A 115,343-nucleotide genomic window follows, 5' to 3' on the forward strand; every position below is an offset into this window, starting at 1 on the left:
CTGATCGTTAACCGTGATTGTCTGGTTGGCGATGTGCTGATCGCCGCAGGTGTTGGCCGGATTGTCACTGCTGAGCAGCGAAACCTGCAGTTTTTGCGTCTGTTTGGCGCGAAGCTGCAAGGATATCGTCGGTAAGCGCTCACCGGCTTTCAGTGGCAGCAGCAACGCACAGCGCGATTGCAACGACTGCCAACCGTCATCGGCGGGCAGGGCGCTGAGTTGCAGGGTGCTACTGACCTCGATCTGCGCATCGCTGACCGGGTGCAGCAATGGGTGGCGTGGGATAAACGCGCCCTGACGCAGCAGTTGTTGTTGCAACTGTGTGACGCGCTCCGGCTGTGCCAGCTGTTTCGGCGTGAGTTGCTGTTGCTGACAGATCGCCGCCGCACGTCCCACCACTTCACCCAGTACGCCGCAGGTGCACATCACGCGTGCGCTGCCAAAGGCCACGTGGGTGGCAGAAATCAAGCGACCGGTGAGCAGCAGATTATCCAGCGACTGGCTGTAAAGCGCACGGAATGGAATGGTATAGGTGCCTTTGCTGTGAAACTGGCGGCAGCCATCGTGTTCGCTGTAGACGCCATCGGCCGGATGCAGGTCAATCGACCAGCCGCCGTAGGCGACGGCATCGTAGTGATCGCGCTGTTCAATAATGTCCTGCTGGCACAACAAGGTGTCGCCCACAAAGCGGCGGCTTTCGCGTTTGCCAGGGATTAAACCGACCCATTCAATCGTTAGCGTGTCGGCATCCGGGAACTCGCCGGAGTTTTTAATGTAATCCCAAACGCCCCAGACAATTTTCCACAGCTCCCATTTGATGGTTTCGCTTTCGTGCACCGTATCGAGCCGTCCGCCCCATTCCAGCCACCACAAATCACAGCCGTTAAGATCGGAGGTCAGGCGTTTGTAACGCGGAATGGCGGTAATCTCTTTAAGCGCAAAAGAGGGCGGGACAAAGCGAACCGGCTGCGAAGTACGTTTGGTGTAGAAGTAGATTGAGTGGCCGAGTTTGTGGCCAAAATGTTCGCCTGGCGCCATCTTTTCGCCAAACTCTTCAACGGTTTCCGCACCCACGCGATGCGCTGCGCCCGCCAGATATCCCAGCACGCCATCGCCGCTGGCATCAATAAACTGGCTGGCCTTAACGTGATAGCGGGTCTGATTGATGGCGTTGAAGGCCTGCACCGATTGCAAATGACGGTCTGATTTCTCGATATCGGTGACCACGGTATTGAGCAACAGAGTTAATCCGGGCTGCGACTGCACCAAATCCAGCAGCACCATATCGAACAGCACCGGATTGCCCTCTTTGTTGCGCCACAGGTTCTCCTCCATGATCTCGCCCATGATGCCGCCTTCGCGCGCCCAGCGGTTGTTGTTGCCCATATGCGATGTCGCCCCGTTGGCCCACAAGCGCACTTCACTCGATGCGTTGCCACCCAGAACCGGGCGATCCTGAACCAACACCACCTGTAATCCGTCACGCGCGGCGGCCAGTGCGGCACACACGCCCGCGAGCCCACCGCCCGCCACCAACAGATCGGCCTGTATTTTTTGCTCTGGGAAGTGGCGCGCATTTTGCGAAGAGAAAGTCTGCATCATTTGCTTCCTGTCATGCTGAAGCTAAGATTGGTGTTTTGAGCGCCACAGGGTGAACTATGTCTTCTCAACCCAACCAAAGCCTGATTGATGGGATTCGCTGCTTGCAGTATTTGGTTTCCAGCGATAAAGCCGTGGGCTGCCGTGAACTGGCGCGACAGATGGACATGAACAGCACACGCGTTAACCGCCTGCTGATGACCATGGCCTCGATTGGCCTGACGATTCAGGACGAACATCGCCGCTATTTGCCCGGCCCGGGGATTCATGCTCTGGCGGCGCAGGCGATTCGCGGCTCCTCGCTGTTTGCCCAGGCGCTGCCGCAACTGGAAGCACACGCGCCGCGCGACATCGTGGTGGCGCTGGGCGTGTTGTGGGAGGACCAGGTGATTTACATCTGGCACTCCGAACCGGGTGAGCGCACCAGTGCCAGCCAGGCGCTGGCCGGTTTCCGCATGCTGCCGGCGTGGCAGTCGGTGATTGGTGTGTCGCTGCTGGCGACAGAGAGTGATGAGCAGTTGCGTCCACGATTTACCGACGAACAGTGGGCGCAGATGGCGCCGTTGCTGGCGCGCAAGCGTAATGCAAACCATTTGATCTGGCACCGTGATGACGGAGAAATCAGCATGGCGCAGCCAATCAATAACAACCGCGCCGCGCTGGCGTTTGCCAAAATCTGGCAGGCAGACGATGCGCATCTGCAGCAGCGGGTGACGCAGTTGCAGTCGCTGGCGAAAGTGCTGATCAGTGCGCGCTGACATGCTCGATTTTCCCGACCACGAACAGATAGCTGCAAATGCCTATCGCGGCCAGCACGGCAATAAAGCCGAGTGCTGGCGCGAAATTGTCGCCATCGATCAACGCGCCAATGGCAATCGGCACCACAATAGCGGAAAGCGCGCCGGTGAAATTGAATACGCCGCCCGCTAAGCCAATCAGATGGCGAGGTGCCAGTGCGGTGACAAACACCCAGGTGATGGTCGCGAGGCCGTTGCCAAAAAACGCCAGCGACATAAACAGCACGATGAGCGTGGCGTCGTCAGTGTAATTGGCGCCAAGAATAAATAGCGTCAGGAACAGGCCAAGGATCACCGGCAATTTACGCGCCACGCTGGGCGACACGCCTCGCCGTATCATGCGATCCGAAGCGAAACCTGCCAGCAGTACGCCACAGAAAGCGGCGAAGTAGGGCACGGAAGCCACGTAGCCGCTTTTAATGAAGCCCATATGGCGATACTCCACCAGATAGGTCGGGAACCAGGTGAGGAAGAACCAAAAGGTGGCGGAGATGGTGAACTGGCCGATATAGATACCCACCAGTTTGCGGCTGCGGAACATTTGTGCCAGATCGGCCCAGCGGGCCTTCGGCTGCAGCGTGTGCTGACGGCTCTCGAGTAAGGCACCGTTGCTGCGCAGGTAGTTTAATTCGGCTTCTGACACGCCTTTATGCTCATGTGGCTCACGGTAAAGCAGATACCACACCAGCGCCCAGATCATCCCGGCCACACCGGTCATTAGAAACAGTCCACGCCATCCAAACGCATCCTGCACGTGGAACAGCAGCGGCGTCATGCAGGCGAGTCCAACGAACTGGGCCGAGGAGTAAATGCCGATGGCGCTGGCACGCTCCTGTTCCGGGAACCAGCTGGATATTACGCGGTTATTCGAAGGCATCACCGGCGCTTCAAAGGCACCGACGCCCAGGCGCAGGCCAAACAGCGCACCGAAGCTGTTGGCGAGCGCATGCAGGGCGGTGATGAATGACCAGGCAAACAGTCCTACGCCATACACCAGTCGCGCGCCGAGACGATCAATCAGAAAACCTCCGGGGATCTGCAGCGCCGCATAGATCCAGCCAAATGCTGAGAAGATCAACCCCATCTCCATTGGCGTAAAGCGCAGTTCACCGGCCATTTGCGTGGCGGCCACAGAGAGATTGGTACGATCCATGTAGTTGATGATGATGTTGATGAACACCAGTCCCAACATCAGGAATCGGGTACGTCCGGCGCGTACGGCATCGGCGCTGTGGCTAAGGGGCTGTTCTGTCATAATACAACTCTCCCGGAGGCTAGAATTGTTTCTTTAATAGAAACACCAAGGCGAACTTTCCGCGAATCTGTCAGCATAGTTTTGCGATCGCGGATACGTTAAAAACGCCGTTATCCGAACTTTTTGGTGATTTCAAACTCAGACCATCACGCATAGTAATGTGTTTTAGGTTTAGCCATAGTGGCGACCTGTAAATTGAACCTTCAAGGAGGACTTTCGTGAAACTGAAAGCACTGGCGCTGGCCGCCGTTATGAGCACTGGCGTAATGTCAGCGATGGTACAAGCGGGTGAAGTCCCTAATGGCCCGCATGTTGTGACCTCAGGTCAGGCAAGCGTTGATGCCCGTCCGGATATCGCGACACTCTCCATCGTGGTGAATGTTTCTTCGAAAGATGCGGCAGATGCGAAAAAACAAGCTGATGACCGCGTGGCGCAATATTTCGATTTCCTGCAAAAGAACGGTATCGAAAAGAAAGATATTGATGCGGCAAACCTGAGCACGCAACCCGAGTATGACTACACCAAAGAAGGGAAGTCCGTACTGAAAGGTTATCGTGCGGTGCGTCAGGTGCAGGTGACCTTACGTCAGCTGGATAAACTGAATGAGTTGCTGGACGGCGCGCTGAAATCTGGCCTGAATGAAATCCGTTCAGTAGAGCTGGGTGTAGCGAATGCCGATGCCTATAAAGATCAGGCACGTAAAGCGGCGATTGCTAACGCCACTCAGCAGGCCGGTGCGCTGGCAGAAGGCTTTAATGCGAAATTAGGCCCGGTATACAGCATCCGCTATCACGTGGCGAACTATCAGCCAATGCCAATGGCGCGCATGTACAAAGCGGCTGCCGCCCCTGCGGATACTACCGCGCAGCAGACCTATGAGCAGCAGAGCATTCACTTTGACGATCAGGTGGATGTGGTGTTCGAGATTAAGCCGAATACAGCTCAGTAATCTGATGTGTTGAATCATAGCGGCGTGATTTATGGCGCTGAACGGCAGCAATACTGCTGTTCATTCATGCGATAAACCGCGCCGCTATGCTCATCAGTAATTGGGATTAGGCTGTCGCCGTATCCTGACGCAATACGCGATGACCGTGTGCAATCAATGCATCCGTCACGCTGCGCATTAAGCGGCTCTCTGGCGCGAAGCGGTGCCAGTAAAGCATGCGACGCTGATAAAGACCCGGCGTCAAATCCACCAAATCCCCTTGTGCCAGTTCACGCTCAATCTGTAAGTGCGGAATCATACAGCACACCGAACCCTGACGCGCCAGCTGCACGAAGGCTTCCGATGAGTTAACGATGTGGCACGGTACGCTACCCGGTGACAGATCAAAGTTCTGCTGTAAAAACGCCTGATGCATATCATCGAGATGGTCAAACGCCACCGCGGGAGCTTTCAACAAAGCCGAACGCGTGACGCCATTCGGGAAGTAGCGCGCAGCAAAATCCGGCGAGGCGCAGAACAGATAATCCAGTGCACCCAATTGATCCACCAGACAGCTTGGCAGCGGCTGCGGTTGAATACTGACAGCACCAACCACTTCACCACGACGCAGGCGTTCCTGAGTACGGGTTTCATCTTCGACCTGCAGATTCAGGCGCACCGGTGAATCGGCCAGCACATCTTTCAGCGCAGGCAGCAGCCAGGTCGCCAGACTGTCGGCGTTGACCGCCAGTGACAGCAGCAATGGCGTGGTGCCGCCGTTGTCATCACCCAGCCACTCTTCTTCCAGCAACTCGACTTGATGTAACAGTGCCAGCAGTTTTTGTCCTTGCTCGGTCGGACGCGGCGGCACGGTACGCACCAGCAGCGGCTGACCAAATAAATTTTCCAGCTGTTTAATGCGCTGTGACACCGCAGACTGCGTGATGCAGAGTTTTTGGGCCGCACGCTCAAAACCGCGCTCGCGAATCACAGCATCCAGCGCCTGAAGCGTTCGATAATCCGGGCGTTTCATTGTTGTTCTCTCTCGTTCAGGATGGAAAGTACTATGCCACAAAACTGTCATATTGTGCTGCGGCGCTTTTTTGCGGGCTGGCTTCCAAAGGCTTAAATCGATGCGTTAACAGCCGCGCATTTTCACGACGCCTTGTTTTATACTACGCGCACTTCGATGTCGCACAGGTTTTAAACATACCATGACCCAGGATGAACTGAAAAAAGCGGTTGGTTGGGCAGCACTGCAGTACGTGCAACCCGGCACCATTGTTGGCGTTGGCACCGGTTCAACAGCGGCGCATTTTATTGATGCGCTTGGCACCATGAAAGATCAGATTGAAGGCGCGGTCTCCAGTTCGGAAGCCTCGACGGAAAAACTCAAAGCCCTGGGGATTCCGGTTTTTGATTTGAATAATGTGGATGAGCTGTCGGTGTACGTTGATGGCGCGGACGAAATCAATCCACAGATGCAGATGATCAAAGGCGGTGGCGCAGCGCTGACGCGTGAGAAAATTGTCGCAGCGGTGGCGAAGAAGTTCATCTGCATTGCGGATGCCTCCAAAGAGGTGGATATCCTGGGTAACTTCCCGCTGCCGGTGGAAGTGATTCCGATGGCGCGTGCATTTGTCGCGCGTGAACTGGTGAAGCTGGGGGGCCAGCCGGAGTATCGTCAGAACGTGGTGACCGACAACGGCAACATTATTCTCGACGTGCATAATCTGCGTATTCTCGACCCGATTGCATTGGAAAAAACCATCAATGCACTGCCGGGCGTGGTCACCGTGGGCTTGTTTGCTGCGCGTGGTGCTGATGTGGCGTTGATCGGCACGGCAGAGGGTGTGAAAACCATCACTTATTGATCTGATAGCGTACTCACCGGCGCGAGTGCTGCGCCGGTTATTTCCATCTGCAAAACATCTTTTCTTGCTGGGGTGAAATTTGGTGACTTATGTCACAAAAGATTCATCAACAGCAGGTTCGTACTTCGGCGCACTCGCATCCCACGATTTTGTACGGCTTTGTGCTGCCTCAACGTGGGCGCGTGCTGGCGGTCAGGCAATCGTTTGTATTGCCGCGCTCGAAATTTTTGATATTTTGGCAGAAGGCTACCTTATGGTAGTCCTCGTTGAATTCTGAATAGGGTCGGGAAATGGCAAAGGTATCACTGGAAAAAGACAAGATTAAGTTCCTGCTGGTGGAAGGCGTTCACCAGAGTGCACTGGATAATCTGCGTGCTGCGGGTTACACCAACATCGAATTCCACAAAGGGGCACTGGATGCGGAGTCGCTGAAGTCTTCCATCCGCGATGCGCACTTCATTGGTATCCGTTCCCGTACCCAACTGACTGAAGAGATCTTTGCGGCGGCTGAGAAGCTGGTCGCAGTGGGCTGTTTCTGTATCGGTACTAACCAGGTTGACCTGAATGCGGCCGCAAAACGCGGTGTGCCGGTCTTCAATGCGCCATTCTCTAACACCCGTTCAGTGGCTGAGCTGGTGATTGGTGAAATGCTGCTGATGCTGCGCGGGATCCCTGAAGCGAACGCCAAAGCTCACCGTGGTATCTGGAACAAAGTGGCTAACGGCTCGTTCGAAGCGCGCGGTAAGAAACTGGGCATCATTGGCTACGGCCATATCGGCATGCAGCTGGGCGTACTGGCAGAAGGCCTGGGCATGCACGTGTTCTTCTACGATATCGAAACCAAACTGCCGCTGGGTAATGCGACACAGGTTCGCCACCTGTCCGATTTGCTGAATATGAGCGACGTGGTCAGCCTGCACGTACCAGAAAATGCTTCAACGCAAAACATGATTGGCGCTGAAGAGCTGGCGCTGATGAAGCCGGGCGCACTGTTGATCAACGCCGCACGCGGCACCGTGATTGATATTCCAGCCCTGTGCAACGCCCTGGCGAATAAGCATCTGTCCGGCGCGGCCATCGACGTCTTCCCGGTTGAACCAGCGACCAATAGCGATCCGTTCAACTCACCGCTGTGCGAGTTTGATAACGTGATCCTGACGCCACATATCGGGGGCTCGACTCAGGAAGCGCAGGAAAACATCGGCCTGGAAGTATCGGGCAAGCTGGCGAAATACTCTGACAACGGTTCTACGCTGTCTGCGGTTAACTTCCCGGAAGTGTCTCTGCCGATGCACGCTGCTAGCGTCAGCCGCTTGCTGCACATCCATGAGAACCGTCCTGGCGTGCTGACCGCGATTAACCAGATCTTTGCCGAGCAGGGCATCAACATCGCCGCTCAGTATCTGCAGACCTCGCCGGTAATGGGTTATGTGGTTATCGATATCGATGCAGAAGAAGATGTGGCGGAAAAAGCGCTGCAGCTGATGAAAGCGATTCCGGGCACCATTCGCGCCCGTCTGCTGTACTGATGATTCAGGGCACCATGCGTGCCCGTTCATCATGCTGATTGCTCAGGGCGCCACATCGTTTGGCGCCCTTTGTTTTATCGTTCGGCGCTATCCCACTGCCACAGCTTTGACGGCGTCAAAATAGCAGGCAAGGGGACATCCCATGCCGCGACTGGCAATGCCTCAACACGCTGGCAATCGTGCGCAATGCCCATCGGTAAAAAGCCATGCTGCTGCCAGTGCTGCAGGGTGCGATCGTAAAAACCTCCCCCCATGCCCAATCGCTGACCCTGGTGGTCAAATGCCACTAACGGCACCAGCATCACATCCAACTGATCGAGTGTGGCCATCTGCGTGATATCCAGCGGCGGTTCCGGGATGCGCAATTTGTTCGGGGTCAGTGAGGTCTCAGGTGTATAACGCAGGAACAGCAGATGGCCGGGAGCGAAAGGATGCAGTACCGGCAAATAAACCTGCTTTTTCTGCTGCCACAGCTTGGCAATCAGCGGGCGGGTGTTGATTTCGCCATCGACAGATAAAAACAGCGCGATGCGTTGAGCATTAGCGATAGGCGCAAAGTTGATAGCGTGCTCGGCGAGCAGATCGGCAGCTTGTTCCTGCTGTTCAGGCGTAAGGTTGCGACGCAGATGGCGCACATGCTGACGAATGTCCTGGCGATCAAGTAGGGAAGGTGCGGTCATGATGCCCCCCGGCAGAGTCGGCTATTTGGCCAACTATATCATGCGAAGCGGGAGATTCGCGTCATACTTCAGGTACAGGGGGTTAACTGCGCTCATGCACCCCAATCACTCAATTTGTTAAGCTGATTGGGATTCATTTGCTTGCCGCCTTGCTGAAACATGAGTCTCTGGCGAAGGGGACGAAAGAGGAGATCTCCGAGATGCCGCCGCAGGCTGTAACCCTTGAACCCTTGGTTCAAGGTGAATATGCCGTCGCAACCATCAGGCTTCTCGGACGGACCGAGCATGCTCACAGGTTACGGAGCGTCACATTCTGTTGGTATGAAATATCGGCTCAGGGGACTGGCCCGCTTGCAAACATCTCAGAGAAAATTGACTTCACCGTCACTCTAACACGAGTACCATGAAGTGTTATTCGAATTTAGGGCCCTGGCGATCAGTTATGCGACCTTGCTCAACTAATGCTTGTTCAATGGTCTGCTGCAGCATGCGGATACGTTGTTCCATGTTTGCTGCATAGTCGCGCGTCTTGCCTTTTTCCTGTGCCAGCTCGTGGCAGATATTTAAGGCGGCGATGAACACCAGTTGCTCTGTATTGGTGACTCTAGTGCGAACTTTTAAATCTTGCAACCGTTGATTGAGATCCTCAGCAGCCAGATTCAGCGCATCTTGCTGTTCGGGAGGACAATTTACTCTCAATGAACGACCAAAAATCTGAATATCTACCGGTTGTGCAGACATGCCACCATCCTGACTGATTACTCTGTTCGCATCTCCCTTACCTGTCAATGGGTTGGGAGGTGCGCAACTATATAGAGCCGCGATATAAGTTACAACCCCTTTTCTGGAAACCCTGAGGCACCTGGTGGTAGCATAACACGAACTTATTCTGCCAACGACGACCAAAGCCTATGTCTTTACAGAACGAAACTCCTGGTTACAACGCGCTAGCCGCAGCCCTTTCTCAGCAGGGCGTGGGCATGACGCCAGCCGAAATGCACGGATTGCTGTCCGGCATTTTGTGTGGTGGCAACAAAGACACCCGCTGGAAAACCATGGTCCATGACCTCACCAACGAAGGCATGGCGTTTTCACAAAGCCTGTCACAGCCGCTGCAGGCGCTGCATGAAAATCTGAGCAATACGCTGGAAGACGAGGGTTTCATGTTCCAGCTGATGCTACCGGAAGATGATGACATCACCGTCTTCGATCGCGCGGATGCGCTCGCGGGCTGGGTCAATCATTTCCTGCTCGGCTTAGGCGTTACGCAGCCGAAGCTGGATAAAGTCACTGGCGAAACCGGCGAAGCGATTGATGATTTGCGCACCATCGCGCAGCTCGGTTACGACGAAGATGAAGATCAGGAAGAGCTGGAGCAGTCGCTGGAAGAAGTGATTGAGTATGTGCGCGTGGCGGCCTTGCTTTGCCATGACACATTCACTCGTCAGCACACACCAACTGCGCCGGAAGTGCAAAAGCCAACGTTACACTAAGTGCGTGATTGCGGGCGCGTGGTGCCCGTTTCAACAGGGAGTGCAAACATGATTACACTGGATACTTTCCAGCAACGTCGTCAGGCGCTGATTGCCCGTATGGCACCTGGCAGCGCCGCTTTGATTTTCGCTGCACCTGAAGTGACCCGCAGCAACGACACGGAATACAACTTCCGCCAAAACAGCGACTTCTGGTATTTCACCGGGTTCAATGAACCGCAGGCGCTGCTAGTGCTGATCAAAAGTGATGACAAGCATAACCACAGCGTGCTGTTCAACCGTGTTCGCGACCTTACCGCTGAGATCTGGTTTGGCCGCCGCCTCGGGCAAGATGCCGCACCCGCTAAGCTTGGCGTTGACCGCGCTTTGCCTTGGGATGACATCGGCGATCAATTGCATCAGCTGCTCAACGGGCTTGATGTGGTTTATCACGCTCAGGGTGAGTACGCAGAAGCGGACCAACTGGTGTTCAGCGCTTTAGAAAAACTGCGTCGCGGCTTCCGTCAGAATCTCAGCGCACCTGCCACTGTCACCGACTGGCGTCCGTGGGTGCACGATATGCGCCTGTTCAAAAGCGAAGCTGAGATTGAAATCCTGCGCCGCGCAGGAAAAATCAGTGCTCTGGCGCATACTCGTGCGATGCAAGCCTGCCGTCCGGGAATGTTTGAGTATCAGCTCGAAGGCGAAATTCATCATGAATTCAATCGCCACGGCGCACGTTTCCCCTCATACAACACCATTGTGGGATCGGGTGAGAACGGCTGCATCCTGCATTACACCGAAAACGAAAGTGAAATGCGCGATGGTGATTTGGTGCTGATTGATGCGGGTTGTGAATTCCACGGTTATGCCGGGGACATCACCCGCACCTTCCCGGTTAATGGCAAATTCACGCAACCTCAGCGCGAGATTTATGACATCGTGCTGGCCTCGCTGTACAAAGCGCTGTCGATGTTCCGCCCTGGCATTAGCATCCACGACGTCAATGACGAAGTGGTGCACATCATGATCACCGGTCTGGTCGATCTCGGCATTCTGGAAGGCAATATCGATACGCTGTTCGAAGAGCAGGCGCACCGCCCGTTCTTCATGCACGGCTTGAGTCACTGGCTGGGGCTGGATGTGCATGACGTCGGCCATTACGGTACACCAAGCCGTGACCGCATTCTCGAACCGGGCATGGTGCTGACCATTGAACCTGGCCTGTACATTGCGCCGGATGCGAAAGTCCCACCGCAGTATCGCGGTATCGGTATCCGTATCGAAGATGACATCGTGATCACCGCTGACGGCAACGAAAACCTGACCGACAGCGTAGTAAAAGATGCCGAGGCAATTGAAGCCTTGATGGCAGCGGCACGCCACGCATGAGCATTTTGATTGCAGGCGGCGGCATGACCGGGGCAACTCTGGCGCTGGCGATTTCGCATCTGACGCAAGGCCAACTGCCCGTCACGCTCATTGAGCGCAGTCTGCCGGATAGCCGCAAACATCCGGGCTTTGATGGCCGGGCGATTGCGTTAGCGGCGGGCACCTGTCAGCAGCTGGCGGATATCGATGTATGGCGCTCGCTCGCTGATTGCGGCACGCCGATCACGGATATTCACGTCTCTGACCGTGGCCACACCGGTTTTGTGCAGCTAAAGGCGGATGATTATCAGGTCCCAGCGCTGGGGCAGGTGGTTGAGCTGTTTGATGTGGGCCAGCGCCTGTTCCAGCGTCTGAAAAGTGCGCCTGGTGTGACGCTGCGCTGCCCGGATTACGTCACGACGGTGGTGCGATCAGCTGAATCTGTCACGGTGACACTCAACAGCGGCGAGCAGCTACAGGGCGAGTTGCTGGTGGCAGCCGATGGCTCACGTTCGCCCCTTGCGGCGTCCTGTGGCATCAGCTGGCAGCGGGACGATTACCTGCAGCTGGCGGTGATCGCCAACGTCACCACGCAGCAGCCGCATCAGGGTCGCGCGTTTGAACGCTTTACCGAGTACGGCCCGCTGGCGCTGTTACCGATGTCTGGCAATCGCATGTCGCTGGTGTGGTGTCACCCCGTCGAGGCTGAAGCCACGGTGAAACAGTGGGATGATGCAACTTTCCTGCACGAGCTTCAGCAGGCGTTTGGCTGGCGCTTAGGGCGTTTTACCCATGCCGGCCAGCGCGAAGTGTACCCGCTGGCGCTGCAAACCGCCGAACGTCAGGTGGCGCATCGCCTGGCGTTGGTGGGCAACGCGGCGCAAACGCTGCATCCTATTGCGGGCCAGGGTTTTAACCTGGGCCTGCGCGATGTGATGTCGCTGGCGGAAACGCTGGCAGGCGCGCATCGTCAGCAGCAGGATGTTGGCGGCTATGGCGTTTTGCAGCACTTCGCTGCACGCCGTCAACCGGATCGCGCCGCGACAATCGGCGTGACCGATGGCCTGGTGCGACTGTTTGCCAATCGTTATGCGCCCTTAGTGGCGGGAAGAAATCTTGGGCTGGTGGCAATGGACCATCTGCCATGGCTGCGAAACCCACTTGCCGCGCGCACGCTCGGCTGGGTAAAGCGTTGAGCATGAATTAAGGGGCAGCAATGCAAACATTTGATGTGGCTATTGCCGGTGGCGGTATGGTAGGTCTGGCCGTCGCCTGCGGATTAAAGGGCAGCGGCCTGCGCGTTGCCGTGCTGGAGAAAGCACCTGAGCCACAATTTGATCCAGCGAGCGCCGCATCGATTCGCGTCTCGGCGATCAACGCTGCCAGCGAACGTCTGCTGCAAAAGCTGGATGTCTGGTCCAGCATCCTGGCGTTGCGCGCCAGCGCCTATCACGGCATGGAAGTGTGGGATCAGGACAGCTTTGGGTCCATCAGCTTTGATGATGAGCAGCAAGGCTTATCCCATCTCGGCCATATTATTGAAAATGAAGTGATTCACAGCGCACTGTGGCAGCGCGCCAGCCAGTGCAGCGATATCACCTTATTTGCCCCTGCGCAGTTGCAGCAGGTGGCCTTTGGCGACAACGAAGCGTTCGTCACTTTACAGGACGGCAGCATGATGAGTGCGCGCCTGCTGATTGCTGCGGATGGGGCAAACTCCTGGCTGCGCGACAAAGCCGATATCCCGATCACCTTCTGGGATTACGACCATCACGCGCTGGTCGCCAATATCCGCACCGATATGCCGCACGATGCGATTGCGCGTCAGGTGTTCCATGGCGACGGCATTCTAGCGTTCCTGCCTATGCAGGACCCGCACCTGTGCTCTATCGTCTGGTCGCTCTCACCGCAGGAAGCGGCCCGCGTGCAGTCGATGCCAGAAGCATTATTCAACCAGCATTTGTCGGTCGCCTTCGATATGCGTTTAGGCTTGTGCCACGTAGAAAGCGAGCGCAAAACCTTCCCACTGATGGCGCGCTATGCCCGTAACTTTGCCGCGCACCGCCTGGCACTGGTGGGCGATGCCGCGCACACCATTCATCCGCTGGCCGGACAGGGCGTTAACCTTGGCTTCATGGATGCCGCGGAACTGATCGGTGAAATTCGTCGTCTGCATCAGGAAGGCAAAGATATCGGACAGCACCTGTATCTGCGTCGTTATGAGCGCAGCCGCAAGCACAGTGCAGCAATGATGCTGGCGGGTATGCAGGGATTCCGTGAGCTGTTTGCCGGCACCCATCCGGCGAAAAAGCTACTGCGTGATGTGGGATTGAAACTGGCTGACACATTGCCGGGCGTCAAACCGATGATGCTGAAGCAGGCCATGGGGCTAAATGATATGCCCAGCTGGATTCGTTAAATTCTCTTTAAATGGCGCCGATTCAGGCGCCATTTTTTTGCATGAATCAATGTCTCGTCATACCAAAAGCCGCTCCTAAAGTGACAGTTACGTCTGCACTGGGACGTTGCAGGCTGTGTTTGGACAAGCGCATTTTAATTAGCTTTTTCACCTTATGCACTGCTCTGGTGCGCCTCTGCACTCAAATTGCGCCTCGTTTGATTTATTCTAATTTTACTCGCCAATTCGCATTACTTTAACTAATGAAGGTGTCGCGAGTTCGCCGGACCTATTTCCCGTACTGAGGCGTGTGTTCCATTATCAGGCTGTGTTTATCGTTATTAATTGTATTTTATGCGCGGTTAATCACAAAAATGCAGTGAATTGTGCTGTGGTGGGTTTGGTGCGTGCTGAAGGGTGGTACAGTTTCGCCCTCGTTTTCCTTATGGTTAATCGCCGCGTTCGGTGGTAACTTCAGCACAAAGAGAACGTTTGCGTCAGCCTGTACAGGCGGCGCAGGCGCGTCACACTCACTTGTTTTCACAGGATGGTTATGACTCAGCAAACGCCTCTATTCGAACAGCATCAGGCATGCGGTGCGCGCATGGTGGACTTCCATGGCTGGATGATGCCACTGCATTACGGCTCGCAAATGGATGAGCATCATGTGGTGCGCAACGATGCCGGTATGTTTGATGTTTCCCACATGACCATCGTCGATCTGCACGGTGTCCGCACCCGTGAATTCCTGCGTTATCTGCTGGCCAACGATGTCGCCAAACTGACGCAACCCGGCAAAGCCCTCTACACCGGCATGCTGAATGCTTCGGCTGGCGTCATTGATGATTTGATTGTTTACTTTATGACCGAAGACTTTTTCCGCTTAGTGGTGAACTCCGCGACGCGTGAGAAGGATTTGGCGTGGATCAAACAGCACGCTCAGCCGTTTGGTGTCGAACTCACCGAGCGTGACGACCTGGCGCTGATTGCCGTACAAGGCCCGCAGGCGCAGCAGAAAGCACAGACGTTGTTTACTGCGGCGCAGCGTGAAGCGGTGGCAGGTATGAAACCGTTCTTCGGTGTGCAAAGCGAAAACCTGTTCATCGCCACCACCGGTTACACCGGTGAAGCTGGCTATGAAATTGCGATGCCGAACAGTGAAGCGGCTGATTTCTGGCAGAAGCTGCTGGCGGCAGGCGTCAAACCGGCTGGCCTGGGGGCGCGTGACACGCTGCGTCTGGAAGCGGGGATGAATCTCTACGGTCAGGAAATGGATGAAGGCGTTTCACCGCTGGCGGCCAATATGGGTTGGACGGTGAGCTGGGAACCTGCCGATCGCGATTTCATCGGCCGCGAGGCGCTAGAAGCGCAACGTGAACATGGCACTGAAAAGCTGGTGGGTTTGATCATGACCGAAAAAGGGGTGTTACGAAACGGCTTGCCGGTGCGTTTCACCGATGAACAAGGTCAGCCACAGCAGGGTATTATTACCAGTGGTTCCTTCTCCCCGACGCTGGGTTACAGCATCGCGCTGGCACGTGTGCCAGCGGGCATTGGTGAGCAAGCGATTGTAGAGATCCGCAATCGTGAAATGCCGGTGAAAGTTACCAAACCGATTTTTGTTCGCGCCGGCAAGCCGGTCGCTCAGTAATTTTTCAGGAGAAATGGCGATGAGCAATGTGCCTAATGAATTGAAATACCGCGATAGTCACGAGTGGGTGCGTAAAGAAGCCGATGGCACCTTCACCGTGGGTATCACCGAACACGCGCAGGAACTGCTGGGCGATATGGTGTTTGTGGATCTGCCTGATGTGGGCGCCACTTTCGCTGCCGGTGATGACTGTGCCGTCGCGGAGTCCGTGAAAGCTGCCTCAGACATCTATGCACCACTGAGCGGTGAAATCGTTGCCGTGAACGAAGAGCTGGCCGACGCACCGGAGCTGGTCAACAGCGAACCGTACGCCGCAGGCTGGTTATTCCGTATCAAAGCCAGCGATGTTTCAGAACTTGATTCGATGCTCGACGCCGATGCCTACAAAGGCGCTATCGACGAGTAACCGGTAGTCATCGGAGGTGCTGCATTGCAGCGCCTTCTTTTTTATCTGCCTGATTTAATGCCATTTTTGTAACCCAGCCCGATTCAGGATTTACTGCAAATGACCCAGACTCTCAGCCAGCTTGAACACAACGGTGCCTTCATTGAGCGCCATATCGGTCCTACACCCGCGCAGCAGGCCACCATGCTGGAAGCGATTGGTGCCAGCTCTCTGGAATCACTGATCAGCGCCATCGTGCCTGCCGACATCCAATTGCCAGGCCCGCCTGCGGTCGGTGATGCCGCGACCGAACAGCAAGCGCTGGCAGAGCTGAAAGCCATTGCCAGTCAGAACCAAATCTACAAATCCTGGATCGGCATGGGCTACAGTGCCGTGATCACCCCACCGGTTATCCTGCGTAACATGCTGGAAAACCCAGGCTGGTACACCGCGTACACCCCGTATCAGCCAGAAGTATCGCAGGGCCGCCTTGAAGCGCTGCTGAACTTCCAGACCCTGACGCTGGACTTAACCGGTCTGGATATCGCCTCTGCTTCACTGCTCGATGAAGCCACTGCCGCCGCCGAAGCGATGGCGATGGCGAAGCGCGTCAGCAAACTGAAAAATGCCGGTAAATTCTTTATCGCCGAAGACATCCATCCGCAAACCCTGGATGTGGTGCGCACGCGTGCAGAAACCTTTGGTTTTGAACTGATCATCGACAGCGCCAGCAAAGCGCTGGATCACGACGACCTGTTTGGCGTGCTGCTGCAGCAAGTGGGCACCAGCGGTGAAGTGCATGACTACCGTGCACTGATTGCCGAGCTGAAAAGCCGCAAAGTGGTGGTGAGCGTGGCCGCCGATTTCATGGCGCTGGTGCAGTTAGAAGCACCGGGCAAGCAGGGCGCAGACATCGTTTTCGGTTCCGCTCAGCGCTTTGGTGTGCCGATGGGTTACGGCGGTCCACACGCTGCGTTCTTCGCCAGCCGCGATGAGCACAAACGTTCAATGCCGGGTCGTATCATTGGTGTTTCACGTGATGCCGCTGGCAACACTGCACTGCGTATGGCGATGCAAACCCGTGAGCAGCACATCCGTCGTGAGAAGGCCAACTCCAACATCTGTACGTCACAGGTGCTGCTGGCAAACATCGCCGGCCTGTATGCGGTTTATCATGGTCCGGCGGGCCTCAAGCGCATCGCCTCGCGCATTCATCGTCTGACCAGTATTCTGGCCGCTGGCCTGAAAAACGGTGGACTGAAGCTGCGTCATAACAGCTGGTTCGATACCTTAACGGTTGAAGTCGCCGATAAAGCTGAAGTGCTGAATCGCGCGCTGAGCTTTGGCGTCAACCTGCGCAGTGACGTGCTCAACGGCGTGGGTATCACGCTGGATGAAACCACCTCACGCGAAGATGTGCAGACGCTGTTTGCCATTCTGCTGGGTGATGCGCACGGTCAGGAGATTGATGCTCTGGATGCCAGCGTCGCTGCGGAAAACAGCGCTATTCCGGCAGGCATGTCACGTGAAAGCGAGCTCCTGACCCATCCAGTGTTTAACCGTCATCACAGCGAAACCGAGATGATGCGTTACATGCACAGCCTGGAGAAAAAGGATCTGGCGCTGAACCAGGCGATGATCCCGCTCGGTTCGTGCACCATGAAACTTAACGCCGCTGCCGAAATGATCCCGATTACCTGGCCAGAATTCGCCGAGCTGCATCCATTCTGCCCGGCAGAACAGGCTTCAGGTTATCTGCAGATGATTGGCCAGCTGTCACAGTGGCTGGTACAGCTCACCGGTTATGATGCGCTCTGCATGCAGCCAAACTCTGGTGCGCAGGGTGAATATGCTGGTCTGCTGGCGATTCGTCGTTATCACGAGAGTCGCAACGAAGGTGGACGTAATGTCTGCCTGATCCCAAGTTCTGCGCACGGTACTAATCCGGCTTCCGCACAGATGGCGGGCATGGCAGTGGTGGTGGTGGCCTGTGATAAACAAGGCAACATCGATCTCGGCGATCTGCGTGAGAAAGCCGCTCAGGTTGGCGATGAGCTGTCATGCATCATGGTGACCTATCCTTCAACCCACGGCGTGTACGAAGAAACCATTCGTGAAGTGTGCCAGATCGTGCATCAGTATGGCGGTCAGGTTTACCTGGATGGCGCCAACATGAACGCCCAGGTGGGTATCACCACGCCAGGTTACATCGGCGCAGATGTCTCGCACCTTAATCTGCATAAAACCTTCTGCATTCCACACGGCGGTGGCGGTCCAGGCATGGGCCCAATCGGTGTGAAAGCGCATCTGGCTCCGTTTGTACCTGGTCACAGCGTGGTGCAAATTGATGGTGTGCTGACGCAGCAAGGTGCGGTCTCTGCCGCACCATTCGGTAGTGCCTCGATTCTGCCAATCAGCTGGATGTATATCCGTATGATGGGCGCGGAAGGTCTGAAGCAGGCGAGTTCGGTAGCGATTCTGAATGCCAACTACATTGCCAGCCGTCTGCAATCTGCTTATCCAATCCTGTATGCAGGCCGCGATGGCCGTGTGGCGCACGAATGTATTCTCGATATCCGTCCGCTGAAAGAACAGACCGGTATCAGCGAGCTGGATATTGCCAAACGTCTGATCGATTACGGCTTCCACGCGCCAACCATGTCCTTCCCGGTGGCCGGAACACTGATGGTTGAGCCAACGGAATCAGAGAGCAAAATCGAGCTGGATCGCTTTATCGATGCAATGCTCTCCATCCGCATGGAGATCGACCGCGTCGCTGATGGCGAATGGCCCGCTGACGATAACCCGCTGGTAAATGCACCTCATACTCAGATGGAGATCGTTGGCGAGTGGGCGCATCCGTACACCCGCGAACTGGCGGTGTTCCCGGCAGGTAGCGCCAACAAATACTGGCCAACCGTGAAGCGTCTGGATGATGTGTTTGGTGACCGCAACGTGTTCTGCTCCTGTGTTCCAATGAGCGAATACCAATAATTTAGCCGTTATGCTCAGGGCCGCCGTTGTATTGGCGGCACTCATTCACCTCGCTCACGGACTTATATGGGCTTGCGGGAAGGGTGGGGCCTGCTGCCTTGTGCAACTCAAATTATTTTGGCTAAACACATTTTGATCCCTAATCTAAGGGCCGAGAAATCGGCCCTTTTTCTATTTGGAGGCAACATGGATTTGGCATTAGTCACCGGCGGTAGCCGTGGCATTGGACGCGCAACAGCCTTGATGCTGGCGCAGGCGGGTTATCGTGTTGCAGTTAACTATCGTAAGCGCGCCACTGAAGCTCAGCAGGTCGTGACTGAGATCGAAGCACAGGGCGGCAGCGCCTTTGCCGTGCAGGCGGATATCGCCGATGAAGCTCAGGTCGTGCGCATGTTCCAACAGCTTGATCAGCAGCCAGGCAACCTGCGCGTGCTGGTCAATAATGCCGGGATTTTATTTACGCAGTGCCGCGTAGAAGATCTCGATGCTGAACGTATTCAGCGCGTGTTCGCCACCAACGTTACTGGCACCTTTATCTGCTGTCGTGAAGCGGTGAAGCGCATGAGCACCGCACACGGCGGTCAGGGCGGTTCGATCATCAATGTCTCCTCAGCGGCAGCGCGTCTCGGTGCGCCGGGCGAGTATGTTGATTACGCAGCGTCAAAAGGGGCCATGGATACGCTGACCAAAGGCTTATCACTGGAAGTGGCGGCGCAGGGCATTCGCGTCAATAGCGTGCGGCCGGGCTTAATCTATACCGAGATGCACGCGGATGGGGGGGAACCAGGCAGAGTTGATCGTGTTGCCAGCTCACTGCCAATGCAGCGCGGGGGGCAGGCTGAAGAGATCGCCGCCGCGATTATCTGGCTGGCAAGTGATGCCGCTTCTTACGTCACCGGCACCTTTATTGATGCGGCAGGTGGCCGCTAATCTTCTGATTGACTATCCGACAGTGAGGCAGCGTTATCAACGGCGCTGCCATCGGCCATTTGTCACACGCCTGTCATAGAATTATTTTAGCGTACATGTGTACTCTGAAATTTTTCCCGGTTACCCTGATGTTGATAAAAAACACAGTTCTTAACCCTCTTTCCAGGACGTTAGCGCATGGCACAGAATCGTATACTTGCTCAGGGCTACTCGCTAGCCGAAGAGATCGCCAACAGCATTAGCCACGGAATCGGCTGCATTTTCGGCATCGTTGGTTTGGTGTTGCTGTTAACACAAGCGGTTGAAATGCGAGCCGACACCATTGCGATTACCAGCTACAGTCTGTATGGCGGCAGCATGATTTTACTGTTCCTCGCCTCAACGCTCTATCACGCCATTCCGCACCAAAAAGCGAAATATTGGCTGAAGAAATTTGACCACTGTGCGATCTATTTACTGATCGCGGGCACTTATACGCCTTTCCTGCTGGTGGGACTGAAATCACCGCTGGCGCAAGGGTTAATGGTGGTGATCTGGAGCCTGGCGCTGGCAGGCATCATCTTTAAACTGACGATTGCACACCGCTTTAAAGCGCTGTCGCTGGTCACCTATCTCAGCATGGGTTGGTTGTCGCTGGTGGTGATTTATCAGTTGGCGACCAGGCTGTCAGCCGGAGGTGTGTGGTTGCTGGCTGCGGGCGGGATTGTCTACTCGCTAGGGGTGATTTTCTATGTCTCGCGGCGTATTCCTTACAACCACGCTATCTGGCACGGCTTTGTGCTGGGTGGCAGCGTGTTGCACTTCTGCGCGATCTATTTTTATGTCGCCTGAGCTAACTGAGCGGTTGATATAAAAAGTGCCACCACCGGGTGTGACTTTCGACAAAGTCGCCATAAATGGCGACCTTACGGGGAAACATGCGGGGTTACTTAAGGTGCGCATTCATGCGCACCTGGAATGCAAATCAATCGACCAATGAATACGGCAGTGGCTGAATCGTCAGTTTCCCGCCTTCATCACCTTCCACGCGCAGCACACTGTCCGGCTCCAGGTCGTTGTTCATCACCACCTGCACCCACACGCTACCGTCATCCAGCTGCACACTGCTCAATACGGTGCCGGTACGACGCCATTTGTCGCCCATTTGCAGCTCCATCGAACCGTCAGCCTGCGGTACTTTGCTGGCGCTGCCCGCCAGCCAGTAAAGCGCACGCTTGTTGGCCCCGCGGAATTTAGCTCGCGCCACCATCTCCTGACCGGTGTAACAGCCTTTCTTAAAGCTAATCGCATCCAGCGCCTGCAGGTTGGTTGCCTGCGGAATCAACTGCGCGCTGGTGGCGGTTTCAATCACCGGAATGCCCGCTTCAATATCTAGCGCCAGCCACTGCGTGCTGTCATTGAACTGTGCAGCACCGGCTAACTTCTCTTTCAACGTTTCTGCCTGAGCCAGCGTGGTCACCAGCAGGAAACGTTCGGCGGGGTGTTCAAACCACAGCAGCGTGCTCTCGCCTTGTTGTACCACCGGTGTTTCTGCATCCGGCAGGGTGGCAAACACATCAGCCAGTGCCGTGCGTGCCTGAAAACCGGCCACACCCAGCAGCACTGCATCATCATCGGCAGCGATGGTGACTTTGGCGAACACCGCATATTTCTTCAGTTCGTTAAGTTGCTGCTCACGCAGATTGCGGCGCACGATGTAGGCGTAACCTTCGCCGCGATGAAACAGACGCAGGTTACTCCACATTTTACCTTTGGCATCACAATGGGCTGCCGGACGATGCTGGGTGGCGTCCATTGCAGCAACATCTAAAGTGACCTGGCCTTGCAGATATGACGTACTGTCTTTGCCCTGCACCGACACCAGCGCCCACTCGTCGAGGGAGATCAGGGTTAATGGCAGGCGTGAGGCCGCAGCAGGCTGGCGTGGCGGAAGGGTGAAAATCGGCATGGGTGCGTCCTGATTAATAACAATATTGCTTCCAATGTTAAAAGAGCAGTGCTGCTTTGCAACCTGTTTACCTCATCTGGCGCACAAATCGCGTGATAACCCTGCAATGGGTAGAACTGTTGTGCGCAATATCACGCAGCATTCAGCGCTGCGCCTGCAGGCAGAGAAAAAAGCAGGTACACTGAGCGCCACTGTTTTCAGCCATGGAAAAAAGACACATGGAAATTCATGATAAAGCTCGCGTTCAGTGGGCGTGCCGTCGCGGCATGCTGGAGCTGGATGTCTCCATCATGCCGTTCTTCAAATACGAATATGACTCGCTCACTGACACCGATAAGCAGGTGTTTATCGCCCTGCTCAAGAGTGACGATCCCGACCTGTTTAACTGGTTGATGAACCACGGCGAACCCGCTGATCCAGAGTTCAAGCGCATGGTGCAACTGATTCAGCAACGCAACCGTGAACGCGGACCGGTTCCAATGTGATGTGCAGCCGTCACGCAGCGCTCGGGCGCTTAACGTGACGCTGTATGTGCTGTTCACCGTTTGGCTGTTGAGTCTTGAGTGGCCCGAGGGCTGGGCGTGGGGCAAAGCCCCGCTGCTGATTCTGATGCTGCTGGAGTGCGGGCGCAATGAGCGTCGGCTCAGGCAGCGCACAGGTCGCTTAGGGCTGGATGAACAGGGTGACTGGCATTGGCATGGAAAGCGCTGGCAATTAGCGCGGCAGGCAGATTGGTTGCCTTTCGGCGTATTGTTAACGTTGCAAAACCAGCAGGGCACGCGCTGGCGGCTGTGGTTGATGATGGATAACCTGCCGCCCTATGCATGGCGCTCACTGCGCGCCTGCTGTTTTCTGCGTGACAGAGATGCGTCGCGTTAAAGCAGTGCGGCCGTTTCCGTCAGAATCTGTTCGCACCACTGTTCGACACGATCTTCACTCAGCTCGAACTGATTCACGTCGTCGAGTGCCAGGCCGACAAACTGGGTGCCGTCAGCCGTGAGTGGTTTTTTGCTGGCAAACTCATAGCCTTCCAGCGGCCAGTAACCAACAAACTGCACGCCCATCGGCTGCAGCAATTCATGCAGCATGCCGAGCGCATCTAAGAACCATTCTGAATATTCGGCCTGATCGCCCATGCCGTACAGCGCGACAATTTTACCCTGCAAATTCAGCGCGGGCAGTTGCTGCCACACTGCTTCCCAGTCCTCCTGTAACTCACCGAAATCCCAGGTGGGAATGCCGAGGATCAGCAAATCGTACTGCTCCATCAGCGAGGGATCTTCATCTTTGAGGTTGTGCAGCGTGACTAACTCTTCACCGATAAAATCGCGAATCTTCTCCGCCGTCATCTCGGTGTAACAGGTACTTGAACCGTAAAACAGACCGATATTCATGCAATTAATGCTCTGACTGAAACTCACTTTGGCGCAATTGTACCAGAAGCAGGTGACTTTCAGGCATAATGAGCACGATTTCACACGTGTTTGGGGGGAACCGTGCAGGATAGCGATCTGATTGAACAATTTCTGGATGCGCTCTGGATTGAGCGTAACCTGGCGCAAAATACCCTTGCGTCCTACCGCCAGGATTTGCAAACGCTCACCGGCTGGTTACACCACCACGAACGCACGCTGCTGACACTGGAAGCGCTTGACCTGCAGCAGTTTCTCGCCGAACGCGTCGAAGGCGGCTACAAGGCCACCAGTTCTGCGCGTACGCTCAGCGCGATGCGCCGTCTGTTTCAATACCTCTATCGCGAAAAGCTGCGTAGTGATGACCCCAGCGCACTGCTCTCCGCGCCCAAACTGCCGCAGCGATTGCCAAAAGACCTCAGTGAAAACCAGGTAGAACGTCTGCTGCAGGCACCGAGTATTGATGTGCCGCTTGAGCTACGTGACAAAGCGATGCTGGAACTGCTGTATGCCACCGGTTTACGTGTGTCGGAGCTGGTAGGCTTAACCCTCAGCGACATCAGTTTGCGTCAGGGTGTGGTGCGAGTGATTGGTAAAGGTAATAAAGAGCGACTTGTGCCATTAGGTGAAGAAGCGATTTATTGGCTGGAGCACTATATGGCCCACGGTCGGCCGTGGTTGTTGAATGGGCAAACGCTGGATGTGATGTTCCCCAGTAACCGCGCGCAACAAATGACGCGTCAGACTTTCTGGCATCGCATCAAACACTATGCCACCCTTGCCGGTATCGACAGCGAAAAGCTATCACCACACGTGCTTCGTCACGCATTTGCCACACATTTACTGAACCACGGTGCGGATTTGCGCGTCGTACAGATGTTGCTGGGACACAGCGATCTCTCCACCACCCAAATTTATACGCATGTAGCAACTGAGCGCCTGCGTCAGTTACATCAACAGCATCATCCGCGTGCTTGAACCGCGGCAACAAGGAATTGAGATGAAAAAACAGTTAACGATGCTGGCATTGCTGGTCAGCGCCTTTGCCGGTCTGGCTCATGCCGATGACAGCGCGATTCAGCAAGCCCTGAAAAAACTCGGTTTGCAGCAGACCGAGATTCAGCCTTCACCGCTGCCAGGCATGAAAACCGTGCTGACCGAGAGCGGTGTGCTGTACGTCTCTGAAGATGGTAAACACATGATTCAGGGCCCGCTGTACGATGTCAGCGGTGCACAGCCGGTGAACGTGACTAACCAACTGTTGGACAAAAAAATGAACGCGCTGGCGCCGGAAATGATCGTCTACAAAGCGCCAAAAGAGCAGCATGTGATTACCGTGTTTACCGATATCACCTGTGGCTACTGCCACAAGCTGCATGAGCAGATAGCCGACTACAATGCGCTGGGCATCACCGTTCGTTACCTGGCATTCCCGCGTGAAGGTTTGCACGGCCAGGTGGAAAAAGCCATGCGCGCCGTTTGGTGCAGTGCCGATCGCAACAAGGCCTTTGATGCCGCGATGAAAGGCGATGTACCGCAAATGGATGCACCAGCGACCTGTAAGATTGATCTGGATAAGCATTACCAACTCGGCATCCTGTATGGCATTCAGGGCACCCCAGCGATTCTCACCGACACCGGCGCGATGATCCCGGGCTATCAGGGCCCGCAGGAGCTGAAACAGGTTCTTGATGGCCAGAAGCGGGGCGGTTAATCCACAGTGATGCATTCTGTCGAACTGCGTCGGCGTGAAATTCAGGCTGACGCCAGCTTACCTGATAACTTACCCCCGCTACTGCGCCGCCTTTACCTGCAACGTGGTGTCAAAGAGGCCGCTGAGCTCGAGCGTGGTGCAAAACATCTGTTGCCGTGGCAAACCCTGGGTGGCATCGATCAAGCGGTAGCCTTACTGCATCAGATGCTGGAAACCGGTCGCCGTATTGTGGTGGTCGGTGATTTCGATGCCGATGGCGCAACCAGCACCGCGTTAACGGTCTTAGCGCTGCGCAGCATGGGCGGCAATGTCGATTATCTGGTGCCGAACCGCTTTGAAGATGGCTACGGCCTGAGCCCTGAAGTGGTAGAGCAGGCGCGCGCGCGCGGTGCGGAAATGATTCTCACCGTGGATAACGGCATCTCTTCCCATGCAGGCGTAGAAACCGCCCATCAGCACGGTATTCCCGTGCTGATCACCGATCACCACTTGCCTGGCGAAACGTTGCCAGCAGCGGAAGCGATCGTTAACCCGAATCTCAATGACAGTGCCTTCCCTTCGCGGTCGTTGGCCGGTGTGGGCGTGGCGTTTTATCTGATGCTGGCGCTGCGTGCACACCTGCGTTTGCAGAACTGGTTTAGTGATGGCCGAAACGAGCCCAATCTGGCGGAGTGGCTGGATCTGGTGGCGCTAGGTACAGTGGCTGACGTGGTGCCGCTGGATGCCAATAACCGCATTCTGGTGTGGCAGGGCTTGAGCCGCATCCGCGCTGGAAAATGCCGGGCGGGGATTCGTGCGCTGCTGGAGATCGCCAACCGCGATGCGCGTCAGTTGGCGGCCAGCGATCTCGGTTTTGCCGTCGGGCCTCGCCTCAATGCAGCCGGTCGACTGGATGATATGTCGGTCGGTGTGGCACTGCTGCTCACCGAAGATATTGCGCAGGCGCGCATGCTTGCCAACGAGCTTGATGCGCTGAACCAGACGCGCAAAGAGATTGAGCAGGGCATGAAGAGCGAAGCGCTGGCGCTGTGTGATGAGCTGGAACGCCAGCACACCGATTTGCCGCTGGGGCTGGCCTTCTATCATCCCGAATGGCATCAGGGCGTGGTCGGCATTCTGGCCTCACGGCTGAAAGAGCGTTTCCATCGCCCGGTGATCGCCTTCGCGCCAGCGGGCGACGGCACGCTTAAAGGATCGGGCCGCTCGATTGCGGGGCTGCACTTACGTGATGCACTGGAGCGTCTCGACACGCTCTATCCGGGCATGATGATTAAGTTCGGCGGCCACGCGATGGCGGCGGGCCTGTCGCTGGAAACCGAGAAGTATGATCTGTTCCGCGAACGCTTCGCCGCGCTGATCGACGAGTGGTTGGATGGTGAGGCGCTGCAGGGTGTGATTTGGTCCGATGGCGAACTGCATGCGCAGGAGTTCACGCTGCACACCGCTGAAATGCTGCGCGAAGCCGGCCCCTGGGGCCAGGCCTTTCCGGAGCCAGTGTTCGACGGCCAGTTTAAATTGCTGCAACAAAAGCTGGTGGGCGAGCGCCACCTCAAGGTGATGATTGAGCCACTGGGCGGCGGCCCACTGTTGGATGGCATCGCGTTTAACGTTGATACGACCTTGTGGCCGGATACCAGCGTGCGCCAGGTGAAGCTAGCCTACAAACTCGATATCAACGAATACCGTGGCAACCGCTCGGTTCAACTGATTATCGACCATATCTGGCCGCTATAACCGCATCATTCATTCGGGGGCGTGTAAAAGCGCACCCGGTAACCTGCAGCGAGTGACCCTGGCTCGCCATGGTGGGTAACCGAATCCCTTTGGGCGCACTGTTGCGCTATCTCGCATACCTGCAATGCTACAAAGTACGCGCAGTTTCGGGTAAACTAGCGCGTTACTTTTTATCCCCTTTCACCGAATCGTCAAAAAAGACTGAAAAGCCATGTTTGAAATTAATCCGGTCAAAAATCGTATTCAAGACCTCACCGAGCGCAGCGACGTTCTTAGGGGGTATCTTTGACTATGATGCCAAGAAAGAACGCCTCGAAGAAGTAAACGCCGAGCTGGAACAGCCTGACGTCTGGAATGAACCTGAACGCGCTCAGGCGCTGGGTAAAGAACGCGCTTCGCTGGAAGCGGTGGTAGAAACCTTAGATCATATGCGTCAGGGCCTGGAAGATGTGCAGGGCTTGCTGGATCTGGCTGTAGAAGCCGACGACGAAGAGACCTTCAACGAAGCCGTTATCGAGCTGGATGGTTTAGAAGCCAAGCTGGGCGAACTCGAATTCCGTCGCATGTTCTCTGGCGAGTATGACAGTGCCGATTGCTACATGGATATTCAGGCCGGTTCTGGCGGTACTGAAGCGCAAGACTGGGCCAGTATGCTGCTGCGCATGTACCTGCGTTGGGCAGAAGCCAAAGGTTATAAAACCGAAATCATTGAAGAGTCAGACGGTGAAGTGGCCGGTACTAAATCCGCCACCATTAAAATCATCGGTGACTACGCGTTTGGCTGGCTGCGTACCGAAACTGGCGTCCATCGCCTGGTGCGTAAGAGTCCATTTGACTCCGGCGGCCGTCGTCATACCTCATTCAGTTCGGTGTTTATCTACCCGGAAGTGGATGACAACATCGATATCGACATCAATCCCGCCGATCTGCGTATCGACGTTTACCGCGCCTCGGGTGCGGGTGGTCAGCACGTTAACAAAACCGAGTCTGCGGTGCGTATTACCCACTTGCCGACCAACATTGTGGTGCAGTGCCAGAACGACCGTTCACAGCACAAAAACAAAGATCAGGCTTTCAAGCAGTTGCGTGCGAAGCTGTACGAATATGAGATGCAGAAGAAAAACGCTGACAAGCAGGCCGCGGAAGACAACAAATCCGACATTGGCTGGGGCAGTCAGATTCGTTCATACGTACTCGACGATTCACGTATCAAAGATCTGCGCACTGGCGTAGAGACGCGCAACACCCAGGCGGTGCTGGATGGCGACATCGACCGCTTCATTGAAGCAAGTTTAAAAGCAGGGTTATAAGGAACCGACATGTCTGAACAACAACCGCAGAGCGCTGATGCCGCCCTTGAGTTAAACAACGAACTGAAAGCGCGTCGCGAAAAACTCAGCGCGCTGCGTGAAAAGGGCATCGCGTTTCCTAACGATTTCCGTCGCGATACCACGTCTGATGTGCTGCACGCCGGCTATGACGCAAAAGAGAACGAAGAACTGGAAGCGCTCGGCGTTGAAGTGAGCGTGGCCGGTCGTATGATGACCCGCCGCATCATGGGTAAAGCCTCTTTTGCCACCCTGCAGGATGTTGGCGGCCAGATTCAGATCTACGTATCACGTGACGATCTGCCAGAAGGCGTCTACAACGAGCAGTTCAAAAAGTGGGATCTGGGCGATATCCTTGGCGCACGCGGTAAGTTGTTCAAGACCAAAACCGGCGAGTTATCGATCCACATCACGGAACTGCGTCTGCTGACCAAAGCGTTGCGTCCACTGCCGGATAAATTCCACGGCCTGGCCGATCAGGAAACCCGTTACCGTCAGCGTTATCTCGATCTGATCTCTAACGATGAATCACGTAATACTTTCAAAGTGCGCTCTAAAATCATGGCCGGCATCCGTCAGTTCATGGTTAACCGCGACTTTATGGAAGTGGAAACCCCAATGATGCAGGTGATCCCTGGCGGCGCGTCAGCCCGTCCGTTCATCACCCATCACAATGCGCTCGACATCGACATGTACCTGCGTATTGCACCAGAGCTGTACCTGAAGCGTCTGGTGGTAGGCGGCTTCGATCGCGTATTCGAGATCAACCGTAACTTCCGTAACGAAGGTATTTCGCCACGTCATAACCCAGAGTTCACCATGATGGAACTCTATATGGCGTATGCGGATTACAAAGATTTGATCGAGCTGACCGAAAGCCTGTTCCGCACCCTGGCGCAGGATGTGCTGGGCACCACTGAAGTGCCTTATGGTGACCACACCTTCGATTTCGGTAAACCGTTTGAGAAGCTCACTATGCGTGAAGCGATCAAGAAATACCGTCCGGAAACCGACCTGAACGATCTGGAAGACTTTGATAAAGCCGTTGCGATTGCCAAATCGCTGCATATCAAAGTAGAGAAGAGCTGGGGTCTGGGCCGCGTCGTCACTGAGATCTTCGAAGAGACCGCAGAAGCACACCTGATTCAGCCAACCTTCATCACTGAATATCCAGCTGAAGTATCACCGCTGGCACGTCGTAACGACGAGAACCCAGAAATCACCGACCGCTTTGAGTTCTTCATCGGCGGCCGTGAAATCGGTAATGGCTTCTCCGAGCTTAACGATGCAGAAGATCAGGCTGAGCGTTTCCTGCAGCAGGTTAACGCGAAGGATGCAGGCGATGACGAAGCGATGTTCTATGACGAAGACTACGTCACTGCACTGGAGCACGGCCTGCCACCAACAGCAGGTCTCGGCATTGGTATCGACCGTATGGTAATGCTGTTCACCAACAGCCATACCATCCGCGACGTGATCCTGTTCCCGGCACTGCGTCCAACCAGCAAGTAAGGCAAATCGGTGCGCATAAATCCGCGCACTTTGCCGTAAGCCTTAGAGGTCGCCATTATGGCGGCCTTTTTTATGGCGCCCCTTTTTACCCGGCGGCATTTTTTCATTTCTATTCCCCTGGCAAAATTCCTGATGACAACCCGGCACGCTCTGTGCAGGATAGTTTTTTTATTTTAGGGAATCACCATGAGTGCAAAAGCGGCAACGTTAGAGGGCCGGATTCAACAGCACTGGGATCAACTCTCCAGCCACGAGCAGCGACTGGCTGACGTGCTGCTGGCGGCACCCGGCCAGCTGGCGATGAATACCGCCACCGAACTGGCACAGAGCGCGGGCGTTTCCAAAGCCACCACCACGCGTTTTTTCCGTCATCTCGGTTACGAAAGCTATGAAGCCGCGCGTCGGCAGGCGCGTGAGATGCAGAGCAGCGGCTCACCGCTCTATTTGCAGGCCGTACCAACCGCATCACCGCTGGCCAGCATCATGCAGCAGCACCTGGAAAAAGAGATCGCTAATCTGGTCAACAGCTATCGCACGCTCGACAGTGAACAGCTACAGCAGGCGGTGAGCGCCATTGCCCAATCACGCCGCGTGGTGGTGATGGGCTGGCGTCACAGCCAGACCATTGCCCAGCTGATTTACCGCGATCTGGTGCATATCCATCCTGACGTGCGTTTGCTGCCGCGTCCCGGCGATTCGCTGGCGGAGCATCTGGCGGCGCTGAATCAGCAAGATGTGGTGATCTGCGTTGGATTGCGTCGCCGTATGCCTGCGCTGGAAGCGGCGATGAATGCGCTGGCAGAACGCAACGTGCCGATGCTGTATATCGCCGATGTGCTCTCCGGCAAACCAGCGCGTCATGCGCAGTGGGTGGTGCGCTGCCACACCGACAGCAGCCTGATGTTCGACAGCACCGCCGCGCTCTCCGGCGTATGCAATCTGCTCTGCTCACTGGTGGCCCGGCAAATGGGCAAAACCAGCAATGATTATCTGGCGCAGGTTGAAGCGTTGCACCAGTCCCTCGACGAACTCGAATAATGCCCCGTTCTGGCGCGCCGTGCGCCAGGATTCGCACCAAAAAAGTGCAGCTATCGTCTCATCCTCGTAGTCCATTTATGCGTTAATGAAATTTTAGAAACTAACTTTTAAAATAAAGAAACAATTGTTTCTCATTGATTTTATTCAGTAATACCCTCTTTACCCCAAAGGTGTTAGCTGGGTGGTGAAAAAACTGGCACAAAATATGCTCAGTAGAAAAAGACATTTCACCAACACCAGGGAAACACCACAATGAAAAAAACAGCACTGCTGATCGCCGCACTTCTCTCCGTTGGCACCATGGCGCAGGCGCAAGCCGATACCCTGAGTGACATCAAAAGCAGCGGCAAAATTACCGTTGGTATCGATCCAACCTTTCCTCCATACGAATACACCGACGACAAAGGCGAGATCACCGGCTACAGCGTGGCGATCATGCAATCCTTCGCCAAAGATCTCGGTGTGAAACTGGAGTTTCAGAAAACCGCCTTCAGCGGCATTTTGCCGGGCCTGATCTCTGGCTCGTTCAACGCCGAAGGTTCTTCTCTTAACGTCACCGCCGAGCGCGCGAAGAAAGTGCTGTTCACCGTGCCTTATAGCAAAACCGTTAACGGCGTGCTGGTGCGTGAAAGTGAAGCCAGCACCTTCAGCGGCAAAACACTCAGCCCGGAGAGCCTGTCTGGCCTGCGTGGTGCGGTAAAAACCGCCAGCGTGCCCGAGCAGTTGCTGAAAGGCTTTAACGAGCAGCTGAAAAAAGAGGGTAAAAAACCGATCACCATCATCAACGTGGATTCGCTGGATCAGACGGTTAGCACCCTGATCACCAAACGCGCGGACTTCGTTTATGACGACATCTCCGTGCTGGCCCCGGTCGCGAAAAAATACGCCGGAAAAGTGGCGCAGGTGGGTGAAGTCGGTCCATCGCAGTGGATGGGCTGGGCGACACGTAAAGAAGACGGCAGCCTGAATAAAGCCATTAGCGACCACATTCTGGCAATGCAGAAAGATGGCGAGCTGACCAAACTGCAGCAGCAGTATCTCGGCACCACCTTTACCATGCCCGCCAGCGATTTCATTCCTCAGGAGTAATTATGTGCCAGTGCAACCTGACGGTGCCTGCGGGCCATGGCAAAACCTTCCGCGTGCGTAAGGGCCAGTTTATTACCGTGATTGACAGTGAAGGGCAGCAGGCGGCGGATTTCGTCGCCGTTAACGCCGATAATTTAAACGAAAAGCTGTCGCCGGTGCATACCCGCCAGCATCTACGCTCGCTGTTCTTTAAGCCCGGCGATGCACTGTGGTCGAGTGAAAACCGTCCGATGCTGCGCATTCTGGCGGACAGCATCGGCATCCACGATGCTAACGTGCCGGCCTGCGATCGCACCCGCTTTAGCGTCGATTTCGGCGTCGAAGGCCATCGCAACTGCGTCGATAACCTGCTGGAAGGGATGAAGGCCTTTGGCGTGACGTATTTCTCGCTGCCTGAGCCGTTCAACCTGTTCCAGAACGGCCCGGTGACCGCCGATGGCCGGATGGAAGTGACCGATCCCAACAGTAAAGCGGGCGACAGCATTACTTTTGAAGCGCTGTGCGACCTGATTTGCTCGGTATCGTCCTGCCCGCAGGACATCATTCCCGGCAACGGTTTACAGGTCACGCCGATTGATATCGTGGTGAGTGACACGTTTCACGCAGAGGAGATGAATCATGCTGTTAATGCGTGAAAGTTATGAAGAGACCGCTGAGCGCACGCTGGCTCAGCCGGTCACGGTGGAACCGGGCAGCGTCGGGTCGATTAAGGTGCTGCGCGGCCAGTTGCTGCGCATCACGGCGCAGGGCGACGGCGCGGTGGCTTCCCTGTTTGGCTTCAGCCTCGCCGATCCTGCGGTGTGGCTGTCGGTGCATCACACTCGCGTTTTCAGCAACAGCTATCTGCTGGGTTCCGGTATGCGTCTGGTGAACAACCGCCGCCGTCCGATGATGGTGCTGGGCAAAGACAGCGTGAAGCGTCACGATTTGCTGCTGCCTGCCTCTACCCGCGCCTTCCTGACGGAAAAAGGGTATCAGGGTGAAGGCTGTTTGGAAGCGGTGAGCGGCGAGCTGGCGCGCCTGGGCATGGTGGTGCCGAAGCTGCCGGACCCAATCAACCTGTTTATGCACGTCAAGCTGACGCGGGCCGGCGACATCCTGCCGGAGCCGAACCTCACCAAAGCAGGCGACAGCATCACCTGTCGCGTGGTGATGGACACGCAGTTTATCGTCTCGGCCTGCAACACCGGCATCGAGGGCAACGATCAACCGGCACCGCTGTTGCTGTCGGTGGCGGAAAACCTGCACGATTTTAACGCGGAGTAACGCATGGGGCTGGATCAACAGGTAGTGGCCGCGCTGCCGGAACTCGGACACGGCCTGCTGATGACGTTGGTACTCACGGTACTGGCGTCATTGGTCAGCGTGGTGATGGGGCAGCTTGGCTGCTTCCTGCAACTGCGCCGCGCCTGGATCTGGCGTGCCATCGGGCGGCTGTACGTTAGCCTGATGCGCGGTACACCGGCCATCGTGCAACTGTTCGTGGTGTTTTTCACCTTACCGCGCTTGGGATTGGGCGGTCAGCCAATGCTGGCCGCGGTGATTGCCATCGGCCTTAACAGCGGTGCTTACGTGGCAGAGATTTTGCGCGTCAATCGTTCACTGGTGACGCGCGGTCAGCTCGAAGCTGCACGCACGTTGGGGCTCAGCCGTTTCTTAACCTGGTGGTATGTGATCAATCCGCAGGTGATGCGTGCCAGCCTGCCGATGCTGGTTAACGAGTTCACCATCCTGCTGAAAACCACGCCGCTGGCCTCGGTGGTGGCGCTGACCGAACTGACTTACGCCGGACAGATTGTGATTGCGCGCACTTATGAAGCCACGCAGGTGCTGCTACTGGTGGCGGCTGGATATCTGCTGATCGCCATGCCGCTGATTGCCGCTGCCCGACGTCTGGAAGCTAAACGGAGGATCGCCTGATGGATTGGCAAGCCATTCTCACTTCCCTGCCTTCGCTGGGAGACGGTATGATCGCCACGCTGCAACTGTGCATTGTCGCCGCACTCTGTTCGCTGGCGTGGGGTGGGCTGATGGCATTACTGCTAATGCGCGCTTCGCCGTTCTGGTTGCGCTTGCTCAACCTCTACAGCGGCTTAACGCTCGCACTGCCGCTGCTGGTGGTGATCTATCTGCTCTATTTTGTGCTGCCGGAGTACGACATCACGCTGTCATCGCCGGTGGTGGGCGTGCTGGCCCTGACGCTCTATTACGCGCCCTATATCGCACAGGTTATTCGTGCGGCAATAGAGGCATTGCCGAAGGGGCAGTGGGAAGCTTGCCGCGTGCTGGGTTTGAGCCGCAGCGAACAGCTGCGCGATGTGGTGTTGCCGCAAACCCTGCCGCAGATGCTGTCGCCGCTGGTCGGTCTGATGATTGGTTTGATTAAAGACTCGGCGCTGCTGTCGATTGTCTCGGTGCAGGAGTTTATGTACGCCGCCAAACAGGCGATTTCAGATACCTACGCGCCGCTGGAGATCTATCTCACGGTGGCGCTTTGTTACTGGCTGCTCAACAGTCTGATCGACTGGCTGGCACGCGGCCTTGAATCTCGCATGACGCGCTATTGTCGCGGCATGCAGCATTAATCAGGAGAACACTATGTCCGCTGAATATCAGCATCGTGAAGCGATCACCATTCCCGCGCGCTACGGCAAAGCGGTGCGTCTGAAGAAAGGGGAAGCGGTGCAGGTGATCAATCTGCATGGCACTCAGGTAGTGGATTGCTGGGCGTACAACGCCGAAGACGTCACTGAATATATGTGTATGGAAGCGACGCGCGTGTGGAACCAGCGTCTTAATCCCAAAGTCGGTGACAGCTTTATCACCAGCCAGCGCCACCCGATTCTGACCCTGGTGGCCGATACTTCACCCGGCGTGCATGATTCCTTTATGGCGGCCTGCGATGCGCGTCGTTATGAGCTGCTGGGCTGCACCGAGTATCACCGCAACTGCCACGATAACCTGTTTGAAGGCATGCGCGAATTAGGTGTCGAACTGCCGCACGGCAACCTGGCGTCTCTGAATATTTTTATGAATATTCAGGTGCAGCCGGATGGTATCACGTTGAAAACGCTGCCGGTGGTGACTAAGCCCGGCGACTACATTGTGCTGCGCGCTGAGATGGATTGCTACGTGGCATTCTCCGCCTGCCCACAGGATATCGTCAGCATTCAGGGGCAGGGCGACAACACCCCGCGTGATGCCGAACTGCGTATTCTGACTGCCGGCTTCCCGCAGGTGCAGCTGAAAGGGGCCTGGGTGCCAGCGTAATTACGATTTCACGACCTGATCCAGCCACACCTGAAAACGCGAATAAGGCACATACAGCGCCACATCCTTATACAAGGTCTTACCGCTTTTATTGTCGTCAATCGCGCTGCTGTAGCCGACAATTACCCCCGCCAGCGTATCATCGCTGGCGTTGTACACCGCACCACCCGACATGCCTTTCACTACACCGGCATTCGCCGCGACCACCACACAACTCGGTTTATTCCAGTCGTTGGCCAGTGTGGTGTTGATCAAATTCTTGCCGCTTGAGGCCACCGGCATGGCAGAGATAAAGCTGTAACCGTAGAGATTGACGTTGTCGCCGATGTGGCTATTGCGGAACGGTGGGGGAAGATTGGGTTCGGTGTTCTTGTGGTACACCACGGCGATATCGCACTCGGGATGCCAGGCTTTCACCCGATACATCGAGTATTTCGCCACGTGCGCGGCCGTTAAGCTGTATTCAGGCGTCAGTGGAATGGTGGTGCCCAGCGCGCCAATGCCCAGCACGGTAGGAATGCCGGTTACGGTCATATCGACGCGTTTTGCGGCTTCTTTGCTGTACTCATAGTGCCCCACGGAGCAGCCGCTCAGGCAACCCACTGTCAGTGCGATCAGCCATCGCATAGGTGTTCCCCCTGCATTGTTTGACACCGCATCACCGCGTAACTGGTTGAGGTATCGGCAATGCGCGCCCATCCTTTACTGATTGATTTCTCGCCGAAAGCTGAATTGCTGTGACAACGATCACAGCTAAATCAAGCGTAGCGTGAAAAGTGCCATCTGTCTCAGTGGTCAGCTGCAGTCACTTTACCGCGCAGGGATTATTGCTTTGCAAGCAAAGATGCCTTGCAGCGCAGAGGCTGGTTGAGCTGCCAAGCCTGTGCTTTAATCAGAATGTGACGCAGTTCAAATATCTATAAGCGTCCGTTGTAACCGCACGGCGTTCGTTGTGCGGCCTGCCTGCAAAACATTTTAGGAGAGTGTGTTATGCCTGTTGCATTACTGGCGCTGGCGCTGAGTGCGTTCGCCATCGGCACCACGGAGTTCGTGATTATGGGATTACTGCCGGAAGTGGCGGGCGATCTGCAGGTAACGATTCCTTCAGCAGGATGGCTGATCAGTGGTTATGCACTGGGCGTAGCCATCGGTGCACCGATTATGGCGTTGCTGACGGCGAAGCTGCCGCGTAAACGAACCCTGATTCTGTTGATGATCATCTTCATCATCGGCAACGTGCTGTGCGCGCTGGCGTACACCTACAACTTATTGATGCTGGCGCGCGTGGTCACCGCACTGTGTCACGGTGCCTTCTTCGGGATTGGTGCGGTAGTGGCGGCGAGTCTGGTGGCACCGAGCCGTCAGGCCTCGGCAGTGGCGCTGATGTTCACCGGCTTAACCCTCGCCAACGTGCTGGGTGTGCCGCTCGGCACCTGGTTTGGTCAGATGTTTGGCTGGCGCGCCACCTTCTGGGGTGTGGCGATTATCGGCATCCTCGCTTTTATCGCTTTGATTGTCAGTCTGCCAACCAACAAAGAAGAGAAACCGGTACATCTGGCGAGTGAAGTCAGCGCGCTGGCAAATGGCAAACTGTGGCTGTCGCTGCTGATGACAGTGTTCTTTGCTGCTGCGATGTTTGCACTGTTTAGCTATATCGCGCCGCTGTTGTTGCAGGTCACGGGCATTACCGATCGTGGCGTGAGCTGGACGCTGTTCCTGATTGGCGCGGGCTTAACCGTCGGTAACATCCTCGGCGGCAAGCTGGCCGACTGGAAAGTTTCCTTCAGCCTGATCCTCAGCTTTGTGCTGATCGCCGTCTTCTCGCTGCTGTTCAGCTGGACCAGCCACGCGCTGTGGCTGGCGGAAATCACGCTGTTCCTGTGGGCGATGGCGACCTTTGCTACCGTGCCTGGCTTGCAGATTAACGTGGTGCGCCATGGTAAAGACGCACCTAACCTGGTCTCCACGTTGAACATTTCCGCTTTCAACGTCGGTAATGCGCTCGGTGCCTGGGTGGGCGGCGCGGTGATCGATAAAGGCTACGGCCTGACGTCAGTGCCGGTGGCCGCCGCTGCACTGGCGGTAGTGGGTCTGGTTATCTGCCTGATCATCTTCCGCAAATCGGGCGGGCAGGGCGAAACGGTGCGCGCTTAAACCAGGCGCTCGGCAATGCGTTGGGTAAAGGTGGCCACCTGCTGTTGCAGGTGGTCGCAGAAATGATCAACCAGCGCTGACGCCGGGCGATGCTGTGGCCGCACCAGACTGACGGTGAACGGCACCGCGATACTGAATCTGCGCATCACCACACCGCTGTCGGCGTAATCGAGCGCCGTCAGCGGATTCACAATCGAAATCCCCACCCCCGCGCGCACCATCGCGCATACCGATGCCGCACTGTGCGTTTCCAGCACTAAACGGCGCTCCACCTGTTGCTCATGGAACAGCGAGTCCAGCAGCTGACGATAGCTATCACTGCGTGACAAGCTGACGTAATTCTCCCCCTGAAAATCCTGCGGAGTTAACACCTCACGCTGGCACAGCGGATGGTTGGGCGGCAGCACGCACACTTCATCGCAGGTCAGCAGCGGCACGCGCTCGGTGCCTGCCGGCGCATGCTGGGTTTCGGTCAGACCCAGATCGTAGCGCTGTGCCGACAGCCACTCTTCCAGCAGCGGCGACTCCTGCGGAATGATGTTCAGGCTGACCTGCGGATAGCGTTGCAGAAAGGGTTGCAGCAGTGGTGGCAGCAGTGACTGCGAGAACACCGGCAAACAGGCAATCGACAGCTCGCCCTGACGGAATTGGCGCAATCCTTCGGCGGCATCCATGATGCGATCTAAGCCGTACCAGGATCGCTGAACTTCTTCATACAGCCGTAAACCCTGCACCGTGGGCTGCAAACGTCCACGCACTCGCTCAAACAGTTCCAGACCCAGCTGCTGCTCCAGCCGCGCCAGCTCACGGCTGACGGTTGGCTGTGAGGTGTGCAGCAACGCGGCGGCTTGCGTCAGGTTGCCGCTGGTCATCACCGCGTGGAAAATTTCGATATGCCGCCAGTTAATTTTTGCCATAGCTCCTCCGCTAGTCCATATCATATTTGTATAGCTGACGCTAAAACAGATATTTTTCTGAATTGAATGGCTGTGGCTAAATAGTGGCAAAGACACAGGAGAATTGAGATGCCACGTCCACTGAACAACACCGAAACGGCCCTGACCGCCGCTAATTTACTGCCACTGGCACAGCGCTATGCGGGGCCCTTCTGGGCTTACGATGCCGCCATTATCCAGCAGCGCATTGCCCAGCTGAGCGCGTTTGACGTGGTGCGTTTTGCGCAAAAAGCCTGCTCCAATATTCACATTCTGCGCCTGATGCGTGCCGCAGGCGTGAAGGTCGATTCCGTTTCCCTGGGTGAAATTGAGCGCGCGCTGGCCGCCGGTTTCCAGCCGGGCGGCGAAGATATTGTCTTCACCGCTGACGTTTTTGATCAGCCAACCCTGGCGCGTATCGCGGAAGTGAAAGTGCCGGTCAACGCCGGTTCTGTGGATATGCTGCATCAGCTTGGCGCGGTCTCTGCGGGCCATAAAGTGTGGCTGCGTATCAACCCGGGTTTTGGTCATGGGCACAGTCAAAAAACCAACACCGGTGGCGAGAACAGCAAGCATGGCATCTGGCATAGCGATCTGCCGCTGGCGCTGGCAGCGATTCAGCAGCACGGCCTGAAACTGGTGGGTCTGCATATGCATATCGGTTCCGGTGTCGATTACGGCCACCTGCAGCAGGTGTGTGACGCGATGGTCGATCAGGTCATCGAATTTGGTCAGGATCTGGAAGCGATTTCAGCTGGCGGTGGCTTGTCGATTCCTTACCGTTTCGGCGAAGAAGCCATTGATACCCAGCACTATTTCGGTTTGTGGAGTGGCGCGCGTGACCGCATTGCGGCGCATCTTGGCCATCCGGTGAAACTGGAGATTGAACCGGGTCGTTTCCTGGTGGCGGAGTCTGGCGTGCTGGTGTCGCAAGTGCGTGCGGTTAAAGATATGGGCAGCCGTCACTTCGTGCTGGTGGATGCGGGCTTTAGCGATCTGATGCGTCCATCGATGTACGGCAGCTATCACCATATTTCTGTGCTGCCAGTCGATGGTCGCGCGCTGAGCGATGCAACCGTTGAGAGCGTGGTGGCCGGTCCGCTGTGTGAGTCGGGCGATGTGTTCACCCAGCTGGAAGGCGGTAAAGTCGAGACGCGTGCACTGCCTGCCACTCAGGTCGGTGATTATCTGGTGTTCCACGATACCGGCGCGTACGGCGCTTCGATGTCATCCAACTACAACAGCCGTCCGTTGATTCCGGAAGTGCTGTTTGAGAATGGCGCTCCGCGTGAAATTCGTCGTGCGCAGACCATTCAGGAGCTGCTGGCGCTGGAGCTGATGTGATCAACATTGTTCCACTCACTGAAGTCCCACATCACGCCAGTCATATCACCGACTGGCTGTGGCAGGCGTTTGGCGAGGGGACGTCGCGCGAGTTTTACGACAGCATTGTGCGCAGCAGCCTGAACGGTGCCGAGTATCCGGTGACCTTTGTGGCGCTGGATGGCGATGTGCCGTTGGGCACGGTGGGATTCTGGCGCTGTGATCTCATCAGCCGTCAGGATCTCTATCCGTGGATTGCCGCGTTGTATGTGGATAAACATGCGCGCGGCAATGGCCTGAGTGAAGCGCTGCAGCAGCATGTGTTGAATTATGCCCGCGAGCGCGGGCATGAAAAGCTGTGGCTGTGGTCAACGTTCGGCGGCTACTACGAGCGCTTTGGCTGGCAGTATCAGTGTGACGCGCTGGAGTTCCCGGATGTGCGGGTGAAGGTCTATTCGCAGTATTTGTGACCCGGTGCGCATTGATGCGCACCTGGAGATCAACCCGGTCCGCTCACCGAATGCCTTCTCACCAGCGTCGGGCTAAACATATTGGTCACTTCCGGCATTTCCGTACCGTTGGCTAACGCCAGTGCCAGCTGTGCCGCCTGCTGCGCCATGGTGACAATCGGATAACGCACCGTGGTCAGTCGTGGACGCACATAGCGTGAGACCAGCACATCATCGAAACCAATCAACGACATCTCTTCCGGCACGCGAATGCCATTATCGCTCAGCACCGCCAGCGCCCCAGCCGCCATTGAGTCGTTGTAACAGGCCACTGCCGTGAACTGCTTACCGCGCCCCAGCAGCTCGGTCATCGCCTGCTCGCCACCGACTTCATCCGGCTCGCCCCATGCCACCAGGCGGTCGTTGGACGGCAAACCGTGCTCTTTCAGCGCATCGTAATAGCCCTGCAGGCGGTCTTCGGAGTCTGAAATCGGGTGGGTTGAGCAGATAAAGGCGATCTGGGTATGGCCTTGCTGAATCAGATGGCGTGTCGCCAGCCAGGCACCGTAACGGTCATCCAGCGCTATGCAGCGCGATTCAAAGCCTTTCAGCAGTCGGTTGAGCAGCACCATGCCCGGCACTTGCTTCATCAGCACTTCCAGGTCGGCATCAGGAATTTTCTTGGCGTGCACCACCAGCGCATCGCAGCGATGACGCATCAGCTGCTCAATCGCCTGACGCTCTTTTTGCTCAATGTGGTAACCGTTACCAATCAGCAGGAAGTTGCCGGTGGCACCTGCGACTTCATCGACCGCTTTCACCATCGCGCCGAAAAACGGATCGGAAACGTCACCCACCACCAGACCGAGGGTTTCGGTGGATTGCTGCGCCAGCGCGCGTGCATTGGCGTTCGGGTGATACTGCAACTGCTCCATTGCCTGGGTCACGGCGAGACGTGAACTCTCGCTGGCTTTGGGCGAATTATTGATGACGCGGGAAACGGTCGCGACCGATACCCCAGCCATGCGGGCAACATCCTTAATGGTAGCCATGCGGTTACTTGCATCCGGGAAAACGTTTACACATCCCATCAGTGTTACGGAAAACAGTACCTGTAGCAACCCGCGAGAATGCCAGCGCTGTCGCAAAAGTGCGGAAAATCAGGCGCTCACAGCCAGACTTCAGCGCGTCAGGGCGGCATGGTATGCTGCCAGCACGATTCAGACCTGTCTGCCGGACCCAATAACCATGAAAACACGCGTGCCACACCTGGCGCACTGGGGCGCATTTACTGCCGTCACGGAAAACGACCGCCTGATTGGCTGTGAACCCTTTTTTGCTGACGCCGATCCGTCGCCGATGCTCAACACCATCCCGGAACTGGTCTACTCGGATAAGCGTATCCGCCAGCCAATGGTACGTCGTTCATGGCTAAAGTCGCGTGAGAATAGCGATCGCACGCTGCGTGGACGTGAAGATTTTGTCGCCGTGGATTGGGATACCGCACTGGATCTGGTGGCAGAAGAGAATCGCCGCGTGCGCGATCGCTACGGCGCATCGGGTATTTTCAACGGTTCTTATGGCTGGTCTTCGGCGGGACGCGTTAACCATGCGCGCACCCTGATCCGTCGTTTCTACTTCCAGGGCGGCGGCGGGGTGGATCAGCAGGGCAACTACAGCTGGGGCGCCGCGCAGTTCTTCCTGCCTTACGTAATTGGCACCTATATGCCGCTCACCGGCCGCGTCACCGACTGGCCGAGCGTGGTGGAACATGCCGACATCTTTGTCGCCTTCGGTGGTCTGGCGCTGAAAAATGCCCAGGTGGCGTCGGGCGGTGCCGGACAGCACAGCCTGAAACCGGCGCTGGAGCAGCTGAGCGCCAAAGGCACGCCAATCATCAACATCAGCCCAATGCGTGATGACTGCCCAGCGTTCGTGAATGCCGAATGGATTCCGATTCGCCCGAATACCGATGTGGCGTTGATGCTGGCGCTTGGCTTCGAAATCACCCGCCGTAACGCGCTGGACGAAAGCTTCCTCGCCAGTCACTGCACCGGCTGGCCGCAGTTACGTGAATATCTGCTGGGTGAAAGCGATGGCATCGCCAAAACGCCGGCGTGGGCGAGTGCCATCACCGGCATTCCGGCGGCGCGTATCGCGTTACTGGCACAGCAGCTGATTGGCAAACGCAGCTTTATCACCTGTTCTTACTCGGTACAGCGCGCCCATCGCGGTGAGCAGCCGTACTGGATGATGATTGCGCTCTCCTCGATGCTCGGTCAGCCAGGCTTGCCGGGCGGCGGCTTCTCCTTTGGTCACGGTTCGATGAACAGCGTCGGCAACCCGCGTCAGGAAGGGCCCGCGCCGATGATGAGCACCGGGCCGAATCCCGGCAACTTCTCGATTCCGGTCGCGCGCATCAGCGATATGCTGCTCAATCCCGGCCAGCCTTACCACTTCCAGGGCGAAACCCTGCACTATCCCGATATCCATCTGGTGCACTGGGCGGGCGGTAATCCGTTCCACCACCATCAGCAGCTTAACCGCCTGGTGGAAGGCTGGCAGCGCCCGGATACCGTGATCGTGCAGGATATCGTCTGGACCCCGGCGGCGCAGATGGCGGATATCGTATTACCCGCCACCACCACGCTGGAGCGCAACGATATCGGCGGTTCTTCACGCGATCGTTTTGTGTTTGCGATGCATCAGGCGGTGAAACCGCAGCATCAGGCGCGTCATGACTTCGATATCTTTGCGGATATCGCCGATCGACTTGGCTACCGCGATCTGTTTACCGAAGGGCGCAACGAGATGCAGTGGATTGAACACCTGTATCAGCAATGTGCGGTGGCGCACGCGCGCAAAGATATCCACTTCCCGGAGTTTGGTGAATTCTGGGAGCGTGGTTTCGTTGAGATCCCGGAAGGTGGCAAGCCGTATGTGTTTATGGATGATTTCCGTGCTAACCCGCAGGCCCATCCGATCCAGACCGCCAGTGGTAAAATCGAGCTGTTCTGTCAGACCATCGCCGATTATCAACTGGAAGATTTTGCCGGACATCCCGAGTGGCGTGAGCCGCAGGAGTGGTTGGGCGCACCGCTGAGCGGGGATTTCCCGCTGCATATGATCTCGATTCAGCCTTCGGATCGGCTGCACAGCCAGATGGACGCGACTGCCACGGTGCAAGCGAATAAAACGGCCGGGCGTGAGACCTTGTATATGCATCCGCAGGACGCCAGTGCGCGTGGGATTGTGGATGGCGACGAAATCGAAGTCAGTAATGCGCGCGGCCGTATGCTGGCCGGTGTGCGTCTGACCGATGGCTTAACGCCAGGTGTGGTGATTATATCCACTGGCGCCTGGTTTGATCCCGGATTCGGCCGCACCTGGCAGCCGTGGGACCGTGCCGGTAACCCCAATGTGCTGACGCTGGACATCGGCACCTCGTCACTGACGCAAGGCCCTAACGCCATGAGTTGCCTGGTGGAAATCAAAAAACACCTGATGTGAATGGGGTGCTAACAATCTCACCGCTGGTTACATTTTGCGGGTAACTGTTGCGTTTGAGAGATGGAGAACCGTCATGCCACCTTGCTACAGTCAGGGTCCCAGAGGTATTGATGGGTGAACATCTAAAAGTTTTCTTGATTACACCGACCTGCGCAGATGCGCAGGTTTTTTTTGCCTGTCGTTCCCGCTAACGAACTGAAACACAGTTTTCCTGTCAACTCGCTTTACCTTTCTTTATAACTGCGGATAACAAGCTTGAAAAAACTGTTTATTGCAGCGGAATGCTATGCCCCGTATAAAAAAACTTCTGGGAAAAGACCAGATCAAAGCCCCATTTAACCCGTTTCGTTTTCGCCTGATTTGTCTGGGTGTCTTCAGCTGCATGGTGTTGCTGCTGATTTTCGTCGGTGACCTGCAACTGATTAAGCATCCGATGCTGGAGCACGAGGCCGATCAGCGTTCACTGCGCACCGTCACCTTGCCCACCAACCGTGGCACCTTACTGGATCGTGATGGCCAGGCACTGGCACTGAGCGTACCGGCGCGCGATATCATCGCCGACCCGATGCGCGTGCTGGAAGCCAATCCCGACTTCACCAACGCCAAATGGACCTATCTTGCCTCGGCGCTGAACTTACGTCCGGAAGAGTTGCGTGAGCAGATCACCGCGAACCCGAAAAAACGCTTCCTCTATCTTGGCCGTAAAATCGAACTGGGCATCGCCAAAGACATCGCCGAACTGCACCTGAAGGGCATCAGCTCGGTATACAACGACAGCCGCTTCTATCCAATGAGTGAAGCCGCTGCGCCGTTGATTGGCATTGTCGGTGCTGACAGCAATGGCCTGAACGGTCTGGAGAAAGGTTTCGACCACGTGCTGCAAGGCGAGCCGGGCAAAGAGGTTTATCGTCAGGACAAAGAGGGCAATATCGTGGCGATGCTGGATTACGAGCCGCCGAAGCAGCCGCCAACGGTACAGCTGAGTATTGATAAGTTTGACCAGTTCACCCTCTACAGCAAACTGCGCGATGGCGTGTTGCTGAATAAAGCGGATTCCGGTGCGGCAGTGCTGATCAAGATTGATACGGGCGAGATCCTGGCGATGGCTTCCTATCCTTCGTTCAACCCCAACAACTTCGATAACGCCACGCCTGCACAGATGCGCAACACGGCGATCAATGACAGCTACGAACCCGGGTCAACGGTGAAACCGCTGGTGGTGATGGAAGGGCTGGAGCGTCATCTGGTGCGTGCTGACTCGGTGATCGATACCACACCCTACAGCGTTAACGGCCACTTGATTCGTGACGTCGGCCACTGGCCGCGCCTGACCATGACGGGCATTTTGCAGAAATCGAGTGATATCGGCGTATCGCACATTGCGCTGGCGATGCCTGCTGAAGCGCTGGTGAACACCTATCAGGCGTTTGGCCTGGGTAAGCCGACCGGACTCGGGTTAACCGGCGAGAGCGTGGGCTACTTCCCGCTGCACCGTGAACGCTGGGCAGATATTGAACGCGCCACCTTTGCCTTTGGCTACGGCCTGCGCGTCACTCCGCTGCAAATCGCCCGTGAATACGCCACGCTTGGTTCTTACGGCGTATATCGTCCACTGTCGATTACCAAAGTGACACCGCCGGTGTTGGGCAAGCAGGTGGCCGATCCGCAAATCGTGCAAACCGTGGTGCACATGCTGGAGAGTGACGTATTGCCTGGCGGTACCGGCGTCAAAGCCGCTGTGCCGGGTTACCGCCTGGCGACCAAAACCGGTACCGCAGAGAAAATGGGCACCAGCGGGAAGTACGATGGCGGTTACGTTAACTACACCGCCGGTATTGCTCCTGCCAGCCATCCTGAGGTGGCGCTGGTGGTGATGGTCAACCATCCGACAGCGGGCGATCACTTTGGTGGTTCGGTAGCGGCGCCGATTTTCGGCAGCATTATGGGGCCGGTGTTGAAGCATATGAACATTGCGCCTGACGCCATTTACAGCAAACCGACTTCGGATAAATCTTAGTAAAATCAGGATGTAACTGCCGTGAGGTGCTTTTCACACCTCGTTGCATTTCGCCGAACTCCGTTGCGATTTGCGGCTGTTTTCTCACACCACTTTCGGCGACGATAAAAGTCCCAGAGGTATTGATTGGTGTGAAGATCGGCTGCTGCGGCAGCAATACCTGTCTTCAGGTATTCACCCTGTTCGGTTGCACCGACCCACGCGGATGCGTGGGTTTTTTTTGCCTGAAATTCAGCACTCAGCGAACTCGCTCACACCTCTTGTCTGAGTCTTAACACTTCCCCGCCAACATAAAAATATCTTGCCGTGTAACCTGTATGTAACGCACCGCGATGCCGCATTCCATTTCGGTTCGCCAGCCCCTTGCCGTGTTGGTAGCGCGGCTTTGGGGCGTTTTTTATTGCCATTCGTTGAGGTGTGACCCGATGCCAAAAACCAAAGACCGAACGCCAAAAGGCGAGGGCCGCTCCACGGCGTTTCAGTTACGTATTCATCCGGAGTTGCATGACCAACTGCGCGAAGTGACCGAAGATGAAAACATCACGCTATCGTGCTGGTTGAAAGATTTGGCGCGTCGCGAACTGCGCCGTCGCGGGATCGAGCCGAAAGGGTAAACCTGTTGCTCTGCATGGCGGTAAAAAACCCGCAAAAAGCTAATTTTCACAGCCATTTATGGCACGAAAGGTTTACCATTTTCCTTTGGAAAATATATTTTACGCAACCTTAACAACCGCCTTATCACTCCCTCCCTACAATGATTTTTTGCATGTCATCACATCAGTGACTATCCCTCCTTTCATCCAGAGAAAAATTATGCGCCTGAAACTTCTTTCTGCCAGCGTGGTGTTTTTACTGGCAGCCTGTGACCAGGGCGGAGCAAAGCCCGCTGCATCCGCGACACCCCAGGTGGGTGTCATCGCCCTAAAATCTGAGCCCGTTACGCTGGTGACACAACTGCCTGGCCGCACCACGGCGGTCCGCACCGCACAGGTGCGCCCACAAGTCAGCGGCGTGATCCAGAAAATCCTGTTTACCGAAGGCGGCGAAGTGAAAGCGGGTCAGCCGCTCTATCAGATCGATCCGGCGACCTATAAAGCCGCTTACGACAAAGCGATGGCGACCTGGCAAAACGATGCCATGGTGGCAAAACGCTATCAGCCGCTCGCTTCTGCGCACGCCATCAGCCAGCAGACTTACGACGATGCCGTTGCGGCAGAGCGTGAAGCACAGGCCGATGTGGAAACCGCTAAGGTCAATCTTGATTACACACTGGTGAAGGCGCCGATCTCCGGACATATCAGCCGTTCGCTGTATACCGCCGGTGCGCTGGTGACCAACGGCCAGACCGACTATCTCGCCACCATTACTCAGCTTGATCCGATCTATGTTGATGTCAGTGAGTCATCCACCGACCTGCTGCGTCTGCGCCGTGCCTTAGCCGACGGCAAGATCGCCAAAGTGGATGACAACACGGCGGCGGTCGGACTCACTCTGGAAGACAACAGCCAGTATGGCCAGCAGGGCAAACTGGCGTTCTCAGAAGTGAACGTCGACACCGCCACCGGCACCGTGGTGCTGCGTGCGGTGTTCCCGAACCCGCATAATGAACTGCTGCCGGGCATGTACGTGCACGCCAGCTTCCCGCAGGGCATTCAGCAGCAGGGGATTCTGGTGCCGCAGGAGTCGATCATGCATGACACCAAAGGCCAGCCGTATGTTTACGTGGTGAAAAGCGATAACACCATTGAGCAGCGCAGCATTCACACCGGCGAGATGATCAAAGGTGAATGGCTGGTGACCTCCGGCCTGAGCGAAGGTGAAAACGTGGTGGTGAACAATCTGCAAAGTGTGCGTGCTGGGGCGAAAGTCACCACCACCGCCGCCAGCACCCATGACACGCCATCTGCCAACGCTGTCAGTCTGTCGATGACCGACGCAGCAGCGCAATAGGGGGCGGCATGTCGAAGTTTTTTATTGAACGTCCCATCTTTGCCTGGGTTATCGCGATTATCGTGATGCTGGTGGGCGGGATTGCGGCCATCAGTTTGCCGGTCAATCAGTATCCCAATATCTCCCCACCTGCGGTGTCGATCTCGGTGACTTATCCGGGGGCCAGCGCCGAAACCACCCAGAACACCGTGGTGCAGGTGATTGAGCAGCAGTTGAACGGGTTGGATGGCTTGCGCTATCTGGAATCCAGCAGTGCCTCGGACGGCAGTGCGCAGATCATCGCCACCTTTAACCAGGGCATCAATCCGGATATCGCCCAGGTGCAGGTACAGGACCGCGTCTCGCTGGCGGAATCGCAGTTGCCAACCGACGTGACCCAGCAAGGGATCCGCATCCGTAAGTACCAAAAGAACTTCATGATGGTCATCGGGCTGATCTCTAAAGACGGCAAGCTGAGCAACGGCGATCTCGCGGATATGCTGGTGTCGAAGCTGGAAGATCCAATTTCGCGTACGCCAGGCGTCGGTGACTTTATGGTACTGGGTTCGGAATATGCCATGCGCATCTGGCTCGATCCCGCCAAACTGTACAAGTACAACCTGATGCCGAGTGATGTCACCACCGCCATTGATAACCAAAACGTGCAGGTGTCGTCCGGTTCACTCGGCGGGTTACCGACCATTCAGGGCGCCAAAACGCAGGCCACGGTACTGGGGAAAACTCGCTTCACCACGGTGCAGCAGTTTGAAAATGTGCTGTTGAAAGTGAACAGCGATGGCTCACAGGTGCGTTTGAAAGACGTTGCCAGCGTGGCGCTCGGTCCGCAGAGCTACGGCATTGACGCCACCATGAACGGCAAGCCCGCGGCAGGTATCGCGCTGCGTCTGGCCACCGGTGCGAATGAACTGGATACCGCTAAAGCGGTGCGTCAGACCATAGCCGATCTGAAAGACTCACTGCCGGATAATGTTGAAATTCAGTATCCGTATGACACTTCGCCAGTGGTCAGCGCCTCGATTGAAGAAGTGGTGAAAACGCTGATCGAAGCGGTGGTGCTGGTGTTCTTCGTCATGCTGCTGTTCCTGCAAAACCTGCGCGCCACCCTGATTACTACCCTGGTGGTGCCGGTGGTGTTGCTCGGTACTTTCGGCATCCTGTCGGCCTTCGGTTACAGCATCAACACCCTGACCATGTTCGGTATGGTGCTGGCGATAGGGCTGTTGGTGGATGATGCCATCGTGGTGGTGGAGAACGTCGAGCGTGTGATGCACGAAGAACATCTCGATCCGAAAACCGCCACCATCAAGTCGATGCAGCAGATACAGGGCGCACTGTTTGGTATTGCGCTGGTGCTGTCAGCGGTGCTGCTGCCAATGGCGTTCTTCTCCGGCTCGACCGGGGTGATTTATCGCCAGTTCTCGATCACCATTGTGTCGGCGATGGCGCTGTCGGTGATCATGGCGCTGATCTTTACCCCTGCACTCTGTGCCACCCTGCTCAAACCTTCGGCGGCGGAGCACAAGACCACCGGTTTTGCTGGCTGGTTTAACCGTAAGTTTGATAGCGGCGCGATGCACTACACGCGCGGCGTTAACAACGTTATTTCCCGTCGCGGCCTGTTCCTGGTGATCTACCTGGTGATCGTCGGCGTGACGGGCTTTTTGTTCACGCGTGTGCCCACCACGTTCCTGCCTGCAGAAGATCAGGGCTTGATGATGGTGCAGATGACGCTGCCGGTGAACTCCTCTTCACAGCGTACGCAGCAGGTGATCAACGATCTCAATGACTACCTGCAGAAGAATGAAGCCTCAGTGGTCACCACCACCTTTGGCGTGGCGGGCTTTAACTTTGCCGGTCGCGGCCAGAGTAACGCCATGGCCTTCGTGCGCCTGAAGGACTGGAGCGATCGTACTCACAGCGGGCAAAGCGTGCAGGATCTGGCGAACCGGGTGATGGCGCATTTTGCCAACTACAAAAACGCCAAAATCTTCGCCATGGTGCCGCCTGCGGTGATGGAGCTGGGTAACGCCACTGGCTTCGATCTCTATCTGCAGGATACGGGCGCGCACACCCATCAGCAGATGATGGATGCCACGCACCAGTTAATCGATCTGGCCAACAAAGATCCGCATCTGGCGCAGGTGCGCATGAACGGACTGGAAGATGAGCCGCAGTATCAGCTGGAGATCAATGACGAGAAGGCCAGCGCGTTGGGCCTGAGCATGACCGACATCAACAACACGCTGTCAGTGGCGTGGGGTTCCAGCTATATCGATCAGTTTATGTATAACGGCCGTGTGAAAGAGGTTTACCTGATGGGTAAAGCCGATTCACGCGTCACGCCATCCGATCTCGATAAATGGTACTTCCGCAACAGCAGCGGCACCATGGTGCCCTTCTCCGCCTTCGCCAGCGGCAAATGGGTTTACGGCTCGCCACACTTCGAACGCTTTAACGGCCTGACCTCTGAAGAGATCCTCGGATCGCCTGCGGCAGGGCAGAGCACCGGTGAAGCGATGAAAGCAGTAGAACAGCTGGCGAAGCAGTTGCCCAAAGGCTTCCGCGTGCAGTGGTACGGCATTTCCTATGAAGAGCAGGCTTCCGGCAACCAGACCACCCAGCTGTATATCATCTCGATTCTGGTGGTGTTCCTGTGTCTGGCCGCGCTGTATGAGAGCTGGTCCATTCCCTTCTCGGTGATCATGGTGGTGCCGCTCGGCATTCTCGGGACTATTAGTGCCGTACTGCTGCGTGGCTTGCAGAACGATGTGTTCTTCCAGGTGGGCTTACTCACCACGGTCGGGCTGGCGGCGAAAAACGCCATCCTGATCGTCGAGTTCGCCAAAGAGCTACATGAACGGGAAGGCAAAACGCTGGTTGAGGCGGCGGTGGAAGCCGCAAGATTGCGTATCCGCCCGATTATCATGACCTCGATGGCGTTTATCCTCGGCGTGCTGCCGCTGACCATTTCGAACGGCGCCGGTGCCGGTAGCCAGCACTCGATTGGTACGGCGGTGGCAGGCGGTATGATCACCGCCACCTTCCTCGCCATCTTCTTTGTTCCGATGTTCTACGTGGTGGTTTCGCAGTTCTTCGCCCGCAAGAAAAAAGCATCCGCAGAGGTGACAACGCATGAACACTAAAAATTTCCGTATGGCGCTGCTGCCGCTGGCTATGGCGCTGGCGGGCTGTACGCTGGCACCCCACTATCAGCGCCCCGCAATGCCGGTAGACGCGAAGTACGATCAGCCCACGCCGGTGGGCAACGTGGCGGATCTGCCGTGGCAGAACTTCTTCACTGACGCCACGATGCGCAATCTGATTCAGCTGTCACTCGACAACAACCGTGACCTGCGCGTCGCGGCGCTAAATGTCGAAGAGGCACAGCAGAGCGTCACGGTGCAGCGTGCGGCGTTAATGCCGTCAATCAATGCTACCGCCAGCCAGACCTCGGCGCATGAACCGGCCAACCTCTATAACACCAAGACCAGCGGTGCGGTGACCTATCACGAATTGAACGCCGGTCTGGGCGTCACCTCGTGGGAGCTGGACTTCTTTGGTCGTTTACAGAGCTTGCGTGATGAAGCGCAGGAAACCTATCTGTCCACCGCCGCGACCGAACGCGCCACGCGCATCTCGCTGATTTCGGAGGTGGCCACCGCCTGGCTGACCTTGAGTTCGGATAACGATCTGCTGCATCTGGCGCAAAATACCGCCAAAAGTCAGCAAGAATCGTATCGTCTGACGCAACTCAGCTACAACGGCGGGGCCAGTAGCGATCAGGATCTGGCGCAGGCAGAGAGCACGGTGCGGGCTGCCCAAGCGGATGTGGCAAGCTATACGCGTCAGGTACGGCAGGATGTGGATGCGCTGCGCTTGCTGGTGGGCACCGATCTGCCCGCCACTTTGCTGTCCCACGCGACGCTGGACGTCAACTGGCAGTTCCCGGCCACGCCAGCAGGCTTGCCATCTGATCTGTTGACGCGTCGTCCGGATATCATGGCCGCAGAACATAGCCTGAAAGCGGCGAATGCCAACATTGGCGCAGCGCGCGCGGCGTTCTTCCCGAGCATCACGCTGACCGCTTCTGGGGGATCGACCAGCAGTTCGCTCGGCAGTTTGCTGGGCGGCGGCACCGGTGCCTGGTCCTTTGTGCCGTCGATCAATCTACCCATCTTTGACGGCGGCAAAAACGAGGCTAATCTCAACATCGCGCATATAGAGAAACGCATTGAAATTGCTGACTATGAGAAAGCGATTCAAACCGCGTTCAAAGAGGTGAATGATGCGCTGGCCGGTCAGGATACCTGGCAGGATCAGCTGACAGCGCTGCAACAGGAGGTCGGTGCTAATCAACGCGATTACGACTATTCCGAAATGCGCTTTAAGCAAGGCGTAGACAATTATCTCAATGTATTAGTGGCCCAGCGATCGCTTTACAGTTCGCAGCAGTCGCTGATCAGTGCGCATCTGGGCCAGCTGAGCGAAAAAATCACCTTGTATAAAGCCTTAGGAGGCGGTTGGAAGGCCTGAGTGCCTTAACGTTACCCTTACGGTTTCTCCATGGAAATTCCATGGCACTTCAGCTGATAATACAAGCAGTGATGATTTCTTTTGAAATAATCCCCTGTTAGTTCAGGGGATTTTCCTTTTTCCTGTTTATCTGAAGAGTCCGATGACAATTAATTCCCCTGGCAAATCGCGTTTCCACTGGCTGAAATGGCTACTCATTTTACTTGTTGTGTTAATCGTGGCTGGCGTGATTTGGCGCGTTGTCGGCGGCCATGGCGGTGCGCCGGGCGGCATGCCACCAGGAGGTGGAAAAGGCGGTCATCGCGGGGGCGCAGGTGGACCTCCGGGCATGGCGATGATGGGCGGCAGTGCCACGCTGGTGCACAGTGGCGTGGCCACCACGGCCAACGTGCCGGTGTATCTCAATGCGCTGGGCACGGTGATCCCCAATGCCAGCGTTACCGTGACCAGCCGCGTAGCGGGTCAACTGGAAAAAGTGTTCTTTACCGAAGGGCAAAAAGTCGAGGCTGGACAGCTGCTGGCGCAGATCGATCCACGTAGCTATCAGGCGACACTGGCGCAGTATCAGGGCGACCTTAATCAGAACCAGGCATTGCTGAAAAGTGCCGAGTTGACGCTGGCCCGCTACAAAAAACTGGCGGCCCAGGACTCGTTGTCACGCCAGGATCTCGACACGCAAACGGCTACCGTTGGGCAGTACAAAGGCGCAGTGGCAGCCGATCAGGCGCAGATCGCCAGTGCAAAGCTGGATATTGAATACGCGCGCATCACCTCGCCAGTCAGCGGCCGTGTTGGCCTGCGTTTGGTTGATCCGGGCAATATGGTGCAAACCACTGATACCACGGGCATTGTGGTGGTGACGCAGATGCAGCCCGCAGCCGTGACCTTCAGCGTGCCGCAGAGCAATATCGCGCAGCTCACCAAAGCGCTGCATAACGGGCAGAGTTTACCTGCAGTGGCTTTTGATCAGGACAACAGCACCCAGCTGGCTCAAGGCAGCGTGCAGTTCATTAGCAACCAGATCGATACCAGCACCGGCACCATCGAGCTGAAAGCCACTTTCCCGAATGAAGATGAGTCGCTGTTTGCCAATCAGTTCGTCAACCTGCGTCTGCAAACCAGCATTCTGAATAACGCCACGGTGATCCCGGCGCAGGCGCTGCAACTGAGCAGCGACGGCAGCTTTGTGTTTGTGATCAATCAAGACAACACCGTGACGCGCAAAGCCGTGACCACCGGCCCGGCGTTTGGTGAAGATCAGCAGTCGATCCTTAAAGGCGTCGAGCCGGGCGAGCGTCTGGTCACCGAAGGCATCGATCGTCTGACCAACGGCAGTAAAGTCTCTCTGGCCGATGACAGCAAAACTGCCACAGCGGCCAAAAAATGAATCCGTCACGTCTGTTTATCCAGCGTCCCGTCGCCACTATCTTGCTGATGGTCGGCGTGCTGATTTCCGGGATTTTCGCGTATAAATTCCTCTCCACCTCGGCGTTGCCGCAGGTGGATTATCCGACCATTCAGGTCACCACCCTGTATCCCGGCGCCAGCCCGGATGTGATGGCATCGTCTGTGACCTCACCGCTGGAGCGCCAACTGGGGCAGATGGCGGGTCTGAGCCAGATGACGTCAACCAGTTCGGGTGGTTCCTCGATCATCACCCTGAAGTTCAGCCTGGATCTGTCGCTGGATGTCGCCGAGCAGGAAGTGCAGGCGGCGATCAACGCGGCCAACAACCTGCTGCCGAGCGATCTGCCGAATCCGCCGACCTATAAAAAGGTCAACCCGGCCGATACGGCGGTGATCACGCTGGCGGCCAGCTCGGACAATCTGCCACTGACGCAGGTGCAGGATCTGGTGAACACCCGCGTGGCGCTGAAGCTGTCGCAGATTAACGGCGTCGGCATGGTGACATTGGCAGGTGGTCATCAGCCGGCTATCCGCGTGCAGATGGACCCGAAAGCGCTGGCGGCACACAAGCTGTCGCTGGAAGACGTGAATACGCTGATCAGTAACAGCAACGTCAATGGTTCAAAAGGTGGCTTCGATGGCAAATACCATTCGGTCACCATCGATGCCAACGATCAGCTGCGCACCGCCGATGAGTACGGCAATCTGATCATCACCTATCAGAACGGTGCCGCACTGCGCCTGAAAGACATCGCGCACATTGAACAGGGTCCGGAGAACAGCTTCCAGTCGGCGTGGGCCAATAACAGCCCGGCGATTGTGATCAGCGTGCAGCGCCAGCCTGGTGCCAACGTGATTCAGGTGGTGGACAGTATCAAAGCGCAGCTGCCAACCCTGCAGGCCGCGTTGCCCGATGGCGTGAAGATGAGCATCTTGTCGGATCGCACCCAAACCATCCGTGCATCCATCAGCGACGTGCAGTTTGAGCTAATGCTGTCGGTGGCGCTGGTGGTGATGGTCACCTTCCTGTTCCTGCGCAATGTGGCGGCGACGCTGATTCCAAGCGTGGCGGTGCCGCTGTCACTGATTGGCACTTTCGGCGTGATGTATCTGGCCGATTTCAGCCTGAATAACCTGTCGCTGATGGCGCTGACCATCGCCACCGGCTTCGTCATCGATGATGCGATTGTGGTGGTGGAGAACATCTCGCGTCGGCTGGAAGAGGGCGAAACGCCGATGCAGGCGGCGCTGAAAGGCTCGCAGCAGATCGGCTTCACCATCATCTCGCTGACCTTCTCGCTGATTGCAGTACTGATTCCGCTGCTGTTTATGGGCGATGTAGTGGGGCGGCTGTTCCGCGAGTTCGCCATTACGCTGGCGGTGTCGATTCTGGTGTCGATGGTGGTGTCACTGACGCTGACGCCAATGCTGTGCGCCTATCTGTTGCAGCATATCCCGGAAGAGAAGCAGTCTCGCTTCTCGCGTAAGGGCGGACAAATATTCGATAAGTTGGTGCACGGTTACGACCGCTTGCTGACGGTGGTGCTGAATCATCAGAAACTCACGCTGCTGGTGGCGCTGGCGACCTTTGCGCTGACAGCGCTGCTGTATATCGCCATCCCGAAAGGCTTCTTCCCGACGCAGGATACTGGACTGATTCAGGGTGTCACCGTAGCGTCGCAGGATGTGTCGTTTAGCGAGATGTCGAAGCGTCAGCAGGCACTGGCGAAAGTGATTCTGCAGAACCCGTCGGTGGACAGCCTCTCTTCGACTATCGGGATTGACGGCAGCAACACCAGCCTCAACAGCGGTCGCATCCAGATTAACCTCAAGTCATTTGATGAGCGCGATGATAAAGCCGATGTGGTGATCAAGCAGCTGCAGCAGGCGGCGGAGCAGGTGGCGGGCATTCAGCTCTATCTGCAACCGGCGCAGGATTTGACGGTCAACGATCAGGTCACGCCGAGCCAGTATCAGTTCACGCTGGATGACGCAGACAGTGAAAACCTGGTGAGCTGGACGCCGAAGATGGTGGCGGCTTTGCAGCAGCGCCCGGAATTTAACGGCGTGGTGAGTAACCTGCAGGATCAGGGCCGTGTCGCCTACGTCGAGCTTAACCGCGACAAAGCCGCGCGCTACGGCATTACCGCCTCGGATGTGGATACGGCACTGTACAACAGTTTTGGTCAGCGTCTGGTTTCTACCATCTTTACCCAGGCCAACCAGTATCGCGTCGTGCTGGAAGTGGCACCGCAGTATCAGCAATCCCCAGCATCGTTTGATGATGTTTATCTGCCGGTGAGCAGCAGTTCCAGTACCTCAACCAGCAGCAGTTCGGGCAGCACATCCAGCAGCTCAAGCAGCAGTTCGACCACCAGCTCGGACAGCGACACCACCACCACGGGCATGGTGAAACTGACCTCGATTGCCACCATTCACCAGCGCACCGGTTCACTGATGCATATGCGTCTGAACCAGTTCCCGGCGGTGATGGTGTCGTTCAATCTCAACAGCGGTTATTCGCTGGAGGATGGGCAGAAGGCGATTGCCGAAGTGACGCAGCAGCTGGATCTGCCATCCAGCATTACGCTGCGCTATCAGGGGGAAACCTCGGCATTCCAGAGCGCGACCGGTAACACGCTGTGGCTGATTCTGGCCGCACTGATCACCATGTATGTGGTGTTGGGCATCCTGTATGAGAGCTTTATTCATCCGGTGACGATTCTCTCGACGCTGCCATCAGCGGCGGTGGGCGCACTGTTGACGCTGTTGCTGGCGGGCAGTGAATTCAGTTTGATTGCCTTGATCGGGGTGATCCTGCTGATCGGTATCGTGAAGAAGAACGCGATTATGATGATCGACTTTGCGCTGGAAGCTGAACACAAGCAGGGCATGAGCGCGCGTGATGCGATTCATCAGGCCTGCTTGCTGCGCTTCCGTCCGATTCTGATGACCACCATGGCGGCGCTGCTCGGTGCACTTCCGCTGATGCTGGCTTCGGGGTCCGGTGCGGAGCTGCGTCAACCGCTCGGTCTGGTGATCGTCGGTGGCCTGATTGTCAGCCAGGTGCTGACGCTGTTCTCCACGCCGGTTATCTACCTGTGGTTTGATGGCATCGCGCAGCGCGGCAAGCGCTATATGCAGCGTAAACAGCAGCAGGCGCGGAGCGAGTAATGAACCTCACCAGACTGTTTATCTTCCGTCCGGTCACCACGTTATTGTTAACGTTGTCGATCATGCTACTCGGCTTGCTGGGTTATCGGCTGTTGCCGGTGGCTCCGCTGCCGCAGGTGGATTTCCCGACCATCATGGTCAGCGCCAGCTTAGCCGGTGCCAGCCCGGAAACCATGGCGGCCACGGTGGCCACGCCGCTGGAGCGCTCGCTCGGGCAGATTGCCGGCGTCACCGAGATGACCTCGACCAGCTCGCAGGGCTCCACCAGCGTGATTTTGCAGTTTGATCTCGACCGCGATATCAACGGCGCGGCGCGCGATGTGCAGGCGGCGATCAACGCCGCGCGCAGTCTGCTGCCGAGCGCGATGGAATCACTGCCGACCTATCGCAAAGCTAACCCGTCCGATGCACCGATTGTGATGCTGGCGTTGACCTCCGCCACGCGCACGCCGGGTGAGCTCTACGACCTGGCGGAAAGTAAAATCGAGCAGGCGATGGGGCAGGTCAAGGGCGTGGGCGAAGTGTCACTAATGGGCAGCGCCTTGCCCGCCGTGCGTATCGATCTGCAACCGCTCAAGCTGGCGCAATACGGCATCTCGCTGGACACGGTGCGTGAAGCCATCGCCAACAGCACCACCAACAAACCCAAGGGCATTCTGCAGGGTAGCCAGCAATCATGGGTGGTGGACAGCAACGGTCAGTTAGATAAAGCGGCGCAGTATCAGGATCTGATCGTCAGCTATAAAGACGGCAAAGCGGTACGTCTGCACGATGTCGCCACCGTTTACGATTCGGTGGAAGATCAGTACCAGGCCGGTTTCCTCAACTCGCAGCCGTCGGTGATGGTGGGCATTAAGCGCCAGGCCGGCGCCAACATGCTCGACACTATTGATGCCATCAAAGCGCAGTTGCCAGCGCTGGAAAAAGATCTGCCCGCAGATACCCAGCTGAAAGTGGTGGTGGACCGTTCGCCGACGGTGCGTGAATCTTTGTACGACACCGAAGAGACGCTGCTGATCGCCATGCTGTTGGTGATCGCGGTGGTGTTTGTGTTCCTGCGTAACGTGCAGGCGGTGGTGATCCCAGCGCTGGCACTGCCGGTGTCGTTGATTGGCACCTGTGCGGTGATGTATCTGCTGGGCTACAGCCTCGATAACCTGTCGCTGATGGCGCTGATTATCGCCACGGGATTTGTCGTCGATGATGCCATCGTGGTGCTGGAGAACATCACCCGCCATATCGAAGAAGGTTTGAGTCCGCTGCGGGCGGCGCTAAAAGGCGCGCAGGAAGTGAGTTTCACTGTGCTGTCGATGACCATGTCGCTGGTGGCGGTGTTTATCCCGATCCTGCTGATGGGCAGTATTGTCGGTCGTCTGTTCCGCGAGTTTGCGGTGACGCTCACCGTCTCGCTGTTGATCTCGATGTTTGTCTCGCTGAGCCTGACGCCGATGCTATGCGCGCGGCTGCTGAAGCCAAAACCGAAAGTCAGCAAGCGCCCTCATCCGCTATATCAGTTTATCGAAAACCAGCTCAATGCTTTGCTGGCGGCCTATTCGCGTGGTCTGGCGTGGGTGATGGCGCACCAGAAGATCACCATGTTCAGCCTGGTGCTGACGGTGTTGCTCAACCTGTTTCTGTTCACCGTGGTGCAGAAGGGCTTCTTCCCCAATCAGGATACCGGCCTGCTGATGGGCGCACTGCGCGCCGATCAAAACATCTCGTTCCAGGCGATGAAGCCGAAGATGCTGGAGTTCACCAAGATCATCCAGTCCGATCCCGCAGTGGACAGCGTGATGTCGTCGATGGGTAGCGGCATGTTTGGCTCGCGCAACAGCGCCAACTTCTTTGTGCGTCTTAAAGACTTTAGCGATCGCGATGCCACGGCCACCGAAGTCGCCAATCGACTGAGCCTGAAGACCAGCCATATCGCCGGGGCGCAGATGTTCCTGATGGCGGCGCAGGATCTGCATATCGGTGGGCGCAGTGCCAATGCCACCTATCAATACAGCTTGCAGGCGGACGATCTGGATGTGCTGCGCGAGTGGACGCCGAAAGTGCAGGCCGCGCTGGCGGCGATCCCACAGCTCAACAGCGTGGACTCCGATTCGCAAACCGGCGGCCAGGAAGTGGTGATCAATATCGATCGCGACCGCGCGCAACGCCTTGGCGTGAATGTGCAGATGCTGGATACCATGCTGAACAACGCCTTTAGCCAGCGCCAGGTCGCCACGCTGTATCACACGCTGAATCAGTATCATGTGGTGATGTCATTGCAGGACAGCTACACGCGCGATCCAGAAATTCTGAAAGAGCTGTATGTGATTAACGACAGCGGCGATCGCGTGCCGCTCTCTGCTTTCGCCAGCTTCAAAGGCGGTAATGCGCCGCTGTCGGTGGCGCATCAGGGTCAGTCGGCCACCAGCACCGTTGCCTTTAACCTGAATGATGGTGTGTCACTGGAGCAGGCGCAGGCGCTGATTAAACAGGCGATGGCGCAGCTCGGCCTGCCGTCCACCATTCAGGCCGGATTTGCCGGTACCGCAGCCGCCTTTGCACAGCTGACCGCCACCATGCCGTGGCTGATTATTGCCGCACTGGCGGCGGTGTATATCGTGCTCGGCGTGCTGTATGAGAGTTATATCCATCCCATCACCATTCTTTCGACGCTGCCTTCAGCGGGGGTTGGCGCACTGCTGCTGCTGCTGCTCACCAATACCCAACTGACGGTGATTGCCCTGATCGGCATCATTCTGCTGATTGGCATCGTGAAGAAGAACGCCATCATGATGATCGACTTTGCAATCCACGCTGAGCGCACGCAGGGGATGTCGCCGAAACAGGCGATCACGCAGGCCTGTCTGATGCGTTTCCGTCCGATCATGATGACCACGCTGGCGGCCTTCTTTGGTGCTCTGCCGCTGGCATTAGGCAGCGGAGGCGATGCGGATTTACGCAGTCCGCTTGGCATCGCGATTGCTGGTGGTTTGGCGCTGAGCCAGCTGTTAACCCTGTTTACCACGCCGGTTGTTTATCTCTGGCTCGATAGTTTAAGCCGCGCCACCAAACGTCAGTGGCAGCGCATGCGTCATGTGGAATCCTGATCGATGAAAAATGTTCTGAAATTTACCCCGATGGTGATGGCACTTGTGCTGGCGGGTTGCGCAGTGGGCCCGGATTATCAGCGCCCGACCATGGCGATGCCGACCCACTTTAAAGAAGCCAAAGGCTGGCAGCAGGCCACGCCGCAGGATGAGCAGAGCAAAGGCGACTGGTGGTCGGTGTATCACGATGCCACGCTGGATAGCCTGTTGCGTCAGGTGAGCATCTCCAACCAAAACGTGGCGAGCTATGCCGCGCAGTACCGTGAAGCGCAGGCGCTGACCTCGCAGTCACGCGCCGCGTTATTCCCGTCGGTGAGTTACGACGCCAGCAGTACGCGTAGCGGCAGTCGGGCCAGCGCAGCGTCAGCAATGCGCATGCCGCCGATCTCAGTGCCAGCTGGGAGCTGGATTTGTGGGGCAAACTGCGCCGTACGCTGGAAGAGAACAAAGCCAGCGCGCAGGCGAGTAAGGCCGAACTGGCGAATATCACCCTAAGTGCCCAATCGGAGCTGGCGCAGGATTACTTCCAGCTGCGCATCCTCGACGAAAAAATTGCTTTGTATCAGCGCAGTATCGATGCCTATCAGCGCTATATGACGGTGATTCAGAATAAGTACTCGGCGGGCAGCGAATCACGCGCCACGCTGGCACAGGCGCAGATGCAACTGGAGAGCGCGCGCGCCTCAGCACAGGATTATCAGTGGCAGCGTGCGCAGTCGGAACACGCCATTGCGCTGTTGCTGGGCCGTGCACCGGCTGATTTCTCGCTGCCAGTGGCGAAGCTGGATGCCACGTTACCCGCGATTCCCAATAGTCTGCCTTCTGCGTTGTTGCAGCGTCGTCCGGACATTGCTTATGCCGAACGTAACGTGGCAGCGGCCAATGCGGCGGTGGGCGTAGCGATTGCAGGTTATTATCCCGATCTGACGTTAAGTGCCTCGGGCGGCGTGAGTTCATCGGCCATCAACAGTCTGTTCTCACTGCCAAATCGCGTCTGGTCATTAGGGCCGGAGTTGAGCGGCACGCTGCTGGACTTCGGTGCCACCTCAGCCAAAGTGGAGCAGGCCCGCGCCGCCTATGACGCCAGCGTGGCGGATTATCGCCAGTCGGTGCTGACGGCGATGGGGGAAGTGGAAGATTATCTGGTGCAGCTGAATACGCTGAAGGGCGAGATAGCTTCACAGCAGCTGGCGACCAGCGCTGCGCAGGAGTCAGCACGCGTGACGCGTAATCAGTATGATGCCGGGATGATTGATTACCTTGATGTGGCCACCACGGAAAACAGCAGTCTGAGCGAGCAGCAGAGCTTACTGTCACTGCAGAGCACCCAGTGGGTGAGCAGCGTTGAGTTGATCGCTGCGCTAGGCGGGGGTTGGCAGGGATAAGTGTTATTCGTTCTGGCAGGGATGAGTTTTAGCAGCATAGATGAAGGTTGTCTGGCAGTTTAGATCAGCTGAGTTTGAGGCTGTTGATTCTGTTGTGGGCTTTTTTGGGTGCGGCGTGGTGGGCTATAGCGTCTCTGTTCAATGGACTGCTTTGGTGCGCGGATGGGCCATAGCCCCTCTGCGGCGGCCGGGCCGTCCTCGCGCCGCTGACGCGGTGCCTTCGTCTTCCACGTCGTGCCTACGGACCGTTCGGGTAAGGCCGTCCTGGCCAACCCGAACTGCCAGTCGCATCCATGCGACTGGCTCCTGGCCCAACGTAAAAGCCTCAGCGCTGTGGATAGCCCGACCGCCGCAGAGGGGCTTTGGCCTTGAGCATCGTGCCCTTTTTGAACCAAACACTGAGCAAATGCATGATCTGGTTCCCTTCTTCCTAAACACATAAGCCAATGTGCAGCCTGTTCCCTCTTTTGCAAAACGCATTGATACTAATAGTCTTATTTTTCAACAACACGCACTGAAGCTAATAAGCGACTCCAGACTGCGTTATCACCGGTTTCTCTCCCCCAGTCTGCGATATCACCGTTTTCTCATTACAATCTGCGTCATCACCAGCTTCGCCAGTGCAGCCCTGACGGCATTAACATTGAGCAGAATTTCACAATTATCAGCACCCCAACGGTAAATTTTTACAGACTACACACCACACCCACCTCAATTCCTCACCATAAATCACCGCGCCACTTGTCGAAAATCGCCAGATCCTGCAAGGTAAGCGCCATATTTTAACGCTGCTAAGGAGCTGGCATGCTATTCACTGTTCTGCGTTTCCTGTTTCGCCTGTTATGGCGGGTGGAACTGCGTGGCGATCTCACCGCACTGCACAAAGAAAAAGTGCTGATCACCCCTAACCACATGTCATTCCTTGATGGCATTTTGGTGGCGCTGTTTTTGCCGATTAAACCGGTGTTCGCCGTCTATTCCTCAATCAGCGATCAATGGTTTATGCGGCTCCTGAAGCCGATTATCGACTTCGTACCGCTCGATCCCACTAAACCGATGTCGATCAAACACCTGGTACGCATGATCAATGAGGGTCGTCCGGTGGTGATCTTCCCGGAAGGGCGCATCACCGTGACCGGATCGCTGATGAAGATCTACAGCGGTGCGGGCTTTGTCGCGGCGAAATCGGGTGCGACCGTGGTCCCGATGCGCATTGAAGGCGCGGAATATACGCCGTTTGGCAGACTGGCAGGGGTGTTTAAACGTCGCCTGTTCCCACGTATTACCCTGAGCGTATTGCCTGCTACCATCATCCCGATGCCGGAAGCCAAACGCGCGCGCGATCGTCGCGTATTGGCGGGTGAGCACTTACATCATGTGATGATGGAAGCGCGCATGGCGGTGCGTCCACGGGAAACGCTGTTTGAAGCCTTCCTTAATGCACGCCAGCGTTATGGCCTGACTAAACCTTGCATCGAAGACATCAACTTCAAGCCGGATAGCTACACCGGGCTGCTGAAAAAATCGCTCGGTGTCGGTCGAATTCTTGAGCGTTACAGCCAGCAGGGTGAATACGTTGGTCTGCTGCTGCCCAATGCCACCGTCACGGCGGCGGCGATCCTCGGGGCGTCACTGCGCGGGCGTATCCCGGCGATGCTCAACTACACCGCGGGCGTCAACGGCATGCGCGCGGCGCTCACCGCTTCGCAGGTCAAAACCGTGTTCACCTCGCGCCAGTTCCTTGGGAAAGGCAACCTGGAGCACCTGCCGCAAGGCTTAACTGAAGTCCACTGGATCTACCTCGAAGACCTTAAAGACACCGTCACGCTCAAAGACAAGTTGTGGATTCTGGCGCACCTGCTGATGCCACGTCGCGCACAGGTCAGGCAGCAGCCGGAAGATGCCGCGATGGTACTGTTCACTTCGGGTTCGGAGGGTAATCCCAAAGGCGTGGTGCACTCGCACAAAAGCCTGCTGGCTAACGTTGAACAGATTCGCACCGTGGCGGATTTCACCCCGCGCGATCGCTTTATGTCGGCGCTGCCGCTATTCCACGCTTTCGGCCTTACGGTCGGCCTGTTTACGCCGCTGCTGACCGGCGCGCAGGTGTTCCTCTATCCGAGCCCGCTGCATTACCGCATCGTGCCCGAATTGGTGTATGACCGTAACTGCACCGTGCTGTTTGGGACGTCGACTTTCCTCGGCAACTATGCGCGCTTTGCCAATCCGTATGATTTTGCACGCCTGCGCTATGTGGTAGCGGGTGCAGAGAAGTTGCAGGAAGGCACGCGCCAAATCTACGCCGAGAAGTACGGCATTCGTATTCTTGAAGGCTACGGCGTCACCGAGTGTGCACCAGTGGTGGCAATCAACGTGCCGATGGCGGCGAAACCTCACACCGTGGGTCGTATTCTGCCCGGCATGGATTCACGTTTGATCTCCGTGCCGGGTATTGAGCAGGGCGGTCGTCTGCAACTGCGTGGTCCGAACATCATGAACGGTTATCTGCGCGTCGAGAATCCTGGCGTGCTGGAGAAGCCAGTAGCCGATAACGGTGAAGGCGAGATGGAAGTCGGTTGGTACGATACCGGCGACATTGTTAGCTTCGATGAAGGTGGCTTCTGTCAGATTCAGGGCCGTGCCAAACGCTTCGCCAAAATTGCCGGTGAGATGGTGTCACTGGAAAGCGTCGAACAGATCGCTTTGAAAGCCTCGGGCGAGAAGCAGCATGCCGCGTCACTGCGCCCTGACGGTCATCGCGGTGAAGCCTTAGTGTTGTTCACTACTGACAGCGAACTGGGGCGTGAGCAACTGCTTAAAGCCGCCCGCGATATCGGTGCGCCAGAACTGGCTGTGCCGCGTGACATTCGCTTTATGAAACAGCTGCCGCTGCTGGGTAGCGGTAAACCAGACTACGTCAGCCTGAAACAGCTGGCCGAAGAGGATCAAGCATGAGTCAGGCGGTTAATCCCGATTCACCGTTACTGTCACGCAATATGATGGCGGTGATTGTGGCGCAGTTTTTCTCCGCGTTTGGCGATAACGCGCTGCTGTTTGCCACGCTGGCGGTGCTGAAAAGTCAGCTCTATCCCGACTGGAGCCAGCCGATTCTGCAGATGATGTTTGTGGCCACTTACATTCTTCTGGCGCCGTTTGTCGGGCAGATGGCTGACAGCTTTGCCAAAGGCCGGGTGATGATGTTCGCCAACAGCCTCAAGCTGCTGGGCGCACTGATTATCTGTTTTGGCTTCAATCCATTCCTTGGCTATACGCTGGTGGGTATTGGTGCGGCATCCTACTCGCCTGCTAAGTACGGCATCCTCACCGAGATCACCAGCGGTGAACGACTGGTGAAGGCCAACGGTCTGATGGAGTCCTCTACCATTGCTGCCATCCTGTTGGGTTCAGTGGCGGGCGGTATTCTGGCGGACTGGAATCTGCTGGCCGCGCTGATTGTGTGTGCACTCACTTACGCGTTGGCAGTGGTGGCGAATATCTTTATTCCTAAGCTGTTGGCGGCACGACCGGGTCAGAGCTGGCAGTTTGGTGCCATGTTCCGCAGTTTCAAAGAATCCGCTTTGCTGTTGTGGCGTAACGGCGAGACGCGTTTTTCCCTGCTCGGCACCAGCATGTTCTGGGGCGCAGGCGTGACGCTGCGTTTCCTGCTGGTGCTGTGGGTGCCCGTGGCGCTCGGTATCACCGACAATAAAACGCCCACCACGTTAAATGCCATGGTGGCGATCGGGATTGTGATTGGCGCTGCCGCGGCGGCGAAACTGGTGACGCTGCAAACCGTGCGCCGCTGCATGCCCGCCGGGATATTGATTGGCGTGATGGTGGTGGTGTTCTCACTGCAAACCAGCTTGCTGAATGCCTATCTGGTTCTGATGGTGATTGGTGCGCTGGGGGGCTTCTTTGTGGTGCCACTTAATGCGTTGCTGCAGGAGCGCGGTAAAGATTCGGTGGGCGCGGGCAACGCGATTGCCGTGCAGAACTTCGGTGAAAACATCGCGATGTTGGTGATGCTGGCGCTGTACACCATCGCTGTTAAGTTGGGTGCACCTGCAGTGGCAACCGGTATTGGGTTCGGTGGGATTTTTGCTGTGGCGATTGCGTTGCTGTGGTGGAAATCGCGCCGTTAAGGCGGTGCGTTGAAAAACCAGGTCGCCAGCAATGGCGACCACAGATCCGAAATGCGCGCATTCGGGTGCACACAATCAAAACCGCGTCATACGCCTGTAGGGTGTGCATCAAGGCACATCGGGCCAAAGTCTTAGCCACAGGCCATCAATGCTGCAGGTCGTTGCGACGCAAACCTTTACGCCGCAACGATGATATCCCGTTAAGGTGCCGGGTAAGTATACTGACGATGAATCGCTTCCAGTTCCTCTAACACATCGGCATTCAGCGTCAGGTTGAAACTCTCCACGTTAATCTTCAGCTGTTCCAGCGTCGTCGCGCCCAGCAGGGTACTGGCGACAAATGGCTGCTGGCGGACGTAAGCCAGTGCCATCTGTGACGGATCCAGATTGTGCTTCTTCGCCAGACCAACATAAGCGGCAATCGCCTGATTCGACTGCTCACCGCTGTAGCGGGTGAAGCGGCTGAACAGGGTGTTACGCGCACCGGCAGGTTTAGCACCATTCAGATATTTGCCGCTCAGCGTCCCAAACGCCAGGCTTGAGTAAGCCAGCAGTTCAACCCCTTCATGCTGGCTGATTTCCGCCAGGCCGACTTCAAAGCTGCGGTTCAGCAGGCTGTAAGGGTTCTGAATGGTCACAATACGCGGCAGCTCGTGCTTCTCAGCCAGCTGCAGATAGCGCATCACCCCCCATGCGGTTTCGTTAGACACGCCGATGTAGCGAATCTTACCCGCACGCACCTGCTCATTCAGCGCTTCCAGCGTTTCCAGCAGCGTCACGTTGGCGGTGGTTTCGCTGTACTGGTAGCCCAGTTTGCCGAAGTAGTTGGTTTGACGTTGCGGCCAGTGCAGCTGGTAGAGATCGAGATAGTCGGTGTTCAGACGCTTCAGGCTGGCATCCAGCGCTTCGCGAATGTTTTTGCGATCCAGTGCCTGGTTAGGGCGAATCGACGCATCTGCGCCGCGCACCGGACCGGCAATTTTGCTGGCCAGAATGATCTTGTCACGGCTGCCGCGCTTCTTCAGCCAGCTGCCAATGTACTGTTCGGTTAATCCCTGGGTTTCCGGGCGTGGCGGCACCGGATACATTTCAGCGGTATCAATCAGGTTGATGCCACTGCTAATCGCGTAATCGAGTTGCGCGTGGGCGTCGGCTTCGCTGTTTTGCTCACCAAACGTCATGGTTCCTAACCCCAGTTGGCTGACTTCCAGCGTACTGTGGGGGATGCGGTGATAATGCATTGCCGGCTTCCTTTTTTCATTATGAAAGGGAATGTTGTGTCCTCTGGGACTATATCCTGTGAAGCGGCGCGGAAGGAAGGGGGGAAAGTTCGGGAAATCGCCTGCACTGGGGAAAAAATCGTGCAGGCAATCGAATTTGGCACTTAACGCTCAATGATGGTGGAGACCTCGTCACCATTGATCTGCATCACATGACCTTGATCGTCAGTGTACTGCACCAAACCTGTCTCTTTATCGATGGACGGTTTGCCATCAGTCTTAATCATACGGCCATCTTTGGTCGCCATCACGTAATCACTGCTGCAACCACTCAACGTCAGCGCGACCAGCATAATACCCACGACACTCACCAACCCTTTCATTCTTATCTCCCTCAACCTACTTCAACTGCAAAAGTGTAGTAATAAATGCTTTCGCTGGCTGACGTAATCGCATCATTCCTAAAATTAAAGGGCGAGATGCGCTCGCCCTTGACATCGTTAAGCCGCGCTTTTCTTGCTGCGCATCAGGTTCAGGCACTCCACGGCCATGGAGAAGAACATGGCAAAATAAATGTAACCTTTTGGTACATGGATACCGAAACTCTCCAGAATCAGGGTAAAGCCGACCAGAATCAGGAATGCCAGCGCCAGCATTTTCACCGAGGGATGACGCTCAACAAATTCACCAATGGCGCGTGCGGCAAACATCATCATCAACACGGCAATGACCACGGCAGCCATCATGATGAACAGATGATCGGACAAGCCGACAGCGGTGATCACCGAATCGAGGCTGAAAATAATGTCCAGCAACATGATCTGAACGATCGCGCCGAAGAAGGAGTGGACGTTGGTTTTGTGCTCACCTTCGGCGCCTTCGATGGTTTCATGAATCTCCATGCTGGATTTCCACAGCAGGAACAGACCACCAAACAGCAGGATCAGGTCGCGCGCAGAGAAGCTGTGATCCATCAGGGTAAACAGCGGATTGGTGAGACGGACTACCCAGGCAATGGACGCCAGCAGACCCAGTCGCATCAGCATGGCACCCATTAAACCGAGGCGGCGAGCTTTGTTTTGCTGGTGTTTCGGCAACTTAGCGACAACCAGCGACAGGAAGATAATGTTGTCGATACCCAAAACCACTTCCAGAATGGTCAATGTTCCCAGTGCCAGCCAGGCATTGGGATCAGCAATCCAGTCAAACATGAATCATTCAATCCTAAACGAAAATTAAACGGCGATTATACGCACCCGATACGCCTGACTTACAGTAGAAAATGGCGTGCCAGCAGCGGTCCGGTGAAGCTTTTCTTAAGATAGAAACCGCGCGGTAAGGTCATTATAGGCTCTCCATGCTCACCGATGGCTTCCGTCAGCGCTTTGCTGTTGGCCGCTTTCGGGCGGATCTGCAGCCAGGCGCCGTGACGGGCGGTAATACGTTCCACCTGGCCCAGCACGATCATATCCATCAACTCTTCCCAGTCTTCACGCAACTGCTGATCTTCTTCTTCGCTCGGTTGCCATAACAGCGGCGATCCCACTCGACGATCCGCGAGGGGCAAAGCACGGTCACCCTCAATCGGGATCCACAAAACGCGAGCCAGCTTGTGGCGCACATGGCTGGTCTCCCAGGTTACGCCGCTGTTGCCGGTCAGAGGCGCAACGCAGACAAAGGTGGTTTCCAACGGTTTGCCCAGCGCATCTACGGGGATGGTCTTGAGTTCGATACCGAGATGGGCGAAATCCTGCTCCGCTTTGCTGCCCGCGCTGGCACCAAGGTGCAGCTCAATCAGCATGCCAACCCAGCCCTTATCCCGCCTCAAATCGGCTGGCACCGGCAAACCCAGCTGAGCTGCCAGTGCGGCAAACGTCTGGCCTGCCAGCTGTTGTGCACGTTGCAGTAATTCCGCTTCATCTTGTGGTGGCGGCGGCAATAAAACGGGGGAATTCATGGCAAAACTCATATTGGTTAAAGGATGTACAGCGCTGGCGGGGACGAGTTTTCCACATGCGCGCAGCGTGAATAACCGTGATAATAGCATGATTAAGCGTGCTTTTTTATTTGCATTGCCGGACGGTTGTGGATGCTATGGCAAGGTTATCCCAGTTTGTTATCGACAATGAACAGGATCTCCAGACTACTTATCCACAGAATGGTGGGATAACCCCCCTCACAGAGCACCCCTGTTTCGATTTACAGCCTTGACTTTAGCGATTTGAACGCTTTTTTTCCTTTCTTTGACCAGGTTTAGGGCATTATCTGTGGATAAAAGCGACGCTGGTGGATCTTTGAGCAGCGAATGGAACCTGAGGATAATTAGAAAGTGATCCGCGTTGAAACAACACTGTCATTTTTTCCTATCACTATGATTAATGGTGTTTTTAGTGCTATTCTTAGTCTGCCTTATGAGAATTTTCCGAAGTGGTTATTCAACTCATTCCCGTGTTCTGCACAAAGCTATCCACAGAAAAGGTGAATAAGATCGCCCTGAAAACCGCTCCGCTGTTTATAACTTGGCTAAACTCTGTGAGTTATCCTGTTTTTATTCGGCTATCGCCCCGGATATCCAGTGGTTTACCGCCTGTAAGGAGTGTGAAACAATCAGGCTATTCAAATTTAGCTTTGAGGTAGTCCAGTGATCGATGATGATGGCTACCGCCCGAATGTTGGTATCGTAATCTGTAACAGGCAAGGACAAGTGTTATGGGCCAGGCGCTTTGGACAGCACTCCTGGCAATTTCCTCAGGGAGGCATCAATCCGGGTGAAACCGCTGAACAGGCGATGTATCGCGAACTGTTCGAAGAAGTGGGTTTACACCGCAAAGATGTTCGAATACTTGCTTCAACCCGTAACTGGTTACGTTACAAGTTGCCAAAACGTTTGGTGCGTTGGGACACAAAGCCGGTGTGTATCGGCCAGAAACAAAAGTGGTTTCTTCTGCAGTTGATGTGTAGTGACGCGGAGATCAATGTGCAACACAGCAGCACGCCGGAGTTTGATGGTTGGCGCTGGGTCAGCTTTTGGTATCCGGTGCGTCAGGTCGTCTCTTTTAAGCGCGATGTCTATCGCCGCGTGATGAAAGAATTCGCTGGCGTGGTGATGTCTATGCAGGAGAGTGCGGGGCAGCGTAATAACAATGCCGCTCATCGACGTAAAAGAGGATAGGCCACGCCCTTTATGCTCACTCAGTTGCGCGAAATAGTAGAGAAAGTGGCGAGTGCTCCGCGTCTGAATGAAGCACTCGACATTCTGGTAAACGAAATTTGCCTTGCGATGGAAACCGAGGTCTGCTCGGTTTATCTCGCAGATCACGATCGTCGTTGCTACTACCTGATGGCGACGCGCGGGCTGAAAAAGCCGCGCGGTCGCACAGTCACGCTGGCGTTTGATGAAGGTATTGTCGGGCTCGTCGGACGTTTAGCCGAGCCGATCAACCTTGCCGACGCACAAAGCCATCCCAGCTTCAAATACATTCCTTCTGTTAAAGAAGAGCGTTACCGCTCTTTCCTTGGCGTGCCGATCATCAGCCGTCGCCAACTGCTTGGCGTACTGGTGGTTCAGCAGCGCGAACATCGTCAGTTCGACGAAAGCGAAGAATCTTTCCTGGTGACGCTTGCCACACAGATGGCGGGCTTGTTATCGCAATCACAGCTCGGTCAACTGTTTGGTCAGTTCCGCCAGACGCGGGTGAAAGCCATTGCGGCGGCGCCTGGTGTAGCGGTTGCGCCTGGTTGGGTCGATGAAACCCAGCCCTTGCTGGATCAGGTTTCTGCGGCCTCAACGCTGGATGTGCAGCGTGAACGCGAGCGTCTGGTGCTGGCGATGGGTGAGGCAGGCAATGAATTCCGCCGCTTTAGCAAGCGCTTTACCGCCAGCGTGCAGAAAGAGAGTGCGGCGATCTTCGATCTTTACTCGCACCTGTTAACCGATGCCCGCCTGAAAAAAGATCTCTTTGCTGAGATCGATCGTGGATCGGTTGCCGAGTGGGCGGTGAAAACGGTGATCGAGAAGTTCGCCGAACAGTTTGCCAGCCTGCAGGATCAATATTTACGCGAGCGTGCGGGCGATTTGCGCGTGCTCGGACAACGTCTGCTATTCCATCTCGACGATACGCTGGTCGGCACCAATGCCTGGCCTGAGCGCTTCGTGCTGGTGGCCGATGAACTCACCGCCACCACGCTGGCAGAGCTGCCACCGGAGCGTTTAGCCGGTGTGGTAGTGCGCGACGGTGCGGCCAATTCCCACGCGGCTATTCTGACGCGCGCGATGGGCATCCCCACCGTCATGGGTGCGGATATCATCCCTGCGCAGCTCAACAAACGCCTGCTGATTGTCGATGGCTATCGCGGCGAGTTGTTAATCGATCCTGAACCCGTGCTGGTGCAGGAGTATCAGCGTTTGATCAGCGAAGAAAATGCGCTGAGCAAAATGGCTGAAGGTGTGGTGGAGCAGCCCGGCGAGCTGAAAAGCGGCGAACGGGTGCAGGTGATGCTGAATGCGGGCCTGAGCCCTGAGCATGAGCAGAAGCTGGATAACTGGGTGGATGGCATCGGCCTGTACCGCACAGAAATTCCATTTATGCTGCACAACGGATTCCCGTCGGAAGAGGAGCAGGTCGCGCAATATCAAGGCATGCTGCAACTGTTCTACGATAAGCCGGTGACGTTGCGTACGCTGGATGTCGGCGCCGATAAACAGCTGCCTTACATGCCGATCAGTGAAGAAAATCCTTGCCTCGGCTGGCGCGGCATTCGTCTGACGCTCGATCAGCCAGAAATTTTCCTGGTGCAGGTACGTGCCATGCTGCGTGCCAACGTGGCCTCCGGCAATCTCAGCATTCTGCTGCCGATGATCAGCCATATCGATGAGATCGACGATGCACGTCGCCTGATCGATCGTGCCGGTCGCGAAGTGGAAGAGATGCTGGGCTATGTGATCCCGAAACCGCGTATTGGCGTGATGATCGAAGTGCCCTCCATGCTTTTCATGATCCCGCATCTGGCGGATCGCGTGGACTTTATTTCGGTGGGCACCAACGACCTGACGCAGTATTTGCTGGCGGTAGACCGTAATAACACGCGTGTGGCGAACCTTTACGATCCGCTGCATCCGGCGATGCTGCGCGCGCTGCAGAGCATTGCCCACGAAGCCCGTCAGGCCAAACTGGAACTCTGCCTGTGTGGTGAAATGGCTGGCGATCCGATGTGCGTGGCGCTGCTGGTGGGCATGGGTTATCACCACCTCAGCATGAACGGTAAAAACATTCCGCGCGTGAAGTATCTGTTGCGCCACCTCGATCACGAGGAAACGCAGAAGCTTAGTGAAAATGGCGTGGCGGCCCATACCGCTTCAGAAGTGCGCCATCTGGTGTCCGCGTTTATGGAGCGACGTGGCCTGGGCGGTTTGATTCGCGGCGGTCGTTAACGGCGTTTACATTTCCGCGGCAATTGTGAAAAGCGGCTGTGCTATCATGCGCAGCCTTTTATGGTATGACCCCTTAGCCAGACCCGTTTCAGGGCAGAAAAAACGATGGTGAAAGATGACTAACGGCTACATTTCGTTTCCCCAATTCGATCCGGTAATTTTCTCCATCGGACCGATTTCGCTTCACTGGTACGGTTTGATGTATCTGGTGGGCTTTGTATTTGCTATGTGGCTGGCGGTGCGCCGTGCCAACAAACCCGGCAGCGGCTGGAAAAAAGAAGAAGTGGAAAACCTGCTGTATGCGGGCTTCCTCGGCGTGTTCCTCGGTGGCCGTATCGGCTACGTGCTGTTCTATAACCTGCCGCTGTTCCTCGATAATCCACTCTATCTGTTCAAAGTCTGGGATGGCGGTATGTCGTTCCACGGCGGCTTGATTGGAGTGATCGTGGTGATGCTGGTGTTTGCGCGTCGTACCAAACGTACTTTCTTCCAGGTGTCTGATTTCATTGCGCCGCTGATTCCGTTTGGTTTGGGCGCCGGTCGTCTCGGTAACTTCATCAACGGCGAGCTGTGGGGCCGTGTCGATCCTAACTTCAAATTTGCGATGCTGTTCCCGGGTTCGCGCAGTGAAGATATTGCGCTGGCGGCCAACAACCCGCAGTATCAGCAGCTGCTGAGCACTTACGGTGTGTTGCCGCGTCATCCTTCGCAGCTGTATGAGCTGTTCCTCGAAGGTATCGTGCTGTTCATCATCCTCAACCTGTTTATTCGCAAGCCGCGCCCGATGGGCAGCGTCTCTGGCCTGTTCCTGATTGGCTATGGCGCTTTCCGCATCATCGTCGAGTTCTTCCGCCAGCCGGATGCCCAACTGGGCCTGTTTGAAGGCGGCATCAGCATGGGGCAGATTCTCTCGATCCCAATGATTCTGGCCGGTGTGATTATGATGATCTGGGCGTTCCGTCGTCGTCCGCAGCAACAAACTCGTGAGGTAAAATGAAACAGTATCTGGATTTAATGCAACATGTGCTGAATGAAGGCGCAGAGAAAGCCGACCGTACCGGTACGGGCACCCTGTCGATTTTCGGCCACCAGATGCGTTTCAATTTGCAGGACGGTTTTCCGCTGGTCACCACCAAGAAAGTACACCTGCGTTCGATCATTCATGAGCTGCTGTGGTTCCTGAAAGGTGAAACCAACATCAGCTACCTGAAAGATAACAAGGTGACGATTTGGGACGAGTGGGCGGATGAGAACGGCGATTTAGGTCCGGTCTACGGTAAGCAGTGGCGCAGCTGGGGCAGTGCGTCAGGCGAAGAGATCGACCAGATTAGCAAAGTGATTGAGCAGTTGAAGCGCGATCCCGATTCACGCCGCATCATCGTATCGGCATGGAACGTGGGCGAGCTGGATCAGATGGCGCTGGCACCCTGTCATGCCTTCTTCCAGTTCTACGTGGCAAACGGCAAGCTCTCTTGCCAGCTCTATCAGCGCTCATGCGATATCTTCCTTGGTCTGCCGTTCAATATCGCCAGCTATGCGCTGCTTGTGCATATGGTGGCGCAGCAGTGCGATCTGGAAGTGGGTGATTTTGTCTGGACCGGTGGCGATACCCATCTGTACAGCAATCATCTGGAGCAGGCACAGCTGCAGCTGACGCGCGAGCCACGCCCGCTGCCGAAACTGGTGATCAAACGTAAACCTGCTTCTATCTTCGATTACAACTTTGAAGATTTTGAGATTGAGGGTTACGACCCGCATCCGGCCATTAAAGCGCCGGTTGCGGTGTAAACGCACGCGTCATCACGCTGAAGCCCTGCCACTGTGCGGGGCTTTTTTATCTCTGTTATCTGTATCCTCCTCGCAAAAATTTGTCTCTGCCTGTACCGCGCGAAAACAGCCTGCGCGACGCTTTCCATCCTGCCGCTTGATGCCTTGTTGCCTGTTCGATTGAAGCGCACATTGGCTGCCATGAACAAACACGCAAACCTCGGTTTCACCCTACCGGAGCTGCTACTGGTGATGGTGATCGCCGGCATACTCAGCCTCGGCGCCCTGCACAGTTGGCAGCGCTGGCAGCAGCATCAACAACTGCGCGATAGCGTGCTGCAGCTGCAGGGTTTTCTGTTACGGCTGCGCGCCCATGCGAGCGGGCATAACAGCGATCTCAATTTGTGGCTGATTCCCGGCGAACGCGGCTGTTTGGGCGTAGGTGTAAAACCGGCGGAGGGCTGTGAACTGCCTTCACGCTGGTGGCTAGCACCGCCGCATGCCGGGGTACGCTTCAGTGCCATCATCGGCGAGCCGGGTTTCTTTGGACGGCGTGACGTAGCGCGCCCTGGCAGCATTGAGATTGAAAATGCGGCCGGTCGCTGGCGGGTGATTATCTCTGCGCGAGCACGTATTCGCGCCTGCCAGACCGGAGAAAAAGGGTGCGAGTAGCGGAGGCCGGTTTCAGCCTGCTGGAAATGCTGATTGCTCTGGCAGTAGGCGCGATATTGATGGTGAGTGTGGGCCGATTTTTGCCGCTGCTGCTGGAGCAAAATCTGCGCCTGCAGCAGCGCGTGCAATTGCAACAGGAGCTACAGCAGCTTTCCCATACGCTGCAAAAGGCGTTACAGCGTGCAGGGTACTGTCGTGGGCAATGTAACGGACCGGCACTCACACTCGTTGCAGGTGGCAGCTGTGTCCTGCTGCGCTGGGATGAAAACAGCAATGGGCGCTGGGAAGATGTGGGCAGCAGTGACAGCGACTTTTACGGCTATCGGTTGCGCAGCGGGCAGCTGGAAATGCAGCGCGCGGTGGATAACTGCAACGGCAACGGTTGGGAACGCCTAACCGATCCCGCTTTCCTCACCATCGAACATTTTAGCGTGGTGCGGCAAGGCACCCGATTAATGCTCCATCTGACGGGGCGATCGGGTACACAAAGCCTGCAGGTGGAGCACTGGATTGAAGGACGAAACTTATGAGCCAGCACGGCAACAGCACGCTGGGCATGGTGCTGATGCTGTTACTGCTCGGCAGCCTGACGCTGCATGCCACACGCACGCAGTTGTCACAGGGTATGGTGCTGGTGGCCGATACGCAGCAGCACCATAAAGATTTTGCGCAGGCACAGGCTGCGCTGCAATGGGGACTGATGCAGAGTTGGCCAGAGGCGTCCGGCTGGCAATGTCAGCAACAGCCCGTACACCAGTGGTTAAGCTGCTTATTGCAGATGGAGGAGGGCAATGCGCTGTTATCGGGTCAGGATGAAAAGAGTGAACTCCGCCTCTGGCAATGGGTCTCGCCACGCAACCAACGGCTGCATCCCCAGGTGCACGGCTGGATTGACTACTGTCCATTGTCTAAACCTGAGCACTGCCAGCCGCAGGAAGGATCAGCAGGGCTTTAGCCTGGCAGAAACGCTGGTGGCGATGCTGCTGCTGGCGATGACCATCAGCACGCTGATGCAATACCATCGCGCGCTGGCCTTAGGGTTTAGTCAACAGTGGCAGCAGCGTCAGGCGTGGCAGGTTGCCGGACAAGCCTTGCTGGGGCGTGAGGTGGCGGGCTGGCAGATCGATCGTCAGCAGCAGAGTGTGGGCATAGGATGCGTGCTGGAGCGTATCACGGTGACGGGCTCGCAACAGCGCAGTGCCAGCCTGGCTCAGCTCAATTGTCACTAAGGTGACCTCGGCGATAGGCATCGTTAGCGATACAGGGTAGAGTGACCAGGCTGCGCTGTTTTCCCTCTCAAGGAGATTTATGTTCCGGGTTTACCACTCCAATCAGCTTGATCTGTTGAAAAATCTGGCAGGTATTCTGATTGAAAACCAGCCGCTGAACGATGCGTTCGCGGCCGAACAGGTGCTGGTGCAAAGCCCCGGCATGGCGCAGTGGCTGCAGATGGAACTGGCAAACAGTTTTGGTATTGCAGCGAATATCGACTTTCCGCTCCCTGCGACCTTTATCTGGAACATGTTTGTCAAAGTGCTGCCCGGCATTCCAAAGGAGAGCGCTTTCACTAAAGCCAGCATGAGCTGGAAATTGATGCATCGCTTGCCCACCTTGCTGGAGCAGGAGGCCTTTCAGCCGTTGCGTCACTACCTCAATGATGACGATGACAAGCGCAAGCTTTATCAGCTCAGCGCCCGCGTGGCCGATCTGTTTGACCAGTATCTGGTGTATCGATCTGACTGGCTCAACAGTTGGGAGCGCGGAGAACTCATCGACGGCTTGAGCGATGCCCAACAGTGGCAGGCACCGCTGTGGCGCGATCTGGTGGCGTTCACTGAACAATTGGGCCAGCCGATGTGGCACCGTGCCAACCTGTATGCGCGCTTTATCCATGCGCTGGAGCGGGCCGAAACGCCACCGGCGGGATTGCCGCAGCGCGTGTTTATTTGTGGCATCTCCGCGCTGCCGCCGGTGTATTTGCAGGCGCTGGAAGCGCTTGGCCGCCATATCGATATTCATCTGCTGTTTACCAATCCCTGCCGCCACTACTGGGGCGATATTCAGGATTACGCTTTCCTCGCGAAATTGCAGAGCCGCAAACGTCGCCGCATGCAGTCTGACGAAGCGCAGTCGCTGTTCCGCGATCCCGAAGCTGCCCCAACGCTGTTCAATGAACTCGGCGAGCAGCAACTCACCAATCCATTATTGGCCTCGTGGGGCAAACTGGGGCGCGATAATCTGTTTCTGCTGAGTCAGATGGAATCCGCCGCTAACGATATTGATGCCTTTGTTGAGATGCCGCAGGACAACCTGCTGCACAGTCTGCAAGCCGACCTGCTCAACCTGGATGACCACGCCGTGATCGGTTTGCATGCCGATGAACTGGGTAACAGCCACAAAAAACGGGTGCTCGACCCTGATGATCGCACCATCACGCTGCAGGTGTGTCATAGCGCTCAGCGTGAAGTGGAAGTGTTACAGGATCATCTGCTGGCGCTGATGGAGGCCGACCCCGATCTTAAACCGCGCGACATCATCGTGATGGTGGCGGATATCGATAGCTACGCGCCCTTCATTCAGGCGGCGTTTGCCAGTGCGCCTGCGGATCGTTATCTGCCGTTTGCCATCTCGGATCGCCGCGCCAGCCAGGCACATCCGGCGATTCTGGCCTTATTAAGCTTGCTGGCGCTGCCAGACAGCCGCTTTGCTTCCGAAGAAGTGCTGGCACTGCTCGAAGTGCCTGCGCTGGCGCAGCGCTTCTCGGTGGATGAAAGCGGTTTGCGCCTGCTGCGCCGTTGGGTGATGGAATCCGGTATTCGCTGGGGGCTGGATGATGCCAGCGTCGAAGCATTGGCACTGCCTGCCACCGGTCAACATACCTGGCGCTTCGGCCTGCAGCGCATGCTACTGGGTTACGCGCTGGAAAGCCGCAACGGTGACTGGCAGGGCATTCTGCCTTACGACGAATCCAGCGGATTGATTGCCGAACTGGCCGGGCATCTGGCCGAATTGCTCTCTCGCTTAGAGTCGTGGCGCACCCGACTGACCGGCGAGCGTACGCTACCGGAGTGGTTGCCGCTCTGCCGCGAGCTGATCGACAGCTTCTTCAACGGCGATGCCGAAAGCGACGCAGCATTACTGCTGGTTGAAACCCAGTGGAAACAGATTATTGAGCAGGGCACGCAGGCTGATTATCAGCAACCGATTCCCGTCACCTTACTGCGTGATGAGTTGCGGTCGCGCCTCGATCAGCAGCGTATCAGTCAGCGCTTCCTGGCCGGGCCGATAAACTTCTGTACCCTGATGCCAATGCGTTCGATTCCGTTCAAAGTCGTCTGCTTGCTGGGGATGAACGATGGCGTCTATCCACGCACGCTGGCACCGCTCGGTTTTGACCTGATGCAGCAGCAGGCACGCAAAGGCGATCGCAGCCGCCGTGATGATGACCGCTATCTGTTCCTTGAAGCCCTGATTTCGGCACAGCATCAGCTCTACATCAGCTATATCGGCCGCGCGATTCAGGACAACACCGAGCGTTATCCCTCCGTGCTGGTGACAGAGTTGGTGGATTATCTTGGTCAGAGTTTTTGTCTGCCAGGCGATGAAGCGTGCGAACCCGACGTCAGCGAGCAGCGTGTACGTGAGCATTTACAGAAGCTCCACAGCCGCATGCCCTTTGCAGCGGAGAACTTCCGCCCTGACGCTTACGGCCAGAGCTTCGCCGCAGAATGGTTGCCCGCTGCCACCGGCAATGGCGTGGCACAGCCAGACTTTGTGCAAAGGTTGCCGCCACTGCCGCTGGAAACGCTCTCGCTTGAGCAATTGCTGCGCTTCTGGCGTCATCCGGTACGGGCCTGGTTCCAACAGCGGCTGGGCGTGGCTTTCTGGATGGAAGAGAGCGAATTGCCGGACAGCGAGCCGTTTGCCCCGGATAGTCTGGAGCGTTATCAAATCAATGCGCAACTACTGAATACCCTGGTCAACGGTGAGGATCCCGCGCAGCTTTATGCGCGTCATCGCGCTGCGGGCAATCTGCCTTATGGTGCTTTTGGGGAACTTTTCTGGCAGAGCCAGACCGAAGAGATGCAGGAAGTGGCTGCGGAAGTGAGTGGACAGCGTCAGCCCTCAGAGAGTTGGGAAATCAATCTGCCGCTGAATGGGGTGCAGTTGACCGGTTGGTTAACCCAGGTGCAAGCTGATGGACTGTTACGCTGGCGTCCGGGTGTGCTGAACATGAACGATGGTCTGCTATTGTGGCTGGAGCATCTGGTGTACTGCGCGTTGGGCGGCACAGGTGAAAGCCGCATGTACGGGCGCAAACAAAGCCGCTGGCGTTTTAAAGCCATCGACGCTGAGTCTGCGCTGTCACTGTTGAACGAATACGTGACGGCTTATCAGGCGGGGATGACGGAACCGTTGATGTTGCTGAACAAATCGGGTGGCGCGTGGCTGGATGCCAGTTTTGATCGAAAATCCGGCCAGTTGCTGGACGATGACGCCACGCAGAAAAAGGCATTGAACAAATTGCTGCAAGCCTGGCAGGGTGGTTTTCAGGTGGAGGGCGAAGGCAGCGATCCTTATCTGCAGCGCGTGAGCCGTACGCTGGATGATGAGGCGGTGCAGGTAATTGTTGCCGCCGCTCGCCAGTGGTATTTATCGGTGCGCCTTGCGCATCAAGATGATGAATAGCAATTGGGTAACGCCGCTTTTGCGGGAGTTCCCAAAATCATAAAAAGTTGTCTATTGCGCCGCTGGGCACACAGCCAGCGGTAAAGGGTAAAGAAAGGGGTTTAAATGCGGATTTACGCACGCTGGATGGGAGCGCTGCTGCTGAGCATGCTGGCGCTGAATGCCTTTGCCGATAGCGATCGCGGCTGGCAGCCCATCAATGAAACGATTCGAAAAAGCGATCACGATCCGCGCAGTTATCAGGCCATCACGCTGACTAACGGTATGACGGTGTTGCTGGTGTCTGACAAAGAAGCGCCTAAATCACTGGCCGCACTGACGTTGCCTATCGGCTCGCTGGACGATCCCAATCAGCAGCTAGGGCTGGCGCACTATACCGAACATATGGTGTTGATGGGCTCAAAACGCTATCCGCAACCGGATAATCTGGCCGAATTCCTGAAAAAACACGGCGGCAGTCACAATGCCAGTACCGCGTCTTATCGCACCGCGTTCTATCTGGAAGTGGAAAACGATGCACTGCAACCGGCGGTGGATCGTCTGGCCGATGCCATTGCAGAGCCTTTGCTCGATCCGGTCAACGCCGATCGTGAGCGTCATGCAGTTAATGCAGAGCTCACTATGGCGCGTTCGCGCGACGGCCTGCGTATGGCGCAGGTCGGGGCGGAAACCCTGAATCCAGCGCATCCAGCTTCCCGCTACTCAGGCGGTAACCTTGATACGCTGCGCGATAAGCCCGACAGCAATTTGCATCAGGCGCTGACCGAGTTTTATCACAGCCACTACTCTGCCAATCTGATGAAAGCGGTGATATACAGCAACAAATCGCTGCCAGATATGGCCGACATTGCGGTCCAGACTTTTGGACGAGTGGCTAACCATCAGGCCATCGTACCGAAAATCGAAGTGCCGGTGGTGACCGATGCGCAGAAAGGCATCATCATCCACTACGTGCCTGCCCAACCGCGAAAACAGCTTAAAGTTGAATTCCGCATCGCCAACAACAGCGACCAGTTCCGCAGCAAAACCGATACGTTGATCAGTTACATCCTGGGCAACCGCAGTAAAAACACCCTTAACGACTGGCTGCAAAAGCAGGGGCTGGCCGACGGTGTGAATGCCGGTGCCGATCCGATGACGGACCGCAACAGCGGCGTGTTTGCCATCACGGTCTCCCTGACCGACAAAGGCCTGGCACAGCGTGATGAAGTGGTGGCGGCGATCTTTAGCTACCTCGACATGTTGCGTAGTAAAGGTATCGATAAGGGTTATTTCGATGAGGTGTCGCATGTGCTGGCGCTGGATTTCCGCTATCCGTCGATCACCCGTGACATGGATTATATTGAATGGTTAGTGGATACCATGTTGCGCGTGCCGGTGGATCACACATTGGATGCACCGTACCTCGCGGATAACTTCGATCCCGCGGCAATCAAATCTCGTCTGGATGAGATGACACCGCAAAATGCCCGCATCTGGTATATCAGCCCGAATGAGCCGCACAACAAAGAAGCCTACTTTGTGAATGCGCCTTACCAGGTCGATAGGATCAGTGATGCGCAGTTCAGTGACTGGCAGCAGCGTGGCACGCAGATTCAGCTGTCGATGCCGGCGTTGAATCCGTATATTCCTTCCGATTTCTCCATCATCCCTGGCGATGGCAAAACGTATACGCATCCGGAAGCGCTCACGAGCGGCGACAGCATGCGCATCTACTGGATGCCAAGCCAGTTCTACGCCAGTGAACCAAAGGCAGCCATTACTCTGGCACTGCGCAACAAAGCGGCAATAAGCGACGCGCGTCAGCAGGTGTTATTTGGCCTGAATGATTATCTCTCAAGCGTGGCGCTGGATGAGTTGAACTCGCAGGCGTCAGTGGGGGGGATCAGTTTTTCTACCGGTGAAGATGACGGCATTGTGTTCAGCGCCAGTGGTTTTACCCAGCGTCTGCCGGAGTTACTGAAAAAACTGGTTGAGGGCTACGCCAGCTTCCAGCCTGATGCACAGCAGCTGGAACAGGCAAAATCCTGGTATCTGGATCGACTGGAAGCCGCCGAGAAGGGCAAAGCCTTTGAGCAGGCGATTCAGCCGATGCAGATGCTGTCACAGCTGCCGTATACCCAGCGTGAGACGCGCCGTAAGCTGGTGAAAGATCTGACACTGAAAGACGTGACGGATTACCGTGATGCGTTACTGCGCAACGCCACGCCGGAAATGATGGTGGTCGGCAACCTCTCTGCCGATCGCGTTAAACAGCTGGGTGCCGACCTGCAACAGCAGTTGCACAGCGATGGCCAGAGTTACTGGCACAGCGATTACGTGGTGATCGATAAAGCCATGAAGGCCAACCTGCAAACCGCAGGAAGCAGCACGGATTCTGCACTGGCAGCACTCTACGTGCCACTGGGTTACGACGAGTATCAAAGCATGGCTAACAGCACCATGTTGAGCCAGATTGTCCAACCCTGGTTCTATAACCAACTGCGCACTCAGGAACAGTTGGGCTATGCGGTGTTCTCGTATCAGATGCCGATTGGTCGCCAGTGGGGGATTGGCTTCCTGCTGCAAAGTAACAGCAAGCAGCCGGCCTATCTGATGCAGCGCTTTGAGGCGTTCTATCCGCAGGCTGAACAACGCCTGCGCGACATGAAACCGGAAGGTTTTGCCCAGTATCAGCAGGCGCTGATCAACGACTTAAAACAGCGCCCGCAAACGCTTGATGAAGAAGCGAATCGCTACAGCCGTGACTTCAATCGGCAGAATTTTGCTTTCGATACCCGTGAAAAAGCCATCGAGCAGATTCAGAAGCTCACGCCGCAGGGCGTGGCCGATTTCTTCCATAAAGCGGTGCTGGAACAGCAGGGCATGGCGATGATTTCGCAGATTGGCGGTAGCCACGATGGCGCCACCAAAGATGATTATGCACCTCTGCCGGGCTTCACGACCTGGGATCAGGTGGAGAAGCTACAGCAATCCCTGCCGGTTAAGAGTGACGCGCAATGAGTCTGATTCAGCCGCCAGAACCGCTCAATCCGCTGACGCTGCCATTGCGTGGCGAGCGGCTGATTGAGGCGTCTGCCGGAACCGGCAAAACCTTCACCATTGGTCTGCTTTATCTGCGTCTATTGCTGGGGTTGGGCGGGCAACATGCCTATGCCCGGCCACTGTCGGTCGAGGAAATTCTGGTCGTGACCTTTACTGAGGCAGCCACCGCAGAGCTGCGCGGACGTATCCGTGCCAACATCCATGAGCTGCGGCTGGCCTGCATTCGCGGTACCAGCCGCAATCCGATGCTGATGCAGTTGCTACTGGAGATGCTGCAACCTGCAGAAGCGGCATCGCTACTGCTGGCTGCAGAGCGGCAGATGGATGAAGCGGCTATCTTTACCATCCACGGCTTTTGTCAGCGCATGCTCAATCTCAACGCCTTTGAATCCGGCATGCTGTTTGAACAGCAGCTGATTGAAGATGAACAACAGCTGCTGCGTCAGGCCACTGCCGATTTCTGGCGTCGCCACTGTTATCCACTCTCACTGGATATCGCCCGCGTGATTGTCAGTGAGTGGAGTGGTCCGGAGCAATTGCTGGCGACGTTGCGGCCATGGCTGCAAGGCGAATCACCTAACCTGCGTTTAGCGCCCGCTGACGACGAAACGCTGACGATGCGCCACAACGAAAACCTGGCGCGTATTAACGCGATGAAAGCCGAGTGGCGCGCGGTGGGTGAAGAGGTGCTGACGCTGGTGGGGCAGTCCGACGTGGACAAACGCAGCTACAGCAGTAAAAATCTGCCGGTGTGGGTGAATAAAGTCAGTTTCTGGGCACAGAGTGAAACCCTGGATTATCAGGTGCCCGCGGAGCTGGCGCGCTTTGGTCAACAGGTGCTGGAGGAGAAAACCAAAAAGGGAAATCCTCCGCACCATGCCCTGTTTGCAGCCATCGACCGGTTCCTGGCTCAGCCGATTTCACTGCGCGATTTGCTGATTGCGCGCGCGCTGGTGGATATCCGCGCCGCCGTACGGAAAGAAAAACGCCAGCAGGCACTGCTGGGTTTTGATGATCTCCTGAGCCGACTGGATGATGCCCTGCAGCAGCCTGCAGGAGAAATGCTGGCGCAGGCGATTCGTCAGCGTTTCCCGGTGGCGTTAATTGATGAGTTCCAGGACACCGATCCTCAGCAATACCGCATTTTCCGCACGCTGTACGGTAATCAGCCCGAGCATGCATTGCTGTTGATTGGCGATCCAAAACAGGCCATTTACGCCTTTCGTGGCGCAGACATCTTTACCTATATCCGCGCGCGCAATGAAGTGAGCGCGCATTACACCCTCGACACCAACTGGCGCTCTTCGCCAGCAATGGTGGAGAGCGTCAATCAGTTGTTCAATCGGCTCGAAGCGCCTTTTGTCTTTGATGCTATCCCTTTCTTGCCGGTGCACTTCGCTGAGCCAAATCAGACGCTTTCTCTCACACTGGATAACCAGGATCAGGCGGCACTGCGTTTCTGGCTGCTACCGGGCGACGGGTGCAGCGTCGGCGATTATCAGCAGGCGTTAGCGCGACAGTGTGCCGCTGATATCAGCCACTGGTTACAGGCGGGGCAGCAACAGCGTGCGTTGCTGGGTAAAGCGGCCGCGCAGCGCCCGGTGCAAGCATCGGATATTACGGTGCTGGTGCGTAGCCGCAACGAAGCCAATCTGATCCGTGAAGCACTCAACCAGCTTGGCATTCCCTCGGTCTATTTATCGAATCGCGACAGCGTGTACACCACGCCGGAAGCGCGCGAGTTACTGTGGTTATTGCAGGCGGTGCTGGCTCCCGAGCAGGAGCGTATGCTGCGCACGGCGCTCGCTACCTCGCTGTTTGCCTTTGATGCGGCACAGCTGGATGCGTTGGATCAGGATGCGCGCGGCTGGGATGAGCTGGTAGAGACTTTTGCCCGCTGGCAACTGCTGTGGCAGCAGCGCGGCGTACTGCCGATGCTGCGCCAGCTGATACAGGAACGCCAGCTTGCGGAAAACCTGCTCGCCTCAGAAAATGGCGAACGCCGCCTGACCGATTTGCTGCATCTGGGCGAACTGATGCAGGAGGCGGCGGCGCAGCTCGACAGCCCGCACGCGCTGGTGCGTTATCTGGCGCAGCAGATAGCCAGCCCGGACAGCCAGTCGTCCAGCCAGCAATTGCGTCTGGAAAGCGATCGCCATTTGGTGCAGATCGTCACTATCCATAAATCTAAAGGACTGCAATATCCGCTTGTGTGGCTGCCGTTCGCTGCCGGATTCCGCGAGGCGGATACCGCGCTGTATCACGATCGCGACAACTTTGAGGCGGTGCTGGATCTGCAGGCTGATGACGCAAGCCTGGCGATGGCCGAGCAGGAGCGTTTGGCCGAAGACCTGCGCTTGCTGTACGTGGCACTTACCCGTTCGGTGTATCACTGTAGCGTAGGTGTGGCACCGCTGTTTCGCGGCACGCGCAAAAAAGAAGGCGAGAGCGATCTGCATAAGAGCGCACTGGGCCATCTTTTGCAGCGTGGTGAAGCGGCGACAGCGGCACAGCTGGAAACTTTACTCAATCAGCACAATGTCGCGGGTTCCGAGGTGATGCACGTGCAGGAACAGGTAGCCGAACGCTGGCACGCGCCTGATCCCGCTCATGACACATTGGCCGCCCGCACCGTCAGCCGCACGCTGGTGGAACCCTGGCGCGTCACCAGCTACTCAGGCTTGCAGCAACACGGTAGCCAGCGACTACTTGATGTGATGCCACGTTTCGATCTGGAAGCCGCAGGCGAAGAACAGCAGGAAGAGATCGCTGAAGCTGCACTGACACCGCACCATTTCCCGCGCGGCGCCGCGCCGGGGACTTTCCTGCATGAACTGTTCGAATCTCTCGATTTCCCACATCCCCCCACGGCCGCATTGCTGGAGCAACATCTGCAGCAGAATGGCTATCCATTGTACTGGCAACCGATACTGACGGATTGGATTGCGCGCGTGGTGAGTACGCCGCTCAACGATCAGGGGATACAGCTCGGTCAGGTACAGACCAGCGATCGACTCGTGGAGATGGGTTTCTACTTGCCGATTGACGGTTTGCTGACCGCGAATGATCTGGATGCGCTGATCCGTCAGGATGCTTTATCGTCCGATGCGCCGCCGCTCGATTTTCGTGAGGTACAGGGCATGTTGAAAGGCTTCATTGACCTGGTGTTCCGCTGGCAAGGCAAATATTACCTGCTGGATTACAAATCCAACTGGCTGGGCGACAGCCACGAAGCTTATACGCCAGCAGCGATGAGACAGGCGATGATCGACCACCGCTATGATTTGCAATATCAGCTCTACACGCTGGCGCTACATCGCTATCTGCAACATCGCGTGGCAGATTATGACTACGAGCAGCACTTTGGCGGCGTGTTTTATCTGTTCCTGCGTGGCATGGATGGCACTTCACCGGCCAACGGCGTATTCCACACACGGCCAACTCTGGATTTTGTTTCACAACTGGATAGCCTGTTTCGCGGGCAGGGAGCCTCGGCATGAGTGGCATTACAGCGCTACTTCAACAGGCGGTTGAGCTGCGTTTGCTGCGCTCACTGGATGTTCAGTTCGCCCTGTTGCTGGCGGATGACACGCAGCCAGCACGCCTCCTGGCGGCTGCCTGTCTCAGCGCGGAAGCGGGTGAGGGGCACGTCTGCTTACCGCTGTCACAGCTGAGCCGTGAAGGGTTATTCAATGGCCGCCATCCTGAACTGGCGCAGGCTATCTGGCTGGCGGCGGGTGAACCGCAGGACTGGACGCAAATTCTGGCTGGCTGGCCTGCTCTGAGCAACAGCAACAACGATCAGGCAGCACCGATTGTACTGACCGAAGGCCGTCTTTATCTGCATCGTCTCTGGCACCATGAAGGGCAGGTGGCGCGTTTCTTTCAGGCGCAGTCTGCTCCGCAGGCATTTCCTGATGGAGAGGTGCGTGCTGTACTGGATAACCTGTTTGGTACTGAACCCGATGACTGGCAAAAAATCGCGGCGGCGGTGGCGCTAACGCAGAAAACAGCAGTCATTTCCGGCGGCCCAGGCACCGGGAAAACCACCACCGTGGCAAAATTGCTGGCGGCATTGATTCGCCTGAGCCAGGGTGCACTGCGCATTCAACTGGCAGCCCCGACCGGCAAAGCGGCGGCGCGTTTAACCGAATCGCTCGGTAAAGCGCTGCAAAAACTGCCGGTCAGCGACACTGAGCGCCAACGCTTCCCAGCGGAAGCTGCCACCCTGCACCGTTTACTCGGTGCACAGCCAGAAACCCAGCGCCTGCGCTATCACGCCGGTAATTTACTGCACCTGGATGTGCTGGTGGTGGATGAAGCCTCAATGGTTGATTTGGGCATGATGGCCAATCTCATCGCCGCACTGCCACCCCAGGCGCGCGTGATTTTTCTTGGTGACCGCGATCAGCTGGCGTCAGTAGAAGCCGGTGCGGTACTGGGCGATATTTGCCGCTGTGCGGAAGCGGGATACAGCGTCGCGCGTGCAGCCCAGCTGAGTGCGTTAACCGGTTGCCAGGTTGAAGGCCACGATGATGACAGCGCGCCAGCCGTGCGCGACGCCATCTGCCTACTACGCAAGAGCTATCGCTTTGATGCTAACTCGGGCATCGGCAAGCTGGCGGCTGCGGTCAATGCCGGCGAGCCAAAGGCGGTCGATGCGGCATTTAACGCGGGCTTTAGCGATATTTCTCGCCAGCCACTCAATGATGGCGAGGCCTATCAGGCAATGCTGAATGCTATCGCAGAAGGCTACCGTCCATTCCTGCGGCTGGTGAGCCAGCGAGCACAGCCCGCAGAGATTCTGCACGCATTTGGGCATTATCAGCTGCTGTGCGCATTGCGCGAAGGGCCGTTTGGCGTGCAGGGATTAAATCAGCGTATTGAGCAAAAACTGATGCAGATGCAGCTGATTCGTCGTCCGCTGGGGGGGAGCCGCTGGTATCAGGGCCGTCCGGTGATGGTGACTCGCAATGACAGCGCGCTTGGGCTGTTTAACGGCGATATTGGCATTACGCTGTTTGATGATGAAGGGCTGCTGAAAGTTTTCTTCCCGTTGCCGGATGGCAGCATCAAAGCCGTACAGCCAAGCCGGTTACCGGCGCATGATACGGCCTGGTCGATGACGGTGCATAAATCGCAGGGATCGGAGTTCGACCATACCGCGCTGGTGATGCCGGCACAGTTTTTACCGGTACTCACCCGCGAACTGATTTACACCGCCATTACGCGTGCGCGCAAACAGTTAACCCTTTACAGCGATGAAGGCGTATTTCGTCGTGCGGTGCAATTACGCACTCAGCGTCGCAGCGGATTGTTGGACCGGTTAAGCGGAGAGTCATTCTGAGCGAGAGTTGAGGTCGGTAAAGAAACCGACCGCAGGCAATGCAGATGTTTTATTGGATGCGCGTGGATGCGCATCCTGACAACGTTATCAGTTTAAGACGTTGGGCAATTCCAGACCGTTTAGCGAAACCTTCCCTACGCTGCCTTTAACTGCCTTTAACCGCGCTAGCTGGCATTCCCCGCCGTTAGCGCAAATCCGCCATCAACACTTTCGAACGGCGCTGATAGTTATACATCTGCTTCTTACTCTCCGGCAGTGATTCAATATCAACCGGCGTAAAGCCGCGTTCCTGGAACCAGTGAATACTGCGGGTGGTCAGCACAAACAGCTTCTTCAACCCCATCTGGCGTGCCTGTAGCGCCACACGCTCCAGCAACAGCTCACCGCGTGAAGAACTGCGGTAATCGGGATGCACCGCCACGCAGGCCATTTCACCAATCTGCTCATCCGGGAACGGATAGAGTGCGGCACAAGCGATGGTCAGATTGTCGCGCTGAATAATGGTGAATTTGTCGATCTCCATTTCCAACTGCTCGCGTGAGCGACGCACCAGAATGCCTTGCTGCTCCAGCGGGCGAATCAATTCGAGAATGCCGCCAATATCGTTGATGGTGGCGCGACGAATCTGCTCAGCGGACTCCATCACAATCTGGGTACCAATACCGTCACGCGAGAACAGTTCCTGAATCAATGCGCCATCTTCCTGATAGCTGATCAGGTGGCTACGACGCACGCCGCTGCGGCAGGCTTTCACCGCGCCGCGCAGGAAACGCACGGTGCCTGACAGGAAATCACCGTCGTTCTCCATCTCATCGATACGCGCCTGCGCTTCGTTGGGGAACAGCTCAGAGACAATGGTACCTTCGCGGTTGGTGACACCTTGTTCAGAGCAGAAGCCAATCATTTTCTCGGCTTTCAGCTTAATCGCCAACTGCGTGGCCACTTCTTCTGATGTCAGGTTAAAGCTTTCACCGGTCACCGACACCGCGACTGGGCCGAGCAGCACAATGGCATCATTATCCAGCTGACGATGGATGGCTTCTTCATCGATACGACGAATACGGCCGCTGTGGCAGTAGTCCACGCCATCATCGACGCCCAGCGGCTGGGCAATAATAAAGTTACCGCTTACCACGTTGATGTGCGCGCCCTGCAGCGGGGTGTTATTCAGGCTCATCGACAGGCGAGCGGTGATGTCCAGCTGCAAACGTCCGGCAGCCTGCTTCACCAGTTCCAGTGATTGGGCATCGGTTACGCGCGTGTGTTTGTGGTAAATCGGTTCCAGCTGTTGCTGGGCCATGCTGGCATCAATTTGCGGTCTGGCACCATAGACAACCACCAGGCGAATGCCGAGACTATGCAACAAGCCAATGTCGTTAACGATGTTGGAAAAGTTCTCATGCTCGATAGCTTCGCCGCCAAGCATAATGACAAAGGTCTTGTCACGGTGGGCATTTATATAGGGAACGGTATGGCGAAAACCCTGAACCAGTTCAGTACTACGTTCCTTCACGGCAAACCCTCTGTGAATGTTTATTCGTAATTTGTGTATTTTTATGCTCTTTTGCCGGCTATTGCAAGCGCCGGGCCTGACGTTACTTTACGATTTTCCTGATGCAACCCATGCTAACAGCCTGCATTATCTGGTTTTTCTGGCAAAACATGACACGGCTTGCTAAGCAAAGTTTTCGCCTTTCACTCGTCGATTGACGATATTTTAGACATTACACAGCAGTTGGAGCGGCATGTCCGAAGCTTTTACACGACGACGATTATTACAGGGTGCGGGCGCGCTCATGCTATTAAGCGTAACGCGAACCGGGCTGGCGGCCAGTCAGCACATTGTGGCGGTGCGCATCTGGCCATCGTCAACCTACTCCCGCGTGACGCTGGAGTCGAACGTCCCCCTCAAGTACAAACAGTTCACGTTGAGCAATCCCGATCGTCTGGTGATCGACATCGATAACCTGCATATCAATCCGGTCCTGAGAGGGGTGGATAAGCAAGTGCGCGTTGACGATCCCTATATCAAACATGCGCGAGTTGGCCAGTTTGATGCCAACACGGTGCGAGTGGTGCTGGAGCTGAAACGCAACGTGGCGCCGAAGATATTCACGCTGGCACCGGTTGCGGGCATCAAACATCGCTTAGTGGTCGATCTCTATCCGAGCCAGCCCTCGCCGGAAGAGGATCCGCTACTGGCGTTACTGAACGATTACAACCAGGGCGATCTTGAGCGTGATCAACCGGCGCAAGCACCTTTGCCGGGCAAAGCGGGGCGCGATCGTCCGATCATCATCATGATCGATCCCGGCCACGGTGGCGAAGATCCCGGTGCGCATGGCAAATACAAAACGCGCGAAAAAGACATTGTGTTGAAGATTGGTCGCTATCTGAAGGCGCTGATCGACAAAGAGCGCAACATGAAGGCGTATATGACGCGCAACGAGGATGTGTTTATCCCGCTGCGCGTGCGGGTAGCGAAAGCACGTAAACAGCGCGCCGATCTGTTTGTCTCGATTCACGCCGATGCTTTTACCAGCCGTGCGGCGCGCGGTTCGTCGGTGTTCGCCCTTTCGACCAGCGGCGCAACCTCAACCGCAGCGCGCTTCCTGGCACAAACCCAGAACGAATCGGATCTGATTGGTGGGGTGAGCATGAGCGGTGACCGCTATCTGGATCACACCATGTTCGATATGGTGCAGCGGCAGACCATCAGCGACAGCCTGAAATTCGGCAAAGAGGTGTTATCGCGCATGGGCCACATTAATCACCTGCATAAACGCACGGTGGATCAGGCGGGGTTTGCGGTGCTCAAAGCCCCGGATATTCCGTCGATTCTGGTGGAGACCGCGTTTATCAGTAATGTGGAGGAGGAGCGTAAGCTGCGCACGCCGCGTTATCAGCATCAGGTGGCTGAGGCGATTCTGCATGGGATTAAGGCGTATTTCGATAAAGGTGCGGTGCTGGCGCGTCGCTGAGAGGAGAGCGGCCACTGTGCCGCTTTTTTATCGGAAGCCAAAAACAAAAAAACACCCGTTAAGGTGCTTATCTGTAATTGGTTGCGGGGGCCGGATTCGAACCGACGACCTTCGGGTTATGAGCCCGACGAGCTACCAGGCTGCTCCACCCCGCGTCCGTCTGCCGCGTTAAGCGACTTTTCACATTGTATTCTTCTTAAGACAATTGGTTGCGGGGGCCGGATTCGAACCGACGACCTTCGGGTTATGAGCCCGACGAGCTACCAGGCTGCTCCACCCCGCGTCCGTCTGACGCGTTACACGACTTTCAAATTGTCTCTTCACTTAAGAAGAATTGGTTGCGGGGGCCGGATTCGAACCGACGACCTTCGGGTTATGAGCCCGACGAGCTACCAGGCTGCTCCACCCCGCGTCCGTGGATGCGCACTATACTCTCGACGCGCGGCGATGCAACCCCTTTTTGTGTTAAAGCCTTAAATTTACAGCCAGTTGGTGATTAATAGTGCCATTGGGCGATTAATTGTACAGATGTGAGCGCGGTAACTCGTGGCGGATTTCATTCTCTCTGCCCCTTTGCTATCGTCGCGGTGCAAACAACCGAGAAAAAGAGAAAGTGATGAAAGGACATTGGGCGAAGTATGCACTTACTGGCGCGTTTCTCGCGCTGTTAGCTGGTTGTAGTTCTAAACCGACTGACCGTGGTCAGCAATATATTGATGGCAAGCTGGAGCAACCGCTTGGGCTGGTCAATGAACCGAATGCCAAAGGGCGTCCGGTGAATGGCAGAGATTTTGGTGTACAGATTCAGCAGATTCAGAGCGCCTCCAGCGGCTTATACAGCCGCAACACCGGCACTTACAGCGCCATACAGAACTGGCTGCTCTCCGGTGCCGATACCCGTCAGCTGAGTCAGTTCGGCCTTAACGCCTATCAGATGGAAGGCACCGATAACTACGGTAACGTGCAGTTTACCGGCTACTACACGCCGGTGGTGGAAGCTCGCTACACGCGTCAAGGGGAGTTCCAGTATCCGATTTACCGCATGCCACCACGCACGCGCGGTCAGAAACTGCCAAGCCGTGCTTCTATATATAGTGGCGGACTCGACGATCGTTACGTGATTGCCTGGAGCAACTCGCTGATCGACAACTTTATGATGGACGTGCAGGGCAGCGGCTACGTTGATTTCGGTGACGGTCGTCCACTGCGCTTCTTCGGCTACGGCGGTAAAAATGGCTGGGCCTATCACAGTATCGGCAAAGAGCTGATCGATCGCGGTGAAGTGAAGCGCGAAGATATGTCGATGCAGGCGATTCGCCAGTGGGCACAGGAACATACGCCGGATCAGGTGCGTGACGTGCTGGAGACCAACCAATCCTTCGTATTCTTTAAGCCAGAAGAGTATGTGCCGGTGCGCGGTGCCAGCGCAGTGCCTTTGATTGCCAAAGCGTCTGTCGCATCCGATCGTTCATTGATTCCCGCAGGTACGGCGCTGTTAGCCGAAGTGCCGCAGTTGAACGAGAAGGGCAAATTTAACGGCAAGTATGAGATGCGCCTGATGGTGGCACTGGATGTGGGTGGGGCGATCAAAGGTCAGCACTTCGACATCTATCAGGGTGTGGGTCCAGACGCTGCGCATCTTGCCGGATTTTATAATCACTATGGCCGCGTTTGGGTGCTGAAAGCCGCGCCAGGTGCAGGACAGCCGCTGTTCAGCAATCCGCAAAATGGCAATAATGGTTCACTGATTATCGGGGCGAATTGATATTCTTCCCTGCAGCAAATCAGCGGGAGTATTCAGCTGATTTGCCATGGGTCGCCAGTCTTCGCGATCCAATGCGTCCATCACTGTTTCTGTAGGGTGCGTATTCATGCGCACCGCATCAAAAGGTTTGATATGAAAGTAGTCAGCGATGCCTGGCGGCAACGTTTTGGCGGTACGGCACGTCTGTATGGGGAAGAGGCGCTGCAGCGTTTTGCCGACGCCCATTTTTGTGTGATTGGTATCGGCGGTGTCGGTTCGTGGTCCGCCGAAGCGTTAGCGCGCACCGGGATTGGTAAAATCACGCTGATCGATATGGACGACGTCTGCATTACCAACACCAATCGCCAGATCCACGCCCTGCAAGGAAAAGTAGGACAAGCGAAAACCGAGGTGATGGCGGAGCGTATTCGCGCCATAAATCCTGAGTGCGAAGTGATCTGCATTGATGATTTCATCACGCCGGATAACACCGCTGAAATGCTGTCAGCCGGTTTTGATTACGTGATTGATGCGATTGACAGTGTGCGCCCGAAAGCCGCGCTGATTGCCTGGTGTCGTCGTAACAAGATTCCGTTGATCACCACTGGCGGTGCGGGCGGGCAGATCGATCCGACGCAGATTCAGGTCAGCGATTTAGCCAAAACCATTCAGGATCCGCTGGCGGCAAAACTGCGTGAGCGCCTGAAGAGTGATTTTGGCGTGATCAAAAACAGCAAAGGTAAGCTGGGCATTGATTGTGTGTTTTCGACGGAAGCGCTGGTGTATCCGCAGCTGGATGGCAGTGTCTGCACTTCCAAAAGCACCGCAGAAGGCCCGAAACGTATGGATTGTGCGGCGGGCTTCGGTGCGGCCACCATGGTGACCGCCACTTTCGGGTTTATCGCGGTGTCGCACGCGTTGAAGAAATTCCTCGCACGCGCGGCGCGTCAGGCTGCTTGATGCGCGCGCGCGTGGCGCTGCACTGCATCTGCCAACGCTTTTAAGCCACTGCTGCGTGAGGCGCTAAGCTGCGCACGCAGGCCTAAAGTATCAAACAACGCCAGCGGATCCTGTGCTAACAGATCGGCTGGCGTTTTGCCTTCCACCGCCGTCAGCAGCACCGCCAGCAAACCGCGCACGATGCGGCCTTCACTGTCACCGTAAAAGTGCAGCGTGCCATTTGGCAGCAGCTGGCTGCTCAGCCAGACACGATTTTCGCAACCGCTCAGCTCGATCTCTGCCGTCTTCACCTCTTCTTCCAGAGCAGGCAGCTGGCGGCTGAGCTGGATTAGCTGGCGATAGCGATCCTCCCACTGATGAAAATGGGTAAATTTTTCGGTCAGGCTGGCTTCAGTAATCACATCGCCAAACGGATGTGGGCCGATCAGGGTGGTCATAATGTTATTCACTCAACAGGTCGACGGCATGATGCATGGCGCGCACCAGCGCATCCACGTCCTGCAAATTATTATAGGGGGCGAAGGATACGCGCAGGGTGCCGCTGACACCCAGTGCCGCCATTAAAGGCTGTGCACAGTGCTGTCCGGCGCGCAGCGCAATATCCTGCTCTGCCAGCAGCGTGACAATATCGCTGTGATGAATGTCCGCGATATCAAACGCCAGCAGACTGGCATTACCACAACGGAAACTGCGAAAGCCGGGAATCTCGCCTAATTGCTCTTCGGCGAGGCTGGCCAGTTGCTGGCTCCACATCTCTGCTTTTTCAGCGTGGTGATGCGACAGCCATTCCAGCGCCGCGCTCAGGCCCACCACGCCCGCGACATTGGGCGTGCCGGCTTCAAATCGCCACGGTACCGCCTGCTGCGTGAAGCCATTAAAGTCGACGTGCGTTAACATCTTGCCGCCGCCTTGCCACGCATCCATCTCTTCCAGCAGCTCGGCTTTGCCGTACAGCGCACCAATCCCCATTGGGCCATACAGCTTGTGCGCGGAGAAGGCGTAAAAGTCGATGTCCAGCGCCTGAACGTTGGGGGGCGCGTGCACCACGCCCTGTGCGCCATCTACCATCACTTTGGCGCCAACATGATGTGCCAGGGTAATCGCCTGTGCCAGATCCGGACAGCCACCGGTGACATTCGACATCTGCCCAATCGCCAGCAGCTTAGTGCGTGCGTTTAGCAAATCAGGTAGTAGACGAATATCGGGCAGACGATCCGCGCCAATCGGCCATTTCACCACTTTCGCGCCTGCGGCTTTTGCCACCTTTAACCACGGCACCAGATTGGCGTGATGCTCGGCTTCGCTGACAACGATTTCATCGCCAGGTTGTAAGCGCGGTGCCAGCCAGCTGTGCGCCACCAGATTGATGGCCTCCGTGGTGCCACGCGTCCAGACGATCTGACGGTCATCGCCCGCGTGCAGCCATTTGGCCACCCGGCCGCGCGCCTGTTCATACTTCTCTGTCAGGTCGCGTGCTGATTTGAACTGGCTGCGATGCACGGTGCCTGCGCTCAAGCTATAGAACTGCGATGTGGCGTCGATCACAGCCTGAGGCTTCAGGGCAGTGGCTGCGCTATCAAGATAAACGCCCGCATCGCTTAATGCCGGAAACTGCGCACGGAAGGCGGTTGGGGAGAAGATGGTCATACGAAACCCACTGTATTCAATTTTAGGACCAGGCTGAAACCCGGCCGATTCGCTGGCAAAGCTGGAAAAGCGCGTTATGCTATTTATTGCAAGGTTTGAACCGCAACCCGCATAACGAATCGACCTTTACCAGTCGATTTCACTTTTTGCTGCCTCTGATCAGCGCTTGCGGGTGGTTTAATGCAATCAATCTGCAAGGAGATAGAAGATGAAAAAACTCGCCGCAGTGCTGGCCGTGTGTACCATGGCCTTTACCCTGGCTGCTTGTTCCAGCAATTATGTCATGCATACCAATGATGGTCGCACCATTGTAGCGGACGGGAAACCGAAAGTTGACGATGAAACCGGTATGATCAGTTATAAAGATGCCAATGGCAACGAGCAGCAGATCAATCGTACAGATGTGAAAGAGATGGTTGAGATGGGTCAGTAAGCAGCAAGCCAAAAAATTTCCCGGAGAAATTTTTACGTCGCTTCAGTGACGGCCCGAAAGGGGTGCACAGGGATGTGTAGGACAAAAAAAAGCACCGCAATTTGCGGTGCTGCATAAAATCACTTGGACAGACAGGGTAAATCTACAGGAATTAAAAGCTTGATCTGCAATCGTCAGATCAAAATGCAAACACAACATCACGACCACAAGCCAAAAGCTCTCCAAAAGTCTGCGATCTCTCGCACGTTTCCAGAAATCTTTTCGTTCCGGCTCAGGAAGTGCGGCAACTATAGGTATTTGCTGGAGCTTCCTCAACGGACAAATTATAATGTCTCGGATTAAAATAACTAATACGTAACTACCTTGTATAAGTCGGACTGTTACCTTGTGAATCCGCTGATGGAAAACCATGTCTAAACGCCTTCCACCGCTTAATGCTTTACGCGTCTTCGATGCTGCAGCCCGCCATTTAAGCTTTACAAAAGCCGCTGAAGAGCTGTTTGTCACCCAGGCAGCTGTTAGCCACCAGATTAAATCTCTGGAAGATTTTCTCGGTCTTAAGCTATTTCGACGGAGGAATCGTTCGCTTTTACTGACAGAAGAAGGTCAAAGCTACTATCTGGATATTAAAGAGATCTTCTCGGCTATCAACGATGCGACGCGTAAACTTCAGGCGCGCAGCGCGAAGGGTGCCTTAACCGTCAGTCTGTTGCCCAGCTTTGCCATTCAATGGCTGGTACCCCGTCTTTCCAGCTTTAATATGGCTTATCCGGGCATCGATGTGCGTATTCAGGCGGTGGACCGTGATGAAGAGAAACTGGCCGATGATGTTGATGTGGCGATTTTCTATGGGCGCGGTAACTGGCCGGGTCTGCGGGTTGAGAAACTGTATGCCGAATATTTGCTGCCGGTCTGCTCGCCCATGTTTCTGACTGGCGACCATCCGCTTAAAACGCCCGCCGATCTGGCACACTTTACGCTGCTGCATGATGCTTCGCGCCGCGACTGGCAATCCTATATCCGTCAGCTAGGATTGCAGCACATTAATGTGCAGCAGGGGCCGATCTTCAGTCATAGCGCGATGGTGCTGCAGGCGGCGATTCACGGCCAGGGCGTGGCGCTGGCTAATAATGTGATGGCGCAGAGTGAAATTGAAGCTGGACGGCTGGTCTGTCCATTTAATGACGTGTTAGTCAGTAAAAATGCTTTTTATCTGGTTTGTCATGACAGCCAGGCAGAACTGGGTAAAATAGCCGCCTTTCGTCAGTGGATCCTGGAAAAAGCCGCAGCTGAACAAGAAAAATTCCGCTTTCGCTACGATCACTAACGTGTTGAGTGCTGCACAGTGATGTGCAGTTTCATCCTGAGGAACAATGAATGTCCAGTCGTGCCATGTTTGTGTTTGCCGCCATCAGCGGATTTCTGCTGGTGGCCTTTGGTGCTTTTGGGGCACACGTGCTGAGCAAATCGCTCGGCCCGGCCGAAATGGCGTGGATCCATACCGGTCTTGAATATCAGGCCTATCACACATTGGCGGTGATTGGTTTGGGTGCGGCCATGCTGCGTCGCGCCAATATCTGGTTTTACTGGAGCAGCGCTGCGCTGGCGCTTGGCACCGTGTTGTTCAGTGGCAGCCTGTATTGTTTAGCGTTGTCGCACTTGAAGTTTTGGGTTTTTGTTACGCCAGTGGGAGGGTTGTTCTTCCTGATTGGCTGGTTCTTGATGTTGATTGGCGCATTGCGTCTTAAACGAAAGGCGGATCGCCATGAATAAAGTTTTACTCTATTGCCGTCCTGGCTTTGAGAAAGAGTGTGCGGCAGAGATCAGCGCCAAAGCCGCTGAACGTGAAGTTTACGGTTTTGCCCGTGTCAAAGATGATTCTGGTTACGTGCTCTATGAGTGTTATCAGCAGGAAGATGCCGAAAAGCTGATTCAAACGCTGCCGTTTGCCGAGCTGATTTTTGCCCGTCAGATGCTGGTGGTGGGCGAACTGCTGCGCGACTTGCCGCCAGAAGATCGTATTACCCCGATTGTCGGCATGCTAACCGGTGTGGTGGAGAAGGGCGGTGAGCTGCGTGTTGAAGTGCCGGATACCAATGAAGCGAAAGAACTGACCAAGTTCTGTCGTAAGTTAACCGTACCGCTGCGCGCCAGCCTGCGTGAGAGCAAAATCCTGCTCAACTACGAATCACCGAAACGCCCGGTGATTCATGTGTTCTTTATTGCACCGGGTACCTGCTATGTCGGTTACTCGCTGCCAGAGAACAACTCACCATTCTATATGGGCATCCCGCGCCTCAAGTTCCCGTCGGATGCGCCAAGCCGTTCAACGCTGAAGCTGGAAGAGGCTTTTCATGTCTTCATCCCGGCCGATGAGTGGGATGAGCGCCTGGGCAGCGGCATGTATGCCGTGGATCTTGGCGCGTGTCCTGGCGGCTGGACCTATCAGCTGGTTAAACGCAGCATGTGGGTGTACGCCGTAGATAACGGCCCGATGGCGCCCAGCCTGATGGATACCGGGCAAGTCACGCACTGCCGTGAAGACGGTTTCAAATACCGCCCATCGCGCAATAACATTAGTTGGCTGGTGTGTGACATGGTGGAAAAACCCGTTCGCGTCGCCAGTTTGATGACGGAGTGGCTGGTCAACGGCTGGTGCCGTGAGGCGATTTTCAACCTCAAGCTGCCGATGAAAAAGCGTTATGAAGAAGTGACGCAAAATCTGGCCATGATGGATGCGGCATTGAAAGAGAAGGGCGTGAATGCCCAGATTCAGGCGCGCCAGCTGTATCACGATCGGGAAGAGATTACTGTACATGTGCGCCGGCTTTGGGCGGCTGTAGGCGGCCGTCGCGACGAACGCTAAATTTCCCGTCATACTTCGCGCCACAGGTGCGTTGGCTACGTTTATACGCCCCAGTCACATACTGATGTATGGTCCCGGGGACTCACGCACTTGCCGATCCTGCTTCATACTTTGCACTACAGCGGCGTTGGCTGCGCTTGTTCGCCCCGGTCACATACTGGCGTATGCTCCCGGGGACTCTCGCACTTGCCGCCTTGCTGTAGCACAAATTATTTCGCAGGATCTCTCGCGTTATATTAGTAGGAGCGCAATTTTTTGCACCTACCACTTACCACCTATCTAGAGATTCGAGTGTTTATGTGGCAGAGCGGCAGAGGGTGCAGCACCCGCCATTCAAGCCTTATACCGCAACGTATTTAAATTCCCCTGCAGAACCAAATTGCGTTTTAACGTTGAGACCTGGCGGCAAATTTCTGCTATCTGCTGGTGATCGCGCAATTTCTTTTGCCACTTTTCCGGAACCTGATCGAACTGCTGATACAGGGCTTCCAGGGTGCCAAACTGCGTGAGCAAATCGCGGGCGCTTTTGGGGCCAATGCCGGTAACGCCGGGGATTTTGCTGCTGCTTATGCCGCACAGTCCCCAGTAATCGGGTAATTGCGCGGGTGTGACGCCAAACTCGTGCTCGATGAAAGGCACGTCCAGCCAGCGTTTCTGGAAATAATCGCGGATGCGGATATTAGGTGCCAACAACTGGCAATAGCCTTTGTCGGTGGAGACGATCGTCGCCTGATGTCCGGCATCGGCCATTTTCACCGCTAGCGTGGCAGCGAGATCGTCAGCTTCATCGAGATCGGCGACCCAGCAAGGCACGCCGACTGCCTCGAAGGCCTGCTGGATAACGGGCATCTCCATCTGCAAATCATCCGGCATCGGTGGGCGGCCCGCTTTGTAATCGGGCAGCAGCTGATGCCGCCAGCCAGGGTGACGATCGTGGCTATCGAATACCGCCACAACGTGCGTCGGTTGCGTGTGGCCTAAAAGCTGATGCAGCGCGGCGACGCAGGCTTCGCGGCAGGGCGTGCCTTGCACCGCATGCAAACGGCGGATCAGGTTCAGCGCATCAATAATCAGAAGATGAAACGACATAGTGATAATGGCAGCCCGCAGGCTGCCTTCCTGATGGGTTATTTAATGATTTCGTAGCAGGGGATGTAGGCACTGCCTGGTAACTTCATACGCTGCTGGGCGACGAAGCCCTGCAGCAGTTCATCCATGCGATGCATAATGTCGGCGTCGCCGTGCAGTTTGTAAGGCCCCTTCTCGCGGATTTCGCGAATGCCGACCTCCTTAACGTTGCCGGCAACAATACCAGAGAAAGCGCGACGCAAATCAGCAGCCAGTTTTTCCGCTGGCTGGTTCGGGAACAGCTTCAAGTTAGCCATGTTTTCGTGCGTCGGTACAAACGGTACCTGCAACTCTGGCGCGATGCGAATCGACCAGTTAAAGCTGTATGCATCGCCAGTTTCGCGGCGATACTCTTTCACCTGCGGCATGGCTTTCTTCATCAGACGCGCCACTTCGGCGGCATCATCAATGATGATCTTGTAGTGCTTACGCGCGGTTTCACCCAGCGTATTAACGATGAAATCATCCAGAACGCGGAAGTAATCGGCGCTCTCTTTCGGGCCGGTCAAAATCAGCGGCAACACCTGATCGCTGTTATGGGGATTCATCAGAATGCCCAGCAGATACAGCAGCTCTTCTGCCGTACCGACGCCGCCTGGGAAAATCACGATGCCATGGGCAATACGCACAAACGCCTCAAGACGCTTTTCGATATCCGGCATGATGATCAGTTCATTCACCAGCGGATTCGGTGGCTCAGCCGCGATAATCGACGGTTCGGTCAGACCAATGAAACGGCTGTCATGATAACGCTGCTGGGCATGACCCACCGCGGCGCCTTTCATCGGCGCTTCCATCACGCCTGGCCCGCAGCCAGTGCAGATGTTAAGTTCACGCAGGCCCATTTGCGTACCGACATTGCGGCAATACTGATACTCCACCGCGTTAATCGAGTGACCACCCCAGCACACCACGGTGTTGGGATATTCGCCAATGTGCAGCGCACGCGCGTTACGCAGAATCGAAAACACCTGATTCGTGATGTGAGCGGAATCATCAGCGTTTTGCTGATCGCTACGCTCAAGCTGTCCATTCACAAACAGAATATCGCGCAACACGGCAAACAGGTTGGCCTGCAATGAGCGGATAATACGGCCATCAACAAAGGCTTCTTCCGGAGGATTAATCAGTTCGAGTTTGACGCCGCGTTCACGGCGCAGCACGTTGATGTCGAAATTTTCAAAACGGGAGAGCAGTTCCTGACTACTGTCGGTCTGGCTGCCGGAGTTGAGCACCGCGAGTGAGCAGTTGCGAAAAAGCTGGTAAAGGTCGCTGCTGGCCGTTTGCTTCAGCATGTCGACTTCCAACTGGGAGAGCAGATCCATTGAGCCAAGCGGGCTGATATGTGTAATCAAGAGAACTCCTTTACACGCAAATGCGTGGCGGGTGACGCTGCGCTTAACTTGCTGAACGCAGTGACGAAAATCCTTCGGGACGCAGGTTTAGACCTTAGCGCCTTTGACAGAGTAACGTTGTACGCAGTGAATGCTCAAGTGGAACCGCGCATCCGTGCTGCGGCCTGCGAGGCGTCTCGCAATCTGTTACTGACGGACCAGGCGGGAAAACCCGGGAGAGAAGGGAACGTTGCTGCGCCACGGATTAATATCCAGTCCACCACGGCGCGTATAACGTGCATAAACAGTGAGGGCTTCTGGTCGGCAAAAGCGTTGAATGTCGTTGAAAATGCGCTCAACGCACTGTTCATGGAATTCATTGTGCTGACGGAATGAGATCAGGTAACGCAGCAGGGCTTCACGATCGATACGTGGGCCTTTGTAGCGAATCATCACAGAGCCCCAATCGGGCTGATGGGTGATCAGACAGTTGGATTTCAGCAAATGGCTCACCAGCGTTTCTTCCACCACTTCACTGCCCGCAGCCTGCACTAAATAATCGGCGTTAAAAGCATAGTCGTGAATCTCGATATCCTGCTCGTCAATGACATCGCCATTGAAATGGCCGATCGGCTGTCCTTCCACTTCGCCCAGACGGAACAGCGCCACGCTGACCTCGCCATTGGCGCAGGCACGCAAATCGCGCTCGAGTGTCTGGCGCACTTCGCCCCAGTCAGCGAAACGCGTCTGGTTAAAACTGTTAAGATAGAGCTTAAAGCTCTTGGACTCGATCAGGTTTTCGCTGTCCGCGCGCAGTACCACTTCGCCTACCGCCACCTGCGGCACGCCTTTGCTGTTGAGCCAGGAGAGTTCGTACAGCGTCCAGATATCTGCGCCCTGGAACGGCAGATTATCCGGGTAGAGCCCCAGCGGTTCGCGATTCAGGCTGCGCGGCACCGATTGCAGCAGCGTGTTATCGTAGCGATCAACATAAGCCGTGGGCTTACCTAACGTCAGGCCGCTTAACGCCTGATCGCGGTTTTCAGAAGACATATCGGTTACCACTAAATTCCATCAAAGTGGCTAAGTGTAACCGATCACAAGCGAGAAGAAGAATGATGCAGCAAACCGCAGACGCCCTGCGTGAGTTTACCGCCCGTTATGTGCAACATTGGCAGCAGCAGGCTGGACATCTGCCCGCCAGTTCGGATCTGCTGGGTGTGCCATCCCCTTGTATTGTCAGCACGCTGGATGATTGTGTGCTGTGGCAACCACAGCCCTTCACCTTGCCAGCCACGCTGGAAGCCGTCGAGTGGGCACTGGATATTCAGTTGCAATCGGAAATCAGTGCTTTTTACACCTCGCAGTTTGCCGGCGATATGACCGCAACCTTTCAACAGCAGCCGATAACGTTGTTACAGGTGTGGAGCGAATCAGACTTTACCCGCTTGCAGGAGAATCTGATTGGCCATCTGGTCATGAAGCGCCGCTTAAAACAGAGTCCAACATTATTTATTGCCACTACTGAATCGGAGCAGGATGTGATTGCTCTGTGTAATCTTTCCGGTGAAGTGATTCTGGAACAGCCTGGTAGTAAAAAGCGTCAGGTGCTGGCGGCAAGCATTCAGACATTTCTTAATGATTTACAACCGGTTAAAGCCTGATTAGCAGATTTCACAGGTTAAGTTTGTAAGAGATCTCTCACATCAGGTGTGAGAGATCGCTAGATCATCTTGCAGCTATCCGGAAAACAAAGATGTAAAAATATTGTGAATCATAAGCTTATGGCATCACTCCTAAAATTAGTAGTGTGAGAAATCTATTAACGCGTCTTACTAACTTGTTATTACGATGGTTTCTGACAGAATAGTCACCACTGGCAGGATGCTGGGGATAAAGAGACGTTCAGGAGAATGTCAGCCAGGAGGCAGGAACGTAACGGAGTTTACGGCACATGGAAGGCTTCAGGATGAAGCAGGACACTCAGGATTGAGTCAGGGACACCTCCAGGACGGAGAATGAGAGCCACGTGGATGGTGGTGGGCCAGGATGCTAAGGATAACTGTCACGATGACAGGCAATGGAAAGCAGAGGACAAGTTGTCATGGATGAGCAGGGAGCACAGCGGTGGCGGGAATGCTGCGAACGAAACCGGGAGCACTGTAATCACAGTGCTCCCTTTTTTTATGCCTTTTTTGCACGTTGAACGACTAATGGTATGCTTGCCGCCCAATTTTTCTCTGGAGGTGGCGTATGTCGTCGCAAATGATTATTCAACAGCTGCAGCAGATCGAAGCGGTGATGCGCGAACACGGCCACTGGCAGACGCAATCCCCTGAGCCGGCAGCCTTCGCCAGCACCGAGCCTTTTTGCCTCAATACCATGGAGCCGCTGGAGTGGCTGCAGTGGGTACTCATCCCACGTTTCCATGCGTTAATCGAAGCCGGAGTGCCGCTTCCGCAAAATTTCTCTGTCACGCCTTACTATGAAGTGGCGTTGCCTGCCACCACACCCGGCCATGCGGTCCTGTTGCTGACATTAGGCCAGTTTGATGCGCTTTTTCAGGACCCGACCTCTTAATGCTGGAAATCCTTTATCAAGATGAATGGCTGGTCGCCGTCAACAAACCGTCAGGCTGGCTGGTGCATCGTAGTTGGCTCGATCGCGATGAAAAAGTGGTGGTGATGCAAACGGTACGCGATCAAATTGGTCAGCACGTATTTACCGTGCATCGCCTCGATCGCCCCACCTCCGGCGTACTGTTAATGGCGCTCTCCAGCGAAGTGGCGCATCTACTGTCACAGCAGTTCGAGCAGCATAAAATGCAGAAGACCTATCATGCGGTGGTGCGTGGTTGGCTGGATGGCAGCGCGACGCTCGACTACCCGCTGGTCGAAGAGCTGGATAAGATTGCCGATAAGTTCGCGACTCAGGAACGTACCGCGCAGCCTGCCGTCACTGATTATCGCTCACTGGCGCAAGTAGAAATGCCGGTGGCGATCAGCCGTTACGACAGCGCGCGTTATACCCTGGTGGAGATGTCGCCGCATACCGGCCGTAAACATCAGCTTCGCCGCCATATGGTGCATCTGCGCCACCCGATTATTGGCGATAGCGCCCATGGTGATTTGCGGCAGAATCGGGGGGCAGCAGAGCACTTTGGTATGAATCGATTGATGCTGCATGCCAGTGCGCTGAGTCTGACGCATCCGGTCACCGGAGAACCTCTGGTGATTCGCGCCGGGCTCGATCGCGTCTGGCAAGGCATGCTGCAACAGTTTGGCTGGCAGGATCAGATCCCTGAGGTTCCCAGGGTTGAGTTTGCCGACGAGGCAGTCCAGGATAAGCCAACAGAATAAAGGAGCGGCAAGATGGCAAAGATTGGCATTTTTACAGGTACGGTTTACGGCAATGCATTGCTGGTGGCGGAAGAAGCGCAGCCGGTACTGGAAGAGCAGGGCCACGAAGTGAAAGTTTTTGAGGATGCGTCACTGGCGGATTGGCAGGCTTACAGCAAGGAGGTCATTCTGATTGTCACCTCCACCACCGGCCAGGGCGACTTCCCGGACAATATTGCCCGCTTGTATGTGCAGATACGCGATGAAGTGGGTTATCAACCAGAGCTTCGCTACGGCGTGATTGCACTGGGTGATAGCAGCTATGAGAACTTCTGCGGCGCGGGTAAAACTTTTGATGCCACCTTGCAGGAGCAAAGTGCCAAACGCATCGGTGATGTGCTGCTGGTGGATGCCACTGAAGATCCTGAGCCTGAGTCAGTGACCACGCCGTGGGTTGAGAGCTGGGGTAAGCTGCTGTAATTCTGCCTTCGCTTCGTCTTTGGCAAGCGGCAATCTGAACGGCCTGAAAATATGATGATGATGTTTCAGGCGCGCCAGATTGCATCCTCTCCCTTGTTGGGAGAGGGGGAGATCGCACTCAGGTCACCGGCGCCGGATTAAACACCGCCAGCTGATTACGAATGCCCCAGCGATCGGACCAGGTTTGTTTGCGACCACTGGCAATCTCCAGTATCAACTCAAACAACCGCCAGCCCACCTGCTCAATACTCTCTTCACCCGTCGCAATGGTGCCCGCATTGATATCCATCAAATCGTGCCAGCGCTCCGCCAGCGCATTGCGCGTCGCCATCTTAATCACCGGAATCGCAGCCAAACCGTAGGGCGTGCCACGACCGGTGGTGAACACCTGCAAGGTAATGCCCGAGGCCATCTGTTGGGTGCCGCAGACAAAATCACTGGCCGGTGTCGCTGCATAGATCAAACCGCGCTTTGTTGGGCGCTGCCCTGGTGACAATACTTCCACAATCGGGCTGCGGCCTGATTTGGCAATTGAACCGAGCGCTTTCTCCACCACGTTCGCCAGTCCACCTTTCTTATTGCCTGGCGAAGGGTTGGCGCTGCGGTCGGTTTGTCCCTGGCTGAGGTAATCGTCATACCATGCCATCTCTTCCAGCAGACGTTTACCCACATTTTCATCGACCACGCGCGGCGTCAGCAGATGTATTGCATCGCGCACTTCGGTGACCTCGGAGAACATCACGGTGGCGCCGCAGCGTACCAGCAAATCAGAAGCAAAGCCGACTGCCGGATTGGCCGTCACGCCGGAAAATGCATCGCTGCCGCCGCACTGCGTGCCAATCACCAGTTCTGATGCCGGGCAGGTCTCGCGCTGGCGCAAATTCAGTTTTTTCAGATGGCGCTCAGCCACCTGAAGAATTTCATCGACCATCGCGCCGAAACCAACATGCCGTTCATCCTGCAAACGCACAATGTCATGATCATCCAGCGAGATGGCCTGCACATCTGGCGTGCCGGTCAGCAGACGCTCCGGCTGTAACTTCTCGCAGCCGAGACTGACGATCATCACTTCGCCCCCAAAATTGGGGTTCAGCGCGAGGTTATGGATAGTGCGGATCGGCACCACCGCAGCGGGCGCATTGATCGCCACACCACAGCCATAAAGATGATTCAGTGCCACTACACCATCAACGTTGGGATAGCGTGGCAGCAGATCGCGCTCGATCATTTGCACCACGTAATCCACGACGCCAGCGACACAGTGCACGCTGGTGGTGATACCGAGCAGATTGCGTGTTCCTACGCTGCCATCGGCGTTGCGATAACCCTCAAAGGTGTATCCTTCGAGCGGTGGCAGAGCGGGGGGCACATTGTTCGCCAGTGGCAAACTGTTGAGCGGAGGCGCTTCGGGTAGCGCCACCAGAGATTCTTCAATCCAGCTCCCTTGCGCAATCGGGCGCAAGGCGGTGCCAATCACTTCGCCGTAGCGCAGGATGACGCCGTTTTGAGGAATGTCCACCAGCGCCACTTTATGTCCTTGCGGCACGTGTTCGGTGAGCTGCAGGCCATCCTCAAAGCGGGTACCCGCAGGCAAACCCTGATTATTCACCACGATCGCCACGTTGTCGGCGTCGTGTACTTTTATATAAAGCGGTTTCTCTGTTAGCGGTCGGTTCATTGCTCACCTTCCAGTTCGTCGCGCTGTACATGGCAGCGCGTTGTAAATGCTTCCGTCACGTCATCATTTTTTGCCAGCCTCAGTATATGCAGGGGTATTGGCCTGCGCATTGTGCAACTGACTGGCTTTTTGGGGTTTTATTACCTGAGTTTGGTTCGTTTATCCAAATACAAGTGAACAGACTCACAAAGCGCACGTTGGCTGGCTGCTTCTTAATCAATCTACGGGTGAAAAATCAGGTTCCGTGAGCTACGCCGCAGGGATATGTGCAATTGCCATAAAATCAGCATGAATCAATGTTCATCATCATGCGTTCTTCCAATGCCTCGTGGTTTGGCTGTTCCTATACTGATTCTCGTTCTTCAACGTTTGGTTATTCGTCACGACGCATCATCGTTTTGCCATAACAACAATCGCCGTGTTTAACCCGACATCATTCTGATACCCAACGCGATGTGTATGCAGTCAGAGTGAATGTAGCGTTCGCTATATTTCAGGAGTGCATCATGAATAGTTTCAGCCAGACAGCGGAAGCGGTGCAAAAACGCACCAACGCCCGTTACTGGATTGTGGTGATGTTATTTATCGTCACATCATTCAACTACGGTGACCGTGCAACCATCTCGATTGCCGGTTCCGCGATGTCTAAAGATATCGGCCTTGATTCGGTCGGTCTGGGCTATATCTTCTCCGCCTTCTCATGGGCTTACGTTATTGGACAAATACCTGGCGGCTGGCTGCTCGACCGCTTTGGCTCAAAACGCGTTTACTTCTGGAGCATTTTCCTCTGGTCGCTGTTTACCTTGCTGCAGGGCTTTGTCGATCTGTTCAGTGGCTTCGGCATCGTCGTTTCACTGTTCCTGCTGCGCTTTATGGTCGGTCTGGCTGAAGCCCCGTCGTTCCCGGGTAACAGCCGTATTGTTGCGGCCTGGTTCCCGGCACAAGAGCGTGGTACCGCCGTGGCCATTTTCAACTCGGCGCAGTATTTTGCCACGGTGATCTTCGCCCCGATCATGGGCTGGCTGGTGGCCGAAGTGGGCTGGGCGCACGTGTTCTGGTTTATGGGTGGGCTGGGCATCATCCTCAGCTTCGTCTGGCTGAAGTTCATGCACGATCCGAACAATCATCCGGGTGTGAACAAAGCTGAGCTGGAGTACATGGAGCAGGGCGGCGCGTTGATCAACATGGATGCCAAAAAAGCCGACCGCAAAGTGAGCTGGGATGAGAAGTGGTATCAAATCAAACAGCTGCTTTCGACCCGCATGATGTGGGGTATCTATCTCGGACAATATTGCGTTAACGCGCTGACCTACTTCTTTATTACCTGGTTCCCGGTGTATCTGGTGCAGGCGCGCGGCATGTCGATTCTTAAAGCGGGCATGATCGCCTCGATTCCGGCCATCTGTGGCTTCCTCGGTGGTGTGTTAGGTGGCGTGATTTCCGATTACCTGATGCGCAAAACTGGCTCGCTGAACGTTGCACGTAAGACCCCCATCGTGGTTGGCATGCTGCTCTCTATCAGCATGGTGATGTGTAACTACACCGAAACTGAGTGGGTAGTGGTGCTGTTTATGGCGCTGGCGTTCTTCGGCAAAGGTATTGGTGCGCTGGGCTGGGCAGTGATGGCGGATACCGCACCGAAAGAGATCAGTGGATTGAGCGGTGGCTTGTTCAACATGTTCGGCAACTTCTCCGGCATCGTGACGCCGATTGCTATCGGTTACATCATCGCCGCTTCTGGCTCTTTCGAAGGTGCGCTGATTTATGTCGGGATCCACGCCTTCGTCGCTGCGTTTAGCTTCCTGTTCATCACGGGTGATATCAAACGTATTGAACTGAAACACCGAGCATAAGGACGAACTATGAATACGCAAAGTAGCCCGGTGATCACCGATATGCAGGTGATTCCGGTTGCCGGTTACGACAGCATGTTGCTGAACATTGGTGGAGCGCACAGCGCCTGCTTCACCCGCAACATTGTGGTACTGACCGACAGTGATGGTCATACCGGCGTCGGTGAAGCGCCGGGTGGCGAAACGATCTACCAAACGCTGGTGGAGGCAATTCCACAGGTCAAAGGCCAGCAGGTGGCGCGCATGAACCGCCTGGTGCAGCAGGTGCACAAAGGCAATCAGTCGGCGGATTTCGATACCTTTGGTAAAGGTGCCTGGACCTTCGAACTGCGTGTCAATGCGGTGGCGGCGCTGGAAGCGGCACTGCTGGATTTGTTGGGTCAATGTCTGGGCGTACCGGTAGCCGAGTTGCTCGGTCCGGGACAACAGCGCGATGAAGTCACCGTGCTCGGTTATCTGTTCTATCTCGGCGATCGTCGCAAAACCGATCTACCGTACCTGACCGGTGAAGGCGCCAGCCATGACTGGTATCACCTGCGTCATCAGGAAGCGCTGACGCCAGATGCGGTGGTGCGCCTGGCGGAAGCGGCACAGGACAAATACGGTTTCAAAGATTTCAAATTGAAAGGCGGCGTATTGCCGGGCGAGCAGGAGATGGAATCCGCTGCCGCATTGAAAAAACGCTTCCCGGATGCGCGCATTACCGTCGACCCTAACGGCGCCTGGACGCTGGATGAAGCGATTGGCTTGTGCAAAGGCATGGGCGAGGTGCTGACCTATGCTGAAGATCCGTGCGGGGCCGAACAGGGCTATTCCGGCCGTGAAGTGATGGCGGAGTTCCGCCGTGCCACCGGGTTGCCGGTCGCCACCAATATGATTGCCACCAACTGGCGCGAGATGAATCACGCGGTGATGCTCAACTCAGTCGATATCCCGCTGGCCGATCCGCACTTCTGGACGCTGAGCGGTGCGGTACGCATAGCGCAACTGTGCGACGACTGGGGCTTAACCTGGGGTTGCCACTCTAACAACCACTTCGATATTTCGCTGGCGATGTTTACCCACGTTGGCGCTGCCGCACCGGGCAAACCGACGGCTATCGATACCCACTGGATTTGGCAGGAAGGCGATCAGCGCCTCACCAAAGAGCCGCTGCAAATCCGCAACGGCAAGATTGCCGTACCGGATAAGCCCGGCCTCGGCGTCGAGCTGGATTGGGATCGTCTGCATCAGGCCAATGCCCTCTACAAATCACTGCCGGCGGGCGCGCGTAACGACGCCACGGCGATGCAGTATCTGGTTCCCGGTTGGTCATTCGACCGCAAGCGCCCGGCCTTCGGTCGCCGTCATGCATAAGGAGCAGGAAATGAGTCAGACACCAAAAATCACATCGCTGCAGGTCATTCCGGTGGCCGGTCATGACAGCATGTTGCTGAATCTGAGCGGCGCCCATTCACCGTTCTTCACCCGTAATATCGTCATCATCAAGGATAACGCGGGCCACACCGGCGTGGGTGAAATTCCCGGCGGTGAGAAAATTCGTCAGACGCTGGAAGATGCGGCGGCGCTGGTGGTGCAGAAGACCGTGGGTGAGTACAAAAACATCCTTAACCTGGTTCGCAGTACTTTTGCCGACCGCGATTCCAGCGGACGCGGCAATCAGACCTTCGACCTGCGTACCACCATCCATGTGGTGACTGGCATTGAAGCGGCGCTGCTGGATCTGCTCGGTCAGCATTTGGGCGTCAACGTTGCCTCGCTGCTCGGCGATGGCCAACAGCGTGACCGCGTGGAGATGCTGGGTTACCTGTTCTACGTCGGTGACCGCAAGAAAACGTCGCTGCCTTATCAGAGCCAGGAAACAGACAAGTGCGACTGGTATCGCCTGCGTCATGAAGAGGCACTGACGCCGGATACCGTGGTGCGTCTGGCGGAAGCCGCCTATGAAAAATATGGCTTCAACGATTTCAAACTGAAAGGCGGCGTGCTGCGCGGTGGCGAAGAGGCCGAAGCGGTCACGGCGCTGGCTAAACGCTTCCCGCAGGCACGCGTCACCCTCGATCCCAACGGTGCCTGGTCGCTGAATGAGGCAATTCTGCTCGGTAAACAACTCAAAGGCGTGCTGGCCTACGCAGAAGATCCATGCGGGGCCGAGCAGGGTTATTCCGGCCGCGAAGTGATGGCAGAATTCCGCCGCGCGACCGGTTTGCCGACCGCCACCAACATGATCGCCACCGACTGGCGCCAAATGGGCCACACGCTGTCTCTGCAATCGGTGGATATCCCGCTGGCGGATCCACACTTCTGGACCATGCAAGGTTCAGTGCGCGTGGCGCAGATGTGTCATGACTTCGGCCTGACCTGGGGTTCGCACTCTAACAACCACTTCGATATTTCGCTGGCAATGTTCACCCACGTGGCCGCTGCCGCGCCGGGCGCGATTACCGCCATCGATACTCACTGGATCTGGCAGGAGGGCAATCAGCGCCTGACCAAAGAGCCGTTCCAGATCAAGGGCGGCATGGTACAGGTACCGCAAAAACCGGGTCTGGGTGTCGAGTTGGATATGGATCAGGTCATGCAGGCCAATGCGCTGTATCAGAAACACGGTTTGGGCGCGCGCGACGATGCGCAGGCGATGCAGTACCTCGTGCCGAACTGGACCTTCGATAACAAGCGTCCGTGCCTGGTGCGCTAACGTTTCCGGCGCCCCGTGCGGGCGCCTGTTGTAACAGACAGGAGTAAAGACAATGAGCAATGCCTGGCCGAACCACTTTCGTCGCCGTTTGCAGGCAGGGGAAACCCTGATTGGTAGCTGGTGCGCACTTGCCAGCCCGATTTCCACCGAAGTTCTGGGTCTGGCGGGTTTTGACTGGCTGGTGCTGGATGGCGAACACGCGCCCAACGACATCACCACCTTTATCCCGCAGTTGATGGCGCTGAAGGGCAGCCACAGTGCGCCGGTGGTGCGTCCGCCGTGCAACGAACCCATCATCATCAAACGCCTGCTGGATATCGGTTTCTACAACTTCCTGGTGCCGTTTGTGGAGACCGAGGAAGAGGCGATTCGCGCCGTGGCGTCAACGCGTTATCCGCCAGCGGGCATTCGCGGCGTGTCGGTTTCGCACCGCAGCAATATGTACGGCACGCTGCCGGATTACAACGCCACCATCAATGACAACATCACAGTGCTGGTGCAGATCGAAACGCAGCAGGCGGTGGATAACATCGATGCGATTGCTGCCGTTGACGGCGTGGATGGCATTTTTGTCGGACCGGGCGATCTCTCGGCGGCGATGGGCTATCTCGGTCAGCCTGCACATCCTGAAGTGCTGAAAGTAATCAAACACATCTTTGAACGTGCCAAAGCGGCGGGCAAGCCAAGCGGCATTCTGGCGCCGGTGGAAGCCGACGCGCGCCGTTATCTCGAATGGGGCGCCACATTCGTTGCCGTGGGCAGCGATCTCGGTGTTTTCCGCAACGCCACGCAGGCGCTGTGCGACAAATTTAAGAAATAACTGACGAAGAGGAAAGGCAATGAAAATTGGATTTATCGGCCTCGGTATTATGGGCAAACCGATGAGTAAAAACCTGGTGAAAGCCGGTTATTCACTGGTGGTACGTGACCACAACGTCAGCAATGAAGCCGAGCTGGTGGAGCTGGGCGCTACCGTGGCGAAAACGCCAAAAGAGGTCGCCGAACAGGTTGATGTGGTGATCACCATGGTGCCGAACTCACCGCAGGTGAAAGAGGTTTGCCTCGGCGCCAACGGGATTATCGAAGGTGCGAAGCCAGGACTGATTGTGATCGACATGAGTTCGATTGCGCCGCTGGCCAGCCGTGAAGTGCACGATGCGCTGGCAGAAAAAGGCATCAAGATGCTGGATGCGCCGGTCAGCGGCGGCGAGCCAAAAGCGATTGAGGGCACGCTGTCTGTGATGGTTGGCGGCGATAAAGCGGTATTCGACCAGTGCTACGACATCATGAAAGCCATGGCGGGTTCCGTGGTGCACACCGGCGATATCGGTGCAGGCAATGTGACTAAGCTGGCGAACCAGGTGATTGTGGCGCTGAACATCGCGGCGATGTCCGAAGCGCTGTCGCTGGCAACCAAAGCCGGTGTGAACCCAGAACTGGTTTATCAGGCGATTCGTGGTGGGCTGGCAGGCAGCACGGTACTCGATGCCAAAGCGCCGATGGTGCTGGATCGTAACTTCAAGCCAGGCTTCCGCATCGACTTGCACATCAAGGATTTGGCGAATGCGCTGGACACTTCACACGGCATTGGCGCGCATCTGCCGCTGACGGCTGCGGTGATGGAAATGATGCAAGCGCTGAAAGTCGACGGCAAGGGCACATCTGACCATAGTGCGCTGGCTTGCTATTATGAAAAATTAGCTCAGGTCGAGATCACCCGGTAGTTTGCCTGTCCGGTGTCTGCGGATGCCGGACAGCTTACTGCATTAGCAGGACGGAACTCCGTCATCCATCGCGCTCGGATTGCCTATGAAAATTGTCATCGCACCGGATTCATATAAAGAGAGTTTGTCCGCCCTGGAAGTGGCTGCGGCGATTGAAGCGGGATTTAGCGAAATTTTTCCCGACGCCGAATACGTGAAAATACCGGTCGCCGACGGTGGCGAAGGCACGGTAGAAGCCATGGTGGCGGCGACGCAGGGAAGTATTGTCAGATTGACCGTGACCGGACCGCTCGGCGCGCCGGTTGAGGCATTTTATGGATTATCGGGTGATGAGCGCAGCGCCTTTATTGAAATGGCGGCAGCCAGTGGCCTGGAATTGGTGCCGGCCGCGCAGCGTGACCCGTTGATCACCAACTCTTATGGCACTGGCGAGCTGATTAAAAACGCGCTCGATCGCGGTGTTGACCACATCATTATTGGCATTGGCGGCAGCGCCACCAACGATGGAGGATCCGGCATGATGCAGGCGCTGGGAGCTCGCTTGCTGGATCAGCAGGGCAATGAGATTGCTTTTGGCGGCGGCGCACTGCCGCAGCTGGCGCGGATTGAAATCGATCAGCTGGATAAACGTATTCAGCAGTGCCGCATCGAAGTGGCCTGCGATGTCACCAATCCCCTGACCGGTGAAGAGGGCGCCTCGGCGATCTTTGGTCCTCAAAAAGGGGCAACGCCGGAACTGGTGCAGCAGCTGGATAAAGCGCTGGCGCATTATGCTGAGATCATCCATCGCGATTTAGATATTGATGTACTGCACATCGCGGGCGGCGGTGCAGCGGGTGGGATGGGCGCGGCGCTGCATGCGTTTTGCCAGGCCGAGCTACGTCGCGGTATTGAGATCGTGACCGAAGCCCTCGGATTAGCCGATCAGGTGAAAGATGCCGATCTGGTGATCACCGGCGAAGGTCGCATTGATAGCCAGACCATTAATGGCAAAGTGCCGATTGGCGTGGCGAAGGTGGCGAAGCAGTTTAACAAGCCGGTGATTGGTATTGCCGGGAGCTTAACCGCAGATGTTGGCGTGGTGCATCAGCATGGGCTGGACGCGGTGTTTAGCGTGCTGTTTAGTATTGGTTCGCTGGAGGATGCGCTGGCCAATGCGGCTCAAAACGTGCGCCTCACCGCGCGCAATGTGGCGGCGACGATCAAGGTAGGGCAGGCTTTATAGATGCGGAAGATTGCGCTGAATGTCGTGGTAATGATCGAGGTGGGGAAGGCCTTACAGGCGCGTTCCCCCTCAGTCTAACCCTCTCTCGATATCGGGCGAGGGGATCGTTGGTGGCGATGATTGAGACGACGAGTCATTCTTTAACCATGCTCGATTAGCGCTCTCTTGTGCTTAAGAGAGGGCATGAAACGTTCCGTTATCCCACGCCCAACACTTTCCTGGCCTCACGCGCCACGTTCGCCATCTCATCACTCAACTCCAGCAATTCCGGCTCCAGCGCTTCGATATCACTCTCCTGATGCAGACTCTTTTCCAGCTGCTGGCACAGTTGTTTGAGTCGCGGCACGCCGCTGTAGCTGGCACTGCCGTGCAGCTTATGGATGATCTCGCGTAGGCCATTAACATCATTACTGGCCATGGAACCCTCCACGCGCGCTTCCACCTCCGGCAGGAAATCCAGCAGCATCTGCAGCAGATCGCGCGCCAGATCAGGTTTGTTGGCGGCCTGACGCAGTGCCAGCGCCCAGTCGAGCGACGGCGCAACATCCGGCAGAAGTGTGGGTGCCGCCGTGGGGTTCGGGGCATAGCGCTGCAACAGCTGGCTCAGTTTGCCTTCGTCTATCGGCTTCGCCAGATAATCATTCATCCCGGCGCCAATCAGCTGCTGGCGCTCGCCATCCAGCGCATGCGCGGTCACCGCGACAATCGGGGTATTGGCATGCAGCGGCAGGCTGCGGATAATTTCACTGGCGCGAATGCCATCGATATCCGGCATCTGGATATCCATCAAAATCACATCCAGCTTGTGTAAACGCGCCTGGCGGATAGCCTGTTCCGCGTTGTCGCACAGAATGATGTGCTGAACCTGCTCCTCCAGCAGCGCACCGATTAACTTCAGATTGGCAGGATTGTCATCCACCGCCATCACCGTCAGCGGCTGACGGGTACTGTGCGGTAAGGCATCGTTATGCAAACTGTGCAAATCCAGCAGCATCGGCAATAAGCGCGTCAGTGAGACAGGTTTGGCTATGCAGCCGGCGATGCCTCGTGCGCGCAAATCGTCGGCGAACAACATCATCTCGCTGGGCAGCGCCAGCAGTACCGAATCGGCATGGGCGCGCAGCCGTTGAATTAAAGCATCCGGCAGCGTGGCGGGGTGAGGATCGTTCACCGGCAATCCCATCAACAACAGCGGGAAGCGGGTATCCGGCAGCGCTTCCAGTGAAGTGAAATGCTGAACCTGCAGCGGCGTGATGCTAAGCATCTCCTGCACCGCTTTCGCCACCGCGGCATGGGGTTCGATATAGGCTAACGGGATGGCGCGCAGATCTTCCAGCATACGCGGAATGGGCGGCGCGTTGGGATTGAGATCGAGATGAACGTGCACCCAGAAAGTGGATCCCTGATTCTGACGGCTGTGGAACGCGATCTCTCCGCCCATCTCCGACACCAGTTTTTGCGTGATCACCAGACCCAAACCAGTGCCGCCGTGGCGGCGGGAAATACTCGCATCGGCCTGACGAAATGCCTGGAACAGCTGTGACTGCTGCTGCTCAGAAATGCCAATGCCGGTGTCGTGTACCTGAATTTCCAGTTCAACGCGCGTGGTGCTCAGGCTACGCAGCTCAACACGCAAATCGATGTGCCCCTGCTCAGTAAACTTAATGGCATTACCAATCAGGTTAATCATGATCTGCTGTAAACGTAGCGGGTCGCCAATCACATTATCCGGCACCTGTTTTTCCAGACAAACGGTGATCTCGAGTCCTTTGTCATGTGCTGAAGGTGCCAGCAGCACCAGCGTTTCATCCAGCGTGGCGCGCAGCGGGAAGGGGATCGATTCCAGCACCAGTTTGCCGGCTTCGAGCTTTGAGAAATCCAGCACATCGTTGATGATGCTCAGCAGGTTATTGGCCGAGCGTTCAATGGTGCTCATATAATCGCGCTGGTTGGTGCTCAGTCCGGTTTTCAGCATCTGACGGGTAAAGCCAATCACTCCGTTAAGCGGTGTTCGTAACTCATGCGACATATTGGCGAGGAATTCTGATTTAATACGCGCCGCTTCCTGCGCGCGCTTCTTCGCCAAATCCAGCT

93 protein-coding genes, 4 tRNA genes, 1 other RNA gene and 2 pseudogenes (2 of these 100 cut by a window edge) are annotated in these 115,343 nt (G+C 56.1%); 73 read left to right on the forward strand and 27 right to left on the reverse strand.

Translation table 11 applies throughout. The features are described from left to right. Positions 1-1,599, reverse strand: the 5' portion of a protein-coding gene (locus tag FD744_RS11695) for an FAD-dependent oxidoreductase (RefSeq protein ID WP_373424392.1). Its footprint begins 678 nt before the window's first position; only the first 1,599 of its 2,277 coding nucleotides appear in the window; it begins with the start codon at positions 1,597-1,599; its stop codon lies off the left edge, out of view. Between the two features lie 59 nt (positions 1,600-1,658). Here FD744_RS11695 and FD744_RS11700 point away from each other — a divergent pair, with 59 nt between their 5' ends. Beyond that, positions 1,659-2,357 carry an IclR family transcriptional regulator gene (locus tag FD744_RS11700; protein ID WP_160868290.1) on the forward strand — a complete coding sequence of 233 codons (699 nt, stop codon included), beginning with the start codon at positions 1,659-1,661 and terminating at the stop codon, positions 2,355-2,357. On the opposite strand, the gene FD744_RS11705 is transcribed toward FD744_RS11700, so the two are convergent. After that, entirely contained in the window at positions 2,344-3,651 is a 1,308-nt protein-coding gene (locus FD744_RS11705; RefSeq protein WP_160868291.1) for an MFS transporter, read from the reverse strand. The genes FD744_RS11700 and FD744_RS11705 overlap by 14 nt on opposite strands. 218 nt (positions 3,652-3,869) lie before the next feature. Between FD744_RS11705 and FD744_RS11710 the strand changes: the two genes are divergently transcribed. Beyond that, a complete protein-coding gene (locus FD744_RS11710; protein ID WP_045814671.1) occupies positions 3,870-4,601 on the forward strand; it encodes an oxidative stress defense protein in 732 nt (243 codons plus the stop codon). Between the two features lie 106 nt (positions 4,602-4,707). Here FD744_RS11710 and FD744_RS11715 read toward each other — a convergent pair whose 3' ends face one another. After that, positions 4,708-5,613, reverse strand: coding sequence for a LysR family transcriptional regulator ArgP (locus tag FD744_RS11715; RefSeq protein ID WP_034823211.1), 906 nt, complete (start codon positions 5,611-5,613; stop codon positions 4,708-4,710). A 181-nt stretch (positions 5,614-5,794) separates the two neighbouring features. Between FD744_RS11715 and rpiA the strand changes: the two genes are divergently transcribed. Further along, positions 5,795-6,454, forward strand: a complete 660-nt coding sequence (gene rpiA / locus FD744_RS11720; RefSeq protein ID WP_058961895.1) for a ribose-5-phosphate isomerase RpiA — start codon at positions 5,795-5,797, stop codon at positions 6,452-6,454. Positions 6,455-6,744: 290 nt separating this feature from the next. Beyond that, the gene (gene serA / locus FD744_RS11725; protein WP_160868292.1) at positions 6,745-7,983 is read left to right on the forward strand and encodes a phosphoglycerate dehydrogenase; all 1,239 of its coding nucleotides are present in this window, start codon (positions 6,745-6,747) and stop codon (positions 7,981-7,983) included. A gap of 74 nt (positions 7,984-8,057) precedes the next feature. Here the strand turns inward: serA and FD744_RS11730 are convergent, their stop codons facing one another. From FD744_RS11730 to zapA, 3 genes are all read right to left on the reverse strand, one after another. Continuing rightward, positions 8,058-8,663, reverse strand: a complete 606-nt coding sequence (locus tag FD744_RS11730; protein WP_097118032.1) for a 5-formyltetrahydrofolate cyclo-ligase — start codon at positions 8,661-8,663, stop codon at positions 8,058-8,060. A 188-nt stretch (positions 8,664-8,851) separates the two neighbouring features. Continuing rightward, a non-coding RNA gene (ssrS, locus tag FD744_RS11735) (6S RNA) lies at positions 8,852-9,035 on the reverse strand. Between the two features lie 39 nt (positions 9,036-9,074). Continuing rightward, positions 9,075-9,404, reverse strand: a complete 330-nt coding sequence (zapA, locus tag FD744_RS11740) for a cell division protein ZapA (RefSeq protein ID WP_034823204.1) — start codon at positions 9,402-9,404, stop codon at positions 9,075-9,077. Positions 9,405-9,574: 170 nt separating this feature from the next. Here zapA and FD744_RS11745 point away from each other — a divergent pair, with 170 nt between their 5' ends. The 9 genes from FD744_RS11745 to FD744_RS11785 all read left to right on the forward strand — a co-directional run bounded on the left by FD744_RS11745 (position 9,575) and on the right by FD744_RS11785 (position 20,695). Next, complete coding sequence (locus FD744_RS11745; protein WP_034823202.1) at positions 9,575-10,156, forward strand: YecA family protein; 582 nt, start codon at positions 9,575-9,577, stop codon at positions 10,154-10,156. 48 nt (positions 10,157-10,204) lie between these two features. Next, positions 10,205-11,527, forward strand: a complete 1,323-nt coding sequence (pepP, locus tag FD744_RS11750) for a Xaa-Pro aminopeptidase (protein WP_160868293.1) — start codon at positions 10,205-10,207, stop codon at positions 11,525-11,527. Further along, the gene (ubiH, locus tag FD744_RS11755) at positions 11,524-12,702 is read left to right on the forward strand and encodes a 2-octaprenyl-6-methoxyphenyl hydroxylase (RefSeq protein ID WP_160868294.1); all 1,179 of its coding nucleotides are present in this window, start codon (positions 11,524-11,526) and stop codon (positions 12,700-12,702) included. The genes pepP and ubiH overlap by 4 nt, the downstream gene beginning before the upstream one ends. 20 nt (positions 12,703-12,722) lie before the next feature. Further along, the gene (ubiI, locus tag FD744_RS11760; protein WP_160868295.1) at positions 12,723-13,925 is read left to right on the forward strand and encodes an FAD-dependent 2-octaprenylphenol hydroxylase; all 1,203 of its coding nucleotides are present in this window, start codon (positions 12,723-12,725) and stop codon (positions 13,923-13,925) included. Between the two features lie 532 nt (positions 13,926-14,457). Next, complete coding sequence (gene gcvT, locus FD744_RS11765; RefSeq protein ID WP_160833074.1) at positions 14,458-15,555, forward strand: glycine cleavage system aminomethyltransferase GcvT; 1,098 nt, start codon at positions 14,458-14,460, stop codon at positions 15,553-15,555. A 19-nt stretch (positions 15,556-15,574) separates the two neighbouring features. After that, a complete protein-coding gene (gene gcvH / locus FD744_RS11770; protein WP_034823193.1) occupies positions 15,575-15,961 on the forward strand; it encodes a glycine cleavage system protein GcvH in 387 nt (128 codons plus the stop codon). 99 nt (positions 15,962-16,060) lie between these two features. Continuing rightward, positions 16,061-18,934, forward strand: a complete 2,874-nt coding sequence (gcvP, locus tag FD744_RS11775) for an aminomethyl-transferring glycine dehydrogenase (protein WP_160868296.1) — start codon at positions 16,061-16,063, stop codon at positions 18,932-18,934. A 186-nt stretch (positions 18,935-19,120) separates the two neighbouring features. Beyond that, positions 19,121-19,864: an SDR family oxidoreductase gene (locus FD744_RS11780; protein ID WP_160868297.1), complete on the forward strand. Its 744-nt coding sequence runs from the start codon at positions 19,121-19,123 to the stop codon at positions 19,862-19,864. Between the two features lie 177 nt (positions 19,865-20,041). Further along, positions 20,042-20,695 (forward strand): hemolysin III family protein, encoded by a 654-nt coding sequence (locus tag FD744_RS11785; protein ID WP_160868298.1) that lies wholly within the window; start codon positions 20,042-20,044, stop codon positions 20,693-20,695. Positions 20,696-20,828: 133 nt separating this feature from the next. Here the strand turns inward: FD744_RS11785 and ygfZ are convergent, their stop codons facing one another. Further along, positions 20,829-21,812, reverse strand: coding sequence for a tRNA-modifying protein YgfZ (gene ygfZ / locus FD744_RS11790; protein ID WP_034823187.1), 984 nt, complete (start codon positions 21,810-21,812; stop codon positions 20,829-20,831). A gap of 218 nt (positions 21,813-22,030) precedes the next feature. Here ygfZ and sdhE point away from each other — a divergent pair, with 218 nt between their 5' ends. Beyond that, a complete protein-coding gene (gene sdhE, locus FD744_RS11795) occupies positions 22,031-22,297 on the forward strand; it encodes an FAD assembly factor SdhE (protein ID WP_038645011.1) in 267 nt (88 codons plus the stop codon). After that, entirely contained in the window at positions 22,272-22,691 is a 420-nt protein-coding gene (locus FD744_RS11800) for a protein YgfX (protein WP_097118023.1), read from the forward strand. Before sdhE ends, FD744_RS11800 begins: the two co-directional genes overlap by 26 nt. On the opposite strand, the gene fldB is transcribed toward FD744_RS11800, so the two are convergent. Next, entirely contained in the window at positions 22,688-23,206 is a 519-nt protein-coding gene (gene fldB / locus FD744_RS11805; protein WP_058961908.1) for a flavodoxin FldB, read from the reverse strand. The two genes, FD744_RS11800 and fldB, sit on opposite strands and share 4 nt — an antisense overlap. A gap of 102 nt (positions 23,207-23,308) precedes the next feature. Between fldB and xerD the strand changes: the two genes are divergently transcribed. The 12 genes from xerD (at position 23,309) to FD744_RS11865 (ending at position 34,909) form a co-directional block, all read left to right on the forward strand. Further along, positions 23,309-24,202 carry a site-specific tyrosine recombinase XerD gene (xerD, locus tag FD744_RS11810; protein ID WP_034823182.1) on the forward strand — a complete coding sequence of 298 codons (894 nt, stop codon included), beginning with the start codon at positions 23,309-23,311 and terminating at the stop codon, positions 24,200-24,202. Between the two features lie 22 nt (positions 24,203-24,224). Next, on the forward strand, positions 24,225-24,938 hold the full coding sequence (gene dsbC, locus FD744_RS11815) for a bifunctional protein-disulfide isomerase/oxidoreductase DsbC (RefSeq protein ID WP_045814659.1): 714 nt from the start codon (positions 24,225-24,227) through the stop codon (positions 24,936-24,938). A gap of 9 nt (positions 24,939-24,947) precedes the next feature. Then, positions 24,948-26,672 carry a single-stranded-DNA-specific exonuclease RecJ gene (gene recJ, locus FD744_RS11820; protein ID WP_160868378.1) on the forward strand — a complete coding sequence of 575 codons (1,725 nt, stop codon included), beginning with the start codon at positions 24,948-24,950 and terminating at the stop codon, positions 26,670-26,672. A gap of 211 nt (positions 26,673-26,883) precedes the next feature. Further along, positions 26,884-27,982, forward strand: a protein-coding gene (prfB, locus tag FD744_RS11825) for a peptide chain release factor 2 (RefSeq protein ID WP_097118019.1) whose coding sequence is annotated in 2 segments (ribosomal slippage) — positions 26,884-26,958 and positions 26,960-27,982 — 1,098 coding nt in all. Because the reading frame shifts where the segments join, the coding sequence is not laid out codon by codon here. A 9-nt stretch (positions 27,983-27,991) separates the two neighbouring features. Further along, on the forward strand, positions 27,992-29,512 hold the full coding sequence (gene lysS / locus FD744_RS11830) for a lysine--tRNA ligase (RefSeq protein WP_160868299.1): 1,521 nt from the start codon (positions 27,992-27,994) through the stop codon (positions 29,510-29,512). A gap of 186 nt (positions 29,513-29,698) precedes the next feature. Continuing rightward, positions 29,699-30,550, forward strand: coding sequence for a MurR/RpiR family transcriptional regulator (locus tag FD744_RS11835; protein WP_097118017.1), 852 nt, complete (start codon positions 29,699-29,701; stop codon positions 30,548-30,550). A gap of 252 nt (positions 30,551-30,802) precedes the next feature. After that, on the forward strand, positions 30,803-31,639 hold the full coding sequence (locus tag FD744_RS11840; protein WP_160868300.1) for a transporter substrate-binding domain-containing protein: 837 nt from the start codon (positions 30,803-30,805) through the stop codon (positions 31,637-31,639). 2 nt (positions 31,640-31,641) lie between these two features. Next, the gene (locus tag FD744_RS11845) at positions 31,642-32,274 is read left to right on the forward strand and encodes a DUF1989 domain-containing protein (protein WP_160868301.1); all 633 of its coding nucleotides are present in this window, start codon (positions 31,642-31,644) and stop codon (positions 32,272-32,274) included. After that, a complete protein-coding gene (locus FD744_RS11850; protein ID WP_160868302.1) occupies positions 32,258-32,905 on the forward strand; it encodes an urea carboxylase-associated family protein in 648 nt (215 codons plus the stop codon). Before FD744_RS11845 ends, FD744_RS11850 begins: the two co-directional genes overlap by 17 nt. Before the next feature lie 3 nt (positions 32,906-32,908). Beyond that, the gene (locus FD744_RS11855) at positions 32,909-33,559 is read left to right on the forward strand and encodes an amino acid ABC transporter permease (RefSeq protein ID WP_034823169.1); all 651 of its coding nucleotides are present in this window, start codon (positions 32,909-32,911) and stop codon (positions 33,557-33,559) included. After that, on the forward strand, positions 33,559-34,224 hold the full coding sequence (locus FD744_RS11860; protein ID WP_160868303.1) for an amino acid ABC transporter permease: 666 nt from the start codon (positions 33,559-33,561) through the stop codon (positions 34,222-34,224). The genes FD744_RS11855 and FD744_RS11860 overlap by 1 nt, the downstream gene beginning before the upstream one ends. A 13-nt stretch (positions 34,225-34,237) precedes the next feature. Continuing rightward, entirely contained in the window at positions 34,238-34,909 is a 672-nt protein-coding gene (locus FD744_RS11865) for a DUF1989 domain-containing protein (RefSeq protein ID WP_160868304.1), read from the forward strand. Here the strand turns inward: FD744_RS11865 and FD744_RS11870 are convergent, their stop codons facing one another. After that, positions 34,910-35,536 (reverse strand): trypsin-like peptidase domain-containing protein, encoded by a 627-nt coding sequence (locus FD744_RS11870; RefSeq protein ID WP_160868305.1) that lies wholly within the window; start codon positions 35,534-35,536, stop codon positions 34,910-34,912. A gap of 363 nt (positions 35,537-35,899) precedes the next feature. Between FD744_RS11870 and FD744_RS11875 the strand changes: the two genes are divergently transcribed. Continuing rightward, a complete protein-coding gene (locus FD744_RS11875; RefSeq protein ID WP_160868306.1) occupies positions 35,900-37,063 on the forward strand; it encodes an MFS transporter in 1,164 nt (387 codons plus the stop codon). On the opposite strand, the gene FD744_RS11880 is transcribed toward FD744_RS11875, so the two are convergent. Beyond that, the gene (locus FD744_RS11880; RefSeq protein ID WP_160868307.1) at positions 37,060-37,980 is read right to left on the reverse strand and encodes a LysR family transcriptional regulator; all 921 of its coding nucleotides are present in this window, start codon (positions 37,978-37,980) and stop codon (positions 37,060-37,062) included. The genes FD744_RS11875 and FD744_RS11880 overlap by 4 nt on opposite strands. A gap of 108 nt (positions 37,981-38,088) precedes the next feature. Here FD744_RS11880 and lysA point away from each other — a divergent pair, with 108 nt between their 5' ends. Both lysA and FD744_RS11890 read left to right on the forward strand, forming a co-directional pair. Then, on the forward strand, positions 38,089-39,342 hold the full coding sequence (lysA, locus tag FD744_RS11885) for a diaminopimelate decarboxylase (protein ID WP_160868308.1): 1,254 nt from the start codon (positions 38,089-38,091) through the stop codon (positions 39,340-39,342). After that, positions 39,339-39,791 carry a GNAT family N-acetyltransferase gene (locus tag FD744_RS11890; RefSeq protein ID WP_160868309.1) on the forward strand — a complete coding sequence of 151 codons (453 nt, stop codon included), beginning with the start codon at positions 39,339-39,341 and terminating at the stop codon, positions 39,789-39,791. Before lysA ends, FD744_RS11890 begins: the two co-directional genes overlap by 4 nt. A gap of 29 nt (positions 39,792-39,820) precedes the next feature. Here the strand turns inward: FD744_RS11890 and galR are convergent, their stop codons facing one another. Continuing rightward, positions 39,821-40,822 (reverse strand): HTH-type transcriptional regulator GalR, encoded by a 1,002-nt coding sequence (gene galR, locus FD744_RS11895; protein ID WP_034823157.1) that lies wholly within the window; start codon positions 40,820-40,822, stop codon positions 39,821-39,823. Positions 40,823-41,018: 196 nt separating this feature from the next. Here galR and FD744_RS11900 point away from each other — a divergent pair, with 196 nt between their 5' ends. Both FD744_RS11900 and FD744_RS25970 read left to right on the forward strand, forming a co-directional pair. Beyond that, entirely contained in the window at positions 41,019-43,280 is a 2,262-nt protein-coding gene (locus FD744_RS11900; RefSeq protein ID WP_160868310.1) for a molybdopterin-dependent oxidoreductase, read from the forward strand. Between the two features lie 433 nt (positions 43,281-43,713). Continuing rightward, a pseudogene (locus FD744_RS25970) lies at positions 43,714-44,157 on the forward strand (peptidoglycan synthase); the annotation flags it as partial. 556 nt (positions 44,158-44,713) lie between these two features. Here the strand turns inward: FD744_RS25970 and FD744_RS11910 are convergent. Continuing rightward, positions 44,714-44,826, reverse strand: a tRNA-OTHER gene (locus FD744_RS11910). An 81-nt stretch (positions 44,827-44,907) separates the two neighbouring features. Between FD744_RS11910 and FD744_RS25360 the strand changes: the two genes are divergently transcribed. The 11 genes and pseudogenes from FD744_RS25360 to lplT all read left to right on the forward strand — a co-directional run bounded on the left by FD744_RS25360 (position 44,908) and on the right by lplT (position 64,989). Beyond that, positions 44,908-45,297 (forward strand): penicillin-binding transpeptidase domain-containing protein, encoded by a 390-nt coding sequence (locus tag FD744_RS25360; RefSeq protein ID WP_153012330.1) that lies wholly within the window; start codon positions 44,908-44,910, stop codon positions 45,295-45,297. 425 nt (positions 45,298-45,722) lie between these two features. Next, the gene (locus FD744_RS11915) at positions 45,723-45,911 is read left to right on the forward strand and encodes a hypothetical protein (RefSeq protein WP_058961818.1); all 189 of its coding nucleotides are present in this window, start codon (positions 45,723-45,725) and stop codon (positions 45,909-45,911) included. A gap of 199 nt (positions 45,912-46,110) precedes the next feature. Further along, complete coding sequence (locus tag FD744_RS11920) at positions 46,111-47,247, forward strand: efflux RND transporter periplasmic adaptor subunit (RefSeq protein WP_160868311.1); 1,137 nt, start codon at positions 46,111-46,113, stop codon at positions 47,245-47,247. 8 nt (positions 47,248-47,255) lie between these two features. After that, positions 47,256-50,390, forward strand: coding sequence for an efflux RND transporter permease subunit (locus FD744_RS11925; RefSeq protein ID WP_058961816.1), 3,135 nt, complete (start codon positions 47,256-47,258; stop codon positions 50,388-50,390). Further along, positions 50,380-51,780, forward strand: a complete 1,401-nt coding sequence (locus FD744_RS11930) for an efflux transporter outer membrane subunit (protein WP_160868312.1) — start codon at positions 50,380-50,382, stop codon at positions 51,778-51,780. The genes FD744_RS11925 and FD744_RS11930 overlap by 11 nt, the downstream gene beginning before the upstream one ends. Before the next feature lie 142 nt (positions 51,781-51,922). Then, the gene (locus FD744_RS11935) at positions 51,923-53,167 is read left to right on the forward strand and encodes an MdtA/MuxA family multidrug efflux RND transporter periplasmic adaptor subunit (protein WP_160868313.1); all 1,245 of its coding nucleotides are present in this window, start codon (positions 51,923-51,925) and stop codon (positions 53,165-53,167) included. Continuing rightward, a complete protein-coding gene (locus tag FD744_RS11940) occupies positions 53,164-56,361 on the forward strand; it encodes an efflux RND transporter permease subunit (protein ID WP_160868314.1) in 3,198 nt (1,065 codons plus the stop codon). Before FD744_RS11935 ends, FD744_RS11940 begins: the two co-directional genes overlap by 4 nt. Next, positions 56,361-59,462 (forward strand): efflux RND transporter permease subunit, encoded by a 3,102-nt coding sequence (locus FD744_RS11945; protein ID WP_160868315.1) that lies wholly within the window; start codon positions 56,361-56,363, stop codon positions 59,460-59,462. The genes FD744_RS11940 and FD744_RS11945 overlap by 1 nt, the downstream gene beginning before the upstream one ends. Before the next feature lie 3 nt (positions 59,463-59,465). After that, a pseudogene (locus FD744_RS11950) lies at positions 59,466-60,847 on the forward strand (efflux transporter outer membrane subunit). A gap of 804 nt (positions 60,848-61,651) precedes the next feature. Then, on the forward strand, positions 61,652-63,802 hold the full coding sequence (gene aas / locus FD744_RS11955; protein ID WP_160868316.1) for a bifunctional acyl-ACP--phospholipid O-acyltransferase/long-chain-fatty-acid--ACP ligase: 2,151 nt from the start codon (positions 61,652-61,654) through the stop codon (positions 63,800-63,802). Further along, on the forward strand, positions 63,799-64,989 hold the full coding sequence (lplT, locus tag FD744_RS11960) for a lysophospholipid transporter LplT (protein ID WP_160868317.1): 1,191 nt from the start codon (positions 63,799-63,801) through the stop codon (positions 64,987-64,989). Before aas ends, lplT begins: the two co-directional genes overlap by 4 nt. Positions 64,990-65,189: 200 nt before the next feature. Here the strand turns inward: lplT and FD744_RS11965 are convergent, their stop codons facing one another. From FD744_RS11965 to mutH, 4 genes are all read right to left on the reverse strand, one after another. Continuing rightward, entirely contained in the window at positions 65,190-66,230 is a 1,041-nt protein-coding gene (locus FD744_RS11965) for an NADP(H)-dependent aldo-keto reductase (RefSeq protein ID WP_045816396.1), read from the reverse strand. Between the two features lie 143 nt (positions 66,231-66,373). Next, positions 66,374-66,592: a YgdI/YgdR family lipoprotein gene (locus tag FD744_RS11970; RefSeq protein WP_034823127.1), complete on the reverse strand. Its 219-nt coding sequence runs from the start codon at positions 66,590-66,592 to the stop codon at positions 66,374-66,376. Between the two features lie 117 nt (positions 66,593-66,709). Beyond that, positions 66,710-67,420, reverse strand: coding sequence for a TerC family protein (locus FD744_RS11975; protein ID WP_034823125.1), 711 nt, complete (start codon positions 67,418-67,420; stop codon positions 66,710-66,712). A 59-nt stretch (positions 67,421-67,479) separates the two neighbouring features. Further along, complete coding sequence (gene mutH, locus FD744_RS11980; RefSeq protein WP_034823117.1) at positions 67,480-68,166, reverse strand: DNA mismatch repair endonuclease MutH; 687 nt, start codon at positions 68,164-68,166, stop codon at positions 67,480-67,482. On the opposite strand from mutH, the gene FD744_RS11985 reads away from it, so the two are divergent. The 13 genes from FD744_RS11985 to recD all read left to right on the forward strand — a co-directional run bounded on the left by FD744_RS11985 (position 68,165) and on the right by recD (position 87,160). Further along, positions 68,165-68,338, forward strand: coding sequence for a hypothetical protein (locus FD744_RS11985; RefSeq protein ID WP_160868318.1), 174 nt, complete (start codon positions 68,165-68,167; stop codon positions 68,336-68,338). The genes mutH and FD744_RS11985 overlap by 2 nt on opposite strands. 512 nt (positions 68,339-68,850) lie before the next feature. Then, positions 68,851-69,381, forward strand: coding sequence for an RNA pyrophosphohydrolase (rppH, locus tag FD744_RS11990; protein ID WP_034823115.1), 531 nt, complete (start codon positions 68,851-68,853; stop codon positions 69,379-69,381). A gap of 12 nt (positions 69,382-69,393) precedes the next feature. Next, positions 69,394-71,640 carry a phosphoenolpyruvate--protein phosphotransferase gene (ptsP, locus tag FD744_RS11995; RefSeq protein WP_038645088.1) on the forward strand — a complete coding sequence of 749 codons (2,247 nt, stop codon included), beginning with the start codon at positions 69,394-69,396 and terminating at the stop codon, positions 71,638-71,640. 115 nt (positions 71,641-71,755) lie between these two features. Beyond that, positions 71,756-72,637: a prolipoprotein diacylglyceryl transferase gene (lgt, locus tag FD744_RS12000; RefSeq protein ID WP_034823111.1), complete on the forward strand. Its 882-nt coding sequence runs from the start codon at positions 71,756-71,758 to the stop codon at positions 72,635-72,637. Then, positions 72,634-73,428 carry a thymidylate synthase gene (gene thyA, locus FD744_RS12005; protein ID WP_045816400.1) on the forward strand — a complete coding sequence of 265 codons (795 nt, stop codon included), beginning with the start codon at positions 72,634-72,636 and terminating at the stop codon, positions 73,426-73,428. Before lgt ends, thyA begins: the two co-directional genes overlap by 4 nt. 180 nt (positions 73,429-73,608) lie before the next feature. Continuing rightward, the gene (locus tag FD744_RS12010) at positions 73,609-74,079 is read left to right on the forward strand and encodes a prepilin-type N-terminal cleavage/methylation domain-containing protein (RefSeq protein WP_160868319.1); all 471 of its coding nucleotides are present in this window, start codon (positions 73,609-73,611) and stop codon (positions 74,077-74,079) included. Next, complete coding sequence (locus FD744_RS12015; protein ID WP_160868320.1) at positions 74,070-74,609, forward strand: prepilin peptidase-dependent protein; 540 nt, start codon at positions 74,070-74,072, stop codon at positions 74,607-74,609. The genes FD744_RS12010 and FD744_RS12015 overlap by 10 nt, the downstream gene beginning before the upstream one ends. Next, positions 74,606-75,034, forward strand: coding sequence for a DUF2509 family protein (locus FD744_RS25585; RefSeq protein WP_160868321.1), 429 nt, complete (start codon positions 74,606-74,608; stop codon positions 75,032-75,034). The genes FD744_RS12015 and FD744_RS25585 overlap by 4 nt, the downstream gene beginning before the upstream one ends. Beyond that, the gene (locus FD744_RS12025) at positions 74,970-75,308 is read left to right on the forward strand and encodes a prepilin-type N-terminal cleavage/methylation domain-containing protein (RefSeq protein WP_373424386.1); all 339 of its coding nucleotides are present in this window, start codon (positions 74,970-74,972) and stop codon (positions 75,306-75,308) included. The genes FD744_RS25585 and FD744_RS12025 overlap by 65 nt, the downstream gene beginning before the upstream one ends. A gap of 79 nt (positions 75,309-75,387) precedes the next feature. Then, positions 75,388-78,768 carry an exodeoxyribonuclease V subunit gamma gene (gene recC / locus FD744_RS12030; protein WP_160868322.1) on the forward strand — a complete coding sequence of 1,127 codons (3,381 nt, stop codon included), beginning with the start codon at positions 75,388-75,390 and terminating at the stop codon, positions 78,766-78,768. 105 nt (positions 78,769-78,873) lie between these two features. Continuing rightward, on the forward strand, positions 78,874-81,771 hold the full coding sequence (gene ptrA, locus FD744_RS12035; RefSeq protein WP_160868323.1) for a pitrilysin: 2,898 nt from the start codon (positions 78,874-78,876) through the stop codon (positions 81,769-81,771). Next, on the forward strand, positions 81,768-85,313 hold the full coding sequence (gene recB / locus FD744_RS12040) for an exodeoxyribonuclease V subunit beta (RefSeq protein ID WP_160868324.1): 3,546 nt from the start codon (positions 81,768-81,770) through the stop codon (positions 85,311-85,313). The genes ptrA and recB overlap by 4 nt, the downstream gene beginning before the upstream one ends. Next, positions 85,310-87,160, forward strand: a complete 1,851-nt coding sequence (recD, locus tag FD744_RS12045) for an exodeoxyribonuclease V subunit alpha (RefSeq protein WP_160868325.1) — start codon at positions 85,310-85,312, stop codon at positions 87,158-87,160. Before recB ends, recD begins: the two co-directional genes overlap by 4 nt. Before the next feature lie 184 nt (positions 87,161-87,344). Here recD and argA read toward each other — a convergent pair whose 3' ends face one another. Then, positions 87,345-88,673, reverse strand: coding sequence for an amino-acid N-acetyltransferase (gene argA, locus FD744_RS12050; protein ID WP_160868326.1), 1,329 nt, complete (start codon positions 88,671-88,673; stop codon positions 87,345-87,347). Positions 88,674-88,905: 232 nt separating this feature from the next. On the opposite strand from argA, the gene amiC reads away from it, so the two are divergent. Continuing rightward, the gene (gene amiC / locus FD744_RS12055; RefSeq protein WP_160868327.1) at positions 88,906-90,141 is read left to right on the forward strand and encodes an N-acetylmuramoyl-L-alanine amidase AmiC; all 1,236 of its coding nucleotides are present in this window, start codon (positions 88,906-88,908) and stop codon (positions 90,139-90,141) included. 78 nt (positions 90,142-90,219) lie between these two features. Here the strand turns inward: amiC and FD744_RS12060 are convergent. From FD744_RS12060 to FD744_RS12070, 3 genes are all read right to left on the reverse strand, one after another. Further along, a tRNA-Met gene (locus FD744_RS12060) sits at positions 90,220-90,296 on the reverse strand. A 51-nt stretch (positions 90,297-90,347) separates the two neighbouring features. Continuing rightward, positions 90,348-90,424: transfer RNA gene (locus tag FD744_RS12065), tRNA-Met, on the reverse strand. A gap of 52 nt (positions 90,425-90,476) precedes the next feature. Next, positions 90,477-90,553: transfer RNA gene (locus FD744_RS12070), tRNA-Met, on the reverse strand. A 204-nt stretch (positions 90,554-90,757) separates the two neighbouring features. On the opposite strand from FD744_RS12070, the gene mltA reads away from it, so the two are divergent. Next, positions 90,758-91,906: a murein transglycosylase A gene (mltA, locus tag FD744_RS12075; RefSeq protein WP_058961525.1), complete on the forward strand. Its 1,149-nt coding sequence runs from the start codon at positions 90,758-90,760 to the stop codon at positions 91,904-91,906. Between the two features lie 132 nt (positions 91,907-92,038). Then, positions 92,039-92,845, forward strand: a complete 807-nt coding sequence (tcdA, locus tag FD744_RS12080) for a tRNA cyclic N6-threonylcarbamoyladenosine(37) synthase TcdA (RefSeq protein WP_160868328.1) — start codon at positions 92,039-92,041, stop codon at positions 92,843-92,845. On the opposite strand, the gene csdE is transcribed toward tcdA, so the two are convergent. Further along, a complete protein-coding gene (gene csdE, locus FD744_RS12085) occupies positions 92,833-93,282 on the reverse strand; it encodes a cysteine desulfurase sulfur acceptor subunit CsdE (RefSeq protein ID WP_202403494.1) in 450 nt (149 codons plus the stop codon). The two genes, tcdA and csdE, sit on opposite strands and share 13 nt — an antisense overlap. Positions 93,283-93,286: 4 nt before the next feature. After that, positions 93,287-94,492, reverse strand: coding sequence for a cysteine desulfurase CsdA (gene csdA, locus FD744_RS12090; protein ID WP_160868329.1), 1,206 nt, complete (start codon positions 94,490-94,492; stop codon positions 93,287-93,289). 208 nt (positions 94,493-94,700) lie between these two features. Here csdA and FD744_RS12095 point away from each other — a divergent pair, with 208 nt between their 5' ends. The 4 genes from FD744_RS12095 (at position 94,701) to rlmM (ending at position 97,791) form a co-directional block, all read left to right on the forward strand. Continuing rightward, positions 94,701-94,925 (forward strand): YgdI/YgdR family lipoprotein, encoded by a 225-nt coding sequence (locus tag FD744_RS12095; protein ID WP_034823084.1) that lies wholly within the window; start codon positions 94,701-94,703, stop codon positions 94,923-94,925. Positions 94,926-95,334: 409 nt separating this feature from the next. Beyond that, positions 95,335-96,252 carry a transcriptional regulator GcvA gene (locus tag FD744_RS12100; RefSeq protein ID WP_045816412.1) on the forward strand — a complete coding sequence of 306 codons (918 nt, stop codon included), beginning with the start codon at positions 95,335-95,337 and terminating at the stop codon, positions 96,250-96,252. Positions 96,253-96,302: 50 nt separating this feature from the next. Further along, a complete protein-coding gene (locus FD744_RS12105) occupies positions 96,303-96,698 on the forward strand; it encodes a DUF423 domain-containing protein (protein WP_034823080.1) in 396 nt (131 codons plus the stop codon). Then, a complete protein-coding gene (gene rlmM / locus FD744_RS12110) occupies positions 96,691-97,791 on the forward strand; it encodes a 23S rRNA (cytidine(2498)-2'-O)-methyltransferase RlmM (protein WP_045816413.1) in 1,101 nt (366 codons plus the stop codon). Before FD744_RS12105 ends, rlmM begins: the two co-directional genes overlap by 8 nt. A 333-nt stretch (positions 97,792-98,124) precedes the next feature. On the opposite strand, the gene xni is transcribed toward rlmM, so the two are convergent. The 3 genes from xni to queF form a co-directional block, all read right to left on the reverse strand. Continuing rightward, a complete protein-coding gene (gene xni, locus FD744_RS12115) occupies positions 98,125-98,880 on the reverse strand; it encodes a flap endonuclease Xni (RefSeq protein ID WP_160868330.1) in 756 nt (251 codons plus the stop codon). A gap of 38 nt (positions 98,881-98,918) precedes the next feature. Beyond that, positions 98,919-100,274, reverse strand: coding sequence for a nucleotide 5'-monophosphate nucleosidase PpnN (gene ppnN / locus FD744_RS12120; protein WP_160868331.1), 1,356 nt, complete (start codon positions 100,272-100,274; stop codon positions 98,919-98,921). Positions 100,275-100,460: 186 nt separating this feature from the next. After that, positions 100,461-101,306 (reverse strand): NADPH-dependent 7-cyano-7-deazaguanine reductase QueF, encoded by an 846-nt coding sequence (queF, locus tag FD744_RS12125; RefSeq protein WP_160833100.1) that lies wholly within the window; start codon positions 101,304-101,306, stop codon positions 100,461-100,463. A 62-nt stretch (positions 101,307-101,368) separates the two neighbouring features. Between queF and syd the strand changes: the two genes are divergently transcribed. From syd to FD744_RS12145, 4 genes are all read left to right on the forward strand, one after another. After that, entirely contained in the window at positions 101,369-101,917 is a 549-nt protein-coding gene (syd, locus tag FD744_RS12130) for a SecY-interacting protein (protein ID WP_160868332.1), read from the forward strand. 589 nt (positions 101,918-102,506) lie between these two features. Then, positions 102,507-102,833 (forward strand): YqcC family protein, encoded by a 327-nt coding sequence (locus FD744_RS12135; RefSeq protein WP_058961516.1) that lies wholly within the window; start codon positions 102,507-102,509, stop codon positions 102,831-102,833. Further along, positions 102,833-103,612, forward strand: a complete 780-nt coding sequence (gene truC / locus FD744_RS12140) for a tRNA pseudouridine(65) synthase TruC (RefSeq protein ID WP_045816417.1) — start codon at positions 102,833-102,835, stop codon at positions 103,610-103,612. The genes FD744_RS12135 and truC overlap by 1 nt, the downstream gene beginning before the upstream one ends. Positions 103,613-103,624: 12 nt before the next feature. Further along, entirely contained in the window at positions 103,625-104,071 is a 447-nt protein-coding gene (locus tag FD744_RS12145) for a flavodoxin (protein WP_160868333.1), read from the forward strand. Between the two features lie 118 nt (positions 104,072-104,189). Here FD744_RS12145 and garD read toward each other — a convergent pair whose 3' ends face one another. Continuing rightward, positions 104,190-105,749 (reverse strand): galactarate dehydratase, encoded by a 1,560-nt coding sequence (gene garD, locus FD744_RS12150; RefSeq protein ID WP_160868334.1) that lies wholly within the window; start codon positions 105,747-105,749, stop codon positions 104,190-104,192. A 506-nt stretch (positions 105,750-106,255) separates the two neighbouring features. Here garD and FD744_RS12155 point away from each other — a divergent pair. The 6 genes from FD744_RS12155 to FD744_RS12180 all read left to right on the forward strand — a co-directional run bounded on the left by FD744_RS12155 (position 106,256) and on the right by FD744_RS12180 (position 113,249). Continuing rightward, positions 106,256-107,602: an MFS transporter gene (locus FD744_RS12155; protein WP_058961512.1), complete on the forward strand. Its 1,347-nt coding sequence runs from the start codon at positions 106,256-106,258 to the stop codon at positions 107,600-107,602. A 9-nt stretch (positions 107,603-107,611) separates the two neighbouring features. After that, positions 107,612-108,958 carry an enolase C-terminal domain-like protein gene (locus FD744_RS12160; RefSeq protein WP_160868335.1) on the forward strand — a complete coding sequence of 449 codons (1,347 nt, stop codon included), beginning with the start codon at positions 107,612-107,614 and terminating at the stop codon, positions 108,956-108,958. A 10-nt stretch (positions 108,959-108,968) separates the two neighbouring features. Beyond that, positions 108,969-110,300 (forward strand): glucarate dehydratase, encoded by a 1,332-nt coding sequence (gene gudD / locus FD744_RS12165; RefSeq protein ID WP_058961510.1) that lies wholly within the window; start codon positions 108,969-108,971, stop codon positions 110,298-110,300. Between the two features lie 52 nt (positions 110,301-110,352). After that, the gene (gene garL, locus FD744_RS12170; protein WP_097117971.1) at positions 110,353-111,120 is read left to right on the forward strand and encodes a 2-dehydro-3-deoxyglucarate aldolase; all 768 of its coding nucleotides are present in this window, start codon (positions 110,353-110,355) and stop codon (positions 111,118-111,120) included. Between the two features lie 19 nt (positions 111,121-111,139). Then, positions 111,140-112,024, forward strand: a complete 885-nt coding sequence (gene garR, locus FD744_RS12175) for a 2-hydroxy-3-oxopropionate reductase (RefSeq protein ID WP_034823058.1) — start codon at positions 111,140-111,142, stop codon at positions 112,022-112,024. An 85-nt stretch (positions 112,025-112,109) separates the two neighbouring features. Then, positions 112,110-113,249 carry a glycerate kinase gene (locus FD744_RS12180; protein WP_160868336.1) on the forward strand — a complete coding sequence of 380 codons (1,140 nt, stop codon included), beginning with the start codon at positions 112,110-112,112 and terminating at the stop codon, positions 113,247-113,249. A 196-nt stretch (positions 113,250-113,445) separates the two neighbouring features. Here the strand turns inward: FD744_RS12180 and barA are convergent, their stop codons facing one another. After that, positions 113,446-115,343: the 3' portion of a two-component sensor histidine kinase BarA gene (barA, locus tag FD744_RS12185; RefSeq protein ID WP_160833105.1), read on the reverse strand. The gene runs 832 nt beyond the window's last position; the window shows 1,898 of its 2,730 coding nt (coding positions 833-2,730); its start codon lies off the right edge, out of view; the stop codon is at positions 113,446-113,448.

It is taken from the genome of Pantoea sp. Taur, assembly GCF_009830025.1.
Classification (GTDB): Bacteria; Pseudomonadota; Gammaproteobacteria; order Enterobacterales; family Enterobacteriaceae; genus Pantoea; species Pantoea communis.

Coding starts and splice junctions, on each gene's coding strand:
- galR (WP_034823157.1), bottom strand. CDS start 40,822: ATGGCTACCATTAAGGATGTTGCCCGCATGGCTGGGGTATCGGTCGCG.
- ubiH (WP_160868294.1), top strand. CDS start 11,524: ATGAGCATTTTGATTGCAGGCGGCGGCATGACCGGGGCAACTCTGGCG.
- FD744_RS12135 (WP_058961516.1), top strand. CDS start 102,507: ATGTCGTCGCAAATGATTATTCAACAGCTGCAGCAGATCGAAGCGGTG.
- FD744_RS11860 (WP_160868303.1), top strand. CDS start 33,559: ATGGATTGGCAAGCCATTCTCACTTCCCTGCCTTCGCTGGGAGACGGT.
- garR (WP_034823058.1), top strand. CDS start 111,140: ATGAAAATTGGATTTATCGGCCTCGGTATTATGGGCAAACCGATGAGT.
- ptrA (WP_160868323.1), top strand. CDS start 78,874: ATGCGGATTTACGCACGCTGGATGGGAGCGCTGCTGCTGAGCATGCTG.
- FD744_RS11900 (WP_160868310.1), top strand. CDS start 41,019: ATGAAAACACGCGTGCCACACCTGGCGCACTGGGGCGCATTTACTGCC.
- FD744_RS11835 (WP_097118017.1), top strand. CDS start 29,699: ATGAGTGCAAAAGCGGCAACGTTAGAGGGCCGGATTCAACAGCACTGG.
- garD (WP_160868334.1), bottom strand. CDS start 105,749: ATGAACCGACCGCTAACAGAGAAACCGCTTTATATAAAAGTACACGAC.
- FD744_RS11845 (WP_160868301.1), top strand. CDS start 31,642: ATGTGCCAGTGCAACCTGACGGTGCCTGCGGGCCATGGCAAAACCTTC.
- xni (WP_160868330.1), bottom strand. CDS start 98,880: ATGTCGTTTCATCTTCTGATTATTGATGCGCTGAACCTGATCCGCCGT.
- FD744_RS12095 (WP_034823084.1), top strand. CDS start 94,701: ATGAAAAAACTCGCCGCAGTGCTGGCCGTGTGTACCATGGCCTTTACC.
- FD744_RS11875 (WP_160868306.1), top strand. CDS start 35,900: ATGCCTGTTGCATTACTGGCGCTGGCGCTGAGTGCGTTCGCCATCGGC.
- FD744_RS11780 (WP_160868297.1), top strand. CDS start 19,121: ATGGATTTGGCATTAGTCACCGGCGGTAGCCGTGGCATTGGACGCGCA.
- pepP (WP_160868293.1), top strand. CDS start 10,205: ATGATTACACTGGATACTTTCCAGCAACGTCGTCAGGCGCTGATTGCC.
- FD744_RS11880 (WP_160868307.1), bottom strand. CDS start 37,980: ATGGCAAAAATTAACTGGCGGCATATCGAAATTTTCCACGCGGTGATG.
- csdE (WP_202403494.1), bottom strand. CDS start 93,282: ATGACCACCCTGATCGGCCCACATCCGTTTGGCGATGTGATTACTGAA.
- FD744_RS11985 (WP_160868318.1), top strand. CDS start 68,165: ATGGCAAAACTCATATTGGTTAAAGGATGTACAGCGCTGGCGGGGACG.
- FD744_RS11925 (WP_058961816.1), top strand. CDS start 47,256: ATGTCGAAGTTTTTTATTGAACGTCCCATCTTTGCCTGGGTTATCGCG.
- syd (WP_160868332.1), top strand. CDS start 101,369: ATGATGCAGCAAACCGCAGACGCCCTGCGTGAGTTTACCGCCCGTTAT.
- FD744_RS11865 (WP_160868304.1), top strand. CDS start 34,238: ATGTCCGCTGAATATCAGCATCGTGAAGCGATCACCATTCCCGCGCGC.
- FD744_RS11970 (WP_034823127.1), bottom strand. CDS start 66,592: ATGAAAGGGTTGGTGAGTGTCGTGGGTATTATGCTGGTCGCGCTGACG.
- sdhE (WP_038645011.1), top strand. CDS start 22,031: ATGGAAATTCATGATAAAGCTCGCGTTCAGTGGGCGTGCCGTCGCGGC.
- tcdA (WP_160868328.1), top strand. CDS start 92,039: ATGAAAGTAGTCAGCGATGCCTGGCGGCAACGTTTTGGCGGTACGGCA.
- amiC (WP_160868327.1), top strand. CDS start 88,906: ATGTCCGAAGCTTTTACACGACGACGATTATTACAGGGTGCGGGCGCG.
- FD744_RS12155 (WP_058961512.1), top strand. CDS start 106,256: ATGAATAGTTTCAGCCAGACAGCGGAAGCGGTGCAAAAACGCACCAAC.
- FD744_RS12105 (WP_034823080.1), top strand. CDS start 96,303: ATGTCCAGTCGTGCCATGTTTGTGTTTGCCGCCATCAGCGGATTTCTG.
- serA (WP_160868292.1), top strand. CDS start 6,745: ATGGCAAAGGTATCACTGGAAAAAGACAAGATTAAGTTCCTGCTGGTG.
- FD744_RS11930 (WP_160868312.1), top strand. CDS start 50,380: ATGAACACTAAAAATTTCCGTATGGCGCTGCTGCCGCTGGCTATGGCG.
- FD744_RS11840 (WP_160868300.1), top strand. CDS start 30,803: ATGAAAAAAACAGCACTGCTGATCGCCGCACTTCTCTCCGTTGGCACC.
- FD744_RS11940 (WP_160868314.1), top strand. CDS start 53,164: ATGAATCCGTCACGTCTGTTTATCCAGCGTCCCGTCGCCACTATCTTG.
- FD744_RS11705 (WP_160868291.1), bottom strand. CDS start 3,651: ATGACAGAACAGCCCCTTAGCCACAGCGCCGATGCCGTACGCGCCGGA.
- queF (WP_160833100.1), bottom strand. CDS start 101,306: ATGTCTTCTGAAAACCGCGATCAGGCGTTAAGCGGCCTGACGTTAGGT.
- FD744_RS11730 (WP_097118032.1), bottom strand. CDS start 8,663: ATGACCGCACCTTCCCTACTTGATCGCCAGGACATTCGTCAGCATGTG.
- recJ (WP_160868378.1), top strand. CDS start 24,948: ATGCATTCTGTCGAACTGCGTCGGCGTGAAATTCAGGCTGACGCCAGC.
- thyA (WP_045816400.1), top strand. CDS start 72,634: ATGAAACAGTATCTGGATTTAATGCAACATGTGCTGAATGAAGGCGCA.
- FD744_RS12160 (WP_160868335.1), top strand. CDS start 107,612: ATGAATACGCAAAGTAGCCCGGTGATCACCGATATGCAGGTGATTCCG.
- FD744_RS11850 (WP_160868302.1), top strand. CDS start 32,258: ATGCTGTTAATGCGTGAAAGTTATGAAGAGACCGCTGAGCGCACGCTG.
- FD744_RS11700 (WP_160868290.1), top strand. CDS start 1,659: ATGTCTTCTCAACCCAACCAAAGCCTGATTGATGGGATTCGCTGCTTG.
- gudD (WP_058961510.1), top strand. CDS start 108,969: ATGAGTCAGACACCAAAAATCACATCGCTGCAGGTCATTCCGGTGGCC.
- FD744_RS25585 (WP_160868321.1), top strand. CDS start 74,606: ATGAGCCAGCACGGCAACAGCACGCTGGGCATGGTGCTGATGCTGTTA.
- lplT (WP_160868317.1), top strand. CDS start 63,799: ATGAGTCAGGCGGTTAATCCCGATTCACCGTTACTGTCACGCAATATG.
- truC (WP_045816417.1), top strand. CDS start 102,833: ATGCTGGAAATCCTTTATCAAGATGAATGGCTGGTCGCCGTCAACAAA.
- rpiA (WP_058961895.1), top strand. CDS start 5,795: ATGACCCAGGATGAACTGAAAAAAGCGGTTGGTTGGGCAGCACTGCAG.
- aas (WP_160868316.1), top strand. CDS start 61,652: ATGCTATTCACTGTTCTGCGTTTCCTGTTTCGCCTGTTATGGCGGGTG.
- FD744_RS11965 (WP_045816396.1), bottom strand. CDS start 66,230: ATGCATTATCACCGCATCCCCCACAGTACGCTGGAAGTCAGCCAACTG.
- FD744_RS12180 (WP_160868336.1), top strand. CDS start 112,110: ATGAAAATTGTCATCGCACCGGATTCATATAAAGAGAGTTTGTCCGCC.
- rlmM (WP_045816413.1), top strand. CDS start 96,691: ATGAATAAAGTTTTACTCTATTGCCGTCCTGGCTTTGAGAAAGAGTGT.
- lysS (WP_160868299.1), top strand. CDS start 27,992: ATGTCTGAACAACAACCGCAGAGCGCTGATGCCGCCCTTGAGTTAAAC.
- gcvH (WP_034823193.1), top strand. CDS start 15,575: ATGAGCAATGTGCCTAATGAATTGAAATACCGCGATAGTCACGAGTGG.
- dsbC (WP_045814659.1), top strand. CDS start 24,225: ATGAAAAAACAGTTAACGATGCTGGCATTGCTGGTCAGCGCCTTTGCC.
- mutH (WP_034823117.1), bottom strand. CDS start 68,166: ATGAATTCCCCCGTTTTATTGCCGCCGCCACCACAAGATGAAGCGGAA.
- FD744_RS11935 (WP_160868313.1), top strand. CDS start 51,923: ATGACAATTAATTCCCCTGGCAAATCGCGTTTCCACTGGCTGAAATGG.
- lgt (WP_034823111.1), top strand. CDS start 71,756: ATGACTAACGGCTACATTTCGTTTCCCCAATTCGATCCGGTAATTTTC.
- gcvP (WP_160868296.1), top strand. CDS start 16,061: ATGACCCAGACTCTCAGCCAGCTTGAACACAACGGTGCCTTCATTGAG.
- FD744_RS11745 (WP_034823202.1), top strand. CDS start 9,575: ATGTCTTTACAGAACGAAACTCCTGGTTACAACGCGCTAGCCGCAGCC.
- fldB (WP_058961908.1), bottom strand. CDS start 23,206: ATGAATATCGGTCTGTTTTACGGTTCAAGTACCTGTTACACCGAGATG.
- gcvT (WP_160833074.1), top strand. CDS start 14,458: ATGACTCAGCAAACGCCTCTATTCGAACAGCATCAGGCATGCGGTGCG.
- recC (WP_160868322.1), top strand. CDS start 75,388: ATGTTCCGGGTTTACCACTCCAATCAGCTTGATCTGTTGAAAAATCTG.
- FD744_RS12010 (WP_160868319.1), top strand. CDS start 73,609: ATGAACAAACACGCAAACCTCGGTTTCACCCTACCGGAGCTGCTACTG.
- FD744_RS11785 (WP_160868298.1), top strand. CDS start 20,042: ATGGCACAGAATCGTATACTTGCTCAGGGCTACTCGCTAGCCGAAGAG.
- FD744_RS12145 (WP_160868333.1), top strand. CDS start 103,625: ATGGCAAAGATTGGCATTTTTACAGGTACGGTTTACGGCAATGCATTG.
- zapA (WP_034823204.1), bottom strand. CDS start 9,404: ATGTCTGCACAACCGGTAGATATTCAGATTTTTGGTCGTTCATTGAGA.
- mltA (WP_058961525.1), top strand. CDS start 90,758: ATGAAAGGACATTGGGCGAAGTATGCACTTACTGGCGCGTTTCTCGCG.
- recD (WP_160868325.1), top strand. CDS start 85,310: ATGAGTGGCATTACAGCGCTACTTCAACAGGCGGTTGAGCTGCGTTTG.
- FD744_RS12100 (WP_045816412.1), top strand. CDS start 95,335: ATGTCTAAACGCCTTCCACCGCTTAATGCTTTACGCGTCTTCGATGCT.
- lysA (WP_160868308.1), top strand. CDS start 38,089: ATGCCACGTCCACTGAACAACACCGAAACGGCCCTGACCGCCGCTAAT.
- FD744_RS11855 (WP_034823169.1), top strand. CDS start 32,909: ATGGGGCTGGATCAACAGGTAGTGGCCGCGCTGCCGGAACTCGGACAC.
- FD744_RS11975 (WP_034823125.1), bottom strand. CDS start 67,420: ATGTTTGACTGGATTGCTGATCCCAATGCCTGGCTGGCACTGGGAACA.
- FD744_RS11920 (WP_160868311.1), top strand. CDS start 46,111: ATGCGCCTGAAACTTCTTTCTGCCAGCGTGGTGTTTTTACTGGCAGCC.
- FD744_RS11945 (WP_160868315.1), top strand. CDS start 56,361: ATGAACCTCACCAGACTGTTTATCTTCCGTCCGGTCACCACGTTATTG.
- FD744_RS11715 (WP_034823211.1), bottom strand. CDS start 5,613: ATGAAACGCCCGGATTATCGAACGCTTCAGGCGCTGGATGCTGTGATT.
- ptsP (WP_038645088.1), top strand. CDS start 69,394: ATGCTCACTCAGTTGCGCGAAATAGTAGAGAAAGTGGCGAGTGCTCCG.
- ygfZ (WP_034823187.1), bottom strand. CDS start 21,812: ATGCCGATTTTCACCCTTCCGCCACGCCAGCCTGCTGCGGCCTCACGC.
- csdA (WP_160868329.1), bottom strand. CDS start 94,492: ATGACCATCTTCTCCCCAACCGCCTTCCGTGCGCAGTTTCCGGCATTA.
- FD744_RS11870 (WP_160868305.1), bottom strand. CDS start 35,536: ATGCGATGGCTGATCGCACTGACAGTGGGTTGCCTGAGCGGCTGCTCC.
- ubiI (WP_160868295.1), top strand. CDS start 12,723: ATGCAAACATTTGATGTGGCTATTGCCGGTGGCGGTATGGTAGGTCTG.
- recB (WP_160868324.1), top strand. CDS start 81,768: ATGAGTCTGATTCAGCCGCCAGAACCGCTCAATCCGCTGACGCTGCCA.
- FD744_RS11915 (WP_058961818.1), top strand. CDS start 45,723: ATGCCAAAAACCAAAGACCGAACGCCAAAAGGCGAGGGCCGCTCCACG.
- garL (WP_097117971.1), top strand. CDS start 110,353: ATGAGCAATGCCTGGCCGAACCACTTTCGTCGCCGTTTGCAGGCAGGG.